At 67.5% G+C, this 111819-nt stretch carries 111 protein-coding genes, 1 tRNA gene and 1 riboswitch (2 of these 113 only partly in view); of the genes, 61 read left to right on the forward strand and 51 right to left on the reverse strand.

The window, feature by feature from the left end; genetic code table 11:
• The 3 genes from ACIBG5_RS12170 to ACIBG5_RS12180 all read right to left on the reverse strand — a co-directional run.
• Positions 1–189: the start of a ricin-type beta-trefoil lectin domain protein gene (locus ACIBG5_RS12170; protein WP_396391586.1), read on the reverse strand. It extends 2829 nt beyond the left edge of the window; the window shows 189 of its 3018 coding nt (coding positions 1–189); its start codon is at positions 187–189; its stop codon lies off the left edge, out of view.
• A gap of 133 nt (positions 190–322) precedes the next feature.
• Entirely contained in the window at positions 323–496 is a 174-nt protein-coding gene (locus ACIBG5_RS12175) for a hypothetical protein (protein ID WP_396391587.1), read from the reverse strand.
• Between the two features lie 38 nt (positions 497–534).
• The gene (locus tag ACIBG5_RS12180) at positions 535–1092 is read right to left on the reverse strand and encodes a hemerythrin domain-containing protein (RefSeq protein ID WP_396391588.1); all 558 of its coding nucleotides are present in this window, start codon (positions 1090–1092) and stop codon (positions 535–537) included.
• An 88-nt stretch (positions 1093–1180) separates the two neighbouring features.
• Between ACIBG5_RS12180 and ACIBG5_RS12185 the strand changes: the two genes are divergently transcribed.
• The 4 genes from ACIBG5_RS12185 (at position 1181) to ACIBG5_RS12200 (ending at position 4942) form a co-directional block, all read left to right on the forward strand.
• A complete protein-coding gene (locus tag ACIBG5_RS12185; RefSeq protein ID WP_396391589.1) occupies positions 1181–2197 on the forward strand; it encodes a DNA topoisomerase IB in 1017 nt (338 codons plus the stop codon).
• A 222-nt stretch (positions 2198–2419) separates the two neighbouring features.
• On the forward strand, positions 2420–3601 hold the full coding sequence (locus ACIBG5_RS12190) for a serine/threonine-protein kinase (RefSeq protein ID WP_396391590.1): 1182 nt from the start codon (positions 2420–2422) through the stop codon (positions 3599–3601).
• 87 nt (positions 3602–3688) lie between these two features.
• On the forward strand, positions 3689–4030 hold the full coding sequence (locus ACIBG5_RS12195; protein WP_396391591.1) for a DUF6458 family protein: 342 nt from the start codon (positions 3689–3691) through the stop codon (positions 4028–4030).
• 81 nt (positions 4031–4111) lie between these two features.
• Entirely contained in the window at positions 4112–4942 is an 831-nt protein-coding gene (locus tag ACIBG5_RS12200; RefSeq protein ID WP_396391592.1) for a sigma-70 family RNA polymerase sigma factor, read from the forward strand.
• 17 nt (positions 4943–4959) lie between these two features.
• Here the strand turns inward: ACIBG5_RS12200 and ACIBG5_RS12205 are convergent, their stop codons facing one another.
• Both ACIBG5_RS12205 and ACIBG5_RS12210 read right to left on the reverse strand, forming a co-directional pair.
• Positions 4960–5256, reverse strand: coding sequence for a hypothetical protein (locus tag ACIBG5_RS12205; protein WP_360452776.1), 297 nt, complete (start codon positions 5254–5256; stop codon positions 4960–4962).
• A 61-nt stretch (positions 5257–5317) separates the two neighbouring features.
• Entirely contained in the window at positions 5318–6625 is a 1308-nt protein-coding gene (locus ACIBG5_RS12210) for a protein kinase (protein ID WP_396391593.1), read from the reverse strand.
• A 191-nt stretch (positions 6626–6816) separates the two neighbouring features.
• Here ACIBG5_RS12210 and ACIBG5_RS12215 point away from each other — a divergent pair, with 191 nt between their 5' ends.
• From ACIBG5_RS12215 to ACIBG5_RS12275, 13 genes are all read left to right on the forward strand, one after another.
• The gene (locus ACIBG5_RS12215) at positions 6817–7593 is read left to right on the forward strand and encodes a DUF1932 domain-containing protein (RefSeq protein ID WP_396391594.1); all 777 of its coding nucleotides are present in this window, start codon (positions 6817–6819) and stop codon (positions 7591–7593) included.
• A gap of 4 nt (positions 7594–7597) precedes the next feature.
• Positions 7598–8683 (forward strand): mandelate racemase/muconate lactonizing enzyme family protein, encoded by a 1086-nt coding sequence (locus ACIBG5_RS12220; protein ID WP_396391595.1) that lies wholly within the window; start codon positions 7598–7600, stop codon positions 8681–8683.
• 123 nt (positions 8684–8806) lie between these two features.
• On the forward strand, positions 8807–9673 hold the full coding sequence (locus tag ACIBG5_RS12225) for a DUF6282 family protein (protein WP_396391596.1): 867 nt from the start codon (positions 8807–8809) through the stop codon (positions 9671–9673).
• A gap of 37 nt (positions 9674–9710) precedes the next feature.
• Positions 9711–10700 (forward strand): ABC transporter substrate-binding protein, encoded by a 990-nt coding sequence (locus ACIBG5_RS12230; protein WP_396391597.1) that lies wholly within the window; start codon positions 9711–9713, stop codon positions 10698–10700.
• Complete coding sequence (locus ACIBG5_RS12235) at positions 10697–11530, forward strand: ABC transporter ATP-binding protein (protein ID WP_396391599.1); 834 nt, start codon at positions 10697–10699, stop codon at positions 11528–11530. Before ACIBG5_RS12230 ends, ACIBG5_RS12235 begins: the two co-directional genes overlap by 4 nt.
• Positions 11527–12321 carry an ABC transporter permease gene (locus ACIBG5_RS12240; RefSeq protein WP_396391600.1) on the forward strand — a complete coding sequence of 265 codons (795 nt, stop codon included), beginning with the start codon at positions 11527–11529 and terminating at the stop codon, positions 12319–12321. The genes ACIBG5_RS12235 and ACIBG5_RS12240 overlap by 4 nt, the downstream gene beginning before the upstream one ends.
• A 58-nt stretch (positions 12322–12379) precedes the next feature.
• Complete coding sequence (locus ACIBG5_RS12245) at positions 12380–13321, forward strand: DUF6282 family protein (protein ID WP_396391601.1); 942 nt, start codon at positions 12380–12382, stop codon at positions 13319–13321.
• Positions 13318–14034 carry a PIG-L deacetylase family protein gene (locus ACIBG5_RS12250; protein ID WP_396391602.1) on the forward strand — a complete coding sequence of 239 codons (717 nt, stop codon included), beginning with the start codon at positions 13318–13320 and terminating at the stop codon, positions 14032–14034. The genes ACIBG5_RS12245 and ACIBG5_RS12250 overlap by 4 nt, the downstream gene beginning before the upstream one ends.
• Positions 14031–14669, forward strand: coding sequence for an RraA family protein (locus tag ACIBG5_RS12255; RefSeq protein ID WP_396391603.1), 639 nt, complete (start codon positions 14031–14033; stop codon positions 14667–14669). The genes ACIBG5_RS12250 and ACIBG5_RS12255 overlap by 4 nt, the downstream gene beginning before the upstream one ends.
• Before the next feature lie 2 nt (positions 14670–14671).
• Complete coding sequence (locus tag ACIBG5_RS12260; protein ID WP_396391604.1) at positions 14672–15466, forward strand: ABC transporter ATP-binding protein; 795 nt, start codon at positions 14672–14674, stop codon at positions 15464–15466.
• A gap of 5 nt (positions 15467–15471) precedes the next feature.
• Entirely contained in the window at positions 15472–16329 is an 858-nt protein-coding gene (locus ACIBG5_RS12265; RefSeq protein WP_396392038.1) for an ABC transporter permease, read from the forward strand.
• A gap of 46 nt (positions 16330–16375) precedes the next feature.
• Positions 16376–17428, forward strand: a complete 1053-nt coding sequence (locus tag ACIBG5_RS12270) for an ABC transporter substrate-binding protein (RefSeq protein ID WP_396391605.1) — start codon at positions 16376–16378, stop codon at positions 17426–17428.
• Positions 17425–18810 (forward strand): dihydroorotase family protein, encoded by a 1386-nt coding sequence (locus ACIBG5_RS12275; RefSeq protein ID WP_396391607.1) that lies wholly within the window; start codon positions 17425–17427, stop codon positions 18808–18810. The genes ACIBG5_RS12270 and ACIBG5_RS12275 overlap by 4 nt, the downstream gene beginning before the upstream one ends.
• Before the next feature lie 24 nt (positions 18811–18834).
• Here the strand turns inward: ACIBG5_RS12275 and ACIBG5_RS12280 are convergent, their stop codons facing one another.
• The 3 genes from ACIBG5_RS12280 to ACIBG5_RS12290 form a co-directional block, all read right to left on the reverse strand.
• Positions 18835–19521, reverse strand: a complete 687-nt coding sequence (locus tag ACIBG5_RS12280) for a GntR family transcriptional regulator (protein WP_396391608.1) — start codon at positions 19519–19521, stop codon at positions 18835–18837.
• Positions 19522–19638: 117 nt separating this feature from the next.
• Positions 19639–20487 (reverse strand): DUF1028 domain-containing protein, encoded by an 849-nt coding sequence (locus tag ACIBG5_RS12285; RefSeq protein ID WP_396391609.1) that lies wholly within the window; start codon positions 20485–20487, stop codon positions 19639–19641.
• Positions 20488–20535: 48 nt separating this feature from the next.
• Positions 20536–20883, reverse strand: a complete 348-nt coding sequence (locus ACIBG5_RS12290) for an alpha amylase C-terminal domain-containing protein (protein ID WP_396391610.1) — start codon at positions 20881–20883, stop codon at positions 20536–20538.
• Between ACIBG5_RS12290 and ACIBG5_RS12295 the strand changes: the two genes are divergently transcribed.
• Entirely contained in the window at positions 20830–22569 is a 1740-nt protein-coding gene (locus ACIBG5_RS12295; protein WP_396392045.1) for a hypothetical protein, read from the forward strand. The two genes, ACIBG5_RS12290 and ACIBG5_RS12295, sit on opposite strands and share 54 nt — an antisense overlap.
• Before the next feature lie 753 nt (positions 22570–23322).
• Entirely contained in the window at positions 23323–24021 is a 699-nt protein-coding gene (locus ACIBG5_RS12300) for a cytidylate kinase family protein (RefSeq protein ID WP_396391611.1), read from the forward strand.
• A gap of 64 nt (positions 24022–24085) precedes the next feature.
• Here the strand turns inward: ACIBG5_RS12300 and ACIBG5_RS12305 are convergent, their stop codons facing one another.
• Entirely contained in the window at positions 24086–25003 is a 918-nt protein-coding gene (locus tag ACIBG5_RS12305; RefSeq protein WP_396391612.1) for a DUF4394 domain-containing protein, read from the reverse strand.
• A gap of 232 nt (positions 25004–25235) precedes the next feature.
• Positions 25236–25916 carry a GntR family transcriptional regulator gene (locus ACIBG5_RS12310; RefSeq protein WP_396391613.1) on the reverse strand — a complete coding sequence of 227 codons (681 nt, stop codon included), beginning with the start codon at positions 25914–25916 and terminating at the stop codon, positions 25236–25238.
• A 210-nt stretch (positions 25917–26126) separates the two neighbouring features.
• Between ACIBG5_RS12310 and ACIBG5_RS12315 the strand changes: the two genes are divergently transcribed.
• The 7 genes from ACIBG5_RS12315 (at position 26127) to ACIBG5_RS12345 (ending at position 33564) form a co-directional block, all read left to right on the forward strand.
• Positions 26127–27845 (forward strand): glycoside hydrolase, encoded by a 1719-nt coding sequence (locus tag ACIBG5_RS12315; RefSeq protein ID WP_396391614.1) that lies wholly within the window; start codon positions 26127–26129, stop codon positions 27843–27845.
• Positions 27846–27863: 18 nt separating this feature from the next.
• A complete protein-coding gene (locus ACIBG5_RS12320; RefSeq protein WP_396391615.1) occupies positions 27864–28700 on the forward strand; it encodes an aldo/keto reductase in 837 nt (278 codons plus the stop codon).
• 22 nt (positions 28701–28722) lie between these two features.
• Positions 28723–29682, forward strand: coding sequence for a carbohydrate ABC transporter permease (locus tag ACIBG5_RS12325; protein WP_396391616.1), 960 nt, complete (start codon positions 28723–28725; stop codon positions 29680–29682).
• Entirely contained in the window at positions 29679–30551 is an 873-nt protein-coding gene (locus ACIBG5_RS12330) for a carbohydrate ABC transporter permease (protein WP_360454890.1), read from the forward strand. The genes ACIBG5_RS12325 and ACIBG5_RS12330 overlap by 4 nt, the downstream gene beginning before the upstream one ends.
• Positions 30552–30583: 32 nt before the next feature.
• Positions 30584–32029, forward strand: coding sequence for an ABC transporter substrate-binding protein (locus tag ACIBG5_RS12335; protein ID WP_396391617.1), 1446 nt, complete (start codon positions 30584–30586; stop codon positions 32027–32029).
• The gene (locus ACIBG5_RS12340) at positions 32026–32772 is read left to right on the forward strand and encodes an SDR family NAD(P)-dependent oxidoreductase (RefSeq protein ID WP_396391618.1); all 747 of its coding nucleotides are present in this window, start codon (positions 32026–32028) and stop codon (positions 32770–32772) included. The genes ACIBG5_RS12335 and ACIBG5_RS12340 overlap by 4 nt, the downstream gene beginning before the upstream one ends.
• A gap of 267 nt (positions 32773–33039) precedes the next feature.
• Positions 33040–33564 (forward strand): hypothetical protein, encoded by a 525-nt coding sequence (locus tag ACIBG5_RS12345; RefSeq protein WP_396391619.1) that lies wholly within the window; start codon positions 33040–33042, stop codon positions 33562–33564.
• A 32-nt stretch (positions 33565–33596) separates the two neighbouring features.
• On the opposite strand, the gene ACIBG5_RS12350 is transcribed toward ACIBG5_RS12345, so the two are convergent.
• The 3 genes from ACIBG5_RS12350 to ACIBG5_RS12360 form a co-directional block, all read right to left on the reverse strand.
• On the reverse strand, positions 33597–33911 hold the full coding sequence (locus ACIBG5_RS12350; protein WP_396391620.1) for a hypothetical protein: 315 nt from the start codon (positions 33909–33911) through the stop codon (positions 33597–33599).
• Between the two features lie 122 nt (positions 33912–34033).
• Complete coding sequence (locus ACIBG5_RS12355; protein ID WP_396391621.1) at positions 34034–34348, reverse strand: class I SAM-dependent methyltransferase; 315 nt, start codon at positions 34346–34348, stop codon at positions 34034–34036.
• 236 nt (positions 34349–34584) lie between these two features.
• On the reverse strand, positions 34585–34818 hold the full coding sequence (locus ACIBG5_RS12360) for a hypothetical protein (RefSeq protein ID WP_396391622.1): 234 nt from the start codon (positions 34816–34818) through the stop codon (positions 34585–34587).
• Between the two features lie 381 nt (positions 34819–35199).
• Here ACIBG5_RS12360 and ACIBG5_RS12365 point away from each other — a divergent pair, with 381 nt between their 5' ends.
• On the forward strand, positions 35200–36651 hold the full coding sequence (locus ACIBG5_RS12365; RefSeq protein ID WP_396391623.1) for a hypothetical protein: 1452 nt from the start codon (positions 35200–35202) through the stop codon (positions 36649–36651).
• Here ACIBG5_RS12365 and ACIBG5_RS12370 read toward each other — a convergent pair.
• The 6 genes from ACIBG5_RS12370 to ACIBG5_RS12395 all read right to left on the reverse strand — a co-directional run bounded on the left by ACIBG5_RS12370 (position 36631) and on the right by ACIBG5_RS12395 (position 46881).
• Positions 36631–37668, reverse strand: coding sequence for an NAD-dependent epimerase/dehydratase family protein (locus ACIBG5_RS12370; protein WP_396391624.1), 1038 nt, complete (start codon positions 37666–37668; stop codon positions 36631–36633). The two genes, ACIBG5_RS12365 and ACIBG5_RS12370, sit on opposite strands and share 21 nt — an antisense overlap.
• Positions 37669–38203: 535 nt before the next feature.
• Complete coding sequence (locus tag ACIBG5_RS12375; RefSeq protein WP_396391625.1) at positions 38204–40321, reverse strand: sigma factor-like helix-turn-helix DNA-binding protein; 2118 nt, start codon at positions 40319–40321, stop codon at positions 38204–38206.
• Positions 40322–40334: 13 nt separating this feature from the next.
• Complete coding sequence (locus ACIBG5_RS12380; RefSeq protein ID WP_396391626.1) at positions 40335–43298, reverse strand: Z1 domain-containing protein; 2964 nt, start codon at positions 43296–43298, stop codon at positions 40335–40337.
• The gene (locus ACIBG5_RS12385) at positions 43295–44305 is read right to left on the reverse strand and encodes a PD-(D/E)XK motif protein (RefSeq protein WP_396391627.1); all 1011 of its coding nucleotides are present in this window, start codon (positions 44303–44305) and stop codon (positions 43295–43297) included. Before ACIBG5_RS12385 ends, ACIBG5_RS12380 begins: the two co-directional genes overlap by 4 nt.
• Positions 44298–45797, reverse strand: a complete 1500-nt coding sequence (locus tag ACIBG5_RS12390; protein WP_396391628.1) for an ATP-binding protein — start codon at positions 45795–45797, stop codon at positions 44298–44300. Before ACIBG5_RS12390 ends, ACIBG5_RS12385 begins: the two co-directional genes overlap by 8 nt.
• Positions 45798–46808: 1011 nt before the next feature.
• Positions 46809–46881, reverse strand: a tRNA-Thr gene (locus tag ACIBG5_RS12395).
• A gap of 41 nt (positions 46882–46922) precedes the next feature.
• Here ACIBG5_RS12395 and ACIBG5_RS12400 point away from each other — a divergent pair.
• Positions 46923–48143 (forward strand): MFS transporter, encoded by a 1221-nt coding sequence (locus ACIBG5_RS12400; RefSeq protein WP_396391629.1) that lies wholly within the window; start codon positions 46923–46925, stop codon positions 48141–48143.
• On the opposite strand, the gene ACIBG5_RS12405 is transcribed toward ACIBG5_RS12400, so the two are convergent.
• The gene (locus ACIBG5_RS12405; protein ID WP_396391630.1) at positions 48064–49257 is read right to left on the reverse strand and encodes an MFS transporter; all 1194 of its coding nucleotides are present in this window, start codon (positions 49255–49257) and stop codon (positions 48064–48066) included. The two genes, ACIBG5_RS12400 and ACIBG5_RS12405, sit on opposite strands and share 80 nt — an antisense overlap.
• A 166-nt stretch (positions 49258–49423) precedes the next feature.
• Here ACIBG5_RS12405 and ACIBG5_RS12410 point away from each other — a divergent pair, with 166 nt between their 5' ends.
• Positions 49424–50821, forward strand: coding sequence for a pyridoxal phosphate-dependent decarboxylase family protein (locus ACIBG5_RS12410; RefSeq protein ID WP_396391631.1), 1398 nt, complete (start codon positions 49424–49426; stop codon positions 50819–50821).
• Here the strand turns inward: ACIBG5_RS12410 and ACIBG5_RS12415 are convergent.
• Positions 50809–51399 (reverse strand): TetR/AcrR family transcriptional regulator, encoded by a 591-nt coding sequence (locus ACIBG5_RS12415; protein ID WP_396391632.1) that lies wholly within the window; start codon positions 51397–51399, stop codon positions 50809–50811. The two genes, ACIBG5_RS12410 and ACIBG5_RS12415, sit on opposite strands and share 13 nt — an antisense overlap.
• A gap of 61 nt (positions 51400–51460) precedes the next feature.
• Here ACIBG5_RS12415 and ACIBG5_RS12420 point away from each other — a divergent pair, with 61 nt between their 5' ends.
• The 12 genes from ACIBG5_RS12420 to ACIBG5_RS12475 all read left to right on the forward strand — a co-directional run bounded on the left by ACIBG5_RS12420 (position 51461) and on the right by ACIBG5_RS12475 (position 63988).
• Positions 51461–52228 (forward strand): ANTAR domain-containing protein, encoded by a 768-nt coding sequence (locus ACIBG5_RS12420; protein WP_396391633.1) that lies wholly within the window; start codon positions 51461–51463, stop codon positions 52226–52228.
• Between the two features lie 78 nt (positions 52229–52306).
• Complete coding sequence (locus ACIBG5_RS12425) at positions 52307–52600, forward strand: DUF4287 domain-containing protein (RefSeq protein WP_393392544.1); 294 nt, start codon at positions 52307–52309, stop codon at positions 52598–52600.
• 18 nt (positions 52601–52618) lie between these two features.
• On the forward strand, positions 52619–53359 hold the full coding sequence (locus tag ACIBG5_RS12430; RefSeq protein ID WP_396391634.1) for a TrmH family RNA methyltransferase: 741 nt from the start codon (positions 52619–52621) through the stop codon (positions 53357–53359).
• 417 nt (positions 53360–53776) lie between these two features.
• Positions 53777–56329 (forward strand): ATP-binding protein, encoded by a 2553-nt coding sequence (locus tag ACIBG5_RS12435; protein ID WP_396391635.1) that lies wholly within the window; start codon positions 53777–53779, stop codon positions 56327–56329.
• A gap of 136 nt (positions 56330–56465) precedes the next feature.
• Positions 56466–57314, forward strand: coding sequence for a hypothetical protein (locus ACIBG5_RS12440; protein ID WP_396391636.1), 849 nt, complete (start codon positions 56466–56468; stop codon positions 57312–57314).
• 166 nt (positions 57315–57480) lie between these two features.
• Positions 57481–59115: a sugar ABC transporter substrate-binding protein gene (locus ACIBG5_RS12445; RefSeq protein ID WP_396391637.1), complete on the forward strand. Its 1635-nt coding sequence runs from the start codon at positions 57481–57483 to the stop codon at positions 59113–59115.
• 3 nt (positions 59116–59118) lie between these two features.
• Entirely contained in the window at positions 59119–60072 is a 954-nt protein-coding gene (locus ACIBG5_RS12450; RefSeq protein ID WP_131353006.1) for a sugar ABC transporter permease, read from the forward strand.
• Positions 60069–60944: a carbohydrate ABC transporter permease gene (locus ACIBG5_RS12455; RefSeq protein ID WP_131353005.1), complete on the forward strand. Its 876-nt coding sequence runs from the start codon at positions 60069–60071 to the stop codon at positions 60942–60944. The genes ACIBG5_RS12450 and ACIBG5_RS12455 overlap by 4 nt, the downstream gene beginning before the upstream one ends.
• A 21-nt stretch (positions 60945–60965) precedes the next feature.
• Complete coding sequence (locus tag ACIBG5_RS12460) at positions 60966–61976, forward strand: LacI family DNA-binding transcriptional regulator (RefSeq protein ID WP_396391638.1); 1011 nt, start codon at positions 60966–60968, stop codon at positions 61974–61976.
• Positions 61973–62722, forward strand: a complete 750-nt coding sequence (locus tag ACIBG5_RS12465; protein ID WP_396391639.1) for a phosphotransferase — start codon at positions 61973–61975, stop codon at positions 62720–62722. Before ACIBG5_RS12460 ends, ACIBG5_RS12465 begins: the two co-directional genes overlap by 4 nt.
• A 4-nt stretch (positions 62723–62726) precedes the next feature.
• Positions 62727–63254, forward strand: a complete 528-nt coding sequence (locus tag ACIBG5_RS12470; protein WP_396391640.1) for an MOSC domain-containing protein — start codon at positions 62727–62729, stop codon at positions 63252–63254.
• 239 nt (positions 63255–63493) lie between these two features.
• A complete protein-coding gene (locus ACIBG5_RS12475) occupies positions 63494–63988 on the forward strand; it encodes a class E sortase (RefSeq protein ID WP_396392039.1) in 495 nt (164 codons plus the stop codon).
• 75 nt (positions 63989–64063) lie between these two features.
• Here the strand turns inward: ACIBG5_RS12475 and ACIBG5_RS12480 are convergent, their stop codons facing one another.
• The 3 genes from ACIBG5_RS12480 to ACIBG5_RS12490 form a co-directional block, all read right to left on the reverse strand.
• Positions 64064–64486, reverse strand: a complete 423-nt coding sequence (locus tag ACIBG5_RS12480) for a hypothetical protein (RefSeq protein ID WP_396391641.1) — start codon at positions 64484–64486, stop codon at positions 64064–64066.
• Positions 64487–64528: 42 nt separating this feature from the next.
• The gene (locus tag ACIBG5_RS12485) at positions 64529–65266 is read right to left on the reverse strand and encodes an SAM-dependent methyltransferase (protein WP_396391642.1); all 738 of its coding nucleotides are present in this window, start codon (positions 65264–65266) and stop codon (positions 64529–64531) included.
• A 234-nt stretch (positions 65267–65500) separates the two neighbouring features.
• Positions 65501–66268: an SDR family NAD(P)-dependent oxidoreductase gene (locus ACIBG5_RS12490; protein ID WP_396391643.1), complete on the reverse strand. Its 768-nt coding sequence runs from the start codon at positions 66266–66268 to the stop codon at positions 65501–65503.
• A gap of 205 nt (positions 66269–66473) precedes the next feature.
• Here ACIBG5_RS12490 and ACIBG5_RS12495 point away from each other — a divergent pair, with 205 nt between their 5' ends.
• From ACIBG5_RS12495 to ACIBG5_RS12505, 3 genes are read left to right on the forward strand one after another with little or no spacing between them, the layout of a single operon-like run.
• A complete protein-coding gene (locus tag ACIBG5_RS12495) occupies positions 66474–67661 on the forward strand; it encodes a neutral zinc metallopeptidase (RefSeq protein ID WP_396391644.1) in 1188 nt (395 codons plus the stop codon).
• Between the two features lie 28 nt (positions 67662–67689).
• Positions 67690–69000 (forward strand): neutral zinc metallopeptidase, encoded by a 1311-nt coding sequence (locus tag ACIBG5_RS12500; protein WP_396391645.1) that lies wholly within the window; start codon positions 67690–67692, stop codon positions 68998–69000.
• A complete protein-coding gene (locus ACIBG5_RS12505) occupies positions 69000–69929 on the forward strand; it encodes a neutral zinc metallopeptidase (protein WP_396391646.1) in 930 nt (309 codons plus the stop codon). The genes ACIBG5_RS12500 and ACIBG5_RS12505 overlap by 1 nt, the downstream gene beginning before the upstream one ends.
• Before the next feature lie 101 nt (positions 69930–70030).
• On the opposite strand, the gene ACIBG5_RS12510 is transcribed toward ACIBG5_RS12505, so the two are convergent.
• Positions 70031–70486, reverse strand: coding sequence for a GNAT family N-acetyltransferase (locus ACIBG5_RS12510; protein WP_360455013.1), 456 nt, complete (start codon positions 70484–70486; stop codon positions 70031–70033).
• Between the two features lie 234 nt (positions 70487–70720).
• Between ACIBG5_RS12510 and ACIBG5_RS12515 the strand changes: the two genes are divergently transcribed.
• A complete protein-coding gene (locus ACIBG5_RS12515; protein WP_396391647.1) occupies positions 70721–71581 on the forward strand; it encodes a hypothetical protein in 861 nt (286 codons plus the stop codon).
• A gap of 57 nt (positions 71582–71638) precedes the next feature.
• On the opposite strand, the gene ACIBG5_RS12520 is transcribed toward ACIBG5_RS12515, so the two are convergent.
• The 15 genes from ACIBG5_RS12520 to ACIBG5_RS12590 form a co-directional block, all read right to left on the reverse strand.
• Positions 71639–72427: an IclR family transcriptional regulator gene (locus tag ACIBG5_RS12520; RefSeq protein WP_396391648.1), complete on the reverse strand. Its 789-nt coding sequence runs from the start codon at positions 72425–72427 to the stop codon at positions 71639–71641.
• Positions 72428–72503: 76 nt separating this feature from the next.
• Positions 72504–73409: a hypothetical protein gene (locus ACIBG5_RS12525; protein ID WP_396391649.1), complete on the reverse strand. Its 906-nt coding sequence runs from the start codon at positions 73407–73409 to the stop codon at positions 72504–72506.
• On the reverse strand, positions 73406–74656 hold the full coding sequence (locus ACIBG5_RS12530; RefSeq protein ID WP_396391650.1) for a CaiB/BaiF CoA transferase family protein: 1251 nt from the start codon (positions 74654–74656) through the stop codon (positions 73406–73408). The genes ACIBG5_RS12525 and ACIBG5_RS12530 overlap by 4 nt, the downstream gene beginning before the upstream one ends.
• 27 nt (positions 74657–74683) lie before the next feature.
• Positions 74684–76117 carry a GntP family permease gene (locus ACIBG5_RS12535; protein WP_396391651.1) on the reverse strand — a complete coding sequence of 478 codons (1434 nt, stop codon included), beginning with the start codon at positions 76115–76117 and terminating at the stop codon, positions 74684–74686.
• A 213-nt stretch (positions 76118–76330) separates the two neighbouring features.
• The gene (locus ACIBG5_RS12540) at positions 76331–76861 is read right to left on the reverse strand and encodes a hypothetical protein (RefSeq protein WP_360455030.1); all 531 of its coding nucleotides are present in this window, start codon (positions 76859–76861) and stop codon (positions 76331–76333) included.
• A 32-nt stretch (positions 76862–76893) separates the two neighbouring features.
• A complete protein-coding gene (locus ACIBG5_RS12545) occupies positions 76894–77049 on the reverse strand; it encodes a hypothetical protein (RefSeq protein WP_396391652.1) in 156 nt (51 codons plus the stop codon).
• The gene (locus ACIBG5_RS12550) at positions 77046–78245 is read right to left on the reverse strand and encodes an ROK family protein (RefSeq protein ID WP_396391653.1); all 1200 of its coding nucleotides are present in this window, start codon (positions 78243–78245) and stop codon (positions 77046–77048) included. The genes ACIBG5_RS12545 and ACIBG5_RS12550 overlap by 4 nt, the downstream gene beginning before the upstream one ends.
• A 458-nt stretch (positions 78246–78703) precedes the next feature.
• Positions 78704–79681: a DUF2891 family protein gene (locus ACIBG5_RS12555; protein WP_396391654.1), complete on the reverse strand. Its 978-nt coding sequence runs from the start codon at positions 79679–79681 to the stop codon at positions 78704–78706.
• A 10-nt stretch (positions 79682–79691) separates the two neighbouring features.
• Positions 79692–80663, reverse strand: a complete 972-nt coding sequence (locus ACIBG5_RS12560; RefSeq protein WP_396391655.1) for a DUF979 domain-containing protein — start codon at positions 80661–80663, stop codon at positions 79692–79694.
• Entirely contained in the window at positions 80660–81361 is a 702-nt protein-coding gene (locus ACIBG5_RS12565; RefSeq protein ID WP_131352983.1) for a DUF969 domain-containing protein, read from the reverse strand. The genes ACIBG5_RS12560 and ACIBG5_RS12565 overlap by 4 nt, the downstream gene beginning before the upstream one ends.
• Before the next feature lie 611 nt (positions 81362–81972).
• On the reverse strand, positions 81973–82650 hold the full coding sequence (locus ACIBG5_RS12570) for a uracil-DNA glycosylase (protein ID WP_396391656.1): 678 nt from the start codon (positions 82648–82650) through the stop codon (positions 81973–81975).
• A 146-nt stretch (positions 82651–82796) separates the two neighbouring features.
• Positions 82797–83360, reverse strand: a complete 564-nt coding sequence (locus ACIBG5_RS12575; RefSeq protein WP_396391658.1) for a DUF1990 family protein — start codon at positions 83358–83360, stop codon at positions 82797–82799.
• Complete coding sequence (locus ACIBG5_RS12580) at positions 83357–84136, reverse strand: YndJ family protein (protein ID WP_396391660.1); 780 nt, start codon at positions 84134–84136, stop codon at positions 83357–83359. Before ACIBG5_RS12580 ends, ACIBG5_RS12575 begins: the two co-directional genes overlap by 4 nt.
• A gap of 20 nt (positions 84137–84156) precedes the next feature.
• Entirely contained in the window at positions 84157–85173 is a 1017-nt protein-coding gene (locus tag ACIBG5_RS12585) for an LCP family protein (RefSeq protein WP_396391662.1), read from the reverse strand.
• Positions 85174–85227: 54 nt separating this feature from the next.
• A complete protein-coding gene (locus ACIBG5_RS12590; protein WP_396391663.1) occupies positions 85228–86061 on the reverse strand; it encodes a helix-turn-helix domain-containing protein in 834 nt (277 codons plus the stop codon).
• Between the two features lie 72 nt (positions 86062–86133).
• Between ACIBG5_RS12590 and ACIBG5_RS12595 the strand changes: the two genes are divergently transcribed.
• Entirely contained in the window at positions 86134–86919 is a 786-nt protein-coding gene (locus ACIBG5_RS12595; protein WP_396391664.1) for a phytanoyl-CoA dioxygenase family protein, read from the forward strand.
• A gap of 132 nt (positions 86920–87051) precedes the next feature.
• Positions 87052–87345: an HU family DNA-binding protein gene (locus ACIBG5_RS12600; protein ID WP_131352976.1), complete on the forward strand. Its 294-nt coding sequence runs from the start codon at positions 87052–87054 to the stop codon at positions 87343–87345.
• Between the two features lie 7 nt (positions 87346–87352).
• Here the strand turns inward: ACIBG5_RS12600 and ACIBG5_RS12605 are convergent, their stop codons facing one another.
• A complete protein-coding gene (locus tag ACIBG5_RS12605; protein WP_396391665.1) occupies positions 87353–88378 on the reverse strand; it encodes an SMP-30/gluconolactonase/LRE family protein in 1026 nt (341 codons plus the stop codon).
• 129 nt (positions 88379–88507) lie between these two features.
• Here ACIBG5_RS12605 and ACIBG5_RS12610 point away from each other — a divergent pair, with 129 nt between their 5' ends.
• Positions 88508–90442, forward strand: a complete 1935-nt coding sequence (locus ACIBG5_RS12610; RefSeq protein ID WP_396391666.1) for a M13 family metallopeptidase — start codon at positions 88508–88510, stop codon at positions 90440–90442.
• Between the two features lie 51 nt (positions 90443–90493).
• Here ACIBG5_RS12610 and ACIBG5_RS12615 read toward each other — a convergent pair whose 3' ends face one another.
• Positions 90494–91963, reverse strand: a complete 1470-nt coding sequence (locus tag ACIBG5_RS12615; protein ID WP_396391667.1) for an aminopeptidase P family protein — start codon at positions 91961–91963, stop codon at positions 90494–90496.
• A gap of 17 nt (positions 91964–91980) precedes the next feature.
• Entirely contained in the window at positions 91981–92403 is a 423-nt protein-coding gene (gene panD / locus ACIBG5_RS12620; protein WP_396391668.1) for an aspartate 1-decarboxylase, read from the reverse strand.
• A 100-nt stretch (positions 92404–92503) separates the two neighbouring features.
• On the opposite strand from panD, the gene ACIBG5_RS12625 reads away from it, so the two are divergent.
• Positions 92504–93502 (forward strand): hypothetical protein, encoded by a 999-nt coding sequence (locus ACIBG5_RS12625; RefSeq protein ID WP_396391669.1) that lies wholly within the window; start codon positions 92504–92506, stop codon positions 93500–93502.
• Here ACIBG5_RS12625 and ACIBG5_RS12630 read toward each other — a convergent pair.
• Genes ACIBG5_RS12630 through ACIBG5_RS12645 form a run of 4 tightly spaced genes read right to left on the reverse strand, consistent with a single transcriptional unit; the run spans position 93499 to position 98707 of the window.
• Positions 93499–94920: an FGGY family carbohydrate kinase gene (locus ACIBG5_RS12630; RefSeq protein WP_396391670.1), complete on the reverse strand. Its 1422-nt coding sequence runs from the start codon at positions 94918–94920 to the stop codon at positions 93499–93501. The two genes, ACIBG5_RS12625 and ACIBG5_RS12630, sit on opposite strands and share 4 nt — an antisense overlap.
• A complete protein-coding gene (locus tag ACIBG5_RS12635; protein WP_131353333.1) occupies positions 94907–96304 on the reverse strand; it encodes a trehalose-6-phosphate synthase in 1398 nt (465 codons plus the stop codon). Before ACIBG5_RS12635 ends, ACIBG5_RS12630 begins: the two co-directional genes overlap by 14 nt.
• Before the next feature lie 7 nt (positions 96305–96311).
• The gene (locus tag ACIBG5_RS12640) at positions 96312–97313 is read right to left on the reverse strand and encodes a Gfo/Idh/MocA family protein (protein WP_396391671.1); all 1002 of its coding nucleotides are present in this window, start codon (positions 97311–97313) and stop codon (positions 96312–96314) included.
• Complete coding sequence (locus tag ACIBG5_RS12645; protein ID WP_396391672.1) at positions 97304–98707, reverse strand: amidase; 1404 nt, start codon at positions 98705–98707, stop codon at positions 97304–97306. Before ACIBG5_RS12645 ends, ACIBG5_RS12640 begins: the two co-directional genes overlap by 10 nt.
• Before the next feature lie 149 nt (positions 98708–98856).
• Between ACIBG5_RS12645 and ACIBG5_RS12650 the strand changes: the two genes are divergently transcribed.
• Genes ACIBG5_RS12650 through otsB form a run of 3 tightly spaced genes read left to right on the forward strand, consistent with a single transcriptional unit; the run spans position 98857 to position 100609 of the window.
• Positions 98857–99165 (forward strand): DUF3263 domain-containing protein, encoded by a 309-nt coding sequence (locus ACIBG5_RS12650; RefSeq protein ID WP_131352967.1) that lies wholly within the window; start codon positions 98857–98859, stop codon positions 99163–99165.
• Positions 99166–99167: 2 nt separating this feature from the next.
• Positions 99168–99779, forward strand: a complete 612-nt coding sequence (locus tag ACIBG5_RS12655; RefSeq protein WP_396391673.1) for a LytR C-terminal domain-containing protein — start codon at positions 99168–99170, stop codon at positions 99777–99779.
• Positions 99776–100609, forward strand: coding sequence for a trehalose-phosphatase (gene otsB, locus ACIBG5_RS12660; protein WP_396391674.1), 834 nt, complete (start codon positions 99776–99778; stop codon positions 100607–100609). Before ACIBG5_RS12655 ends, otsB begins: the two co-directional genes overlap by 4 nt.
• Here otsB and ACIBG5_RS12665 read toward each other — a convergent pair.
• On the reverse strand, positions 100575–101042 hold the full coding sequence (locus ACIBG5_RS12665; protein ID WP_360451221.1) for a hypothetical protein: 468 nt from the start codon (positions 101040–101042) through the stop codon (positions 100575–100577). The genes otsB and ACIBG5_RS12665 overlap by 35 nt on opposite strands.
• A gap of 265 nt (positions 101043–101307) precedes the next feature.
• On the opposite strand from ACIBG5_RS12665, the gene ACIBG5_RS12670 reads away from it, so the two are divergent.
• The 6 genes from ACIBG5_RS12670 to ACIBG5_RS12695 all read left to right on the forward strand — a co-directional run bounded on the left by ACIBG5_RS12670 (position 101308) and on the right by ACIBG5_RS12695 (position 106741).
• Positions 101308–102255, forward strand: coding sequence for a DNA-3-methyladenine glycosylase family protein (locus tag ACIBG5_RS12670; RefSeq protein ID WP_396391675.1), 948 nt, complete (start codon positions 101308–101310; stop codon positions 102253–102255).
• 27 nt (positions 102256–102282) lie between these two features.
• Positions 102283–103509 (forward strand): cation:proton antiporter, encoded by a 1227-nt coding sequence (locus ACIBG5_RS12675; RefSeq protein ID WP_396391676.1) that lies wholly within the window; start codon positions 102283–102285, stop codon positions 103507–103509.
• 71 nt (positions 103510–103580) lie between these two features.
• A riboswitch (SAM riboswitch) is annotated at positions 103581–103721 on the forward strand.
• Between the two features lie 13 nt (positions 103722–103734).
• The gene (gene thrC, locus ACIBG5_RS12680) at positions 103735–104994 is read left to right on the forward strand and encodes a threonine synthase (protein ID WP_396391678.1); all 1260 of its coding nucleotides are present in this window, start codon (positions 103735–103737) and stop codon (positions 104992–104994) included.
• Positions 104991–105266, forward strand: a complete 276-nt coding sequence (locus ACIBG5_RS12685; protein WP_396391679.1) for a ubiquitin-like small modifier protein 1 — start codon at positions 104991–104993, stop codon at positions 105264–105266. The genes thrC and ACIBG5_RS12685 overlap by 4 nt, the downstream gene beginning before the upstream one ends.
• 55 nt (positions 105267–105321) lie before the next feature.
• Positions 105322–105702 carry a VOC family protein gene (locus ACIBG5_RS12690; RefSeq protein ID WP_396391680.1) on the forward strand — a complete coding sequence of 127 codons (381 nt, stop codon included), beginning with the start codon at positions 105322–105324 and terminating at the stop codon, positions 105700–105702.
• 13 nt (positions 105703–105715) lie between these two features.
• A complete protein-coding gene (locus ACIBG5_RS12695; RefSeq protein WP_396391681.1) occupies positions 105716–106741 on the forward strand; it encodes a zinc-dependent alcohol dehydrogenase family protein in 1026 nt (341 codons plus the stop codon).
• A 95-nt stretch (positions 106742–106836) separates the two neighbouring features.
• Here the strand turns inward: ACIBG5_RS12695 and ACIBG5_RS12700 are convergent, their stop codons facing one another.
• The 3 genes from ACIBG5_RS12700 to ACIBG5_RS12710 all read right to left on the reverse strand — a co-directional run bounded on the left by ACIBG5_RS12700 (position 106837) and on the right by ACIBG5_RS12710 (position 110213).
• Positions 106837–108060, reverse strand: coding sequence for a hypothetical protein (locus ACIBG5_RS12700; RefSeq protein ID WP_396391682.1), 1224 nt, complete (start codon positions 108058–108060; stop codon positions 106837–106839).
• Positions 108061–108126: 66 nt separating this feature from the next.
• On the reverse strand, positions 108127–109089 hold the full coding sequence (locus tag ACIBG5_RS12705; protein WP_396391683.1) for a dihydrodipicolinate synthase family protein: 963 nt from the start codon (positions 109087–109089) through the stop codon (positions 108127–108129).
• Positions 109090–109097: 8 nt separating this feature from the next.
• Positions 109098–110213, reverse strand: a complete 1116-nt coding sequence (locus ACIBG5_RS12710) for a mandelate racemase/muconate lactonizing enzyme family protein (protein ID WP_396391684.1) — start codon at positions 110211–110213, stop codon at positions 109098–109100.
• Positions 110214–110310: 97 nt separating this feature from the next.
• On the opposite strand from ACIBG5_RS12710, the gene ACIBG5_RS12715 reads away from it, so the two are divergent.
• The 3 genes from ACIBG5_RS12715 to ACIBG5_RS12725 form a co-directional block, all read left to right on the forward strand.
• Complete coding sequence (locus ACIBG5_RS12715) at positions 110311–111285, forward strand: LLM class flavin-dependent oxidoreductase (protein ID WP_396391685.1); 975 nt, start codon at positions 110311–110313, stop codon at positions 111283–111285.
• A gap of 83 nt (positions 111286–111368) precedes the next feature.
• Complete coding sequence (locus ACIBG5_RS12720; protein ID WP_396391686.1) at positions 111369–111779, forward strand: hypothetical protein; 411 nt, start codon at positions 111369–111371, stop codon at positions 111777–111779.
• Positions 111780–111795: 16 nt separating this feature from the next.
• Positions 111796–111819, forward strand: the 5' portion of a protein-coding gene (locus tag ACIBG5_RS12725) for a hypothetical protein (RefSeq protein WP_396391687.1). Its footprint extends 1095 nt past the window's final position; 24 of the gene's 1119 nt are visible here — the first part of the coding sequence; the start codon lies at positions 111796–111798; its stop codon lies off the right edge, out of view.

Raw genomic sequence — 111819 nt, forward strand, 5'->3', positions numbered from 1 at the left:
CGCGACGAACACCCGCCCGTCGGGCGAGAACGCGACGTTCGTCGGGTTGCTCAGCCCGGTGAACACCACCTGCTCACTGAATCCACCCGGCACCGCCGCGGCGCTCGCTGATTCGGTCGTTGCCAACGGCACCAACAACAGCACACAGGCCGCAGCCACCCACCGGCGCAGTCCGGCGTAACGCCCCATCAAGCCCCCCAGGCCCACGTGTCCTCACCAGCCCTCACAGCCCCCCGTGAGCACCCAAGTGACCGCAAGCATGAAGCCAAGAACCCAGCCGCGCAATACCCCGTGCAAACGCCTACTTGGCGTCATTAACCGATCACTCCCGGCCGGTGATCTTGTCCAGCGTCAGCATCACGTCATCCGGCTCGAGCACCTTGTTCCTCTGGCGGAACTCGTCCGGCCCGGTCGCGCTCACGCCCGTACTGTCGACCACGTGCCCGGCGACGATCAAGACGGTGACCAGTTCAAGCCCGCCGGTCTTCCGCTTCACGCTCCTGCCTTGCATCTCCTGAGGTACGGGTGCCTGGATCAGCGCTCTGCCTCGCGCTGGACCTTCTTCTGGAGCTTCTTCTTGGGGAGGTCTGAGGTGCCGGGGATGCCTGCGTTGCCGGCCTGCTGGAGGAGTTGGTCGCGGGTGATGTCGCCGGGCTGTTGGCCGAGGTGTTGCTTGCGACTGGCAACGAACGCCTCCCCGAGCTCGCGGCGGCGCTTGTCCGACAGCTTGGCTCGCATCCCGGGGAGAACCTTGCTCTCTTCCTCCTCGACGTGGTGTGATACCGCGTCGATCAGGTTCTGCAGCACCTTGTCGAAGGCGACTGAGGCCGGATCGGTCGCGGCCAGCTTGGCGAGCAGTTGGTCTGCTTCGATGTGCTCCTGCTGACTGTGCGACACCTCCTCCTTCTCGCCAGCCTCCGACGCTGCGACTGGATAGACCTCCGCCTCCTCGGCCCGGCTGTGCGCGGTCAGCAGGGTCGTCAGTACCGGCAGAAGGTTCGGCCGCTTCTCCGGCTCGTCCTTCAGTTCGTCGAACAGCCGCTCGACCTCGCGGTGGTCCTGCATGATCAGATCGACAACGTCCCCGGCCATCTGTATGTCCTCTCGCCTCGTTGGTGGCGAGGCCGGTACCCAGGCCCAGTCGGCATATGCCAGGCATGGAGTCGGGTACTGAGGGGGTATGCGACTTCGGCGGAGCCATCCTGACGAGCCGGGCCTCGCGCGCCGGCGGCGTGGGCGTGGGTTCAGCTATCTGGATGCCGAGGGCAAGGTTCTGAAGGACACGGACGTGGTCGAGCGGATCCGGACGCTGGCGATCCCGCCGGCCTGGACCGACGTGTGGATCTGTCCGTACCCGAACGGTCACATCCAGGCGATGGGCACGGATGGGGCCGGCAGGCGGCAGTACCTGTACCACGACGACTGGCGCTCGGCCCAGGACGAGGACAAGCATGACCGCGTACGCCGGTTGGCGCGCAAGCTGCCAGCTTTCCGTGAGGCGGTCGACGCCGACCTGTGCGAGCGCGGTCTCGATCGGCGCCGGGTGCTGGCCGTGGCGCTGCGAATGCTCGACTACGGCGTCTTCAGGACAGGCAACACGGAGTACGCCGAGGAGCACGGCAGCCGGGGTGCGGCGACGTTGCTGCGCGACGACGTCCGGGTCAGCAAGGGCAAGGTCGTGTTCGACTTCGTCGCGAAGGGTGGGCAGCGGCGGACGATCGAGTTGGACGACGATCGGCTGGTGACCGCAGTACGATCGCTGAAGCGTGGCCGGCACCAGAATCCACGTCTGCTGATGTATCGCGACGACGACGGCTATCACGAGATCGACGCGGGCATGATCAACGAGCGTTTTCAGGAACTGGTCGGTGAGGACTACACGGTCAAGGATCTCCGGACTTGGACCGCCACCGTGCACGCCGCGGTGGATCTCGCCGAGGCGGACCCGCCGACGACGAAGAAGGCCCTGAACGCGGCGGTCAAGGAGATGCTCGAGGAGGTGTCCGATCACCTCGGCAACACCCCGACTGTCGCCCGTACGTCGTACGTCGATCCGCGCGTCGTCGAGCAGTACGAGCACGGCCACACGATCACCGACGCCGTCGACCGCGCCGGAACCGACCTCGACGACGACAAGGCCCGCGCCACCCTTGAACGCTCCGTCAACCGCCTCCTGGACCAGGACACCCGAGCGTAAGACGGCGCTTCAGCCCGAACCCCGCCGGGCACCGATCGGCAGATGTGGTGCTCCGCGCCGAGCACCGAACCCCAGTGCCAGGACGAGACCCGGCTCTCGAGCTTGGCTGCACTCGGCCTGGCCGGTGCTGCTCGACGCGAAGCGGTATGGCTGCCCGGTACCCGCGGCGAAACGCGAATGTGCGGCGTACATACGTCGGTGTGGCACGGGTACCGATTGGCGGTGAAGCGAGCAGGGGAAGTGATTGCGGGCCGGTACCGGATCGTGGGGGCGATCGGTCGCGGTGGGATGGGAGAGGTCTACCGGGCGACGGATCGGGTGCTGGGGCGGGACGTGGCGGTCAAGCTGATGCTGCCGGTTCCGGGGACGCTCGCGGCGTCGGAGCGGTTCCTGCGGGAGGCGCGGGCTACGGCGCGAATCCGTCATCCACACGTCGTCACGGCGTACGACTTCGGTGACCAGGACGGCTGCTGCTACCTGGCGATGGAACTGGTCAGCGGTCGGACGGTCGGCGACGAGCTCAGGCGCGAGGGCCCGTTGGCACCGGATCGCGCCGTACACCTGGTCAGGCAGGCTGCGGCTGGGCTGGCAGAGGCTCACCGGCTGGGCATCGTCCACCGCGATATCAAGCCAGGCAATCTGTTGCTGGCCGACGACGGGACGGTGAAGATCGCCGACTTCGGCATCGTCCGGTTTCTCGAGGACTGCACCACGACACTGACCTCGACCGGGCAGATTGTCGGCACGAGTCACTTCCTCGCCCCGGAACGCGCATTGGGTCGTCCGGCGGAGCCGCCGTCCGATGTCTACGCGCTCGGCTGTGTGCTGTATCAGTTGGTCACCGGCCATCCGCCGTTCCTCGCCGACGAGCCGGCGTCGATCATGTTCCAGCACGTGCAGCGCGAACCGGTGCCGCCGAGCGAACTCCGGCCTGAACTGGCCGGCGATGTCGAAGCGCTGCTTCTCTGGATGCTCACCAAGGACCCGGCCCGACGACCGACCGCGGCGCAGCTCGCGGACGGCGTCCAGCCACCGGTCGAAGCGGACCCCGGAGTTCTGCCGGTACGCCGGACGGCCGCGAGGCCGGTGCGCGCCGGGGTTGTCGCAGGATTGGCGTTGGTGCTGTCGGCAACTCTCGGTATCGTCTTCGCCACAAGGGATGTGAAGCTCCCGACGACGAACCGGCTGTCCCCGAGCGACAGCCGTATCACCCCACCACCCGCCGTACCGACGACGTCTCCACCACCGAGCCCGGCCGCGATCCAGACCGTCACCCAGACGACGACTCACCGGCCGTTGCCGCAGTCAGGTCCGAGCAAGCCGAAGCCGCTGGCCCCCGGACCCGCTGATCGCCCGAAGGACGACAAGCCGGGTCAGGACAAGCCGAAGAAGCCGAAGCCCTGAGCACACCTCGTCGTTTTGTGCTGATCGACATGGGTACCGCGTTCTCTGTCGCAACTGTCCGAACGGGGAGCTCGCAAGGAGGATCCCATGGGGATCGGCGTATCGGTGTTCCTGCTCGCAGTCGGCGGAGTGCTCGCCTTCGCAGTGTCCGATCGGCTCAGCGGAGTTGATCTGACCGTAGTCGGGTATGTGCTGATGGCGCGCCGGAGCGATCGGCCTGGCGGTCGCTCTCGTGCTGGCGAACCAGCGCAGCAGAACGACCCACACGACCGTCCAGGAGCGCCGCGACCTCCGCGACTACTGATGCGCCTGGGCGTACGTCGTACTCCGATGGCACGGTCGTGGAGACCCAGCCCGCAGTTCTGGCCGCACTCCACCGACCGTGCCATGGGCGCATGGGGTACCCGCGTCCTGTTCATCCATGCATAAGATGGGGTACTGGATCTGCGTAGGTAATGACCGTGGTCCGGAGGTGGGCTACGCCGTGACTCACGTCGCGAGGTCAGGTTCATGGTTCCCACCCAATCCGCCATGGTCGGCCCGGTCCGTAAGGACTGTTCGACTCCCGAGGACAGAGCCCGCCGCGAGGCGGCAACCTGGGCGTTGTTCGAAGCCAGAGAGCGCAGTACAGACGAGGACGAGCGGCAGCGGCTGCTCGAAGAGATCGTCGAGCTGAACGTCGAGATCGCCCGCGGGATCGGACGGCGGTTCCGCGGCCGCGGCGCAGAGGACGAGGACCTCGAACAGGTCGCGTACCTCGGTCTGCTGAAGGCCGTGCACAACTTCCGGCTCGACCACGGTACGCCGTTCATCGGGTTCGCCATCCCGACGATCCGCGGCGAGGTCAAGCGGTACTTCCGCGACTGTTCCTGGACCGTCCGAATCCCACGCCGGATGCAGGAACTCCAGGGCATGATCGCGGCCGCGGTACCGGTGCTCGAGCAGGAACTCAACCGGGAACCCACGCTCGCGGAGATCGCGGACCGGATCGGCGTCGACGTCACCGAGGTGAACGGGGCCGAGGCCGCGCGAGGATGCTTCAACGTACTGTCGCTCGATCGGCCCGCCACGGAGTCGGAGTCCCCGTTGGGCGAGACCGTGGCCGACGACAGCGACCGTCGGTACTTCGATCAGCTCGAAGCCGTCGACATGCTCGGCCCGGTCGTCGACGACCTGGACCCGCGCGATCGGCGGATCCTGGAGTTGCGGTTCGTGGAGGGGTGGACGCAGTCGGACATCGGCGACGACATCGGTGTGAGCCAGATGCAGATCTCCCGGCTGCTGAACCGGATCCTCAGGGATCTCCGCGGGAAGCTCGACCCACTGCCGACCGCCGCCTGAGCGCGGCCAGTGCCCGGTCAGTGCCAGAAGTGCAGGGGCATCGGGCACTGCGGTTCGGTGGCGACATCGTCGAGGTCGTACGCCACCAGCGGGCAGCGCCGGCAGTACAGGAGCCCGTCGTCGGGATTGGTGAACAGCTCGTGACCGTGTGTATCGCCCGCGACCGGGCAGGAGGTGTTCTCGATCTCGAGCCGGTCCACGAAGTGGGCGCCGCAGCGGATGCAGACCGACCCCGCGCTGAGACGTGCCAAGGTCGTCACCCGCGACACAGCCACGACCCGATGGCCGTTGATCTCAACGACGGATTCGTTCACGGTCCTCTTCCCGAAAACGCGGACAGATCTTCGGTGCCCCCCGCAAGGATTTCTACGCCTCCTACTCTGCGCCAGGTGGTGGCGTGTCTGTCGGTTGCGCGCTCGGTGAGTTGGTCTCGGGTGGTGGTGTGCTCGAGGGGGATGTCGGCGTCGACTCAGTGGGTTCGCTGGTGGTCGTGGTCTGGGTGGGCTCGGTTGGTGACGGCGTGTCCGACGGAGTGGCCGAGGGAGTCTCGGACGGGGTGGGTGACGGTGAAGGGCTTTGCGTGGGCTGAGTCTTCGTGGTCTGGTTCTGCTGATTCTCCGTTGCGGACCGCGATGGGTCGGTCGTGGTTGGGGTCGACCTCGCCGTACTCGGGGTCGGTTGCGGCCCGACATCGGTGGTCGGGGGCGGCGTGTCATTGCCGTTGAGGATGAAGCCGGCCATGACCGCGGCTGCCGTCGCGAGGACCGCGATCAGTCCGATCAGCAGGGCGTTCCGCCGTCTCTGGTCGGGCGGCGGTTGCAGAGGCTCGAGTGGGCTGGTCGTTCCTGGCCCTGCGGGCGAGGCCGCGGCCGCACCAAGGGACGCCGTACGGAGATAGCCGGCCGCGACCTCCTCGGCGGACGGACGGTCGGCGGGATCCTTGGAGAGCATCCCGAGCAGGCCGATCTCGAAGGAGCCGCCGAGTTCGGGGCGAATCAGACTCGGCTGACCAGGTGAAGCGTCGACGTGCTGGTAGAGGATCGCCGTCGGATGGTCCGCCGTGAACGGCGGCCGGCCGGTGACCAACTGGTAGAGCACGCACCCCAGCGCGTAGACGTCCGCCGGCTTACCGGACCGCTCGCCGCGCGCCCGTTCCGGCGCGAGGTAATGGACGCTGCCGATGATCTGGCCGGTCCCCGTCAGCGTGGTCGCCCCTTCTTCGGGGACGTGAGCGATACCGAAGTCGGCGACCTTGACGGTCCCGTCGGTCGTCAGCAACAGGTTGCTCGGCTTCACATCACGATGTACGACGTCCTGTCGATGCGCCGCCGCCAGACCCGCGGCGCTCTGCTCGATGAGGTCGATCGCCCGGTCCTTCGGCAGCGGTCCCTGCGCGGCGAGCTCGTCCGCCACCGACCCGCCCTCGACCAGCTCCATCGCCAGGAAGAAACCGTCGCCGTGGTTGCCGAAGTCGTACACCGCGACCACGTGCGGATCGTTCAGCCTCGCAGCGGCTCGCGCCTCCCGGTGGAAGCGCTCGGCAGCGCGCGGGTCCTTGTCGGACGGCAGCAGCAACTTGACCGCGACCGGACGCCCCAACTGCTCGTCCGTGCCGCGGAACACCTCGCCCATCCCACCCCGGCCGATGGAGGGCCCCAACCTGTACCGCTCCGCTACCAACATCCCGACACCCGTACCCACCCCAACCGTCACCGAACCACTACGCACCGCCCAGCCTAGCTAGGTCCGGCCAACCGGCGGGCCACCCCCGGCGAGCTCCGTCAGTACGTGCCGTGGGCGGCGGGCGAGGTCTTGACGTGGACAAGATGAGTACCTAGATTGTCGCCAATCTTGCGCACAAGAATGGAGGCGATATGCGCGTCTCAGTGCTGGGGTACGGAGAGGCCGGACGACGTCTGGCCGCAGATCTGCTGGCTGCCGGCGTCGAGGTGGCCGCTTTCGACGTACGGCGGGTCACGCTCGCCGAAGGGATCACACTCGCTCCGACGGCCGCCGCCGCGGTCGAGGGAGCCGACCTGGTGCTCAGCCTGACCACCAGTGCCGGAGCGGTCGACGCGGTCCGCGCTGCTGCGCCGTATCTCGGCCCGGAGACGGTCTACGCGGACATGAACGCTTCCTCGCCGGAACGGAAGAAGGAGGTCGGCGCCGAGCTCTCCAAGGGCCTCTATGTGGACGTCGCGATCCTGGCGCCGGTGCAGCGCGCAGGGATACGTACGCCGGTGATGGCCTGCGGTCCCGGTGCGAACCGGTTCGTCGAGCTGCTACAACCCGTCGGCGCCTCGATCGACGTCGTCGACGGCGAACCGGGAGTGGCGACTGCACGCAAGCTACTGCGCAGCATCTTCATGAAGTCGCTGGCCACCAGCGTGCTCGAGGCGTTGACTGCCGGTCGTGCCGCGGGATGCGAGGACTGGGTTCGCGGCCAGATGGTCTCCGAACTGGGGAGCGGTGGCGAAGCGCTGGTCGACCGGCTGGTCACGGGCACCTACCAACACGCCCGCCGTCGGCGGCACGAAATGGAGGACGCGCGCGATTACGGCCGCCGGCTCGGTACGCCGCACGAGATGACGCTCGCCTCGATCGAGTGGCTGGCGTCCATCGAGCGCGGCGAACGCGGCCGGGAGAGCTGACGCCGTGCCGGCCGCGATCACCGACGTCGCCACCGAACTGCTCCTGGTCCCCTTGGAGCCACGGTTGCGGGCCTACGGTTCGGACGTGGTCAGCATCGTCCGGGTGCTCCTGCGGGACAGCGACGGAGCCACTGCCACGGGCTTCACCTACACCCTTGGCGCCGGTGCCGGAATCGTCTGCCGAATGGTCGACGAACTCATCGGCCCGGCGATCGTCGGCTCGCGGACCGATGACTGGGGCGAACACCGCCGACGGCTGGCCGCGGACACCCGCCGACTGGGCCGATCGATGTTCGCGCCGGCGTTGTCGGCTGTCGACATCGCCGTCTGGGACCTGCGCGGAATCCAATCCAGCCGGCCGCTGTACGCCGTACTCGGTGGCAAACCGCGTGCCGTTCCGATCTATGGCTCCGGTCGCGGCAGTAACTCGCTCGGGCTCGATGAACTTGTCGAGCAGAGTCTCGGCTATCTGCGCGACGGCTATCCCGCGGTCAAGATCCGTGCCGGTGCGCGTTCTCCGAGTGAGGACCTCGAGCGGCTGCGTGCCGTGCGTGACGCGGTCGGCGATGCCGTGCCGCTGATGGTGGACTGCAACGAGCAGCTCACTCTTGCCGACGCGTTGTGGCTCGGCCGTCGATTATCGGATCTCGGCTACCGCTGGATCGAGGAGCCTCTGATCGCGGAGGACGTCGAAGGTCACGCAGTGCTCGCCGCGCAGCTCGACGTTCCTGTCGCCGTCGGTGAGCATCTGGTCGGCCGGTACGAGTTCGCGCATCACCTGCGGACGACTCCGATCGGGATCTACCAGCCGGACGCCGCACTGACCGGTGGTGTGACCGAGGCGGTGCGGATCGCCGATCTCGCGGAGGCCGGCAATCGCTCGGTCAACTTCCATTCGCTCCCGGAACTGCACATCCATCTGGCCGTCCGGTCGCCGAACGCCTGCTATGTCGAGGATTTCGGCATTCTCAACGGAGTACTCGCCGAAGTGCTGGCACCGCAGGACGGTGTCGTGGTGCCACCCGATCGCAGCGGTCACGGAATCGTCTGGGACTCCGGCGCGGTCGCCCGGTTCAGACAGTCGCTCTGATCCGAACCCTTGACAGGCCCTACTGTGTAACTAATATTGTGCACAATCTGGGCGAAATAAATGGTGATGATCTAGTCACCGTTGCCACCGTCAACGAGTGGCCAAGCCTCTGGAGGTCCCACCGTGTTCACACTGGACGGCGTCATCGACCTGCATGTGCATGCCGGTCCGGACGTCCTGGGCCGCGTCGGCGACGACATCGACATCGCGACCGGGTGCCGCGACGCCGGCATGGCCGGGATGGCTGTCAAAGCTCACCTGGAAAGCACGTCCAGTCGCGCGTACCACACCAACAAGGCGGTGCCGGGCTTCCGGTACATCGGTGGCGTCTGCCTCAACTACCCGGTCGGAGGCATCAACCCGGCGGCGGTCGACGCCTGCCTGCGGCTCGGTGGCCGGGTGGTCTGGATGCCCAGTGGGCACTCCCGGTTCCACGCCGAGGTGACCGGTGCCCTGGGCAACTGGGGTTACTCCGACATGGACATCTACAACCCGGCCGATGCCGCCGGCATCAGTGTCCTCGACGCGGACGGCGAGCTGACCCCCGCGACCCGCGAAGTGGTCGCCCTGGTCCATGAGCACGACGCACTGCTGGCGACGTCACACCTGTCACCACAGGAGATTCTCGCCTTGGCGGCGTACTGCCGGCCGCTCGGCGTCAAGCTGATCGTCACCCACATCCGGTGGACCCCGGAGTACGACCTGGAGCTGGCCCGCCGTGCCTGCGAACTCGGTGCCGTCATCGAGATCACCTGCTCGACTGTCGGCGGGTACACCAACCGTTTCCCGATCGACGAGGTCGTCGCGACGATCGACGAACTCACCCCGCAGCAGTTGGTCATCGCCTCGGACGCCGGTGGCGTCCGGCATCCGCGACCGCACGAGGCCCTTCGCGTGCTGGCCAGCAACCTGTGGGAACGCGGTGTCAGCGAAGCCGCCCTCACGACCATGCTGAAAGAGAACCCCGCCCGCCTGATCGCGGGCGGATGACCTCCAGCGAGCTGCACTTCTCGAAAGGACAGTGCTCATGCCGCAAGCCAGTTTCCTGCCGCGTGCCGTGGCGCTCCTCGCCGCCGCCGTACTCACCCTGACCGCCTGCTCCGGCACCGGAGACAGCGCGAAGGCCGACCCCTCCGGCCTGCGCACCGTCAACCTGATCAACACCAAGTACGCCGCCGAACTGCTCCCGGTCACCGCCGGCCTGTCCCGCGGGATCTTCAAGGCCCACGGCATCGACCTCAAGGTGACCCAGGCGAAATCCAGCGATATCGCCACGTCCGCCCTGGTCTCCGGCCGGCAGGACCTTGCCCTGCTGCAGCAGGCCTACGTCGTCTCCGCTGCCGCGTCCAGCGCACCACTGGTGATGGTGGGCAACGTGCTCGACGAACTCGACTACCACATCATCACGAGCAAGGACGTGACCAGCCTGGATCAGCTGGCAGGCAAGAAGTTCGGCGGTCCGGGGCCCAACAACGGCAACACCGCGGTGATGCGGTACGTGATGGACAAGGCCGGCATCGGGCAGGACAAGCTGACCTACGTCACGGTCGGCGTTCAGGCCGGCATCCTCGCCTCGATCCAGGCCGGACAGGTGCAGGCCGGCCTGCTGGTCGCGCCGTTCGACATCCAGGCTCGCAAAGCCGGGCTGCACGATCTCGGCACGGTGGAGAAGTACCTGCCCGGCGCCTCGGCCGCAGTGATCGCGGGGGTCTCCAACAAGTTGAAAGACAAGCCCGATCTGGTCCGTGACTTCATGGCTGCACTGATCGAGAGCACACGTTGGGTGGCGACCAACCCCGACGCCGCGGTGAAGTTGCTGGCCGACACCGAGAAGATGTCGCCGGCCGACGCCAAGGAGTCGTATCAGGAAGTGGCGAAGATCTACGCCAAGGACGGCACCATGGACACCGCCGCCCTGCAGACCTGGATCGACGTCGCGGTCAAGTACGGCGTGATGAAGAAACCGGTCGCACCGGGTGACATCTACACCGACGAGTACCTGCGTAAGTCGTCATGACGTCCGCCCGGACCATCAGCAACGGTTCCGTTGCCACCAGCAATGACTCGCCGCTGGTCGAGGTCGACAACGTGTCGTTCGCCTACGGTGACACCTCGATCCTGCAGGACATCAGCTGCACCGTGCGCGAGGGCGAGTTCGTCAGCATCATCGGTGCTAGTGGGTGCGGCAAGAGCACCCTGCTGCAGATCCTCGACGGCGCGCTCAGGCCCGCCCACGGCCAGGTCCGGGTGGCCGGCCGGCCGGTGTCGATCCGTGGTTCCGAGCGGGCGATGGTCTTCCAGAGTTTCGCGCTGCTGCCGTGGAAGACCGTGCTCGACAACGTCCGGCTCGGCGTCGACTACCGGCGGCGCGACCTGAGTCGCCGGCAGCGTGACGAGCTGGCACGGGACTACCTGTCTCGGGTCGGGCTGACGAAGGCGGCGAAGCTCTACCCGTACCAGCTGTCCGGCGGTATGCAGCAACGCGTCGGCCTTGCGCGGGCGTTCGCCGTACGTCCGCATCTGCTCTTGATGGACGAGCCGTTCGGTGCGCTGGACGCGCAGAACGCCGAGCTGCTGCGGGACGACGTACGCACCCTGGTCGCTCAGGAGCGGCGCAGCGTTGTTCTGGTCACGCACAACCTGGACGAGGCGCTGCAGCTGTCCGATCGGATCCTGCTGCTCCGCGCTGCACCCGGCCGGGTCGAGGACGACATCTCGGTGCGGGAGCTCCGTGAAGACGCCGGCACCTGGCGGCTCGAGTACGACCGGCACCGCGAACGGCTGTGGGACTTCCTCAAGCACGAGGTCGCAGCCGCGCAGAACCGCGGTCTGGAGGACGCGTCATGACCGACAGATCCCGCCTGGACTGGATGACCAGGTACCAGCAGCGCCTGTTGCCGATAGCAACTGTGGTGGTGATCGTGGCGATCTGGGAGATCGTCGGCCGGGTCGCCCACTGGAATCCCTTGTTCTTCGCCTATCCGTCGCAGATCTGGTCGGGCGCGGTGGAGCTTGCCCACGGCCCGCTCTGGAGCGATCTGCGGGTCAGCGGTACCGAGTTCCTGCTAGGGATGGTGTTGTCGGTCCTGATCGCGGTTCCGGTCGGGCTGGCGCTCGGCACCAGCCGACGCCTGTACTGGGCTTTCGACCCGATCGTCGGCGCGTTGTACTCGACTCCTGTCCTGGTGCTGGCCCCGCTGCTGGTGATCTGGTTCGGGCTGGGCATCGCGTCCAAGGTGGCGATCGTGGTGATCCTGTCGACCTTCCCGGTGATGATCAACCTGACCGAAGGTGTCCGGACCACAGATCGGGTGCTGCTCCGGGCCGCCCGGTCCTTCGGCGCGAGCCGCTGGAACCTGTACCGCGACGTCGTACTGCCATCGGTGACGCCGTTCTTCATCACCGGCCTGCGACTGGCGGTCGGCCGCGCGATGATCGGCGTCATCGTCGGTGAGTACATCGCCTCGACCGAGGGCATCGGCTACCAGATCAACGCCGACGCCGAGCTGTTCGCGACCCCGCGCTACCTGGCCGGCGTGATGGTCATCGTGGTCTTCTCCGTCGCCGTGATGGAACTCCTCAAGATCCTCGAGAAGCGGATGGCGCCGTGGCGCCACCAGTTGCTCGCCCGGGAGTGACGACCCGGATCGCCGTACCCCATGCCAATTCCCGTTCACCCCTTCGTTGGAGATACAGATGACCCAGCACCCCCGTCCCACCGACGCCGATCGTGAGTTCGTGGCAGGAGCCTACGACCTGCATGTGCACGTGGCTCCGGACGTGGTTCCCCGGTCGGTCGACGACCTCACCCTGGCCCGGCGGTTCGCCGAGGTCGGTCTGGCCGGCTTCGTCCTCAAGTCGCACTACGTGCCGACGACCGAGCGGGCGGCCGTCGTCCGGGCAGCGGTTCCGGGCGTCGACGTACTCGGCGCCCTGGCCCTGAACGTCGCCTCCGGCGGGATGAACCCCACCGCGGTGGAGATCGCCGCCCGCGGGGGAGCCCGGCTGGTGTGGTTCCCGACCGTCGACAGCGTGAACCAGCGCGAGTCGAAGGCCGAGGCGCCGGCCGGTTCCACCCCGCCGATGTGGGCCGCACTGCAGGCGGAATTGCGGGCCCAGGGCATCGACCCGCCACCCGTCCGGGTCGTGGACGCCGCCGGTACGGTGTGTGACGAAGTGGTTGCCGTGCTCACCTTGATGGCCAAGCACGATCTCGTCCTGGCGACCGGGCACCTGGCCGCCGCGGAGATCCTGGCGGTCGTACGGGCTGCCGCCGAGGCCGGCGTACGGCGCATCGTCGTCACGCACCCGGAGTTCACCTCCCAGCGGCTCACCGTGGACCAGCAGCTCGAGCTGGTCGAGCTGGGCGCGTACCTCGAACGGTGCTTCACCACTCCATACACGGGCAAGGTGGAATGGGAGGTGATGGTCGAGAACATCCGCCGCACCGGTCCCGCTCGGTCCTTCCTGTCCAGCGATCTCGGCCAGCCGTCGAACCCGCCGGTGGAAGACGGCCTGCCGTTGATGGCTCGCGATCTGCTCGCGGCAGGGTTCACTGCGGACGAGGTGCGGACGATGGCAGTGGACAACACCCGGTTCCTGGCCGCGCAGCCGGTGACCGCGGAGGCGGGCCGATGAGCGCGCGGCGGATGCTGGTGGTCGGTGCCCACAGCGCCGATTTCGTCTGGCGCGCGGCGGGTGCTGTCGCGCGGCACGTCGGCGAAGGTGGCGAGGCCCGTGTCGTCGCGCTCTCGTACGGCGAACGCGGTGAGTCCGGTGAGTTGTGGAAGGAGCCGGGCCAGACCGAGGAGAACGTGAAGAAGATCCGGCACGGTGAGGCAGCCACGGCCGCGGCGGCGGTGGGCGCGGAGTTCGAGTGCTTCGACCTCGGCGACTACCCGCTGGTCGTGGACGACGCGGCGGTCGAGCGGCTGGTCGAGCTGCTGCGGGACTTCGCTCCGCAGATCGTGCTCACCCACCCGCCGGTCGATCCGTTCAACCCTGACCACCCGCTCGCCTTCGAGGCAGTACGCCGGGCCCGGTTGCTGAGCTCCGGCGCCGTCGTGGCCAGTGGCTTCCGGACCGCACCGCCGTCGGAGTTCCTGGTCTTCGAACCGCATCAACCCGACCTGTGCGGCTTCGTCCCCAGTGTCTTCGTGGACATCACTTCGGTGATGCCCGCCAAGGTGGAGGCGATGCAGGCGATGGCGGCCCAGAAGTACCTGCAGACGTACTACGCCGAACGGGCCGACCACCGTGGGAACCACGCCCGCAAGGTGACCGGCGACAGCTCGATCCGGCAGGCCGAGGCCTTCCAGCGGATCGTGCCGAACGTGGTGACGGCGCTGTGACCGGGCGGCCGGAGGACGCGGTCGCCGAGCTGCGCGAGCTCGGGGTGTCGACCGTCTACGAGGCTTCGGGCCGTCAGGGGCTGGTCGACGCGGAGTACCACCAGTTGGTGCCCGGTTCGCGAGCAGCGGGACCTGCGCGGATCGCTCTCTGCGGGCAGAACGACAACCGGGCCGTCCATGAGGTGATGGACCGGCTGCAGCCCGGTGAGGTCCTGGTGCTGACGATGCCCGAACCAGCCCCGGTGGCGCTGGTCGGCGAACTGTTGCTGACCCAGGCGGCCGCCCGCGGCGCGGTCGCCGTACTCGTCGACGGGGCTGCCCGCGATATCGAGGTACTGCGGGAGTTCGACGTACCGGTCTGGTGCCGGTGGATCCGAGCACGCGGGGCGACCAAGACGGAACGCGGCGAGATCGATGTGGCTGTCCAAATGGGTGGTACCAGGGTCGCGCCCGGAGACCTCGTGGTGCTGGACTCGGACGGCGTTGTGGTGGTCGGGCCGGCCGACGTACCCGCGGTGCTCGAGGCATCGAAGGCCCGCTTCGACAAGGAAGAAGCGATGCGGACCCGGCTGCAGGCCGGGGAGCTGAGCTACGACATTCACGGCCTGCGCCGTGAGGATACGAAGGCGAGCTGATCATGACTGCGGTACTGCGGGTCCTCGACCTGGACAAGTCCTTCCTGAAGGGGGACAAACGGGTGGTCGCGCTCCAGGGGCTCAACCTGGACGTGGAAGAAGGGACTTTCCTGACCGTGCTCGGCCGGAGCGGCTGCGGCAAGTCCACGCTGCTCAACATGCTGGCCGGGCTCACCCAGCCCACGTCCGGACGGATCGAGTACCGCGGTCGCCCGGTCACCGGGCCTCACCACGATCTGGCCTATCTCACCCAGCACGACACCCTGATGCCCTGGCGGGACCTGCAGCGCAACATCGAGATGCCGCTCGAGGTCCGCGGAGTCAGCAAGACCGAACGCACCAGGGTGGCGGGGGAGCTGATCCAGCGCGTGGGCCTGTCCGGGTTCGAGAAGCACTATCCGCGGGAGCTGTCCGGCGGAATGCGCCGCCGGGCCGGTCTGGCCCGGATGCTGAGTGCCGCGCCGGAGACCTTCCTGCTCGACGAACCGTTCGGGGCCCTCGACGCGCAACTGCGCGCCGAGCTCCAGTCCGATCTGCTGCGGTTGTGGCGGGGATCGGGCAAGACGGTCGTCTTCATCACCCACGACCTGGAGGAGGCGCTCCTGCTCGGCGACCGGGTGATCGTGCTCGGCCAGCTCGGTCGGGTGCTGCTCGACCAGCCGATCGGGCTTCCCCGCCCCAGGGATCTGGACCAGTTGCGGGTGGACCCGGACTTCGTCGCACTGCACCGGCGTACCGCCGAGGCCTTGAGAGCCGGCTCACCCGGCACCGACCTGAGGAAAGAAGGGGCGGCGTGACCGCCATGACCGATCGATCGACCGACCTGGTGACCGCCGACGATCGAGTCGCCGCCGGACCGCTGGAGATTCCCGCCGGCCGTAGCTGGATGGACAAACACGGACGGGCCTTGTGGATCGCTCTTGCCCGGATCGCCTTGCTGGTAGTGGTTCTGGTGGCTTGGCAGATCGCCGCGGGGCGGTGGGTGGACCCGTTGTTCATCAGCCGGCCGAGTGACATCTGGGCCCAGTTGCGTGACTGGTTCGCCGACGGGACGCTGGGCACGAACACCGCGCTCACCGTCGAGGAGATCGCGCTGGGCTTCGCGCTCGGCGCCTCCGCGGGACTGATCGGCGGCTTCGTGCTGGCCATCCTGCGGGTCCTCGGTGACGTCCTGGACCCATACATGATCGCGCTCTACAGCATTCCCAAGGTGGCGCTCGCGCCGCTGTTCATCATCTGGTTCGGCATCGACGTGAAGATGAAGGTCTTGTTGTCGGCGGCAACGGTCTTCTTCCTGGTCTACCTGAACACCGCCGCCGGCGTGCGCTCGGTCGACCGCGGTCTGATCGACGCCGTCCGGCTGATGGGCGGCACCCGCCGGCAGGTGATCATGAAGGTCCTCGTGCCCGGCGCGATGCCCGGTGTCATCACCGGTCTGCGGATCGGCGTTCCGTACGCGCTGATCGGCGCCGTGGTCGGTGAACTGGTTGCCTCGAACAAAGGCCTTGGCTATCTCATGCTCGACTCGGCCAGTCAGTTCAACACCGCCGGCGTTTTCGCCGCACTCGCTGTGATCACGGTCATCGCCGGGATCCTCAACTTCGGGGTCAATCTGCTGCAACGCCGTTCGACTCGCTGGCAGGCCGTGGCCGGTGAATGACACCGGTCCGGGCCAGCACGTCTCGTCAGAAAATGGGTGACCTCACATGAAGGCAAAGTCAGTCAGGGCAGGTCTGGCCGTATTGGTCCTGGCCCTCACCGCGGCCGGGTGCCAGAAGCCCGCGACCGACACCGGTGGATCGGGCGCGGCCTCGGGCGACATGTCGCTGCGCGTCGTCCAGAGCAGTACGTCAGTGGCGTTCTTCCCGCTGTACGTCGCGAGCGAGGAGGGGTACTACGCGAAGGAAGGCCTGACCGTCGACAAGCCGGTGGTCGTCGGTGGTGACTCCAAGGTCGCCGCCGCCCTCGCCGGTGGCGCGGCCGACATCGGTGGCGGTGTCGCCACGACGGCGTTCCTGCTGGCCGACGGGCGTCGCGATCCCAGGATCGTGGCCAACCTGGTGAGCAGCTACTACGTCGACGTGATCGTCGGCAACCAGTTCCACCAGCCTGCGGCCGGTGCGTCGCTGGAGGACAAGATCAAGGCGCTCAAGGGCGCCCGGGTCGGGATCCCGGCCCCGTCCGGCGGTGGGGTGGCACTGCTGCAGTTCCTCTTCAACAAGGTCGGTATGGACGTCAAGAAGGACGTGACGCTGGTGAACCTCGGTGCCTCGAACGCCGGTGCGCTCGGTGCGCTGAAGACCGACCGGGTGAACGTGCTGGTCTTCTTCCAGCCGGTCAGCCAGGAGGTCGAGGCGCGCAAGGCCGGATCGATCTACATCAGCCCGACGCGAGGCGACGTACCGGACATGAGCAACCAGCCGCACGGGCTGGCGCTGTCCACCGGGGCGATCCTGAAGAAGAAGCCGGAGGCGATGGCGGCCTTCGTCCGGGCGATCGGCCAGGCCGAGAAGCTGATCCACGACAACCCGGACAAGACCCGGCAGCTGTTCCAGAAGTACCAGGGCTCGCTCGACCCGAAGACGGTCGAGGCGATGTTGCCGGTACTGCGGGCCGAGATCCCCGAGTCTCCGGTGATCACCGAGGACGGGTACGCGAAGGCGGTGAAGTTCCACCAGGTCGCCGGCCTGGCCAAGAACCCGCCCGACTTCGCGACGATCACGGACCAGGACTTCATCACCAAGGCGCTGGCCAAGTGACGGGGCCCGAGATGGCGGACCTCGTCGTCCGCAGTACGAGGGTGCACACCGGCTTGCGGGAGCTGCCCGCGCAGATCGTGATCAAGGACGGCCTGGTGACCGGCCTGCGTGAGCTGGGCGAGACCGTCGTCGCGGCTCGCGAACTCGATCTGGGTGACCAACTGGTCATCCCCGGGCTGGTCGACACCCACTGCCACTTCCGGGATCCGGGGTTCACCCACAAGGAGGATCTCGCCAGCGGCACCCGGGCCGCGGCCTCCGGCGGGGTCACGACGGTCTTCGACATGCCGAACACGGAGCCGCCGACGACCACACCGGATCGGCTGCGCGCACACCTCGACGACCTCGACCGCAAGTCCGTCGTCGACTACGGACACAACGCCTCGGCGGTCGAACCAGACCTCATCCCCGAGTTGGCCGCCGCCGGTGCGGCCGCCTTCAAGCTGTGGATGTCGTACGACGTCGAGCGGACCTACCCGCACTCGCCGTCGACGGCGGTCACGGATCGCGCTGTGCTGTACCGGGCGTTCGAGGAGGTGGCGGGCACCGGGCTGCCGTTGTACGTCCACCCGACAGATCACGAGCTGTACAACCTGAACAGCTCGCGCGCCAAAGAGCAGTGGGGTGTGGATCCGGCGTCGTACGCGCGATCGTTCCGGCTGGGAGACAGCGTCGCCTTCAACGCGGCGGTCGCGACGCTGCTCGAGTTCCAGCGATCGGTCGGGACGCGACTGCACGTCCTGCACCTGTCGTCGGTCGAGGGCATCCGGATGGTTCGAGAGGCGAAGGCCGCCGGGCGGTCCGTCACCGGTGAGGCGAACCCTTTCGCCATGTTCGTGACCAACGACTGGGACCGGATCGAGCAGCGGGGACCGTTCGTCCTCGGTCAGTGGGTACCGCCGGCGGACGACGTGGCGATGTGGTCGGCGATTGTCGACGGCACCGTCGACGTGATCGGCAGCGACCACGCGCCGCACACCACGGAGGAGAAGCTGCCGGGCTGGAAGGACATGTTCGCGGCGCCGAGCGGCAGTCCGATGATCGCGGACTATCTGCGGCTGTTGCTGACGGCGGTGCACGACGGTCGGCTCACGCTGGATCGCGTGATCGAGCTGTGCTGCGTGAACCCTGCGCAACTGGTCGGACTGACCGGGCGGAAGGGCACTCTCGAGCCCGGTGCCGACGCGGACTTCGTCGTACTCGATCTGGATCACGTCGCGCCGATCGACGGGAGTACGAGCCTGTACAAGTGTGGCTGGAGTCCTGCGGACGGGATCGTCACGCGCGGCCGGGTGCACCGGACTTTCCTGCGCGGTACGGAGATCTATCGCGACGGTGAGGTTCTGGTCGACGAGGGGTTCGGGCGGCCGGTGATCGGCTGAATGGGCAACCGGTCCGCGACGTGATCAGATCCGGCCGAACAGGCCGCCGTCGCCGGGCCGGTTCCCCTTCGTGCGGACCAGGTTCTCGGTGACGTGGAGCAGGTGGTTCCGCATCGCGGTCTCGGCGGCGTCACCGTCGTGGGCCGCGATCGCGTCCACCAGCTTCGTGTGCTCGGCGAACGACTCCTTGCCGCGGCCCGGCACCAGGATGGTGCGGTACTGGAACCGCACCATCTGTGCACGGAGGTTGGCCACCAGGCGCTGGACGGTCTGGTGGCCGGAGGTTTCGATGATCTTGGCGTGCAGCCGGCTGTTGCCCTCGGAGTACCCGAGCAGATCCTGCTCCGCGAGCAGACCCTTCATCTCGGTGAGGATCGCGCGCAGCTCGGTGATGTCCTTCTTGGTCGCACGCTCGGCCGCCTGCCGAGCCGCGAGCGCCTCCAGCACGGACCGCACCTGCGTGATCTCGACGGCTTCTTCCTCGCTGACCGTACGCACCCGGGCGCCGCGGTTCAGCTCCTTCTCGACCAGGCCGGCATGAGCGAGCCTCGTCAGCGTCGTTCGCACGACCGCTCGGCTGACGCCGAGGGCCTCGACCAGATCGGCCTCCACGAGGCGCTGTCCGGGGGACACGTCGCCGCGCATGATGCCCTGGCGCAGGCGCTCGTAGGCTTCCTCGCTCGGATCGGACGATCGGGGCCGGCTCGGCATCGGTCAGCCTCCGGTCAAAGTGGTCGGGATACGTACCGGCGCCGCCCGGCCCACCCGATTGGTGGCCACCGAACGCCGCCGAAGTGTTCACGATTTTAGTGACAATGTTGTTGGCAGTCAATCCGTGGTAACTCTCCGCGTCCTCGTGTTTGCGGCTTGGCGGAGTTGGTGGAGCACGACTGGGTCGAGCTTGCCGGGGACGAGCCGTTCTTCGTAGTTCTCCACGCTGGCCCAGATTTCGAGGGCGTCAGTCATGGTGTAGCCGAGCGTTTCGAGGAGGGTGGCTACTTCAGTGGCCAGGGCGCCTTCGAGGGGCAGGAGGCTTGCTGGGTCGGGTTTGCCGAAGTAGAGCTCGTGGAGATCCAGGAGACGGGCCAGTTCGTCGACCGGGGTCAGGTGGTCGTCGACTCGGAGGTCGATGGCCATGTCGAGCGCACCGCCGTACGCCGCTCCCTCGCGCCACACGCGCAGTGCTGCGCTTTGGCGGCCGCGGCGGTCACCGCCGGCCTGGTCGCCGGCCGTCAGCGCGGCGAGCAACCGTCGCTCGAACGGGTCTCCGGTGGTTGTCCGCCACGTCTCGGCCATGGCCGCCACCACCTGTGGGCCCGCGAGGATGTTGCCCTGGACCGCGAAGCCGTCGCCGGCCATGCCACCCGCCCAATCCAGGCACGAGTCGCCGGTGAACGTTGCTCCCCGCCCCTGGCTGTCGACCACGCCGACCTGACGGTGTTCACGCTCGTCGTCGCCGCCGGTCAACTGTGCGATCACCTGCTCAGCAGCGTTGCCCTCGGCAAGTAGCTCGAGCCCGTCCGGCCCGAACGAAAGCTCAGCCATCGCCTGCGTAGCAACCGCCCCGGCCCCGGCCCGCCCCCAAGGCACCACCGCCCCCACCGCCAGAAACTTCGACGCAACCGCAATCCCCCAAGACCCGGACCCCGAATCAAACCCCACAACCGAAAACGTCATCCCACTCCTCCACTCGCCGGTAGTCAGTCGCCCAACCTATGGTGCCGGTCATGGGAGTTTGGCGGCGGAGTGGAGGGCTAGGCCGTCTTGGGGGGCGATGTCGGCTCTGAACCAGCCTGCTGAGTCGACTGTGTACGTCGGTCCTGTGCACTGGCCCGCGGAAGAGTCGCCGTGGAAGACGTCGCAGTACACGCCGGCCGGCAGAAGGCTGAGGCCCATCGAACCATCCCCTTCCGACAAAGTCCGGACGGGCAGCGTGTCGGACCGATCCGCGACGCGGTCCACCCCGAACGCCTCGGGAGGCCTGGGGGACTGGACTGCGACGGCGGAGGGATCGGGATCATGCGAGTGCCCAAGCTCATCAAGGCACGCCAACGACGACGCCACGGACGGCATCGCCGCGGTCGGCCGGCGGCTCAGGGCCGCTGGCAGTTGGCGGGTGCGGGCGCTGCGGTGATCACTCTCGCTGCATTGGCGGCGGCGTCACTGCCGAGCAGTCCAATGACCGGTTCGTACGACGACACCGCCGCCGGGCTTGTGGACTCACCAGCGGCCGATCCGTTCATCGAGGACGAGACGCTGGCCGAGTTCGTCGCTCCGGAGCAGTTGGCGGCGGTACCCGTAGGGCCCGGTCGGGTGGCGAAACCTGTGCAGATGGTGCTCTCGGGTGCACCGGTGATCAAGACGCTCGGCGAGAGCGGGATCCCCGAGGTTGCCGTACGGGCGTACAAGCAGGCGGAAGCGCGGTTGGCAGCCAGTGATCCGGGCTGCGGAGTGCCGTGGACGCTGCTCGCCGCGATCGGTCGGGTGGAGTCCAACCATGGTCGGTTCGGCGGCGCCCAGCTTCGCGACGACGGCTCGGCGACCCGGCGGATCCGCGGGATCCCGCTGGACGGCCGGCCCAACGTCGCGGTGATCCGCGACAGCGACAACGGCGCGCTCGACGGCGACACCGTGTACGACCGCGCGGTCGGGCCGATGCAGTTCATCCCGTCGACGTGGCGCTCCGTGAACGCGGACGGCAACGGCGACGGTGTCGGCGACCCGAACAACATGTTCGACGCCGCGCTGGGCGCTGCGCAGTACCTCTGCACAGGTACGTCGAACCTCCGCGACCCGGCCGGGGCCGCGCAGGCCGTACGTCGCTACAACAACGCCGACTCGTATGTCCGCGTCGTACTCGAGCTTGCCCGGATGTACCAGTCCGGCCGCGTGGTCGGGCTGCCCTCGACCGGCGAACTGCTCCCGAACGAGCCCGTCGACCCGCCGGCTCTGCGACCTTGGCCGGCGGGTCCGTCGCCAGTGCTCCGACCTTGGCCCGCTGGCCCGTCGCCGGACGTCACGGCGCCCGCTGAGCCGTCTCCACCACGGACGACGGCTCCACTGCCGAAGCCGGCCGCGCCGGTGAAACCCGTCGTACCCGAACCGCCCACCACCTCGGAGCCTCCCGTCGCCCAACCACCGCGACCGGCAACCCGCCCGACCCCGGCCGCCCCTCAGCCGACGCAGACTCGCCCCTCCGAACCCAAGCCGTCAACCAGACCGTCCGCGCCGGACACGACGCGACCGTCCGCACCGAAGCCGACCGACCCCCAACCCTCCGAGCCCAAGCCGACTCAGCCATCCGATCCCGGTCCCTCGGAACCGAAGCCATCCGCTCCGAAGCCATCCGCTCCGAAGCCGTCCGAGCTGACGCCGTCGGAGTCCGACTCGCCAACCCCATCCGCCGAACCCACCCCGACGCATGAGCCGACCACGGCCGCAGTCGGCTGGGCCCCGGCAATGCGCCAGGTAGTCGGCCGAACCCTGACCCGACCCACCTGCGCCCAACCCGCTACACCCCGAACCACCACGCCCCCACCGGCTCAGCCCTCGAAGACCTGCCCCGACGACTCCGCGGCTCCTGTCGACAAGAACCGCGCCGACAAGACCCGTGGCGACAACAACCGGAGCGACAAGGCCCCGGGCGACCAGGCCCGAGGCGACAACGACCGGGACGACAAGGAACGGGACCGTTGCACATCGCAGAACGTGTGCAAGGCCCCGGGATCCCCACGCACGCCGGCCAGGTCCGCACGCTGACCGACCACGCTCCGGAGTGCACCGTCGTACAAGAGCTGGGCACGCAACGCCAAAGACTCGACCGGGCCGGTTGACGAGACTGCTGACATCAGTTCCGACAACCGTCTCGGGAGAGTCATGAACACGGGAAACCTCCGCCGGCTGACCATCGGTGCCGCCGCGCTGCTCGCCGTACCGGCGTTGCTCACGGCAACGGCCCCGGAGAGGTCGACGGCAACGCTGTGTACGCGCTGTGGACGCAGGGTCCAACCGCAAGCCCGTAGTCGAGTGGGACGGCGGCGACCGTGGGTGCGACTCAGCGCGGTTCGCAGTCGGCGCCATCTACATGAAGCTCTGCGGGAACACGAACCACGGCACCGGCGCAGACACCTGCACCGACTGGATCCGCGTCTGACACGTCGGGAGCCGCGGCTGGTGCCGAGCCGGGGGAGGGGCCGTCGGATGGTCAGTGGCGCTTCCGGCGGTCCGCCTTCGACTGCGCACGACGACGCTTACGCTCGTTGCGAGCGCGGTCTTCCTCAGCGTGACTGGGAGCGCTGCTCTTCGTAGCCGCGCTACTCCCGCGAGCCTTGACCTGCGCATTCCGGATCAGAACCACGACCACGCAGAGGATCGCCAGCCCGGCGAACATGAATACGTACCACATGCTGATCCCTCCCGCTTCCAGCCGATTCTCGGCGGCCTGACCGGTCCGCGCCTCATCCCTCACGGGTGACAGCCGGACCGGCATAGGGTCAGCCCGACGCGGCATTCATGACGGAGGATCGGCGGCAGAACGTGGACAAAGGCACCCGAAGTGAGCTCCTCAGCCACCTGGCCGAGGCGGTCGGATCCGTCGCGAACGCGCACCCGACGCGCGTCGCCGTCGACGGACCGCCGGCCGCCGGCAAGACCACGCTGGCCGACGAGCTGGCCGTCGTACTGAGCGCGCAGGGCCGCGAGGTCATCCGCGCGACGATCGAAGACTTCTTGACCCCGCGGTCACAACGCTATCGGCGCGGCGAGGACTCCGCCGAAGGCTGCTATCACGACAGCTTCAACTTCGACGCGCTGCACGGCGTACTGCTCGATCCGCTGGGCCCAGGCGGAGACCGACGGTTCCAGCAAGCGGTCTACAACAGGGTCACCGATACCCCAGTGTCCGAGCCGATCATGACTGCGCCCGCCGACGCCGTACTGCTCTTCGACGGCGTCTTCCTCATGCGCCCGGAACTGATCGACCGGTGGGACCTGCGCATCTTCGTGTCCGCCCCGTTCGAGAACACAATGGATCGCGCCCGGACCCGAGACCAGACCTCGTCCAGATCCGCCGCCGAGGTCGAGCGCCGCTATCGCAGCCGCTACATGCCGTCCCAGCAGTTCTACTTCGACACGGTCCGCCCGACCGACCACGCCGACATCGTCGTCCACAACGACGACCCCCACCGCCCAGCTTGGGAAGCGGGACGATGAAGGGTGCCTTCAGCAAAGGTGCGGCCAGGCTCCGGTAGAGCACCGGAGCCTGGCCGCGGGGGGACTATCGACCGAGCGGAACGGCCAGGTCGACGACCTGGAAGTCACGCGGGAACGACCCGAGCCGGGTCGCCTTGCCGGTGGTCAGCTCGACGTCGTACAGCCGCATGCGGTCGCCGGTGCTCAGTACTGCGAGCCCGCGGTTGCCGCCCTTCTGCGTGGAGATGTCGAACCCGGCCCACGGGCCGGCATCGACCGTGAGCTTGCCGGTCGGCGCGAGCAGTCCGGCGTTCGCGGGCGACTGGATCACGACCTGGTCCAGCATGGTGTCGATGTCGAACAGCGTCGTCGCGGTGTTCGGATCGAGGTCGTTGTTCGTGTACGCCGCGGCCGTCACCCCGGTCGCGGTGGTCGCCGGAGCAGGCGGCACACCCGGGTACGCCAGCGTCCCGTCGGTGGCCGTGATACCAGCCGCGGGCGCACCAGCAGGGTCGTCGATGTTGTGACGCAGATTCTGGCCAGTGTCACTGATCACCCGCAGCCGGTTCGCCGCCGGGTTGAAGTCGACCCCGAAGTTCTGCCCGTCCAACGCCACGCTGAGCTGCGACACCTTCGTCGTACGGCCGAAGGACGCCCCGGTGTTGATCGTGTAGATCCCACCGCGGTCCCCGACGCCGTACAACTTCCCGTCCTGAACCCGGAAGTCGATCCCCACCAGCCGCCGATCGTCCTTCAACCCCAGCACCCGCGCCGCATCGCGAATCCTGTCGGCCGAAGTACTACGGAACTTCACCAACCGCCCCTTGTCCGTCAGCCCGACCACATCAGAACTCTGGGAGAGACCCTTCGCTGCCACAGTCGTGGCCACGCTGTCGCCGGCCGTCGCCTGCGTCGCACCGCTGAGCACCAGGGCCGTAGCAGGCAACGCGATCGCAGCCAGCGTCGCGGCGACGATACGAGCACGTCGTCGTGGTTGATACATGCCGATTCACCTCTCGGTAGCGGCGCCGTCCACCTCTCGCGTCCGGTCGCCAGCAACACCACCGGTCGGGCCCAACTCCCGCGGCATCGCACCACCACTTCGGCACCAACAGCTAACCGGATGTGCCCAACCACCCCGCCATCCGATAACCGCCAACCCCAACAACCGCCGCCGCCGTGGTTGGCGTGACGCAAGGGCCTTCGAGGTGTGCTGAACCGGGGTGATTTGGGGGTCAGCGGTCCGGGAGGTTGAGGCGCTTCAGGCGTTCGTAGGCGCCGAGGATGTGTTTGTCGATTCCGTCCTGGGCGGCTTGCGGATCGCCCAGGGCCAAGGCGTCTCGTAGTTCCTTGTGCTCGCTGTACCCGACGTCGAGGAAGTCGGGGAAGCTCGCGTTGCGGGCGCGGAGGAAGACCGTCACCTGACCGCGGATGGACTCCCACACGCGCAGCACCCGGGTGTGGTCGCAGTAGGCGTAGATGATGTCGTGGAACTGGAGGTCCAGCCGTACGGCGTCCTCCGGGTCGATCTTGGTGTCGACGCTCTTCATCTGCTCCAGGACCGCATCCATCTCGGCGAATCCCTGACCCTGCATCCGCGTACACGCCCGGCTGACGGCCAGTCGCTCGATGGCGCCGCGGAGGGTGTGCACTTCCTCGACATCGGTCCTCGTCAAGGTGCTGACGAACGCGCCGCGGTGCCGCCGGAGCTCGACGTGGCCCTCTTCCTCGAGTCGGGCCAGCGCCTGCCGGATCGGCCCGCGGCTCACCTTGAGTGCCTCGGCCAGCTCGGTCTCCTTGAGGTGCTGTCCCGGCTGGAACCTGGCGCCGGTGATCATCTCCCGGAGTACGTCGGTCACCAGATCACCAAGAGCGCGCTGCGAAGGCAGCGAGGGCACGACGTCGTCGGACATCATGCCGACCACCTCCTCGAAGCAGTTACCGCCAGTATCCGAAGTAGGACGACTCTAACCCCTGTCCGGTCTCTCTGTAGATTGTAAACAGTAAGTCATTGACAGTAAATCAATCGCAAGAGCAGACTCGGAACCTCCACTCAGGCAAAGGCCGGCGCGAAGCCGGCCGACCGTGAGGCAGCCCGATCCCCCAGGGCAGAGAGGGTCACGACGATGACCACCGACACAGCGGTTCACACCGGACGCAAGTCACTCGGCCCGTTTCCGCCGGCCGCTCCCCGGAATCCCGATGCGCCGCACGTCACCACGGCGACGATCGACGTCGACGCCGCGGAGATCGAGGGTCCGCTGACGCGCATCTGGGAGAGCTTCGGGTACGACGAGTTCAACTGGACGTACACGCCGACCGGCAAGCGGCTGCTGCAGACCTTCGCCGACTTCTCCGGCGGCGGCTACTTCGTCCGGCCGCACTACATGTACTGCTCCGGCAGCGGCTTCGGGATCCCGCACTGGAGCAACGGCAACGTCTACCACGAAGACGCCGACGGCAATCCGTACTACGACTTCACGCTGCTGGACCAGGCGTACGACGCGATCGTCGGCGCCGGACATCACCTGCTGGTGGAACTCGGCTTCACCCCGCGCGATCTGCTGCCACCCGAGGCCGCTGAGCTGACCGTCGTACCGAGCCCTACGGCGTACACCAACTACGAGGCAGGCGCCTGGGGATATCCGCCCAAGGACTACGCCAAGTGGGCGGGCCTGATCAGCGCCACGGTTAGGCACTGCGTCGATCGGTACGGCGAGGCGGAGGTGAAGACCTGGCTCTGGGAGCTGTGGAACGAGCCGGACATCAGCTACTGGCGCGGCACTCTCGATCAGTACAACGAGCTGTACACCGCGACCGTCCAAGCGATCCGGGCCGTGCTGCCCGAGGCCAAGGTCGGCGGACCGGCTGTCACCAGCGGCGGACTCGAGTTTCTGCGGGGCTTCCTGGACTACACGTCGCGCCGTGCCGAGCCGCTGGACTTCATCGCCTATCACACCAAGGGCTGCCGCTTCCCGACCCGCGACTACCGGCCGTTCGCCGAACCCGCGGCCGAGCTGCTCAGCCCGTCGTCGACGAAGATGTTGTACGACCTGCGCGAGTTCAACCGGCTGATCGGTTCGTACGACGCGTACGCCGACCTGCCGGTGATCGTCGACGAGTGCGACGCAGCGGTGCCGGCGCACTTCGGACGCTACGACAACCGCAACTACAGCTTCCAGAACACCGAGTACTACCCGGTCTTCCAGGCGAAGCTGATGAAGAAGATCCTGGACCTGAACGCCACCGAGCCGGCCCAGGTCGCCTACGCGACCTCCTGGAGCTTCTACTTCGAGGCCGAACGCTACTTCGAAGGCACCCGGTCCTTCCTGACCGCGGGTGGCGTCGAGAAGCCGTTCCTCAACGCCTATCGGATGCTGTCATTGCTCGGTCCGGATCGGCTCCGCGCGACCTCGGACGCGGCCTGGCAGGTCGGCGAACTCGAGCACACCGACGGCAGCAGCATGCCCGAGGAAGTCGACGCCCTCGCCTCGCGTGCGGAGGACGGGAGCGTCGCCGTGCTGGTCTGGCGGCACATCGATGACCAATACCAGACCAGCGAGGACCTGACGCCGGTGAGCGTGACGGTACGCAACCTGCCGGCCGGGTCCTACCGGTTGCGGCATTTGCGCATCGACGCCGACCACAGCAATTCCTTCACCGTCTGGCAGCAGCTCGGCTCACCTCAGGACCCGACCGCCGAACAGCTGGCCACGATCACCGGCCGGCAGGGTCTCGAGGAGTTCGACGGCGAACGCCGCCTCACGGTGGACGGCGACGTGTCCCTGGAGGTCACACTTCCGTTGCCCTCGGCATCGTTGCTGATCCTCGAACCGAGCAGCTGACGGACGAGAGGGCAGACGATGGACCAGAACGTGATCACGCTGAACAACGGCGTACGGATCCCTCAGCGCGGCTTCGGCGTCTTCCAGGTCCCGCCGAGCGAGACCCAACGCGCGGTCGAGCAGGCGATCGAGACCGGATACCGGCACATCGACACGGCGGCGGCGTACAACAACGAGGCCGGTGTGGGGGCGGCCGTGCGGGCGAGCGGGCTTTCCCGCGAGGAGCTGTTCGTCACCACCAAGCTCCGCAACGGCGAGCACGGCTACGAGTCGGCACTGACGGCGTACGACGAAACTCTGCAGCGCCTCGGACTGGACTACGCCGACCTGTATCTCCTGCACTGGCCCAATCCGGCTGCCGATCTCTATGTCGACAGTTGGCGTGCTCTGGAGCGGATCCACACCGAGGGGCGGGTGCGGGCCATTGGTACGTCCAACTTCCTTTCCGAGCACCTGGACCGCTTGGCCAAGGAGGGCGAGATCGTTCCGGCGGTCAATCAGATCGAGCTGCACCCCACGTATCAGCAGCGCGAACTGACCGAGCTGTGCCGCGAGCGGTCGATCGCGGTCGAGGCGTACTCTCCGCTCGGCCAGGGCGGCGACCTCGATCATCCTGTACTGGCGTCGATCGCGAGCGATCACGAGGTGACTCCGGCCCACGTCGTACTGCGTTGGCATCTGCACCTCGGGCACATCGTCATCCCGAAGTCCGTCAATCCCGAGCGGATCCGCGCCAACTTCGAACTCGGCGGCTTCGAGCTGACCGACGCCGAGGTCGCGTCCGTCACCGCGCTGGAGAACGGCAACCGGCTCGGCAACGATCCGCGCACGTTCGCGATCAGCCAGATCAGGTAGCCCGACGATGACGAGCAGATCAATGCAACTCAGCAGGCGGCAGGACCGCCGATCGAGGTCCGGCACGGCAGCCGTCGACCGACCACGTCACGGCTGGCAGAAGACCACCTGGATCTGGATCTTCCTGCTGCCGACCGTGGTCCTGTACGGCATCTACACGATCTATCCGATCATCGCGAGCTACTGGTACTCGCTGGTCGAGTGGAACGGGTTCGACTCCGGCCAGAAGTTCGTCGGACTGAGCAACTACCGCGAGGTCTTCGCCGATCCGCTGTTCTGGAACTCGTTCAAGGTCACGCTGCTCTTCATGCTGCTGGTGGTGCCGGCGCGGGTCCTGCTCACGTTGCTGATGGCAATGATCCTCAACTCTCCGAAGCTGCCACTGATCGGCGTACTGCGATCGGCGTTCTTCATCCCGGTGGTGACCACGACCGCGATCATCGGCGTGGTGATGCGCTTCGTCCTGGACCCGGCCAGTGGTCCGGTCAGTTCCGTACTGGCCAAGCTCGGCTTCGGTGGCGTCGACTTCCTGGGTGACCAGCACCTGGCGCTGCCGGCGGCGGCCGTGTTGTACATCTGGAAGTTCTTCGGCGTGACGATGATCTACTGGCTCGCCGCGCTGCAGACCATCCCGTACGAGTTGTACGAGGCGGCCCGGATCGACGGCGCCGGCACCTGGCAGCTCTTCCGGCACATCACGCTGCCGATGCTCAAGCCGTTCCTGATCATCATCACCGTGCTGACGATCGAGGAGACCTTCCACAACTTCGACCTGATGTACACACTGACGTCGGGTGGGCCGTACTTCCACACCGAGATCATCGAGATCTACATCTACCGGTGGGCGTTCGCCGCCCCGATCCCGCAACTGGGGCACGCGTCCGCGGCCGCCGTGGTCTTCGGGCTGCTGGTCGCGATCGTCGGCGGCCTCCAGCTGTGGGCCCTCTACACCGGCCGTCGGCTGAGAGGTGACCAGCGATGACCGCTGAACTGACTGTCCAACGCTCGGACCGGCAACGACGCATTCTGTATCGACTGCCATGGTGGATCGCCGCGATCGTCCTGGTCGGCATCGCCCTGGTCTGGATCTTCCCGTTCCTGTGGATGCTGTCGGCATCGCTGAAGGACAGCATGGAGATGTTCTCCGGCGGCTTGAAGCTGTGGCCGGACAAGTTCGTCTGGGACAACTACGCGCGAGCCTGGAACGACGCGCACTTCGGCCGGTACCTGATCAACACCGTCCTGGTGACGGTGATTACCGTCGTGATCGTCACTGTCCGGTGCGCCCTGGCCGGCTACGTCCTGGCCCGCTACCGGTTCCGCGGATCCAAGCTCTTCCTGGGGATCCTGGTCGCGACGCTCTTCGTACCCACCGGCTACACGATCATCCCGGTGGTCAAGATCTCGATGCAGTTGCACCTGATCGACTCACTCAGCGGAATGATCCTGGCGCTCAGCGGTGGGGCGTACGTGTCCGCGATCTTGCTGTACTACGGCTATTTCCGGCAGATCCCCCGGGAGCTGGAGGAGGCCGCGCTCGTCGACGGCGCCGGCTTCGTCCGGACGTTCTTCTCGGTGATGCTGCCGCTGGCGATGCCGGTCACGGCGACGGTCGCAGTACTCACCTTCATCGCCACCTGGAACGCCTTCTTCCTGCCCTTGGTGTTCACCTTCAGCCGGCCCGATCTCCGGACGGTGAGCGTCGGCATGCAGGCGTTCGTCGGGGAGACCGCGACCGACTGGTCTGGTATGGCCGCGGCCGGCGTGATCTCGATCGTCCCGGTCGTGGTGCTCTTCATCTTCCTGCAGCGCTACTTCGTCGAGGGAATCTCCGGCGCAGTCAAGTCTTAGCTCTTAGCAACGCCCGAAGGAGTGGAACGATCATGACCGGAATGACACGTCGCAGTCTGCTCGGCGCATCGGTACTTGCCGTCGCCGGCGCCGCGGTGGGATGCAGCAGCTCGACCGACGAGGCCGGCGGCACGAGTGGCGGCGGTGCCACCGGAACGCTGGACTGGTGGGATCACTTCAGTTCGTTCAAGAAGCTCAATGACGACTGGGCGAAGAACCAGTCGTCGGCGCTGAAGACCAACGTCGCCCACACGTATTACGACGCATCCAAAGCGCCGCAGGCGTTCCAGTTGGCGCATCAGGCCAACAAGATGCCGGACATCTACTCCAACGTGGTCGGGCTGCCGTTGTCAGCACTGGTCAGTGGCAAGTGGGTGCACGAGGTGACCCTGCCGGCGGACGTCAAGTCGAAGCTGCCCAAGGACGCGTTCACCGAAGGCATCACCCAGTTGGACGGCAAGCTCTACGGGTTCCCGATGTTCAGCCACCGGCAGAGTTCGACGCTGGTGTGGGTGAACAAGGATCACTGGGGCAAGGCCGGGCTCGATCCGAACAACGTGCCCAAGGACTACGCGGCGTTCAAGGACGCCCTGGGGAAGCTGAAGGGGGCCGGGCTCCAGCCGCTGACGCTGGCGATCGGTGCCGACGGCGGGCGCATCCGTGACCAGATCGACGACATGGCGCAGACGGCGGGATTCCCCGGCTACCAGGGTCTGCAGTTCACCACCGGTGAGTACGCCTACCACCACGACGCCTACGTCACGGTGATCGAGTTCCTCAAGGAACTGAACGACGCCAAGCTGATCATGCCGGGCTCGAACAACTTCGGTGTCGTCGACGCCCGTACCCGCTTCGCCTCCGGCGCGGTCGGGACCTTCATCGACGGCATCTGGTGCGCCGGTGGATCGAAGGCACTGGCGCCGCCGATCGTCGACAAACTCGCCTCCGGATGGGTGCTGGCGCCGACGGCCGACGTGAAGCCCTTCTGCTACCGCGGCCGGCCCTCTTCGGGGTACTTCGTTTCCGCGGACAGCAAGAACCCCGATGCGGCCGGGAAGCTGCTCGCGTCCTTCATGACCGAGGACTACCAGAACGGGATGATCGAGGCGATGGATCAGCCGCCGCTGGATCTTGAGCTCGTGGCGTCGTCGAAGGCGATCGACGCGTACAAGAAGGGCGTCGAGTTCTGCAAGACGAACGTGTTCCTGATGCCGCAGGCGATCGTGAAGAACCCCGCCCAGGCCAAGGTGGACGCGCTTCGCAAGCCGGTCACCCCGCACGTCGGCAACATCGTCCAGGGCTACCTGGGCGGATCGATCAGCGACCTCAAGGCCGAGCTGAAGAAGCTGAGCGACGCCACGACCGCAGACCGGGCCCAGGCGCTCCAGAAGGCGAAGGCAGCCGGAGCCAAGGTCTCGGAGGACGACTACGCCTTCACCGACTGGAAGCCCGGACAGGACTACGAGGGAGCCAAATGAGCCGTACCGCAGTTGTGACCGGTGCCGCCTCTCCGCGCGGCATCGGCCGTGCCACAGCGGTGTTGCTCGCCGAACAGGGGTGGAACATCGGCATCCTCGACATCGAACCCGGCCACGCCCTGGCTCAGGAGATCACCGAGAAACACGACGTCAAGGCCCTCGCGGTGACCGCCGACGTCTCCGACGAAGCCCAGGTCCGTGCGGCGATCGACGAACTTGAAGCCTATTTGCCGCCGCTCGCAGCCCTGGCCAACATCGCCGGCGTCAGCTCCCCGGTCCCGTACCTCGAACTGACCTCCGACGAGTGGCACCGCGTCATCAACATCAACCTGAACGGCGTCCACTACGTCACCCGCCGGGTCGCCGAATCCATGGTCCGCCACAACTACGGCCGAATAGTCAGCGTCTCCTCCACCTCAGCCCAACGAGGCGGCGGCACCTACAGCAAAACCCCGTACTCCGTAGCCAAAGCCGGCGTAATAGGCCTAACCCGAGCCCTAGCCCGAGAACTAGGCCCGTATGGAATCACCGTCAACGCAGTAGCCCCCGGCCCCATAGACACCGACATCATGGGTGGCCCTCTAACCCCCGACCGCCGAGCCTCCCTAGTCAACGACCTAGTAGTCACCCGCCTAGGCCAACCCCAAGACGTAGCCACCGCAATAGCTTTCCTAATGTCCGAAGCCTCCGCCTACATAACCGGCCACACCCTAAACACCGACGGCGGCCTCTACATGCACTGACGTGTCGCGGTCTGCTCCGGTGGCTGAGCCAGAGATGAGAGCATGCACGTGCTGGCTGGCTTGTTTGAAACGCTGCTTGAATCCGGCCAGTGCTGCCGGGGCGGTGGCGCGACTGGTCTGCCGGGCTGTGCAGTTGCATCTTGAGTTGCTCGATCTGCGACACGGCTGTTCCTCCCGTGGTTGGACCGGCAGTTGACGCCGGCTGGATTGACAAGGTGCGTGGTGGCGCGGGAATGATGTGCCCGAGACGGGAGGACGGTCGGTCAGATGATTCGTCGTAAGAACGCTTTGCTAGATACGGCGCTCGCGTGTGTGGAGCGCTGCATTCCGGTGCGTGCGGCAACTATCGCGGGTGCGCCCGTTGGTGACTGGATCACCGACATCGACGTAGCCCGTGCGGCTTGGGACGCTGATGAGCCGCCGAACGTGGCGATCACGTCCTGTCCGGCGGTTGCAATCTGGCGTCTGCCGCGCATCGCGGGGGCGTATGGCAAGCGCCTCTATGAGCAGGAGCGGCCCGGCGTCTGGCCGCCAACCATGAAGCTGCCAGACGGCGGCTGGATCACCTGCACCCTCCAGCCGGCAGGCGATCTCGGGCCGCTGGCGTCCGGCGTCGAGTACGTCGTACCCGGCACGCTGGTGGTGATTCCGCCGTCGATCACGACGGATGGCGGGCTGCGCTGGGATGGGTCGAAGTTCCCGCTTCACCAGCTGCCGACCGCGGACGCAGTGCTGTCGAAGGTTCTGCGTGCGGAGCAGGAGTACGTCGAGCTGCACGGCCGGATCACCTGACGCTTCACCGACCGCGCAGCAGTGCAGGGCGCTCAGCTCTTCTGGCCAACGGCTAGGAACAGTGAGCTGGCTGCCACCAGTTCCGGCATCCGATCGGCCAGTCGCGAACACTCCAGCGCCGTGTCCAAGGGGTCATGCGCGGCCAGCTTGTCGGAGTAGGGCTGCGATTTGAAGTGGGCATCGATCAGGACCGTCAGCCAGCCGCCAGGCCCGGTGAGGCCGACGATGTTTACCGGGCGTATACCGGCGCTCGCCAGTTCGCTGCGCAGTTCGGTTTCGCGGTGGTAGTAGCAATGAGCCATCCGCTCGTTGTCGGTGCTGTGGCCAGTCTCGAGGATGTCGCGCACGATGCCATGGCGCGCCATCAGCGTGTTGGCAAGGGTTGAGCCGATGAGGTTGGCTGCTCGGTTGATCGCGACTGCGGCCAGGACGCCGCCCGGGCGGAGAACTCGCAGGGCCTCGCGCAGCGCTAGCGGCGGTCGCTGGGCTCGGGCAGGTGGTACAGCGGTCCGGCCATCAGGGCCGCGTCGAAGGATTCGTTGGGCCACGGCAGGCGGCGCGCGTCCCCGAGCTGAGCAGGAATGCCTGCGCCTGCAGCTTGGTCGATGTGGTGCTGCACTGGGTCGAGCAGTGTGACGTCGTACCCCTGGTCGCGCAGCCATGTGGCGTGGATGCCCGGGCCGCCGCCGATGTCGGCGATGCGAGCAGGTGCCGGTGGGAACCACTGCCGGAGGAAGTCGTGGAGCCTGGCCTGTTCCAGGCGACCCTTGACAGTTGAACTCAAACGGACAGCTTCGTCCCAGCGGCTTGCGTAGTGGGTCTCGATCGCGGGATCGACTCTTGGGTCATCGATCGGGATTACTGGCGTTTCCACTGCACTCCCATTGTCGAGGTGGAACAGCGGGCGGGCGTCCGCTCTGCAAGGCTGTGCGCCCGCCCGCTGGTCTGTGGTGGAGCCTTCGCCCTCGGGACCGAGGGCTCCGGGCCGATGTGCGAGGCCGCCGCCCAGAGCGACGACTACTACTTCGCGCCCGAGGTTGGATGCGAGTCTCGCCGGTTCGGGGATGGCGATACGGCCACGGCGGGCTCGGCGTACTCAGTCGGGATGCAGCGCAGCCGGCGGCCAGGCAATCCCGTGATGCGCAACTGGATCACGTTGGCGTACTCCTGAGCCAGCTCGGCTGGCGCGACGTGCTCCTCGATCAGGTGGTCGCCGAGCCACAGTTGCACACGCCAGACTGACGCGGTGGTCACTGCTCATCCGGGAGCGGCTCATTGCTGACCCGCAGACTCGGAAAGCGGCGTCGCATCGCCTCGGCATACCGATCGGCCTGCGATGCGCTGCCGCGGAAGTCTGCGATCGTGACTTCACCAAACCAGACCCGAACTCGACGCCTGTCGGCTTCGGCTTCAGTTGTCGTCATTCGCCGCGAACTTCACGTGCGATATCGCGCAGCATGAATGCGTACAGCACTGCCGCGATGATCGTTAGGATCAACACTCCAGGCCTCATGTAGCCTCACCCGATCCTTGCACTTGGCACTCTTCGTGCAGGGAAGCTTCCCGCCGATCGGACTGACTGAGCCATGAACTACATCGGCCGCTTGCCTGTCATCTGACTGCCATCCAAGGCCGGTGCGGCGCGTCACCATCCAAGGTGCGGACGACGCCTCAATGGCAGATCTGCCATTCGCCTGCCATCCGACGGACGTTGTGCTGCCGTCGACGCGCAGAGCCGCCCGTCAGGCCACCTTGCTGACGTACCGTGAAGGCGTGGCTACGGCGCAGTACAGAACGCTGCTCGAACAGCTTGTCCACGAAGGCCCGTGGACCGTCGATGAAACCTGCTCGGCGTTTGAAGTCAAGGCGCAGGAGATGCGGGAGTCTGCGACGCTTTCACCACGTCAGTTGGCGCGGTGGATGCGCGGCGATGTTGCTCAAGCTAGGCCAGTTGCGCGGCGTGTTGCCGAAGCGTTCTGGGGACACCGGTTCGAGGTCTTGCTCGGCGGACCGCAGGTACTGCGCGAGTCTGAGCGTCACAACGGACCGGCTGCGCCGAGCCAGTCCGTTGACGTCGAGTCCTTGGAGGCAGCGGCAGACATGGCCGCCCACGAGAGCTTTGAACACGCAGCCCGAATCGCCGGCTCCGTCGATTCCACAGACATTTCGTTGCTTCAGGAATCAGTCCTTGAACTGGCCCGCGACTACCAGAACCGGCCACCACTGCGACTTTTGACTGACGCGCGACACATCCGCAACGTCGCCTACCTGCTGCTCGACAAGACCAGGCGTCCAGAGCAGACCGCTCAACTTTACCAGGTCGCTGGGCAAGCCTGCGGCCTACTTTCGGTGGTGTCGTTCGACCTGGCGCGTTGGGATGCTGCCGAAGAACAGGCGCGCTCGGCACGGACCTATGCGGAGCTGATCGGTGACGCCAACCTGGAAGCCTGGGCACGCGGATCGCAGGCTCTCATCGCCAACTGGCGCGGGCAAAGTCGACGGGCGATCGACCTCATCGCCGCCAGCATCGGCATCGCACCAACTGGTGCATCGAGGGCCAGATTGCGAGCGATTGAAGCACGAGCGTGGGCGGAGCTGGGGCGTCCAGACAAGGTGACGGAAGCGCTGCGACTGGCCGATCTGGAAATGGAACAAGTTCGCGACGATGGGTTGTACGGCGCGGCAGGTGGCGAATTCGGATGGGGGCCGAGCCGGCACGCAGCCTGCGCCGGAACCGCTCTTCTCAAGGTCGGACGCGGCGAGACGGCCGTGACGCGGATCAGCGACGCCATTGGCTTGGTGGCGGAGGACCCATTCGGCGGGCTGGCGCCGGCACGTGTACAAATCGACCTCGCGACCGCCGAACTGCTGGTCGGTCGGATCGACGCGAGCGTCTCTGCGCTCGAAACGGTGTGGACGATTCCGGCTCCGAATCGGCGCCATGGTCTGACCGGCCGTATGGATCAGCTGGCCCGACAACTGACCGGCCGCGACTGGCGCGAGACGCCGCAAGCGGTCGAGCTGCGCGATCAGATCGAGGTCTTCAACGCCGAGGCGATCTCGCGTTTAGCGCTGCCGGGTGCGTGACGTCTGTTCGCTGCCCCACAGGGCGAGCAAATCGGCTTCCCGCTCTCGTGTCATTCCGAGCTGAGCTTGGCGAGGATGCTCGATCAGTCCGTCGCGGTCCAGCGCCAGCTTGAAGTCTCGCAGCGTCTCGGCCAGAGGACGACATACGAGGCCGGCTGTGGCTGCACGTCGGCCGTCGACCTTCCAGGTCCCTTCGGAGACGCGCCAAAGCGGGATCTCTGTCCACTGTCGGACGCCTTGCTCGATCAACCACTGAGGATCTACCCAGGTCGGTCGAGCACGGCATCCTGTCAGTTCCAGTGACATGTCGATGAGCTCGCCATACGTCGAGTGATCTTCCGGCGCGACGACGTTGTACGCGCCATCCATCTGGTGCTGGATCGCATCGAGTAGAAACGTTGAAACGTCGCGGACGTCGACGGGCTGGATCGGTTGTTCCGGCGGTGCCGGAAGCAGCCAGCGGCCCCCGTTGGCTGCTCGCTGCATCAGCTTGAGCCCGCGGCCGACGTACTCGCCGGGACCGAGGATGACGCCCGGGCGAATGATGAGGCTACGGGCAGCGCCAGCCACAGCGGCCACCTCACAGCCAGCCTTCAGCGTTCCGTACCGTTCGCCGATAGTCATGTCGGCGAGCTCGGGAGAATCCTCGGTGTAAGTGGCTGCGGACGGCCACAGCGGCGATGCCTCGTCAACTGTGATCGTCGGCCAATCTTGATACGCACTGACGGTTGAGACGAGCACGTATTGAGCGACGCTGTCGGCGAGTGCCCTCGCCGTACGTGCGACATCGATCGGCTCATACGCGCTCGTGTCGATCACAGCGTCCCAGGTGCCATCGCTGCTCAACCGACGGAGATCTGGTTCCTTCGTCCGGTCACCAATCACGTGCTCCACACCAGCCGGTGGCTGCCCGCTCCGGCCTCTCGTGAATGCTGTGACGTCCCATCCTCGGGCCATAGCGTCCACGGCGAGCGTCCTGCCCAGAAACCAACCACCACCGAGGATGAGGATCCGCATAGACCGATGTTGCCATGCCTGTAGCTCAGAAGTTGTTCCGACGCGTGCCGCACAGGATGTGCTCGCGTCGCGGCTGCGCTCGTTCCCAGACGTTGAGATTGCCTTTGCTTGTTGTGATTAGAGCCGGGCGGGCGCTCGATCTGGAGGTCTGGATGGGGAGGCAGTAGCTGCCGGTGGGACGTGGGGAAGATCTCGTCCCGGACTGTGCGTCCGGGTGCAAAGGGTGCGGACAAGTTCGAGGCACGCGGCTCAGCGGGTCTGCGGAGATCAGGGTGTCGGTGGCTGTTGAGTTGTTCTGGCTGAGACTAAGGAGCTTGGGAGCAGGAGGTATTGGCGCCGGCGCATCAGTTCCATCGGTATCAATACAGCAAGAACACCTCGTACTGCTGGTTGCCGAGAGTTGGCTTGTGGAGTTGACGACGCCGCCGTGAACGACGTGATCCAGGAGATCCGGAACGAGGTCAGATGGCTAGTGCCATGACCTGCAAGAGCATCCTGTCGGAGTGGCTTTCGTTGCTGACTGAATGCATCGGCCCTAATCGGTGTCAACTCCTGTCAGCAGGAGGTCAAATATCTGTTGTTCACGCTTTGTCTTGTAGCCGGTCAACAAGGTGGACAGATCTGAGCCAGCTGCGTACTTGATGGCGGCGGCGAGCGCATCGGTTGCTTCTTGACCCTCGAGGGACATGTCGGCGCCAACCAGGCGAAGCGCCTGCGCAAGCGGTTTGTCTGGCACATCCGGCAGCCTCTCGACGTCGAAGGTTCCGTCCCAGCGAAAGATCAGGAAGACCTCGTCACCGATGCCGAGGTCATCGGCCACGAGGAAGCGCTTTATGCTGCCGTACGCAGGTTGATGGTTCTTCCACGAGAATTTCTGCGGACCAAACCGGGTGGGCAACTCGGCGTTCTCGCCCTGCGATAGGCCGACAACCGTGGCGATGGCGGTCGACGCGCCCCAGCCGCTTCCTCGCAGATGATCACGGGTGAGAGTCGTTCGGTGCAACCAGTCGTCGCCCCGCCGGTAGTACCCCTGGACCTTCGCTGGATTCTTTCCACCGACGATTCTGACCGACTGAGCACGCACGACTCCATTTCGCAGTTCGTACGGCGCGCTTCCGGCGTACACGTTTACCGACGACGCCGATACTCCGAATCCTTCGACGAGTGAGTCGACCACAGTGGCCAGTGGAAGCTCACCACCAGCTTGCTCGAGCAGCTTGCCGATCTCCGCACGGATATTGCTATAACCCTCCATGCCCCATGACGTCAGTGCCCAGTGCTCGACGCCGACCTTGTGGAATCGAGGTTCAGCGTTGAGCTGGTTCCGGAGGCTGCCCAGCGATCCGCGGTTCACCCGATCGAAGAGGGTCTCGAGCGTTAGTGGCCCACCTTCAGTAGAGAGCAGCGCTGCCGCCAGGTCACCGACCGAGCTCGTGCGCAGTAGAACAAATTCGCCGCGGACGTCATAGCCAAGGTGCGCCAGCCAATCCGTCAGCCACGGCAATGCTCCTGGCTCCTCGGTGCCGACCAAGCCGACATCCGCGAGCCTGACCACACCGAACTCGTCAGCTAGCTCGTCGAGATAGATCGCCATCTCACGTTTCGCGGCCTCGAGACTCGGTTCCGCGCACCAACCGTCGGCAATCTCGTATGAGTCATCGAGGATGTCGATCACACGCCAAGCCGGCTGGCCGACACTCTCGACCAAGTGATCAAGCGCAGGCGCTTCCGCAAGGACCTCTCTCAGCGGCCTGACACCGCGGACCTGGCTTCGAACGAGAGCAGCGATCTGGCACACCGGAGTGCCGTCAGTAACCAGCTCGTACAGCTTGGCCCGGGCTTTGGACTCGAGTTGGCGCACTCGTTCTCGGGTCACCCCGAACTCTTGACCGAGGACCTCTAGCGTCGCCGAGTCCCAGGCGAACAGGCGCCGAGCAAGAATCATGCGAAAACGCTCGTCCATTCCGAGGATCGCCTGCTCGAGCACATCGGCCACACTCGGAGTCGACGAGGGCAGCACCTCTGCGGACGACAGCGCAACGACTCGATCTCGAGCTGCGACGACCTCCTTCGGCACTCCCAGTGGAAGGGGAGCGAGCACTCCGCGAACGGTCTGACCCGTCAGCTGATTCCAGTCAGCTAGAGCCTCGATGTCCCTGATTAGACCGCCGAGCCACGGCTTGGGTGGCACAAGATCGACGTCAGACGATGCGTGGTTCGCCAGCGAAGCTTGAGGCAGCGAGGTCGAACGGTCCGCCAGTATCCGAAGGACTGCCGTCACAGCTCCGATGCCTACATGGCGGTAGGCCAGGAGATCATCAAGAGATAGGTCGACCAGATCACCAGTCGTCAGCCGCTTCTCCCGATAGAGGGCGTTGTAGGCACGAACTGGCAAGCGGAGATCCTCAATCCGGACGTCCAACGGCACACCAGGAAGGATCTCCCCGATCGACCACCGACTGAGGCGGTCGACCGCGAGCGACACAACCTTGTCGAGGATTTGTTGACGGCAGACAGCATCCGTCGCGTCGATTGCTTCCTCCTGCCACGGTTCCTGGCAGTCGACGTCGCTGGACGTCACGCCGGCGAGCCACGGAAACGCTTCCGACCAGACCCTTGGACGGAGATCAACGAACGCGAAGTCAGATGTCATGACGTGCTCACCTTTACGCCGCGTCAGGATCGTCAACGACAGTGTCGTCTGGTTTGTCTGGCACAACGACCGTCCATTGGATCAGGTCGCGCTTGCTTCGGACAGTGTTGTCGGGGACTCGTAGTGAGATCAATCCAACGACGTCAGAGCGACCAACCGCAGCGGACTCGTCGTCTTCGATCTGATCGGCAACCAAAGAAATCACAAGCACGCCCCGAGTCCTGCTCTTCCCCAAGACCGGGAATTCTTCGCCTTTGGGCACGGCGCTGGCAGCGAGGATGTTGCGCTTGTTCTCGCCAGTGAAGTCGATGCGTGGAGCCTGCCGACGCGCACGTTTCCAGATCGGGGCCTCCACCGGCAGCTCCTCGAGCCGGAGGGTGCGGCCAAGCTCCCGCCGTTGAGGCCAGACGATTGCCCAGTCCTCGATTCGCCCGCTCTCCGTCGCGGTCTCGAGGAACGATCGAAGTGGATCGATTACGCTCAGGTAGTCAGGATGCCACTGCAGCTTGTCGAAGTACTCCAAGAACTCCGCAGCGCCAACTGAGCCTATCTTGACCTTCTGCTCCTTCTTGAGTTTCCCGTCCAGGTAGGACAACTCCACATCATGGGTGGCGTTCTTCAAGAGCGGCAGTATGACTCTGTTCAGGTTCGCTTTGTGCTTGCTCTTCTCGTCTCTCGCCGGAACCGACGAAAGTTGATGAAAGGCACCAACCGACGCACGCGACTTCACGACAGCGTTGAACATCTTGTTGCGCGCAGTCGGTTTGAGCCATGGCAAGTGCTGGCTCACGAGGGGTGGGATCTGCCGCGGCTCGACGATCGGTTTGCCGTCCTCGTCAAAGCCTTCGTACTTCGCCAGCTCGTCGCGGAAGGCTTCCTCGTCTAGTAACAAGGCCTCGAAAGCCTTGTAAAGATCCACTCTTGGGTCGCGCCGGATGTACAGACGGACCAGGTCGCGGTACCCGTCCCGGAAGCCGAACCAACGGCCAGCTTGCATAAGGGTGTCGGCTTGTCCCGCCCTACGACGGAAGAAGGACACCGTAAGGCCTTCGACAGTGAAGCCTCGGCTGAGCTTCGCGCCGCCGACGAGAATCCGCCACACCTTTCCGGCGTCGAAGTCGAGCGCCTCCTGCTGCTCTTGGACAGCCTTGTCCGAATTGACGACGAGCACAGGGTCGGAGCCCCCGCTTGTCATCTCATAGACGGCTTGGCCGACGTGGAGCTTGACATCGTCGAAACACGCTGGCATGGGATCGCCGGTGTCGCGTGCGACGATCACGGGCTGGAAGTCATCGTCAAAGAGTTTCCGGAGCCGCGCGAGCCCTTCACGAGAGGTGAACTTGCCGGTGTTCCACAGCGAGCGCACCAGCACGGCCGAATCGCGATGCGTCTTGTTACTCAGCTCTTCGTGCACCAGCATCGTGTGATGCCGATACGGCTTGTTGGTCACGGACTCGCGATATTTCTTGATCGCGCCGCTCAAGACCCAGGCATCGAGTGCCTCACCCAGCTCCTCCTTGTGCAAGGCTGGATCGTGATACGGCTCACCAACCAGCGAGCGCACATATGCAAGCTCGTTGGACGTGGCCGCTGTCTTCGTCTCGGTACCCCAGTCGCGGTCGACGTCATGAAACTCCTGGACGCCCATGTATCCGTCTGGCCTCGGCAGCGAGAGGACAAAATCCGACGGGAAAAGGTTGCTGTCATCGTCCGGGTCGATGAACACGTTGGCGAAGGGTGTCGCGGTGTAGCCGACGTATTGCGCACGTGGGACGATCGCCATCATTTTGGTGATGCGTTCGTTGATCTTCGTGCGCTCTGTCGACTTCTTCGGATCCTTGGTGTTGACCGATGCGAGGTCTGACTCGTCGTCGATGATCAGCGCCGGCAGCTCCTTGAGCACGGCCTGCAGCGGTCGCAGATCCTTGATCAGCTTGTCGAGCGGAGCCGTGTTCTTCTTCACGATGACGACGTAGGCGTCGGTGTGAAAGAGGTTCTCTGGCGCGTTGAGTGGCTTCGTCTTGTCGTGACGTTCGTAGCGGAGCTGTGACATGCCCTGCGGAAGGCTCTTGTAGTCGTTGTGATGCGTCGTGACGCGACGGATCCGTGCAACTCCGGGCTGATCGAGTGCTTGCTCGGTGTGTTCGACGAATCTCTTCGCGAGCCAGTCCTCGTCCTGCTGATAATCGAGCCCCTTCGCCACGTCCAGATCTGAGGGGTCTTGGCCAGCTAGGACGTTCTCGACGCCCATGAGTTCCATGTCGATGCGACGTTGCGTCTGGGCACGAAGGATCTCGATCGTGCCCGTCATCACGACGATCAGACGGTAGCCAGCGTCTACGGCTTTCGCGATGACGCCGGTGAAGTTGGCCGTCTTACCACTCTGAACGTAGCCGACGACGAGCCCTTTCGTCTGCTTGATCTCCGCGCGAGTTGGGTCGGTCAGGCGCTCGATCACCGAGTTCGTACTCTGGTCGAGTGTTGTGATGGATGACGCGGGCCACTTCTTGATCTCGGCCAGGTACTGCTCATAATGATCCCAGTAGAGACTGCTGCGCTGGTGCCGAGCTTCCTCGTACCAGGGCTCGAACTCCCGGCTGATGACGATTGTGTCTTCTTGATGGATTGGGATGACGTCGCGGATCGCCTCCTCTGTCTCCGACGACAGTCCCAGAGCGTCAGCCACCGCGAGCCGCCGCGCGAGGGTCCCGGAACTTGTTTCGGCGCCCTCGTGGTCGAGCAGTACGATGTCGTCACTTGCATCCCATTTGGCGAACGCTAGCCGGAGCGCGATCATCGCATTGTTGTTGATTGGCGCCATGCGAATGAACTCCACCAGCGCGTCTTCGGACACGTCACCGCCGAAGATTGCGAGCGCCGGCAGCAGCGGTCTAGGCGCCTGCTCGGCGAATCCTTGCAGAAGGTTGCGGAGCGGCATAGCCCACGCTGGTGACGCTCCGACTTGAAGCTCGGTCATGGATGCTCCGCATCGATGGTGACGAGAGCTGCCAAGGGTTCAGGCAGATCGGTTGGCTTGAAATGAGTCAGATCGACGGCGTAGGAGAGATTGCTAACTGCCGGGAAGTTCGGGATCGCCGCAGCGAGACGATCCGCCGTCAAGGCTGGGAAGCGCTCGTCGACGTCGTACGCCCGCGGGTCGTTCCGCTGTGTCCAGAACGTCTTGTACAGCTTGACATCCGTGTCATCCCAGCCCAGCGCTTCCAGGCTGGCATCAACCATCGGTCTATAGCCGCCGGCCTTCACGCGGACCCGCGAGATCAGCTGTCCGAGGGTCAGTCCGCCTTCGTGATTGCTTCGCGTCAGCTGGATGGAGATCAGCTTCAGCGGAATGCCTCGCAACGGTTCGAGCTGAGTGATCCCGTGCATCATGTGCTTGCGCTGCTCGCTCGCCGTCGTCTTGATCTCCAGGTGCACCTCGCTGAGAACGAAGTCGTGCTCCTCGGAGCGCGGACCCTGCCAGGACTCGACGGCATGACCTGGGCCCATCCGTTCGATGAGGAACTCGAGGATCAGCAGCTCGCCGAAGAGTCCCAATTCTTTTTCATTGCTGAGGCCTGTCCTGCCGGCGAAGAGGTTCCGGTGCTTCGTGATTGAGGTTGCGACTGCTGAGGCGATGGGCTCTCCGTGTAGTTGTAGCTGATCGGCCACGCTGGTGAGGAGACCGTACGCGCCGTGAAGGTTGTCCTCAACCGTCACACTGAGCTCAGCGAGTTCTCCATCATCGGAATCGACCAGCCTAAAGGTGATGTTGCGCCACTTCGCAACGTCGGGCTCTGGAGGCGTGAAGGCGGTGATCAACGTGACCGTCCCGTTGGGTGGGTCGATGTCGAGTTTGCACGTGGGCACACCGACGATCGGAAGAACGACAGGGTTTCCCGACATCCACACGACGTCGACGTTCGCTACCGACAGGTGGCGCGCGCCTTCAGATGTCGCGGTAAGGTTCGATGCCCCGCTACTCACCGCGCATTTCCTCTTCGGCCTCGACTGCGGCACCGAGGACCGCGCGCCACAGCGCGATGTTGTCCTTGTCCTTCGGGCCTAGATGTGCGCCTTCGAAGACGTTGTGTGTCAGCAGGAAGAGCAGCGCCTTGACTAACGGGGCGTCGTTCAGGCTTCCGCGCTCGGGAGCGAATAGGTAGCGATAGCGGGCATTGAGCCACAGTGTGCTGTTGCCGAAATCGATGTCGATGAATTCGCCCTCGGGAAGCTTCTTCCACTGGAGGTTGAGGGAATCGGATCGAAGCAACGGGAGCTCTGCGCCGATCGACTTGCGTAGCTTCGGGGCGAAGCCCTTCTCCGGTGCAATGACTGGCTGCCGCCGACTGATACGTCTGTTTCCTTCGACGTAGCAGGCCTCCGCGTCTTTCAGATACGCGTCGAAGGTGGTGCCGTCATCCGCTGCGGCGTGAGCCAATGCGTCCCGGAAGACTGGCTCGAACCGAAGGCCGGCCTTCTCCGGGTTCATCGTCAGGAAAGACCCGATCGCGGCCTCGTCGTCGAGCACCACCCGGGCAAGCTGCCGCTGCAGCGAGAAGTTGGCGATCGCCGACCATCCGCCCACTTGCAAAAGCCGATCATTTCTGTAGATGTAAAAACCCTGGAAGCGATCGCCAGGCTTGCCGTTGATCCGGAACCCAGGAATGTCGACCTTCGGTGGCCAGATGTGACAGTGCATCGCTATTCGCTGGCCGCCAGACTCCGCGACGATCGTCCTCGGGTAGTCCGGGTGACCAGATCTCGCGTAGGCAAAGGGGTCGATCGCCTTGACGGGCGTTCCGATGGCTTCGTCGGCGTACTCCAACTCGTCGACCAGGATCTCGATGTCGAGGGTGTTCTTTGCGATGAGGCGATGGAACGTGACACCCAGGTGAGACCGAAGGCTGCGCTCCGCGTTGGCCATCCACGTGCGGGCCTCCTCGGTGTTGGCGCCACGGTAAGTGCCGCGCAGCTCAGTCCAGACGACCGACGTTCCCTGGCCCGTGCCAGTCACGCGCCTGCGGTGGGCTTCAGCATCCGCTGCGGCGTGTCCAGACAGCACTTCGCAGGAGAAGTCCTTGGAGAAGTCGGTCCTACGGATCCGCCGACCTACTGGCGTCGCGCCGTACCTGGATGACCAGACGGTGAGGACGTCGGCATGACCGAAAGACGCGGCCTTCATGCCAATGCCGAAGTGACCGAGGTCGTTGACCGCGTACTCGCGCTGATGGCCGAGAGTCATCGCCAGATCGGCCGCGGTCGAGTCCATCCCGTTGCCGTTGTCGATCACCTCGACCTGCACCAGTCGATCGCGCCCTGTCAGGAGATGGATGGCAACCCTGGTCGCTCCAGCGTCGAGGCAGTTGTCGACGAGGTCAGCGACGGCAGTTTCAAGGATGTGATTGGCGCCGAGACTCTTGACCAGACCAGCGTCGGGCTCAAGTCTGATGGTCTCGACGACATCAGAGGCGGTCATCGTTCGCTCGTTACGCGTCGGCGCCGCGAATCTTCTCCGCCGACGAACGCGCAACTTGTCGTCCGGCTACCAATTTCTTGCATCAACTTCCCCCAAACTGGCGCTCCCCAGCGCTCCCCTGACAAACCACGCCCAGCTCGCATGGACCCATGAGCCGTCGAGCAGTTCGATTGGACGGGTATGCGTCGCGATTGCGACGCATCGTCTATCCCTCCCCTATGGACCATCGGAGCAGGCGGTTCGATCGTTACAGTCCGTTGCCAACGTGCCAGCACGCAGCCCTTCGACGATCGTCGAAATGGCCGTTGAGCTGACGGCGCTCGCGGGCTTGGCCGGTGGCCGGCGAGTCGCTCTAGATCGGGTGGGCACTGCCCGCTTCTGTCGCAACGGTGCTCTCGCGGAAGCGCGTCGAGCTAGCGGGGCTACCCACGGATGTGGATACCGATGACCCGCGCACCAGCAGCACGCGTTGACTTCGCGCGTTCGGACCTGATCCCCCGATTATCCCAAGCGACCTGCGGACCTGTGCTTGGATCAGGCCCGGGACCAGTTGGAGGCGGCTGCCATGAGTATCCAGGCGTTGAACAGACACGACTGGTTAACCCATGGCGGTCGAGAACCCGGGGAGGGAGCCGGTTCACCCTTCACGCTCAACGCGCATCGACGGCGAGCTGGTCCCGCGCAGACTGCGATCGTCTCGAAACTTGGCTGGGAAATGGATCAGTCTGACCGAGCCCGTCGGGTGAGGCTGGAGGCGGGCCACCGGTCGTTGCCGACTCGGGGGAGCCGCCGCAGAAGAAATGCTGACCAGCTCGGGCACTCCGGGATCTCGTGAACGGTCGACGGGTACGCCGGCCGAGTTCGTAATCCGAAGGCGGCGGGCCTGTTGGTCGAGGCGCTGAGAGGCATCCATCAGCAGGATCGAGAACAGCCGCAAAGCCCTACGGTGTAGCCAAAGCGGTCAGTTGGACCCATCAAAGGATGCCCTCACGGCACCTTCGCAGGTCTGAGAGCCGGTGAGGGGACTCGAACCCCTAACCACCGCTTTACAAGAGCGGTGCGCTGCCAGTTGCGCCACACCGGCGGGTGTTTGCTGGACCATCTTAGGGGATGGGAGGTGGGGGGATGGGGGTGCTGCGGGAGGCACGCGGGTTTCGGGTGTTGTGGGTGGCTCGGGCGGTGTCGTTTCTGGGGGACTCGCTGGGGCTGGTGGCGTTGTTGTTGTACGTCGAGGCTTCTACGGGGGCTGCGCTGGCGGTGGCCTTGTTGTTGCTGGCGGGGGATCTGACGCCGGGGTTGTTCGGGGCGTTCGCGGGGGTGGTGGGGGATCGGTTCGATCTGCGGCGGGTGATGGTGACGTGCGACGTACTGCAGGGTGCGCTGGTGGTCGTGATGGCCGTCACATTGCCGCCGTTGCCGGTGTTGCTGGTGATGGTTGCGGTACGGAGTGTCGTGGCGCAGGTGTTCCAGGCGAGTTCGCGGAGTGCGGTGCCGGCGTTGGTGCGGGATGAAGATCTGGAGTCGGCGAACTCGACGCTAGGGGCGGGGACGAACGGACTGGAGGCAGTCGGGCCGTTGATTGCGGCCGCGTTGTTCCTGGTGACGGATGTGCGGGGGATCTTGCTGATTGATGCGGCGACGTTCATGGTGTCGGCGGTGCTGCTGAGCCGGTTGCCGAAGATGCCGCCTGAGGGTTCGGGGGAGGTGAAGACGGGCGTCTTCAGGGATGCTCGGGACGGGCTGACGTACATCTGGCGGACGAAGGCGGTTCGCGTCATCGGGATCGCGTTCTTCGCCACGGTGGCGTTCAACGGGGTGGACGACGTCGCGATGGTGTTCCTCGCCAAGGACGAGCTGGGCGCGGGGGACTCGGCGGCCTCTGCGTTGTACGCCGGGGTCGGGATCGGGCTGGTGGTCGGGTTCGCGGTGCTGGCGCGGTACGCGCGCCGGTTCCGGATGACGACGCTGATCTTGCTCGGGTTCGCGGTAAGCAGTCTGGGGAACCTGGTCACGGGGCTTGCCTGGGCGGTGTGGGCCGCGTTGGCAATGCAGGTGATCCGGGGGTTTGGTATCGCGGGCGTCGACGTGGGGATGAACACTCATCTGCAACGCATCGTGCCGCCGCACCTGCGGAGCCGGGTCTTCGGCAACCTGTACGGCGCTATCGGTCTGGCTGCCGGGGTGTCGTACGTCCTAGGTGGACTGCTGCTCGAGCACACCGACGCCCGGGTCACCTTCGTTGCCGCAGGCACCGGTGGACTGCTCGCTACGGCTGCGGCTGCTCTCGCAGTTCGTCGATCGGCCGACGAAGGGCCCGAGCACCCGGTACGGCGATCAGCGGGATGACGGCCATCACCAGGAAAGCCGCCGTTGGGTAGTCGACCAGCAGACCCACCACGGTCGCGACCAGGAGGCCGCCGAGGTTGCCCGACATCCAGATCAGCCCGGCCGCGGTCCCCTCGGCCTCTCCCGTACGACGTTCCACCAGCTCGAGCACGATGGGAAGCGCAGGCAGGAGGAGCAACCCGATCAGCCCGATCGCGACGAACCCGGTGAGGACGCCAGGAGCCAGCGCCAGTACGACGCAGGCGATGGAAGTCACCGTCAGACTCAGGACCAGCAATGCCGACTCGGCCCGGCGTCGCACGACCACAACAGGGATGATCGCGCTGCCGAGTACGCCGGCGACGACGGTCACCAACAGGATCGTGCTCGCCGTACCGCCGGAGACGCCGGCCGGTTCGAGCAGTGCCTGCGCAAAGGTGGTCATGGCGACGAAAACACCGAACGGGAAGAGGGCGAGGACGCAGAGGCGCCGGATCAACGGGTCGCCCCAGGCGATCTTGAGAGCGCTCCGGTCACGTGATGGGGCAGCCGCCGCGACGGAGTGCGGGCCTTCGTTGCGGAGCGCAACAATCAGCACCACAGCGGCAGCCACACAGAAGATCGCGGTCACAGCCAGCATGGTCCCCAACGAGTCGCCGGTGGTGAAGATGGCGTCCAGCGAGAACGCGATCACCATGCCGGCGAAGATGCTGGCGGTGCCGACGGCGATGCCGGTCGGGCGGTCGTCCTCCTCGAGGTACCGCCCCGTGATCCCGGTGACAGCGTTCAGCACGAGCGGTTGGGCGACCGAGGCAACGATCTGCCCGGCCAGCAGCCAGCCGAAGTCGTCCCCGATCAGCCGCACCAGCGCACCCACCGCGGTCAAGACCGCGCCGGCAAGCAACCCGGCCCGGAACCACCGGTCCAGGATCAGACCGCACGGGATCGCGAGTACGACGTACAGCAGCGGGAACACCTGGGCGAGCCACCCGATCGCGCTCTCCGAGACGCCGTAGTGCGCGGCCGCGACGGTGGTCACGCCGGCGAAGTTGAGCCAGACGAGCTGGGTGGCCGCGCCGACCAGGGAATAACCGACGATCGCCGCCCAGCGACTCCCGGTCACCACTCGCGCCATCTGATCCCTCCGATCTCGTACCCCCAGGCCATCACAATCGCGGCAGGTACGTCGCCGCACGCGGGAGCGGGCTCCGGGCGAGTCATTGTGATGGCCTGGCGGTTCAGCATCCGAACTGTAGTGCCGTCACACGCTGGATCACACGATCCCGGCGTACAACGGAGACATGGTGGATTGGGATGGCCCGCTGACCGAGGCGTACGAGCGGGCGACGACGTACCTGGCCGGGCTCCCCGAGCGGAGGGTCGGCCCGCGCGCAACTGCGCCCGAACTGCGGCAAGCACTCGGGGGAGCGCTGCCGCAAGGCCCGACGGATCCGCAGGAGGTGATCGCGCACCTGGCCAAAGGCGTGGAGGAGGGGCTGCTGCCGAGCGGGAGCGGCCGGTTCTTCGGCTTCGTGTTCGGCGGCGCGACCCCGGCCTCGCTCGCCGCCGACTGGCTCACCACGACCTGGGACCAGAACGCCGGCCTGTACGCCGCCTCACCCGCGGCGGCCGTGGTCGAGGAGGTCACGGCGGAGTGGCTGGTCGAGCTGTTCGGCCTGCCGAGAGGTACGTCGGTCGGCTTCGTCACCGGCGCTCAGATGGCCAACTTCACCGCTCTGGCCGCTGCCCGGCACGAGGTACTGCGGCGGGCCGGCTGGGACGTCGAGCGAGACGGCCTGATCGGCGCACCAGCGATCCGGGTGCTGGCCGGGGCCGAGCGGCACGACACGATCGATCGCGCCCTGCGGTTCCTCGGCCTGGGCACGAACTGCATCGTCCCGATCGCCGTCGACGACCAGGGCCGGCTCAAGCCTGAAGCTCTCGCCGAGGCGCTGAGCGACGCCGGCCCGCAGATCGTCTGCGCCCAGGCCGGCAACGTGAACACGGGCGCGTTCGACCCCGTCAAAACGATCTGCGACCTCGCGCACGACAAAGGCGCCTGGGTGCATGTCGACGGTGCCTTCGGCATCTGGGCAGCCGTCAGCGACAAACTGCAACCGTTGGTCGACGGCATCGACTGCGCCGATTCCTGGGCGACCGACGCGCACAAAACCTTGAACGTCCCGTACGACTCCGGCCTCGTCTTCTGCGCCCACCCCGAGCCGCATCGGGCCGCCATGTCCATCCGGGCGGCGTACCTGATCCAGGACGAGAACGGCGAACGCGACTCGCTCGACTTCAATCCGGAGTTCTCCCGCCGGGCGCGCGGGTTCGCCGTGTACGCCGCGATCCGCGCCCTCGGGCGGTCGGGGATCGCCGAGATCGTCGACCGGTGTCACGCGATGGCCGTCCGCTTCGCCGAGACCTTGGCAGCAAATCAAACCGAGACCTTGGCAGCAAACCAACTCGCAATACTCAACGAGGTCGTCCTCAACCAGGTCCTGGTCCGCTTCGGGGACGACGACGAGCTGACCCGGCGAGTCGTCCGCGCGGTGCAGGACGAGGGCACCTGCTGGATGTCGGGCACCACCTGGCAGGGCAAGGCGGCGATGCGCATCTCGGTCTCCAACTGGACGACTGACGAGTCAGACATCGACCGATCAGCGGCCGCAGTTCTGCAATGCCTTCAACGAGCGTAGGACTCGAGGCGGCCGAGGGCGGCGTCGAGCGAGTCGCGCAGCGGCTCGACCCGGCGGAGGGTCTGAGCCAGCAGTACGCCGCCCTGCATCGCCGCAAGCATGGTGTTGGCCAGCGCATCCGGGTCAGCGTCGGCGCGAAGCAGCGCCCGGTCACGCATGCCAGTGAGGTCGCGCCGGAAGCGGTCGAGCCAGCGGCCGTACCCGTCTGCCAGGTGGGAACGCGTCTGCGGGCTCGACTCCACGAGTTGCCCGGCGAGCGAGCCGAAATCGCAGCCGCCCTGGAACTTCCGCCCGGTGTGCCGCGCGACGATCTGGTCGGCCCAGCGATGCCAGGCGGCGAACGAGTCGAGCGCCGGTTCGTGGTCCGCGACGGCCTCCGCCTGCCAGGCGATCACGTCGTCGATCAGCGTCCGCTTGTCGTGGAAGTAGTGCGTCAGCTGCGATCCGCTCACGCCGGCGGCCCGGCGTACGTCGTCCAGCTGGGTCCGCGTGACGCCCTTGCGCCGGACCAGTTCGGCCGTGGCGGCGAGGATCCGGGCGCGGGTCGCCCGGCCCTTCGCGGTCAGTCGATCGTCCACCTCATCGAGACTAGCCGCTTCTGGGGTTCTGAACCCAGAAACGGAGGCGCATGATGGTCCTATGGGTGAGGGGATTCTCGAGCTGGCGCAGGAACTGGCCGAAGTGAGCCGGCTGGTCGAGGACGATGACGTCCCGACCACGCTGGGCCGGTTCGTGCACCGGGTCGTGCTGACGGTGCCGGACTGCGAGGAGGCCGTGATCACGGTGCTCGCCGACGATTCGGCCGAGATCGTGGCGCGGTACCACAAGACCGCTGATCCGGTGGCAGAGCCGACCCGGTCCACACTGGCCGAGCAACTGACCAAGGGCGGCGGTCCGCTGTTCGACGCGCTCACCTATGGGGAGCCGCGCCGGATCGGCGACCTGGCCGCCGATCACCGGTGGCCCGAGTTCAGTGCCGCGGCGATCAACGCCGGCTATCGCAGCTGCCTGTTCCTTCCGCTGCCTGCCGGGGGTGACGCAGCGGCCGCGTTCAGCCTGTTCTCGGCCAAGCCGGATGCGTTCGGCAGTACGTCGTACGACATCGTGCTGATGTTCGCCATGCATGCCGGGGTTGCGTTCGACAACGTGCAGCTGTTCAACGACAGCCGAACGCTGATCGAGCAGTTGCGGACGGCGCTCGGCACCCGGACCGTCATCGGTCAGGCCCAGGGGGTGCTGATGCACCGGTACGGTGTCACCGCCTCAGTGGCGTTCGACGTACTCAAGCGCTGCTCCCAGGACACCAACGTCAAGCTGCGGCAGCTGTCCCTCGAGCTGGTCGAGGCGCACAACCAGGGCAGACTCAACGCGGCGCTGCGCAAGTACGGCCTGAACTCCGACGAGTGATCCTGTCGAATTCCGGCTCGGTCGCTCGACGCAGTGATGTACGGCGCAGGAGGCGCCGATCACGAGGAGGCTGCAGCGATGTCGTTCCAGGCGTACTTGGACAAGATCGAGGAGAAGACCGGCCTGACCCCGCGGGCGCTGGTCGACCAGGCGAAGGAGCGCGGGTACGACGCTCCGGGCGTGAAGGCCGGCGTGATCTGTGACTGGCTGAAGGCCGACTACGACCTCGGCCGCGGGCACGCGATGGCGCTGGTGCACGTGATCAAGAACGGCCCGGGGATCAGCGACAAGCACGTCGGCAGCACCGGCACCCACCGGGACCCGTCGGACACCCTGTGGCTGGATGGGAAGGCGACCAACCCGGCCGGCTGAACGGCGTACCGTAAGCGGGTGGATTCGAAGAGGTCACCGCGGGACAAGTGGATCACGATCTACGGGCGCAAGCCCGTGCTCGAGGCGCTGCACGATCCCGCTCTGTCGGTGGCGAAGGTGGTGGTGGCGGACAACGCCACCGGCGGTTCGCTGCAGGAGATCCTGCGCGCCGCGGACAAGTACGGGACGCCGGTCGAGCGCGCGACGGCCAGCCGGGTGAAGTGGCTGGCTGGGAACGGCAAGCACGACCAGGGTGTGGTCGCCGATGTCGACGCGCCGCGGATGACGCCGCTGGAGGAGTTCGTCCGGGCGCGCGGCCGCCGCCCGACGAACGTCTTCCTGCTGGACGGCGTCACGAACCCGGGCAACGTCGGGATGATCCTGCGGACCGCGACCGGAGCCGGCTTCGACGGCGTGATCCTGCCGCGCGCCGGGACGCCGCACGTCGGGCCGCTGGTGATCAAGGCGTCGGCCGGGATCGCGTTCCAGGCCCCGATCGTGAACACCTCGACCGCGAAGGCGGCCGTCGACCTGCTGCGCACGGCCGGCTACCACGTGTACGGCTTGTCGGCCCGGTCGCACGACTCCCTGTTCAAGGCCGAGCTCGCGCCGCGCGCCGTCTACGTCCTCGGCGGCGAGACCAACGGCATCACGGTGTCGACCGACTCCGACCTCCAGATCCCGCTGCACGCCGGTGTCGAATCCCTCAATGTCGCGGTCGCCGCGGCTGTCGTGGCCTTCGAGGTCACGAATCGCTGATCGGCCGTGCAACCCGTTGCCGGCGCCGATGCGTTGATATCGGGACAGTGCACCCGGCCACGTCGGCGTCGCGACGGTCAAGGACGGCTTCTACGCCTACCGCCGAGTCGACCAGTCCCCGTGGCCCGGCCCGATCCCGGGCGCCGTGGTCAGGTTCCGGTACCCGGGCCAGGGCGGGTACGTCGCCGCGCACAGCTGAGACAGACGAAGAGCCCGACCGCGGGGGGATGCGACGGGCTCTTCTGAATTGTGCGGCCAAGCACAATGCAATGCCGGAGGGGGGATTTCCGGCGGTGCCCTTCTACGGTCTCGCGGCGGTCGGTACGGCGGCAACAACGGTGGCGAAGGGTCCATCCACAAAACGAAGTCCACCGATGGTTCTCGACGTGGCGCGATCCGGTGGTCGAGACTGGCGGTGTGGGTGGGGGATTGCCGGCGGGGACGGTCTCGATGGTGTTCACGGACATCGAGGGCTCGACCATGCTGCTGCGCCGGTTGGGGGAGCAGTATCTGGAGGCATTGAAGGGGCATCGCGGGATTCTTCGCGGAGTGTGGGGCGAGTACGGCGGGATCGAGCTCGGGACTGAGGGGGACAGCTTCTTCGTGGTCTTCCCGTCGGCCGACAGCGCGGTCGGGGCGGCGGTCGAGGGTCAGCGGCGGCTGGCGGGGAACCGGTGGCCGGGCGGGGAGCGGTTACGGGTGCGGATGGGGATCCACACCGGTACGCCGGGCGTGTACGAGGACGACTACTGGGGCATGGACGTCCACCTGGCGGCGCGGATCGCGGGGTCCGCGCACGGCGGTCAGGTGGTGATCTCCGCGGCGACCGGCGACGTGGCGCGACTGCCCCAGGGTGCGTCGTTGCGTGATCTCGGCATGCACCATCTGAAGGACATTCCCGAGCCTGAGCACCTGTTCCAGGTAACGGTCGCGGGTCTCGAGCAGGACTTTCCTCCGCCCCGCACCGTCGGGACGGCGAGCAGTCTCCCGGTGCCCGCGAATCCCTTGCTGGGAAGGGAACCCGACCTCGCGCGCCTGACCGGGTTGATCCGTCAACCGGAGATCCGGCTGGTCACCCTCACCGGGCCCGGCGGTGCGGGCAAGACGCGACTCGCGATGTCCGTGGCCGCCGAGCTGACGAACCAGTTCCCCGGCGGCGTGTATTTCGTGCCGCTCGCGGCGGTGACGTCGGAGCAGGTGATGTGGACGTCGATCGCCGAGGTTCTCGACGTACCCCCGCGCGAGCGCAGTCCCGCGCGGCTGACGTCGTACCTGGCGAATCGTGCGCTGTTGCTGGTCCTCGACAACCTGGAGCAGGTGGACGGTGCCGGCACGGTCGTTGCCCAGATCATCGAACGGGCGCCGCAGGTCGAAGTCGTCGCGACGTCGCGGCGGCCGCTCGGGCTGATGGCCGAGCACCAGCATCCGGTGATGCCCCTGAACACGGTCGCCGAGGACTCGCCCGCCGTACAGCTGTTCGTGCAACGCGCGCAGGCGGTTCAGCCTCGATTCACTCTCAGCCCGGCCAACGTCGCCGACGTGGTGGCCATCTGCCGTCACCTGGACGGACTGCCGCTGGCTATCGAGTTGTGTGCTCCGCGCGTCCGTGTGCTCAGCGTCAGCGAGCTGCTCGGTCGCATCGACCAGAGGCTCGACATCGCCTCCACGAGCAGCGTCACACCGGACCGGCAGCGGACGTTGCGCGACACGATCGCCTGGTCCTACGAGCTCCTCAGTCCTGAGCATCGCCGCATCTTCCGCCGCCTCGCCGTCTTCTCCGGCGGCGCCGACTTGGCCGCGATCACCGCCGTCGCCTGCGACGCCGAGGATCCGCTCGACGCGGTTGCGGAACTGAACGACGCCAACCTGATCACCATCTCCGAGGGTCCGGAGGGGCGCAGCCGGATCGGGCTGCTGCAGACGATCCGGCAGTACGCCGGCGACGAACTGGAGGCCACCGACGAGGCCGATGCGGTGCGTGCGGCCCACGCGTCGTACTACGCCGGCGTCGCCGAGAATCTCCAAGCCCTGCGGGAATCCCGGCACAACACGGCCCTCGAACTGGCCGAGTCCGAGCTCGGCAACTTCCGCACCGCGCTGACCTGGTCGACCTCGGCCGACATCCCGACGAGCCGACGTCTCTGCGCGGCCCTCGGCTGGGCCTGGCTGATGGCGGGCTACATCGCCGAGAGCCGGCGGTGGCACGAGCAGGTCGTCGCGCAGTCCTCCCATCGGTCGGCGGACCTCGCCGCCTGCCTGCGTGGACTCGGCAATCTCCTTCTCCTCCAGGGCGAAACGGATCGGGCCTACGAGATCGCGCTGCGAAGTCTCGAGATGTCCAGAGCTCTGGACGACCGCCCCGGCATCGCCTATGCCATGGCTCTCCTTGGTACGACGCAACGTCAGCAAGGCGAACTCCACGCGGCCGAGCGCACTCTCGTGGAAGCGCTCGACTTGCATCGCCACCTTGATGACAAGAGCCGGCTGGCCCGGGTCCTCGGCCACCTGGGTGGCATCGAGGAGGAACTGGACCGGCTCGAGCGCGCCGAGGCGCTGCTGCGCGAGTCGCTCGCGCTGTACGAGGCGCTCGGTGACGTGTACGAAGCCGCCGTACAGGGGCAGAACCTGGCCTTCCTCCTCGTGGTCTCCGGCCGGGTCGTCGAGGCGGGCGAACTGGTCCGTGAGCTGGCCAAGACCATCCTCGCCATGGGCAGCCCGAGTCTGATGCTGGCGTTCGCCAACACCGCGATGAACATCCTCATTCGGGAGGGTGATCTGGTCGGAGCCGCACACCTCTTCGGCGCCGAGGAGGCGATGGGTGAGCGGCTGGAGATCGCGAACCCTTACCTGGAAGAGGAACTCGAGGAGGCGGTTGCCCTCATCAACGGCGTGATGTCGCGGGCGAAGTGGGAGGACCACCGCCGGACCGGCCGGTCGATGCGCGTCGAGGAGCTGCTGGCCCGACTCTGAGTCCGGCACTGGTAGCGCTGAGTGGTTGTGCGGGGCCCCGAAAGGACTCCATACTCTTCTCACCGCCGTCGGCGGTTCTGTGGGGGCAGAAGCATGTCTGGGGTTCATTGAAGTGGGGGGCTTTACTGTGCGTGCTTTGAGGACGTTTCGTGCTGCGCTGGTAACGGCGCTGGTGGGTGCGGGCCTGGTGGCCGGCACCCAGGTGGCGGCGGCCGCGCCACCGTCGAGTGTGATCGAGGTCAGTACGACGTCGGTCGCTCCTGGGCAGACCTTCACGGTCACCCAGACGCTGTCGAACGACCGCGACTTCAGCATTCTGGGATCGAAGGCGGGGATGTACGCGAAGGAGCCGGCATCGCTGCCCGGCCTGGTCGACCTGGTGGGGTGCGCGGGGGCCGTCGCCTGTGACCAGTTGGGCAGCAGCTACCGGTCCGGGCTGGGCGACATCCCGCCCGGTGAGTCCAGGTCGGTGACGTGGACGTTCAAGGTCAAGGACGACGCTCCGGCCGGGACGATGACGCTGCAGCACCAGTTCATCGGGGAGAACTACGCGTTCGAGATCTTCGACGGACCGGCGCTCACGATCGAGCAAGGGACCATGGACGCCGACGTAGCGGTCAGCATGACCGCGTCGGTACGGACGCTGCTCATCTCGCGGATCACCTACACGGTCACGATCAAGAACAACGGTCCCTCGGCGGCCACCGGCGTACGGGTGGTCGGTGCCTACCCGACCCGGCTCGTGTACGCCGGCGGAAACTGCACCCGGGTGGGGACGACCAAGACGGTGAACTGCGACGTCGCTTCGCTGGCGAGTGGCGCCGGCGTGACGCGGACGTTCGCCGCCGACGCCGGCCTCCTCACGATCGGCCCGCTGCTTGCCACGGCACAGCGCACGGGCAGCTCGCCGACCGACCCGGTCGCGAGCAACGACAAGGCCAGCCGCACCTGCCACGCGCTCACCAGCCTGCTGGTGCGCTGCTGATCACCCGGTAGGTCACACATCCGGCCGGCGGCCGCGGGTTCTCGAGTTCCGCGGTCGCCGGTCTTTTCGTGGTTCACGCCTTGCATCGATGGGTGGAGGGGGCTTACGGTCCCGGTTAACGTTTAAGTGTGCGTTAGTGAGCACTTGTCGAGAACTTGGAGCAGCTATGGTCAGTCGTCGGCGATTCCTTCAGTTGGGCGGTGCCGTGGTCGGGGCGGCTGTCGCCGGTCCCACGCTCGCGGCCTGTGGTGACGGTGGTACGGCGAACGGTGGTGCGAAGGCGTCGGGCGACCTGGCGCTGCCGACGTACAAGCCGTTCGAGGGCGTGCGACCGGATCTGGCCGGGGCGGAGTCGGGGCTCGAGCCCGGGTTCCTGCGCTTCCCGCCGGACGCGACCGCGAGTGTGAAGGCGCCGCCGCTGAAGAACGCGGTGACTGCGCTGACCGAGACGTTCGCGACGCCTCCGCCGCCGATGGGCAGCAACCCGATGTGGCAGTCGCTGAACCAGGCACTCGGCGCCGAGTTGCGGCTGACCATCGGCACCGACCCGGGCTACCCGGAGAAGTTCGCCACGCTGCTGGCCAGCGACTCGCTGCCGGACCTGATGTGGCTGCCGCCGAACCAGGGCATCCCGAACATCGGCCCGATGCTGGAGGCCAAGTTCCAGGACCTGACGAAGTACCTCTCAGGTGACGCCGTCCTCGAGTATCCGAACCTCGCCGCGCTGAAGCCGGCGTCGTGGCGGACCGCGGTGGTGAACGGCAAGATCTGGGGCGCGCCGATCCCGTCCACGCCGTTCGGCCAGGTGATGATGGGCAATCCGCGCACCTGGCAGAAGGTCGGCGGCCTGCAGTGCAGCACGGCGGACGAGTTCTTTGCCAAGTGCAAGGAGCTCACCAACGGCACCAACTACGCGCTCGAGCCAGCGATCATCAACATGCTGCACATGTTCGGCGAGTGGTTCGGCGCCCCGAACGGCTGGCGGGTGAACCAGGATCGCTCGCTGACCTACCTGTACGAGACCGACAACTACAAGGCCGCGGTCGAGTACGCCGCCAAGCTGTGGGCCGCGAAGGTCTTCTACCCCGACCTGAACCTGGCCGACGCCACCCCGAAGACCGTGAACGGCCAGATCGCCGCGCAGGTCACGGTGGGCCCGCGGGCGACCGCCGACTTCCGCGCGATGGATCCGACGCTGTTCGTCGACACGATGATCCCGTTCGGCCACGACGGCAAGGCGAAGCCGGTGTACGACATGGGCTACGGCACCGTCGGGTTCACGCCGTTCAAGAAGACCGACGAGGGCCGGATCCGTGAGTTGCTCGCGCTGATGGACTACCTGTCCGCGCCGTTCGGCACCAAGGAGTACCTGCAGAAGAACTTCGGCGTCGAGGGTCAGCAGTACCAGCTGGACGGTCAGAAGAATCCCGTGCTGACGAAGGCCGGAACGCAGCAGGGGCCGGGTCTGGTCAGTGCGCTGCAGATCATGACCGCGCCGGAGAGCGTCATCTTCAACCCGGCGTTCCCCGAGGACACCAAGAAGATCTACGCGACCGAGCAGAAGCTGCTCGAGCACGCGATGCGCAACCCGACCGCCGGCACGTACTCCGACACCAGCAGCAAGGTCGGCCCGAAGCTCACCGCGGCGTTCCGGGACACGATCGTCGATATCGTCACCGGCCGGCAGAAGCTGGACGCGTACGACGAGGCCCTCAAGCGCTGGAAGAACGGCGGCGGCGACAAGATGCGCGACGAGTTCGCCGCCGTCCTCCCGTCGAGCGTGCCGGTCACCGGGTCCTGAGTGATGCTGAAGCGAGCCTCCTCGACGACGCGGGTCAAGAGCGGTCTGCCGTTCGCGGTGAAATGGCGCCGGGACTGGCAGATGGTGCTGCTGATGATCCCGGGGGTCGTGTTCCTGCTGGTGTTCTTCTACCTGCCGGTGCTCGGCAACGTGGTCGCGTTCCAGGACTTCCAGCCGTACCTCGGCATCATGCACAGCGAGTGGAACGGGCTGCAGAACTTCGTCAATCTCTACGACAACCCGGACTTCTGGGACGCGCTGCGTAACACCTTGGTGCTGGCCGCGGTGCAGTTGCTGTTGTTCTTCCCGGTGCCGATCGGGCTGGCGCTGATCGTGGACTCGCTGGTCAGCAACCGGGTCCGGCGCTGGTTCCAGACCATCGCCTACCTGCCGCACTTCCTGTCCTGGGTGCTGGTCGTGACGTTGTTCCAGCAGTCGCTGGGTGGGGCGGGGTTCCTGAACAACCTGCTCCGGCAGGCCGGGCTGGATCCGATCCCGTTCATGACCAACCCGGACACCTTCCCGCTGCTGGTGGTCGCACAGCTGATCTGGAAGGACGCAGGCTGGGCGATGATCATCTTCCTGGCCGCGCTGACCACCGTGGACGTCTCGCTGTACGAGGCGGCCGCGGCCGACGGGGCCGGCCGCTGGCGCCGGCTCTGGCACATCACACTGCCCTCGCTGCGGACCGTCATTGTGCTGCTGCTGATCCTGCGGATCGGCGACATCCTGAGCGTCGGCTTCGAGCAGTTCATCCTGCAACGCGATTCCGTCGGCCCGGGTGCGGCCGAAGTACTCGACACCTTCACGTACTACGCGGGTGTCGTCGGCGGCGACTGGAGCAGTGGAGCCGCGGCCGGTCTGGCCAAGGGTGTGGTCGGCGCGCTGCTTCTGTGGGGCGCGAACTCGCTCGCTCATCGGCTCGGTGAGCCGGGGATCTTCCAGAGGCGCTCATGAGACCTGTGTGGAAAGAGAATCCGTCGCCGGGCTACCAGGCGATCAAGGCCCTCGTCCTGGGTGGATTCGCGCTGGTGATCGTGATTCCGATCCTGGTGGTGATCTCCACGTCGCTGGCCAGCGATCAGGACATCATCGACGCCGGCGGGTACGTCCTGTGGCCGTCACATCCGACGATCAAGGCGTACCAGACCTTGTTCAGCGGCGGGCTGATGGGACGAGCGATCCTGGTCAGCGTTTTCGTCACGGTCGTCGGTACGGCGATCGCCGTCGCGGTCACGATCGCCTTGGCCTACGCGACATCCCGGCCGGTGCTGTTCGGACGGCCGGTGCTGCTGATGGTGTTGTTCACGTTGCTGTTCGCGCCCGGGATCATCCCGATGTTCCTGGTGGTGAAGCAACTCGGGCTGCTGGACAGCCTGTGGTCGCTGATCCTGCCCGGTGCGCTCGGCGCGTTCAACTTCGTTGTCCTGCGTACCTTCTTCATGAATGTGCCGGGCGAACTGCTGGAGAGCGCGCGGATCGACGGCGCGAGCGACTTCACCATCCTGCGCCGGATCGTGATGCCGCTGTCGAAGGCGGTGATCGCGGTGGTCGGGCTGTTCTACGCGGTCGGCTTCTGGAACGCCTTCTTCAACGCGCTGCTGTACCTCAACGACACCTCGAAATGGCCGGTTCAGGTGATCCTGCGGACGTACGTACTGCAGGGCAAGTCGCTGTCGGCGGACCAACTCGGGGTGGAACCGCTGCCGCAGCCGCAGTCGCTGCAGATGGCCGTGGTGGTGGTCGCACTGGTGCCGATCGTGCTGCTGTACCCGTTCCTGCAGCGACACTTCACCAAGGGCGTCATCACCGGAGCCGTCAAAGGCTGACGGTCTGCGAGAATCGACCGCATGGCGATGGGGCGCACGCAGGACCGGCCGACGCTGCGGATGGTCGCGAAAGAAGCGGGTGTCTCGGTCGCGACCGTGTCCTACGTGTTGTCCGGGCGGCATCGCAGCCACACCATCAAGGACTCGACCGCCGACCGGGTCCGGGAGGCCGCGACCCGCCTCGGTTACCGGCGCAACGACGCGGCCCGCGCGATCCGCACCGGCAAGTCGGACCTGGTCCTGCTCTCGCTGAGCGTGCTCGCCGACCCGTGGTCGCAGGCGGTCGCGGCCACGGTCAGTACGGCGGTCGGCCCGTACGGGAAGACCGCGCTGATCGTCGCCGACGGCGACTGGCGGACCGTGCTCTCGAACCGGACGCCGGACGTGATCTTCATCGACAGCGTCAGCGCGGACCCCGAGCAGATCGCCGAACTGGAGGCGTTCGCGGCGCAGGGTGTGCAGATCGTGGCGTTCAGCGAGACGCTCGAGCCGCGCGGTTTCGACGTGATCCGGTCCGGCGCCGAGCCGCGCTGCCATTTGGCCGTCGAGCACCTGCTGGAACACCACGACCGGGTCGGTGCGCTCACCTCGCGGACCTCGGGCTTCGCCCGCTTCGACGCGTACCTGAACTCGCTGCGGTCGGCCGGCAAACCGATCCGCGAGGACGACATCGCGATCTTCGAACGGCACCCGGAGGGCGCCTACCGCGCCGCGATGGCCCTGCTGAGCAAGCCGGACCGCCCGACGGCGATCTACTGCACGACGGACTTCGCCGCGATCGCCGTCGTCCGCGCGGCGCATCGGCTCCGGATCGACGTACCTCGGGATCTGGCCGTGGTCGGTGTCGGCAACACGCCGGAGGGTGAGCATCTGGATCCGTCGTTGTCGACCGTCGGGCCGGTGGGGTTCAACGGGGCGCTGGCCCGGATCATCGTCGGGCGGCTGACCGACCGTGAAGGCGCACCTGGCGAGGTGTTCGACTTTCCGTGGCAGCTCATCGTCCGCGACTCGTCGAAGGTGGTTCCTGGTTGAAGGGCTGGGAACGGGTGACGATCGGGGAGTCCGGCGCTGACGTGTTCCGCCGGGGCGACGTGTTCGCCAAGCGCTGCGGGGCGGACGGGGTGCGGGCTCTGCGAGATGAGCGGGACCGGGTCGAGTGGCTCGCGGGAACGGCGATTCCCGGCGCGACGGTCGTGGACTGGGTCGAGTCGGCGGACAGTGCGTGCCTGATGACGACAGCGGTGCCGGGCGTCCCGGGGGACTCGCTGGCTGTTGAGGACCGGGTGCGCGCGATGGCCAGTCTCGGGCGGGTGTTGCGGGAGCTGCATTCGCTGACCGGCTGCCCGTTCGAGCGTCCGCTCGCGTCGGTGGTGGCGCTCGCGGAGGACGTCGTACGGCGGGGTGCGGTGAATCCGGCGTTCCTCACCGACGAGTGGCGGAAGCTCGAGCCGGCAGAGCTGCTCGAGCGGGTTGTTGCCGAGAGCCCCTATATCGAATCGGTCCAGGAGCTGGTCGTCTGCCATGGCGACCTCTGCCTGCCGAACGTGCTCTTCGACCCGTCGACGCTGGAGGTCACCGGGCTGATCGACCTCGGCCGCCTCGGGATCACCGACCGGTACCTCGATCTGGCGCTCGCCACCATCCAGATCCACGACGAGTGGTCGACCGACCCCGCCCCGTTCCTCACCTCATACGGCCTCCCCCACCCCGACCAGCGCCGCCTGGACTTCCACCGGCTGCTCGATCCGCTGACCTGGGCTGACGGGCCGTACTGTTGATCGGGTGGGCATTCCGGTCGAGATCGTCGCGCTCGTGGTCTCGCGGATGCATGCGTTCGAGGGCCGGCCGCAGGACGGTCCGCAGCCGGATCCCGAGTCGGTGGGCCGGTCCGAGGTCGAGGTGCGTGCGGGGCTCGGCATCGTGGGGGACCGGTACTTCGGCCAAAAGGTGCACCGGAACGCGGCGGTGACCTTTGTGGACGCAGCGTCCCTGGACGAGCTGGCCCGCGCGCTCGATCTCGCGACACCGCCGGACCCGCATCTCATGCGTCGCAACATTGTCTTGCGCGGGTTCCCGATCGACACGCTGGCCTCGCACCCTGGCAGTCCGGGTCGTCGGTTCAGCCTCGACTCGGGGTCCGGCGCGGTGGATTTCCAGGCTTATCGGCCCGCCAATCCGTGCGCGTGGATGGACGTCGTACTGGCGCCTGGCGCCATGAAAGCTCTCCGGGGGCACGGCGGCGTCCGCACCACCCCGCTGAGCGACGGCACTCTCCGTCTCGGGTCGGCCACGCTCACGCTGCTGGACTGAACTTTCGGGCGGTTTTCGGTGGAGTCGCTTACCGTCGGAGGGTGAGGCTGGCGGTAGGGCTGGTTCTGGTGGTGGGGCTGGTTGGGTGCAGTGATGTGGCGCCCACCGCCGACTCGTCGCCCGCCCCCACGCGATCCACCGCACGGACCTCCGCGCCGCCCACCACCGCGCCCAGCAGCCCCGCCGAAACGCCGACACGGAAGCCGACCCCCAAACCCACGGTGTCCGGGCCGGTGAGTATGGCGATTCCGGCGGTCGGGGTACGCGGGTTGCGGGTGGTGGCCTACCCGGGGACGGCGGACGATCGAGCCGGGACGCGCATCCAGGACCGGGGCGTCGCGGCCAGTCCGCGCGGCCCGGCGGGTGGAGTGGGACCGGGACAGATCGGGAACTTCATCATCACCGGGCATCGGACCAGCCACGGGCGGCCGTTGGGGCAGGTGCCGGAGATGGTGAACGGGGACCACATCCTGATCACCGTGGGCGGGACCGTGTACGACTACGTGGTGAACCGGACGATGACGATCTCGTTCCGGAAGCCGGCCGAGAAGGCTCAGCAGAACGCCGCCGTACCGGGACGCCCGGGCGTGACGCCGACGCAGGCGATGATCACGATCTCCACCTGCGCCACCCCGGAGGACCACGCCGCCGGCAACTTCTGGTCCGACGACCTCGGCAACCCCGAGCACCGGATCAACAAGATCGGCACCCTCGTCGCCACCCACGAGGCGTGATCAACCGGCCGAGCAGGTCTTGGATCAGCGTGGTCGGCTAACCCGCGCGGAAACCGGCCGGTGCACCACGGGGTGTCAGCTGCGGCCGAACTTCCACCACTTCGGCTTGTTCATCTTGATCTCGTCGGCCGTCATCGGCGGCGGGACCGGCGGCCGGGACTCCTCGGTGAGGAAGTTGCCCGACTCGGTGTCGTACGGCGTGACGCCGAGACGGTGGCTGATCTCCATCACGAGCGGGATCGAGCGCGGACCGTCGTTCAGGTAGAACGTGATGTCGCGGACCTCGACACCCTTGCCGATCGTCATCTCGACGTCGTACTCCGGACTTCGCAGCGCCAGCCAGGACGGTTTGCTCGCGTCCACGTCGGGCACCAGCTCACGGACAATGGCCACCACGTCGGCCGACGTACCGACCGATGGTGGCTCATAGCCGTCGGGAATGTCGTCGAGGCGACGTACGCCTCCTGGCCCTCGCATCGCGTAGACAGCCCAACTCATGCCCCCAGCATCCCCTACGTCTGGCCGACGAGCGAGCCGGGTTCAGGATTTGCGGGCGGCGAGGATCGCGAAGGTCAGGTACTCGCCCTGGTCGGACTCGACCATGTCGAGGGTGCCCTCCCGCTCACCCCGGTACGCCGAGACCGCGCGGGACCAGGTGAGCCAGTCGTCCCAGCCGGACTCCTGCAGCCGTGCGGCGGTGACCTCGACGAGGTCGGTGATCTCCCACTGGAACCGCCACCAGTCCGCGGTGTGCCAGGCGAGCGCCTCCCCGCCGACGACCTTCTTGATGTGGTCGGGGATGAAGCCGAGGTCGCGGATCTCCGCGCGCAGCGCGGGGGTGGCGACGCCGAGCTGGCCGCCCGGCTTGAGGAAGCTGGTGAGGTAGGCGAGGTAGGTGTCCGCGGTGCCGAAGTACTCGTACGCGTCGACGCACACGATCGCGTCGAAGAACTCCCGCGCGAACGGCAGGGTATGCGCCTCGGCCTTCAGGGTCACCACGCCGTCGACGCCCTGCGACGCGATGTTCGCGGCCGCGTCGCTCGGGTCGATCCACAGGTCCGCGGCCCACACCTCAACGCCGTACTCCTTCGCCAGGAACACCGAGGTCGTGCCCTTCCCGGACCCGAGGTCCAGCACCCGCATCCCCGGCCGCAGGTCGAGGTCCCGCGCGAGATCTTCCAGCAACCACAAGGGATGCGGGCCCATGTCCCCACCCAGCACCCAGTCAGCGTCGTACTTGTTCGACCGCGGATACCCATCCCTGCGCAGTTCCACCATTCCCCCACCCAAACAACCCCACCCCCGCACCGCAAACGGGTTTCCGCGTCGCTTGCCTGGGTGCAGATCGACAGGACGTATACGCCCACTGCCCGCCGCTCCCCGCCTGAGCCCACCGCGTCTCCCGACTCGATCGCCGGACACCTCCTGTCGTACTGCACCAATCACACTTCGGCACGAGCCCGGAAGAACCTCGATCGGGATGCCGTCTCCCCCTTCGAGAGTCGCATCGCGTCAGAAGACGGAATATCCGCCATCGATCAAGAGGACGCTGCCGGTCATGAAGGAGGACGCGGGGCTGGCGAGGTAGACGACGGACGGAGCGATCTCCTCGGGGGTGGCGTAGCGCTGGAGCGGGGCGTCCAGGATCCAGTTCTGGCGGAACTCGGGCTGGTCGACGGGGGACATGTCGGTCTTCACGTAACCGGGGGCCAGCGCGTTGACGCGGATGCCATGGGGTGCCCACTCGGCGGCCAGGCTGCGGGTCAGGTGGTGTACGGCGGCCTTCGACGCGTTGTACGACGCCTGCCACTGCGGACGGTTCACGATCCCGGCGGACATGCTGCCGACGTTGACGATCACGCCACCGCCGGCCTCGATCATGCCGGGGGCGACCGCCGTACTGCAGTTCCACAGCGCGGTCAGGTTGAGGTCGATGACCTGCTGCCACTCCTCCGGCGGTATGTCGAGGGCCGGGCGGTGGATCGCGATTCCGGCGTTGTTGACCAGGATGTCGATCCCGCCGAGTTCCGCGGTCACGTCGGCGACCAGGCGCCGTACGTCGTCCGGAGCTGTGATGTCGGCCTGGATGGCGAGACCGCGCCGGCCGCGGGCCTCGATCTCGCCGGCGACCGCGGTGTTCCGCTCGGCGTCCCGGGCGGCGATCGCGACGTCGGCGCCGGCCTCGGCCAAGGCGAGCGCGAAGGCCCGCCCGAGACCGCGGTTCCCGCCGGTGATCAAGGCCCGCTTGCCCGTTAGGGCAAAGGTGTCCAGGACGTTCATGCGCTGCTCCTCTGTTCATGGTTACCCGGAGTAAGTCTCCCGGCAGGACCGGGTCGCGAAACGGTGTCAAAAGCTGCAGGCCGGTTCCCGCGACGTTCGTCCAGCGCTTAATATCGCTCGTCGGTCTGGGACAGGGGGTGTCCCGGCCGTTTCTGACGAGTGGGTGGGACCGGCGGAGTCCGGTACTGGGGAGAAGCGGGGAAGCATGGCGGACAAGCCAGCGCCTAGGCCTGGCCATTTTCTGCCCGGCGGCGAGGGGCACAACAGCCCGGCCGACGGGGAACCGCAGCGTGGGTCTACCCCGCTGGCCGCGCCGACGCCGCGGCTGAGCGGGGACGCTCCGGACGCGGCGCCGGTTCTGCGCGGGTCACGGATCGAGTCGAAGCGTACGACCCTGACCGGCAGCCGGCTCGGCCCACCGCCGCCCGACGACCCGGCGGCCGCGGCGTACCAGGCGGTCTTCCACCCCGAGCCGATCCCGTTCGTCCCGAAGAAGCGATCCAAGATCACGGTCGCGGCCATCGTGGTCGTCGGCCTCCTGATCACCGGTGGCGGCATCGCGCTCGCCACGCAACTGCTCTCGTCGTACGACGACCTGGTCGCCAACCCGATGGGCACGCCGTCGGTCCGGCCGAGCAACGGCGCGGCCGTGCCGGCCGGCAAGCCGAAGCCGGATGCCGAGGTGGTCAGGCAGAACCCGTTCTACACGGCCGGGAAGCTGCCGGCGGTGAAGTGCCAGGAGCCGGCGTACCGGCCGACCTCGAAGGAGAACGTCTACTCCTACTACCAGGCCCTGATCGCCTGCATGGACAAGGCGTGGAAGCCGATCGTGACCAAGGCCGGGTTCGAGTTCCGGTCGCCGCGGCTGATCGTGTTCGACGAGGGCGACGAGACGGCGTGCGGCTTCCAGAAGGACGTCTCGTCGTACTGCCAGGACGACCAGGGCGGCAGCGTGACGATGCCGTGGCAGGACCTGATGGACGAGTACCCGAAGAACAAGGCGTTGGCCCGGGTCCAGATGGCCGAGTCGATGGGCTTCGTGTACGGCGCCCACCTGCAGAACCTGGTCGGCATCTTCGAAGCGTCCGGCAACCTGCGGGACACCGCGGCGAACAAGGCAGGCCAGCTGGAACAGGACCGGCGGGCGGCGCTGCAGGCGAGCTGTTTCTCGGCGGTCTTCTTCGGCGCGGCCAAGGCCAGCTTCCCGCTGCGCGGCGAGCTGCTGCGGCAATGGACCCTGCTGATCCAGCACGGCGGTGACGAGCACGCCGAGGACAAGGTCCGGAACAACGGCTCCGGCAAGAGCCTGGCGCTCTGGATGAACCAGGGGTTCGCGAGCACCAACCCGGGCACCTGCAACACTTTCGTGGCATCATCCGCGAAGGTCAGTTGACGGTACGGACGAACGAGGGGGATGAGCGATGCCTGAGGAGCACCCTGACGGTGCCGGCGCGCCCGAGCCGGGGCACTTCATGCCCGGCGGCGCCGGTGACGTCCTGCCAGACGGCAGCCGCGCGGGCCTGCGTCCCCTCACTCTGAGCCGCCAGCTGCCGGGCAGTCTCGGCAAGGCTCGCGAGCTCCACGGCACCGTCAACCCGGCTGCGCGCCGGACGGCACAGCCGCTCCCGACGGATCCTGACGCGGCCGGCGATTACGGCGCACCTCCGCCGGCGCCGCTCGCCGGCGCTCCGCTCACCCCGCTGACCGGCACCCGTCGCCCCGGCGGATCGCGTCCGGTCGGCTGGCACTCACCGGCGTCCCGTACCGGCGCCCAGTTCTCCGCCGACGCGCCGCTGGTCAAACCCCCGCGGCACTATTCCAAGGCGATCATCGTCACCCTCTCCGTCCTCGTCGTCATCATGCTCACGGGCGCGACGATCGGCGGCTTCAAACTCATCGACTCCTACGACAACCCCGTCGCCAACCCGCTGGCCCGCCCCTCGGTCAAGAACACCGAGCCGCCGCTCCCGGTCCCCGCGGACCCCACCGTCACCGTTACCGCCCCGGTCGTCCCGGACCTCGTCCGCCTCCAGAAGAACGAGATCTACAAGGCCGGCAAGGTCGCCTCGGTCGCCTGCAAAGAGCCCGCGATCAAGCCGAACTCCCAATCCGCGATCCTCAAGTACTACAGGGCCCTCCTGCCGTGCTTGAACCAGGCGTGGGCCCCGGTGATCAAGAAGGCCGGGTACGAGTTCCGCGCGCCCAAGGTCGTGCTGCAGAGCGGCACGATCGTGGCGTCGTCGTGCTCCGGCGAGGAGAACGTCGCCTACTACTGCCCGTACGACGAGAGCATCAACATCAGCTGGAAGAACGATCTGAAGAACTACCGCAGCGACGCGCTCGGCGCCCGCGTGTGGATGCTGGACACGATGGCGCACGAGTACGGGCACCACGTTCAGAACATGACGGAGATGCTGACCGCGGCGTCGTCACGCGAGGGCTGGGCGAAGACCAAGGCCGAGGAACTCGAGTGGAGCCGCCGTACCGAACTCCAGGCGGGTTGCCTGGGCGCGGCGTTCCTCGGCGCGAACAAGAAGCCGCTCGGGCTGAAGGGCACCAAGCTGGAGGTCTGGGAGTACGAGACCCAGCACAGCGGCGACGAGTACAACCCGAAGAAGATCCGCGACCACGGCTCCCGCAAGAACCACTGGGTCTGGGGCCAGCCGGCCTTCAAGTCCGCCAGCCCTGCCTCCTGCAACACCTTCTCCGCGCCCGCTAGCAAGGTGAGCTAGTGCGTGGGGTTGTGAGGACCGTCGGGCTGGCGGTTCTCGTGGTGGTGGTGGCTCTGGTTGCCGGAACCGCTGCGCGATCGACGGTGACGACTGTCGCGGCCCCGGCGACGGCAGCCACCGCGACCGCGCCACCAGGTGCCGGCGCATCGCCGCGGCCGACGCCGCCGGTGACGCAGAAGACGACACCGTCGAGCACGCTCTCGATCGACATGATGTCGATGACCCTCAAGAACAAGCTCTACACGGCGGGCAAGGTTCCGGCGGTGTCCTGCAAGGTGCCCGGATCGGCGCCGAAGTCCAAGACCGCGCTTCTGGCGTATGCCCGCGTCATGGTCGACTGCATGTACCGGGCCTGGGCACCGGTCGTAGCCCGCGCGGACGTCTACTTCGATCGTCCGGTCGTCGTCGCGTACAAGGTCGGGGCGAAGTCGGCGAGTGCGGCCTGCGACGACGGTCCGACAGACACCGATGCGTACTACGAGCCGTCTGCGCGGACGATCTGCTTCGAGTGGGGCGAGTTCGTCGGCTCCGGTGACGCAACCTGGGACCTGGTGGACTTCCAGACCATGCTGGCGCACGAGTTCGGTCATCATCTGCAGACGTCCGTCGGGATCCTCACGACGTACTGGACAGGCCATGCGCAAGCGTCCAAGGCGGTTCGGCTCGAGGACGAGCGCAGGCTGGAACTGCAGGCGAGTTGCTTCGGCGCGGCCTTCCTCGGCGCGAACCGAAGGCCTTTCCGTCTGACCGGCTGGCGGTTGGAGATGTGGGAGGACCAGGTCACTCACACCGGCGACGAGTACGCCCCGGACAAGGTCCGCGACCACGGCTCCCGCAAGAACCACGGCTACTGGAGCCTGCGCGCCTTCGACTCCACGAACCCCTCCTCCTGCAACACCTTCGTCGCACCCGCCAAGCGAGTCAGCTGATGTCCAGTACGGCGAAAGCCGCGGTACTCGCGAACGTGGCGGTCCTCCAGCTTCGGCGGTGACCGGGAAGCGATCCCCCACAGCTGCCCCGTGGGCGAAGATCAAGTGAGCTTGAGTTTGAAACCTTCATGGGTGTTGAGGAAGCCGAGGCGGTCGTAGAAGCGGTGGGCGGCGGTCCGGGACTTGTCGGAGGTCAGTTGGACCAGGGTGCAGCCTCGGGTCCGGGATTCTTCGATGGCCCATTGGATGAGCGTCGTACCGAGGCCGGAGCCGCGGGCGGGGGCGGCGACGCGGACGGCTTCGATCAGGCCGCGGGAGGAACCTCGGCGGGACAGGCCGGGGATGATCGTGAGCTGCAGCGTGCCGACCAGCTCGTCGTTGCGTTCAGCAACCATCAGCAGCTGGTTCGGGTCGGTGTCGATGCGCTCGAACGCGTCCAGGTACGGCGTCAGGTCGTCGACCGACTCGCGGGTCGCGCCGAGCTGGTCGTCGGCGATCATCGCGACGATCCCGGCAACGTCGGCGCTGGTGGCGCGGCGGATCACCACATCGTTCATACCGGCAGCATCTCAAATCGCTGAATCGGTTCAGCAGCCGGGGTAACGACCGTAGTTCCGAAACGGTGCTTGCCTTATGCAAGGACCTTTCGCCGTCACACGCCGGTGTCATCCGTTTGCCCTGCGCAACGAAGGGTACGAGTGATACTGGACACCACTGCATCCGCCCGTGCCGGGGTCGTGTGCGGTGTGCGCGGCAGCGGATGCGGGCCCAGTTCCGGAAAGGTTGGTCCGATGTCCGCGTTAGCGATCGACTTCACACAGCCGTTCGAAGATGCCTTCAGCAAGCTTCTCTCGTTCGTCCCGAACCTGCTCGGCGGTCTCGTCATCCTGGTGATCGGCTATTTCGTCGCCAAGGTGCTCGGGAAGCTCGTCGGCAAGCTGCTCGGGCGGGTCGGGTTCGACCAGTGGATGGAGCGGGCCGGTGTGTCCGGTGTGCTGCAGCGGTCCGGCACGGGGCTGACCGCTTCGGCGATGCTGGGCAAGGTCGTGTTCTGGTTCGTGTTCCTGATCAGCTTCACGATGTTCGCCTCCGCGCTCGGCGTACCGGAGATCTCGAACTTCATGAGCGACATGCTCGGCTACATCCCACGGATCTTCGCCGCGATCGTGATCATCTGCCTGGCGGCGCTGTTCGCGAACTTCCTCGCCGCGATCATCCGGGGTGCCACCGGCAACGAGATGCTCGCCAAGGTGGGCAAGTACGCGATCCTCGTGTACGCCGCGTTCGCCGCGCTGACCCAGCTCGGGATCGCGGTCCAGCTGACCGGCAACACGCTGCTGATCGTGCTCGCGGGTGCGGCGCTCGCCCTCGGCCTCGCTTTCGGCCTCGGGGGTCGCGAGATGGCCGGCCGCGCGCTCAGCAACCTGTTCGACCGAGACATGATCAAGAAGTCGGCGACCGGCTCGAACGGTACGACGGCCTACCCGGCTGATGCTGGTTACGAGCCCCAGCCCGGCTACCAACCCCAGCACGGCTACCAACCCCAGCCGGGTGAACAGCACCCAGCCACTCACGGTGCCCCGCAGAACGGCGGCTGGTCCAACGGCTCCACCCCGTCCAACGGCAACTGGCAAGGCGGCGGCCAACCCTGATCAACACCCGCGTGCCTCCGCGCTCCGCGCGGAGGCACGCGGGGTTGCGTGTGTGTTTTAGATGGTGGTGGGGAAGCGGCCGCCTAGGAGGCGGGTGGCGTGTTCGGCGGATTCGACCAGGAGGTCGAGCCAGTCGAGGCAGCGGTCCAGGGGCATGCGGATGGTGGGGCCGCTGATGGTGAGGCAGCCGGCCAGTTCGCCGTTCGCCTTGAAGACGGGGGTGGAGAGGCCGGAGGCGCCTTGTTCGCGCTCGCCGATGGTGATCGCGTAGCCGTCGGCACGGGTCTCCTTGATCACCGCGGCGAGCTCGTCCGCGCTGGTGATCGTGCTGTCGGTGATCGATCCGAGCGGTTGCGCCAGCACCGACTTCGCCAGTTCGTCGTCCCAGGCCAGCAGGACACGGCTGGCCGACCCCGCGTGCAACGGCATGATCTTGCCGACGTGCATCTCCCGGCGCAGCGCATGGTTCGTCTCCGCCAGCGCCACGCAGACCCGGTGCCCCTGCTCGGCCCGGAAGAACGCGGCCGTCTCGCCGGTGGCGTCGCGCAGTTGCCGGAGCAGCGGCACGATCAGGTCCAGTACGTCGACCCCCTTCACCGCCGGCGCCGCCCAGTACGCCATCTTCACGCCGACCCGCAGCTGGTCGCCCTGCCGGTCGAGGAACCCGAGCGCGACCATGTTGGTGACGAGCCGCTGCACGGTGGAGGTCGGGAACCCGGTGGCGTCGCGGATCTCGCTGAGGGTCAACGACGGCCGGTCGAGCGAGAACGCATCGAGGATCTCGCCGATCTTGCCCAGCACCAAAAGGGGCTGACCGTTCCCACCCACCGGATCCGCAGTCGCCATGGAGTCAGGGTATGCGACCTGTCGTCGCAGCGATCTGTCGCCGATCATCCCTCGATGCCTCGCTCAGTACTCCGGATCACGACGCCCAGGGAAAGGACGTCGTACTGGCCTGTGCGCCCTGGCCGGCGCGGGAACGGTTCGGCTCGCCGAGCTCGGCCAGCAGCCCGCCCGCCAGCCGAACCAGCTCGCCGAACTTCGCGGGGGTCAGCCAGTCCGGCCGCAGCGCGAACACCAGGTCCTCGGTCGCCGTGTTGCCCGCCGCGCCGGGCGCGAACGGGCAGCCACCCAGCCCCCCGAGCGATCCGTCCACGACGGTCGCGCCGGCATCGATCGCGGCCAGGCTGTTCGCCACGCCGAGTCCCCAGGTGTCGTGGCCGTGATACACGATCGGCCGGTCGTCGACGGCGGCCGTCCGGCCGACGAGGTGGTGGACCTGTTCCGGGATCGCCTGGCCGAGCGTGTCGCAGAGTACGACGTCGCTGGTTCCGTCGGTGCGCGGATCGAGGACGATGTCCAGCACCCGGCCGGGCGGGACCTCACCCTCGAACGGGCAGGTGAAGGCGGTCGCGATACACAGCTGGACCTCGCCCGAGACATCGGCCGCCAGCGCCAATGCCTCCGGCAATGCAGCCAGGCTGTCAGCGGTCGAGCGACCGAGGTTCGCCTGGTTGTGCTTGTCCGACGCCGACAGGCAGTACTGGAAGTTCCGCGCGCCTGCCTCGGCCGCCCGCGCCACGTGACGCGGCGTCGCGACCCAGATCCAGCACTTCTCCAGCTCCGCGGGCGTCAACTCGCGGATCACGTCGAGCGTGCCGTCCATCGCCGGCACCAGATCCGGCCGTGCCATCGACCCGATCTCGAGGGCCGGAACCCCCAACGCCAGCAGGGATCTGACGATCTCGACCTTCCGGGCCACGGGCAACGGTTTGCCGGTGAGCTGCAGACCGTCCCGCAGTGTCACATCGCGCAGTACGACGGTCATGACGCCTCCTCCAGGTCCTGGGTGCCGCGCCGGATGTCGGCCGCGGTCAGGCCGAGCAGCCCGCCGAGCACCTGTTCGGTGTGCTCGCCCAGGTCGGGCCCGAGGCTGCGGATCGGCAGCGATTGCTTGCCGATCACCGGGACCACACCCGGGAACCCGACATCCTTCAGTACCTCCGCCCCGTTGGAGACGTCGAACCGCTGGATCATCGCCCGCGCGGCGTACTGCTCGTCCTGGCTGATCTCCCGCGCGGTGTAGATCGGTCCGCACGGAACCCCGGCCTGCTCGAGCTCCTCGATCGCGCTCGCCGCCGACCGTCCGCCCGTCCACGCACCGATGGCCTCGTCCAACTCGTCCCGCCGGGCCCATCGCCCGGCGTTCGACCGCAGGTCGGGGTCATTGGCGAGATCGGCACGACCGATCAGTTCCATCAATCGCTGGAAGATCCGGTCGCCGTTGCCGGCCACGATGATGCTGTCGCCGTCCTGGCACAGGTACGCGTTCGACGGTGCGATGCCTTCCATCCGGCCGCCGATCCGCTCCCGCAGTACGTCGTACGCCTCGTAGTCGGGGATCAGCGACTCCATCATCGACAGCATCGACTCGTTCAGCGCCACGTCGATCACCCGCTCGGTCAGCGGCGCCGGCGGCAGTCCCGCCGTACGCCGGACGTCGCGCTGGAAGAGCGCCATCACCGAGCCGAAGCCGGCGTACAGGCCGGCGATGGAGTCGCCGATGGAGATGCCGACCCGGGCCGGCGGCCGGTCCGGGTGACCGACCAGTTCCCGGAAACCGCCGTGCGCCTCGGCGACCGCCGCGAAGCCCGGCCGGTCCGACATCGGCCCGGTCTGCCCGAAGGCGGAGATCCGGGTCAGCACCAGCTCGGGGTTCGCCGCGCTCAGCACCTCGGGGCCAAGGCCCCAGGCCTCGAGCGTGCCCGGCCGGAAGTTCTCCAGTACGACGTCGCAGTGCCGGACCAGATCGAGCACCGTCCGGCGGCCGAACTCGCTGCGCAGATCCAGCTCGATCGACTGCTTGTTGCGGTTGATCGTGCGGAAGAGCAGCGACGTGGTCCCGGCGTACAACCGCCAGTTGCGCAGTTCGTCACCGGTGCCGGGCCGTTCGACCTTGATCACCTCGGCGCCGAAGTCCGCCAGCAGGCGTCCGGCCGTCGGGGCGGCGATGTAGTTGCCCAGCTCCAGGACCCGGACTCCGGCCAGTGGCGCCGGCGACTCGCTCGTGGTCATAGCAGTGCTTCTCCAAGGGTTGGTGGGTCAGAACAGCAGGCTGATCGGCATCAGCAGGAGGATGGCGACCACCGAGGCGACCGACACCCCGATCGTGCAGCTCTTCAACGTGCCGCGGGTGGTCTGGCCCATCAGTGCCTGCAGCAGCCAGAAGGTGTTGCTGGTGACATGCACCGCGAACAGCGAACCTGCGCCGGCGGCCAGTGCGATCAGCACCGGGCCGAGGCCGAGTGCCGGGGCGATCGGGGCGAGGATGCCGGCCGCGGTGATCGCGGAGATGGTGACCGAGCCGACCGCGACGTGCAGCGCGGCCGCCATCACCCAGACCACCAGGAGCGGGGCGACGGTGTTCGCACTGAAGTAGCCACGCAGGATGTCGCCGAGGCCGCCGGCCGCGACCACTGCCGCGAGCGAACCGCCGACTGCGGTCAGGGTCAGAATCTGGCCGCTCTCCTTGAACCCGCGGGCGATCGCCTTCTCGACCCGCGGCTGTCCCATCGCGTACCGGCCGATCAGGCAGGTGCCGACCAGGCCGACCAGCAACGCGACGACCGGGTCTGAGATCAGCGCGACGACCTTGTTCTCCCAGTCGGCGGCCTCGGCGATCGCGCCGAAACCGATCAGCACCAAGGCCGACAGCAGCGGGACGAACAGCACGAACAGCGGCGGCTGGCCGGTCTCGTCCACGTCGGCGACATCACCAGTGCCGCCCGCCGAGCCGGTACGACGGACGTCCGTCGAACCGCTGCCCCCGCCGACGGTGACGGTCTCCTTCACGTCCTCGTCGATCGCGACGGCCTCGCCGGCGACGGCCCGCTGCTCGTCCACGGCCTGGTTCCAGAAGCCGCGGCGGAACAGGAACGTCATGATCGTGATCGCTATCAGCACGGTCGGGATGATCAGCACCAGACCCCAGACCAGCATCTTCCCGAGCGGGACGTGCAACAGGGCGGACAGCGCCAGCGCGCCGACGCCGGGGACCATCAGGACGATGCCGCACTCCAGGCCGATCGCCAGCGCGGTCGCCATCCGGGCGTTGCCCAGCGGGCCGATCCGCTTCGCCGCGGAGCGGGCCAGCGGAGCCGAGATCACCAGCAGAACGTCGAGGTAGATCGACTGCAGCAGCGTCGCGATGGTGAGCGCCATCGAGTACGGCAGCCGTTTCGGGCCGAACAGTTGGAGCAGGTGCTTGACCAGACGCTCGATCGCGCCGAGCTCCTGCAGGATCGAGCCCATCAGGACACCGAAGGCGATCAGCAGGCCGACCTCGGCCATGATGTCGCCGAAGCCCTTGGTGATGGTCTCGACCGTCTTGTCCAGCCCGAGCTTGCTGACCAGGCCGAGATAGAGCGACCCGACCACGAGCGAGATCACCGGGTTGACCCGGAACCGGACGATGAGGACCACGATGGCGAGGATCGCCACCGCGGTGTTGATCAGTACTCCGACGTCAGAAGTCATGGGGGCAGAAGTCCTTCGAACGGGGATCGCGGGGACAGTGCGGGCATCTTCTGGCTCACAATGTGAACATAGACCCACGAAGTAGGCAAGAGGTTGAACCTGGCACGTTCCCCGGAATCTCCGCACAACGACAACGGCGGCCGCTCCCAGAGGGTGCGGCCGCCGTGGCGACGGGTGATCAAGATCTCAAGCTGTAGCTGCTGCTCCGAGTACTCAGTCGGTCGCGGCGTCGGGGCCCGCGCGGCGGACGTCCTCCACCTTGGTCATGGCGTCGCGCAGGTCGGCGAGCCAGGATTCGCTGTGCTGGGCGACGAGTTTGACGCACCAGCCGAGGGCGTCGCTGCGGGAGCGGGCCACGCCGGCGTCGACGAGAGTGTCGAGGACCTGGCGCTCGGGCTGGCGGAGCCGGGTCATCACCGGCGCGGACAGGGACGTGAAGACCGTCCGGGTCTCGCCGCACCGCACACCCCAGGCGACCTTGCGGCGGGTCGCGTGCTCCAGCTCGCGGGCGATCTCGATCCGGCGCTCCCGGGTGTCCTCCCGGTACTGCTTGATCCGGCCCTCTTCGGCGGCCGACCGCTCGGCCGCGCTCACGTCGTCACTCTGCTCGGGCGCCGCGATCCGCCCGACGATCAGGATCTCGTCCCGGTCGATACTCAGTTCCGGCTCACCCTCGAACCACTCGGCCGGCAGCCGTCCGGTCAGCCAGCCCCTCACCCGTTCACTCTCTGTCTGTGTACTCATGTAATCATGATTACACCTCAATCAAGAGACGTTCAAGCGGCCGGAGGTCCGCCGACCAGCTCGAGCCGGTCGGCGTCCGGGTCGACCAGGACCAGCTCGGTGACCGGCAGCGAGTCAGTCAGCCGGGCGAAACCGTCGACGAGTTCGGGCGTGTAGGTGGATCCGCCGCCTACGACTGTGAGTTTCATCCGGGCTCCTGCGGGATGGGTGGACCTGCGGTGTCGAACACTTCGTCGCGGGTGACGCTCAGGGCGGATTGCAGAGCGCCGGAGAGTACGGGGTCGATGTGGATCGCGGTGAGCAGCAAGCGCGGCCGGGGTACGGCGAGATCCGCGAGCTCGTCCTGCACGAGGCCGCGCAAGCGTTCGCCGCCGGCCGTGATCACACCGCCTGCCAGGACGATCAGCTCGGGGTCGACGACCGCGACGATCGCTGCCAGACCGACTGCGAGCCGGTGGGCGAACTCGGCCAGAACTGCGTCGCCGGCGCCCTCGCTCTGCAGCGCGGCTGCGATCGCTGCCTCAGCCGTCCGCGCATTCAGGCCGTGCGAGCGGGCCAGCTCCAGTACAGGTTCGCCACCGGCGAGCTCCTGGAAGCCACCTGCGTTGTTGCGACCGACGTTGCGGACCAGCGGCGTACCGGGCAGCGGCAGGAAGGCGACCTCGCCGGCGCCGCCGGTCGCGCCGCGGTGCAGCCGGCCGCTGATCACGACCGCCGCACCGATGCCCTCCTCGCCCCAGAGCAGCACGAAGTTGCCGGTGTCCCGGGCGTGCCCGATCTGCTGCTCGGCGATGGCGGCCAGGTTGACGTCGTTCTCGACCTCCAGCGGTACGGCGATCGCGGCGGCCAGCTCGTCGAGCAGGTGCGGCGCATGCCAGCCGGGCAGGTGGGTCGCGTACCGGAGCCGGCCGGTGGTCGGGTCGAACCCACCGGGCGTACCGATCGCGACGCGGCGCAGTCGCTCGCGTGTCAGCCCGGCTTCGCCGACGGCGCCGTCGATCGCCTTGAGCACACGTTCGACGGTCCCTTTGGCGCTGCGGCCCGGGGTGGGCAGCTCGTAGCTTCCGACCACCTTGCCGGTCAGGTCGGCGACCGCGGAGCGGATCCGGGTCGGCGTGACGTCGAGGCCGGCGACGTACGCGATGCCGCCGTTGATCTCGTACAGCTGGGCGTTCGGTCCCGGGCGGCCGGCGCTGGTGCCACTGGCGCGGACCAGGCCGGCGGCTTCCAGCCGGGCGAGCAGCTGCGACGCGGTCGGCTTCGACAGGCCGGTGAGGTTGCCGAGGGTGGTGCGGGACAGCGGGCCCTGGGACAGCAGCAGGTCCAGGGCGGCGCGGTCGTTCATCGCCCGCAGCAGGCGGGGAGTTCCGGGTGTCGTTGCCATGAGCTAACCCTGCCTCCCTCCGCCGCTCCCGTGTGGTCGGCTCGCTGATCTCCAAGACTGTTAGGAAAGTTTCCTATTAACGCGTGACCGTACGGCGGACCGGCACAGGTGTCAATCACTCCCGGTCGGTCAGAGTTACCTAACTATGTCGACTGGGGAGCTGTTGAGGCTCAACGCGCTGGGCTTCGGTCCGGTGAGCTGTTGTCGATCGCGGCCTCCGATGCGGAGAAGGCTGCGCTGATCATGCGAGGCGTGTCGGTCGCGTGCGCCGCGTGTACGGCGCTGATCGTGTCCTCGGTGTCGCTGCTGCTGATCGACGCACCGGTTGACGCAAGCCGAGCATGCGGACCGGATCGTCGTACTGGACCACGGACGGGTGGTCGAGTCCGGTACGCATGAGTCGCTGCTGGCTGACGGTGGGTCGTACGCCCAGCTGTGGCGCAGCTGGGCTGGAGTGCCTACGCCTGACTCGCCAGCAGGGCGAACGACACGAGCCAGTGCGTCGACATGAAGTCGCCATCGGTCACGGTCGGCAGGACTGCCTCGAGCTGACGGTCTGCTCCTTGGCGTAGCACCTCAGCGACGTCAGGCAGTGCGGGTGCGATGGTGCGGAGCTGCCAGGCGCGGGACAACGCCAACCCGGACAGGTGTGCGAGCTGTCCGTCGCCGGAGTCGTCGGTGATCGGCACCTCCAGCAGGTGCTGATGTGCGTCGCCGCCGAGGCCGGGCAGGAAGGCAGTCAGCCAGGTGGTGAACTCGTCGGCCGGCAGCACGCGACGCATCAACTCCGCCTCGGTCAGCGCCGGCGACAGGAAGTCGGTGCCGGACGGCTCGAAGCGCGTGTCGTACGCCGTGTCCGCGCCGAACCACTCGAGCGCGCGGGCGCGGATCGCGTCGACCACATCGGCGCGGCCGAGGTCGTCGTACGCCTCGAGGAGCAAGGCGAGTGCGAACGCGCTGTTCAGGTGGACGCCGTGCCGGACCGGATAGGCCTGGCGTGGCAGCCAACCGAGCACGAGGTCGGCGATCGTGTCGCCGAGCGGGGTCAGGGCGTCCGCCCAGTTCTTTGCCTGGGGCAACTTGTTGGCGGCCGCGACCAGCATCGCCGCCCAGGCCCAGCCGTACGGGCGTTCGTACGACGGGTGATCCCGCAGGTACGCCGCCTCGGTCGCGATCGCCTCCGGAGTCAGTCGGTGGTCGAGCACCTCGATCGGGCGGTGGCCGGCCTGGTCCGGTGCCAGCGTGAGCAACCGGACCAGGGACCACTGCATGTGTGCACTGGAGTGCCAGTCGTACGAGCCGTGGAACGCCGGATGCAACCGGTCCGGTGTCACGTCCACGTCGTCCGGACTCGCCGACGCGTGGGCGGAACCGTACGGGTACGGGGTTTCGAGCACCTCACAGGCGATGGCGGCCCAGGCGGCGGCGTACTTCATGGGGCTCCTTCTAGAAGGCGAAGACGTACATCAGGACGATGTTGCAGGCCAGCAAGGGAACCGCGGTCGGGACCTGGGCCTTGATCGGGCCGTACTGGTCCTTCATCTCGAGCAGTGCCGCCGGGACCAGGTTGAAGTTGGCGGCCATCGGCGTACACAGGGTGCCGCAGAAGCCGGCCAGCATGCCGATCGCGAACACGACCGCGGGCGTACCGTCGAACTGCTGCACCAGCAGCGGCCAGCCGACCGCGGCCGTCATCACCGGGAACGCGGCGAACGCGTTGCCCATGATGATCGTGAAGACCGCCATCCCGATGCAGTACAGGGCCACCGCCGCGATCAGCGAGCCCTTCGGGATCAGGTGGTCGGTCACTCGGCCGACCGCCGTGCCGACGCCGGAGGCGTTGAAGAGCAGGCCGAGCGTGGCCAGCATCTGCGGCAGGATCGCGGTCCAGCCGATGTGCTCGAGCGGCCGTCGTCCCTCGTGCAGCGGGACCGCGGGGGACTTGGGCTTCAGCAGCACCATTCCGACCGCGAGGGCGAGCAGCGAGGCGACGCCGAGGCCGATGATGGTGGCGGAGCCGGACTGCAGCAGGAGCCTGCCGTCACCCACATGCACCTTGGCGAGCCAGGCGCCGAAGATCGCCGCGACCACCGGGATCACCAGCGCCGGCAGGAAGAGCTTGTTGCCGAACCGGTCGGCGAAGCGCATCCGCTCCTCCGGGCTGGTGGTGCGCTCCTTGCCCCGGCCGGGGAAGCCGGCTCCGGCCAGCAGTGCCAGTCCGATCACCGCGATGCCGAGCAGCCAGGACGGCGCCTGCTTGTTCACCACGAAGGTGCCGTAGCCGAACGAGAGACCGAGGATGCCCCAGAACGCCGCGGAGCCGATCCGCTTCGGGTTGCTGCGGTCGTTGATCACCTGCGCCGCGATCAGGACGAAGAAGATGCCGCAGAGCCAGTAGAACCACTCGACCTTGATCACTGCGCCACCTCCTTCGCGTTCGCGCGGTCCTCGGCGGCGAGCTTGTCCAGCTGGCGATCCAGCAGGAACAGCCGCACGCCGTGGATGAGCAGTGCGCAGATACCGGTCGGGATCGCCCAGAGCGCGATGTCGATCGCCTCCAGGTGCAGCCCGTACGTCGTGTCGACGAAGCCGGTGATCAGCAGGATCGAGCCGATCGCGACGAAGATGTCCTCACCGAAGAACAGCCCGACCGTGTCGGCGCTGGCGGCGAAGCCCTTGATCTTCTCCTGCACCCGCTCCGAGAGCGAGCCGTAGCGGCGCTCCGCGGCGCCGGCGGCCATCGGATGGATCAGCGGCCGGACCGCCTGGGCGGGACCACCGATGCTGGTCAGGCCGAGGGCCGCCGTACCCTGCCGGATCAGCAGGTAGACGGCCAGCAGCCGGCCGGTGGTCATGACTTTCAGCTTGCCGATCAGCTTGCGGGCCTGGTGTTGCAGGCCGTAGCGCTCGATCAGCCCGATCACGGGCAGCGTGACGATGAAGACGGTGACGGACCGGCTGCCGGCGAACCCGTCGCCGAAGGCGTTCAGGATCTTGACCGGTGACAGGCCGCCGATCAGGCCGGCCACGATGCCGGCCGCGGTCACGACCAGCATCGAGTTCAGCCGGAGGGCGAACCCGACGACGACCACCGCGATGGCGAGCAGAACCCACATGGTTCCTCCCGGGGACGGAACGGTGTTGCATCGATTGACGCGAGTCCGGCCACCTTAAGAGATTGTTGAACGATCCTGCAATGCATCATTCAAACAAGTTTCGACGGAGGAGAGCGATTACCCGCCGACGATCAGATCCCGCAGGCGTGCGACCGGCACGACGCCGTCCGCCTTCGCGGCGAGCTCGGCGTCGAGGCGCCGGCTGGTGGGTCAGCCCACGAGACCGTGGGTGGGCTATCCGTGTGCGGTTGGCCGACCCATTGCCTGGTGGGTCAGCCCACGAGACGGGGACTGGTGCTGGCTCGGGCGGCTGGTCGGGGCGCCGGCTGGTGGGTCAGCCCACGAGGCCGTGGGTGGGCTATCCGTGTGCGGTTGGCCGACCCATTGCCTGGTGGGTCAGCCCACGAGACGGGGACTGGTGCTGGCTCGGGCGGCTGGTCGGGGCGCCGGCTGGTGGGTCAGCCCACGAGGCCGTGGGTGGGCTATCCGTGTGCGGCTGGCCGACCCATTGCCTGGTGGGTCAGCCCACGAGACGGGAGTGGTCGTGCGGGCAGGCCAGGTTGCCGGGATGCTGTCGGTGCAGGCGTGGATTTACGGGAAATTGACCGATCTTAGGGGAGGCGCCAGTCGATTGGGGTGGTGCCCTGCTCGACCAGGAGGGTGTTGACGCGGCTGAACGGGCGGGAGCCGAAGAAGCCGCGATCGGCCGACATCGGGCTCGGGTGCGCGCTCTCGACGTACGGCGTGCTGCCGAGCATCGGCTTCAGGGTCTGGGCGTCGCGGCCCCACAGGATCGCGACGAGCGGACCGCCGCGGTTCACCAGCGCGTGGATGGCCTGCTCGGTGACGGTCTCCCACCCCTTGCCGCGGTGCGCGCCGGACTTGCCCGGTTGCACGGTGAGCACTCTGTTGAGCATCAGCACGCCCTGCTCGGCCCAGGGCGTCAGGTCGCCGTTCGACGGAGCCGGTACGCCGACGTCCGCCATCAGCTCGCGGTAGATGTTGGCCAGGCTGCGCGGGATCGGCCGGACATCCGGCGCGACCGAGAAGCTGAGCCCGACCGGGTGCCCGGGCGTCGGATACGGATCCTGGCCGACGATCAGCACTTTGACCTGCTGCAGCGGACTCTTGAACGCGCGCAGCACGTTCTCCCCGGCCGGCAGGTACGGCCGCCCGGCCGCGATCTCCGCCCGGAGGAACTCGCCCATCCGTGCGACCGTCTCTTCCACCGGCGCCAGCGCTTCCGCCCAGTCCGGCGCCACCAAATCCGTCAACGTCTTCGGGCTCACCCGCCACAGTTTCGCAGCACCCCACCCACCCGCGCACCTCGGGTTGTCGACACCTGTTCGCGTGTTGGTCAGCCCCCGGCCTTGCGCCCCACGGTACAAAGGACCCGGCCCCGCAAAGGTATGAGCTTGCGGGGCCTTTGCTTTGGTCAGCGGGTGGCGAGGCGGCGGAGGGTTTGGGTGTAGCGGCGGGCGGCGAGGTGTTGGGCCTTGCGGGTGGCAGGCCCGCCTAGGCGGCTGTACCAGGTGGCGGGGCGGCTGTAGGCGCGGACGGTGAAGTGGATGCCGTCAGGGTCGCGGGTGACGACGAAGGACTCCTCGCCGGACGCCGGGTGGCCTTCGAGCGTGCCGTAGGCGAAGCCGGTGCGGTCCGGTTCGTCGACGGTCCAGACAACGCGGCACGGGACGGGGAATCCGAGCAGGCCGACCGGGGACAGCGTGCGGAGGCGGCCGACGAGCATGCCGGCGCCGAGCCTGCCGAGGCTGTTCGTGCCGATGGCCGGCGGGGTGTCGGTCGCCGTCATCGGCAGTCCCGCCGCACGGTGCATGCGCCAGCCCAGCAGCGCCTCACCAGCACGCCGGAAGACCTCGTCTCCCTCGCCGATCCGCTCCCGGTAGTCGAGCCGGTGGTATCCCTGCGGCGTCTCGTCATACCGCGTCGAACCGACCGCGTCGTAGTTGAACCGCAACCCGGCCAGATCCTCCAGCCTCATCGAACCCCTTCCCTCAGCCGTCGCCACGCCAGTACCCCGCACAACGCAAACCCGACCGCGTTCGCCAGGCCGTGTGTCGCAACCATCCACTCCAACGGTAGGTACGGCGTACCAACCACATGCCCCGCGGCCCAAGTCAACGCCAACACCATCGTCACCACGAGGACCGACGCGGAGACGATCAGAAGGGCGGCGGTGGCTCGCCCGGCCTGCCGTGACCGAAGCCAGAGGTTCCACCCGACCAACCACATCCCAGCGGTCAGTACGGCGGCACCCGCGAGTTCCACCGCGTCGCCGAGGAAGAAGCCGAGCAGGACGATCCCGGTGCCGAGCGGGACGCTGACCGCGGCGGCGGTGGTTGTCGTGCCCGGACGATCAGAGACCAGGTAGGCGATCAGCGCGGCCGCGAATCCAGCGAAGTGGAAATGGGCGACGGTCAGGGTGAGGACGGTCAGGCTGAAGCCGAACAGTTCGTACGACGAGCGTTCGGCGACCAACGCGAGAGCGGCGATGGACGGCGTCGCCAACGCCGTGTAGAGCGCGACCTCGCGAGGGCGGATCGCCTTGTGCTGCAGGAGATGGCGGGCAGCCAGCGTGATGAGCACGAGCGTGCCGGCGAGATAGATCGACGCGAGGGTGATCGAGACGGGGCCGCGCGGGAGCCAGAGGGCGAGTGCTCCAGGGATGGCGAACGCGAACCACCAGCGGGTGCTGGTGGTTCGCGTTGGGAGAAGGGTGAGACCGAGCGGTACGACGACGAGCATGCCCAGGCTCACGACAGCATGGACGAGGACGGTCAAGCGCTCTTGAGGCCGCTCGTGTCGTCCTGCTTGAGGGCGTTGAAGAGCGCCAGCGCCTTCTTCTGGTCCCACCTCACCGCGACGCTGCCGTCCGACAGGCGGTAGTTGTCGTCGCCGATCGGGACGGTCAGGCTGACACCGCCGCTGCCCGAGACCGCGCGCATTCCGCGGGCGAAGCGGATGAAGTCGAACAGGCTCATGTCGTTGTCGACGGTCAACGCGTCCACACCCTTGGTGGCGACGTTGAAGTACCGCACCGGGTTGAGGAACGTCGACGGCGAACTGGCCTTCTTCGCGACCGCACCGACCATCGCGCGCTGCCGCTCCACCCGGCCGAAGTCGTTGTTGCCGTCGGCCTTCCGGGACCGGACGTACCCGAGGGCGTTCACACCGTCGAGCTCCTGGCAGCCGGCCGGTAGATCGATGTGCGCGTCCTTGTCTTTCATTGCCTTGGGCAAGCACATCTGGATGCCGCCGACACTGTCGATGACGGAGGCGAAGCCGCCGAAGCCGACCTCGACGTAGTGGTCGATCCGCAGGCCGGTCGCGTTCTCGAGGGTCTCGATCAGCAGTGCCGGGCCCTTGTTGAAGGCAGCGTTGATCTTGTGCTTGCCCTTCATCCCGGGGATGGTCACGGCACTGTCGCGCGGGACGCTGATCAGCGCCGTCGGTCCGGAGTCGGGCACGTGCATGATCATGATCGTGTCGGTCCGGGCACCGCTGTCGGAGCCGGTGTGCAGTCGGGCCCGCTCGGCACGGCTGAGGTCTTCGCGGGCGTCGGAGCCGACCATCAGGTACGTCGTTCCAGGGGTTTCGGCCGGCCGATCGCCGGTCGGCATCGCGTCGATCTTGTCGATCCGGCTCCAGGCGTAGAGCGGTACCGCGACGAGCATGAGGATGAACAGCAGGACGATCAGTCCGACGGTCCGGAGGAACCAGTTGCGCCGCTTCTTCGGTCGTGCCTGCGGCGGCCGGCTCACGTAGCGTGGGTCGATGGGCTGCGGTTGACTCATACCCACGACCGTAGCGGTGCCGGGTGCTGGTGCACGTCACCCCACTGAACGGTTTTACATGGCGGAAAGTCGATCCCGCCTCCTCCGGAAGGAGGAAATCCGGCCCGAAACCGAACCGGAACGCCGGAAGCCGCCGGGCGAAAGCCCTACCCGGGCGGTGAACAAGCGCGTGAAGTACGCCGGATCGTCGTACCCGACCTGCCGGGCGACCACGGCGACGGACAGGTCCTCCTCGGCGAGCAAAACCTTTGCAGTGTTGAGTCTTGTGGTCAGGACCAGTTCCTGCGGTGTGGAGCCAGTGGTACGACGGACCGCCTCGCGCAGCTCCTTCACCGTGAGCCCGAGCTCAGTGGCGTAGTCCTGAATGCTCATCGGCGTACACGCCAACTCGCTCAACCGCCCGGCCACATCATCAGCACGCGGCGGTGCGGCCGCCGCGAGAAGCTCATACAGCGCAGCCACCGTCTGTACGGCGTCATGCGTCCTACTGACTCGCAGCAGTCGGGTGAACGCGCGGTCGACCGGTCGCGCGTCGGCATACCGTCGTACGGGCTCGGACAGGTCGAGATGCCCCAGTGTGGTGAGTGCGGTGGTGGCTGGACCGCTGAACAGCGCCCACGCCTGACGCCAGCTGGTCGTCGGCCTATAGCCGTGCAGAACGCCGGGATAGAGCCAGAGCATCGCGGGTGCCTTCACCTCGTGCAGCCGGCGGTCGGGGCCGTGCAGAAACTGCCCGCGGCCCTCCTTGATCCAGACCAGAGCGTGGCAGCCGAGGGCTCGCTCCGGAGGTACGCCAGGCGGATGGTCCTGCTCGCCGGCTCCGAGACAGAAGAGTCCAAGCTCACGCTCAGGAGCGCCAGGGGTCAGGTAGATCGACCAGTTCGGCATGACACAAGAGTCCAAGAACCGGGTCCCGGCTGTCCATTCCGGAGCGGCCGCAGGCCCGGATGCAATGGAGGTGTGCTGACTTCGAACGGGTATGTGCTGGATGAGCGGCGGCTCGGTGAGCTGAGCGTCGTGCCGGAGCGGGAGCGTCGGGACCGCTCGCGGTTGCGGGAGAGGTTGCAGCGGGACGGGTATCTGTTCCTGACCGGGCTGCTGGATCCCGAGGAAGTGCTGGCGTTCCGGCACTACTACTTCGGGCTTATCGGGTCGGTGACCGAGCGTGCGACGTACCGGAAGGTGCTGTTCGGTCAGATCGTGCCGGGGGCGGAGTACGCCGCCTTCTGCACGCAGCCGGCCTTGAAGGGGTGGTTCGAGTGGTTCCTGGGTGGTGACCCCTTCCTGCACAAGCGGAAGATCATCCGGCAGACCGCACCGGGCGAGAACGGCATTGGTACGGCGACGCAGGCCCACTACGACCTGGTCTACCTGCGTGGGGGCAGCGACCAGGTGCTGTCGGCGTGGATCCCACTGGGCGACTGCCCGGTGAGCCTCGGCGGCCTGACCTATCTCGAACGCAGCCACCACAGAGTCCTCGCAGACGAGGCCTCAGGACGACTCAAGCGACCCGCCGCCTCCATGACCGCCGACCTGCCGGGCCTGGCCGAGGAGTACGACGCCAACTGGCTGGTCACCGACTATGCGGCCGGAGACGTGGTGATCCACACCGCCCACACCATCCACGCGGCGCTCGACAACGTGTCCACGGACATGCGGCTCTCCACTGACATTCGCTACCAACGGGCCGACGACGCCGTCGACGCGCGCTGGCAGAACCACTGGCATGACCAGGACGGACTTTGAGCAACTCAAGACGCTGACCCCGCCGGCGAAGTTCCCGCTCCGGCGCAGTCGACCGGATTCCGGGCGCTTCTCGCTAACGACAATCATTTCGGTTACGGTTCCGGTCGAAGGTTAGCGAATCGGAGGAGAGCCGTGAACCGCAACGAGCTGGTCGCCGGGGTGGCGCAGAAGGCGGGCATCCCGCGGAACCAGGCCGAGAAGGTCCTCGACGCGCTGGGCGACGTCGTCACCGAGGCCGTGCACAAGGGCGACAAGGTGTCGCTGACCGGTCTGCTGAGCATCGAGCGGGTCCTGCGCGCACCGCGCACCGGCCGCAACCCGCAGACCGGCGAACCGCTGGCGATCCCGGCCGGCTACTCCGTGCGCCTCTCGTGCGGCAGCCGTCTCAAGGCTGCCGCACGAGGCGACCTCCGGACCGTTTCCTGACCCCCGATCACCCCTTCAGGAAGCGGATAGGGTCGCACTGGCCGTCGTCGGCCGAGTGCTTGACCGGCGAGATCTGGACCGCGGTGGCCCAGTACTCCGTGGTCGGCGTCGGCGGTGTGGTGAACCGGGCGTTCGGCAGGTAGAGCCGGTTCCCGAACGCCGCCGCCGTGGTCGGTACGTCGAAGTCGTCGCTGGTGATGCGCCGCTCCACCATCCCCTTGGTGCCGGCGGAGTTCAGGCTGACGACCGCGATCGTGTTCAGCCGGTTCTGGACGACGTACAGGGTCTTGCCGATCAGCAGCAGGCCGTCGCCGTTCGTCATCACCTCGGTGCCGAGATCGACGCGCGTCGTCACGCCGGTGCGCGGGTCGACCCGGAAGAGGAAACCGGTCGACGACTGCACGATGATCAGGCCGCGGCCGTCCGGAGTCAGCGAGATGCCGTTCGCGTTGGTGACGCCAGGGGTGTGCTGGTAGGCGCCGCTGAGCGGGACGGTCCTCACCGCGGACTGCCCGGCGAGCCGGCCGTGGCGGCCGAACGGAACCTTGTAGAGCACCGGCTGCTGCGAGTCGGTGAACCAGGCGGCGTCCTTGCCCAGGATCACGTCGTTCACGAACGTCGTGGTCGAGGTGGTGAACGTGTAGCTCTTGAGGATGCGGCCGGTGCGGAGGTCGACCACACGGCCGTTCCCGGCGCCGGCGCCGGCTACCCACAGCCGTTGGGAGCGGTCCACCTTCATCCCCAGGGAGGCGGTGCCCGGTCCCTGGCTGAACACCGTCCCGGTCCCGGTCCTCAGGTCCGCCCGGTAGATGTCACCGTCCACCCGAGAGCCGAAGAACGCGTTACCGCCGGCGATCGCGATGCCTTCCGGCTGGAACCCGTCCGGCAGGTCGATGTGGGCCGGGAACTTGGTCGTGGTTTGGGTCGTGGTTTGGTTCATGGCCGGGGCGGCGTCGGCCGGCGAACTCACCAGGACCAGTAGCAGAGCGGGCACGCTCAGCACTGTGGTGAGCCGGCGGACAAGGTTAGACATGGGCGGGCCCTCCTGATCCGATGTCCTTTACAGGGACAACGACGCATCCCTGTGGATGGTTCAAATCCTGGTCCGTGCGAGCGGGTACTGTCACTGGCAGCAACTCGACTTCGGGAACAAGGGGCAGGGATGACAGCAGGGATCGACAGTTCCGGCACGGTGCGCCCGCAGGACGATCTGTACCGGCACGCGAACGGGCCGTGGCTGGCCGAGCACGAGATTCCGGCGGACAAGGCCATCTACGGCGCCTTCCACGCGCTGTGGGACACCGCCGAGCAGGACGTCCGCGCGATCGTCGAGAAGACCGTCGCGGCCGGGCATCCGGACGGCAGCGAGGCGCGCAAGATCGGCGACCTGTACGGCAGCTTCATGGACGAGGACACCATCGAGCGTCTCGGCGCCGAGCCGATCGCCGAGCAGCTGGCCCTGGTCCGCGCGATCGAGGACGTCCCCGGCCTGGTGTCGGCGCTCGGGCAGCTCGAGCTGCAGGGCGTGCCGGGCCTGTTCCACTACTGGGTCGACGCGGACGCGAAGAAGTCCGACGAGTACGTCGTGTACCTGATGCAGGGCGGCCTCAGCCTTCCGGACGAGTCGTACTACCGCGAGGACAACTTCGCCGGCGAGCGGACGGCGTACGTCGCGCATGTCGCGCGGATGCTGGAGCTGGCCGGACTGCCCGATCCGGCCGGGTCCGCCGAGCGGATCATGGAGCTCGAGACGCGGATCGCCGGCCACCACTGGGACCGGGTGAAGAACCGCGACGTCACGCTGACCTACAACAAGGTCGACCGGTCCAGCCTGGAGACACTGACCCCGGAGTTCGACTGGTCGGTGTGGCTGGCGGGAGCCGGCGTACCGGAGGGTGCCTTCGAGCAGGTCGTCGTCCGTGAGCCGGACTTCTTCACCGGGGCCGCCGCGGCCGTGCAGGACGCCGGGCTGGACCGCTGGAAGGAGTGGCTCAGCTGGCGGATCGTGCACAGCGCGGCGCCGCTGCTGAGCAGGGCCTTCGTCGACGAGAACTTCGCCTTCTACGGCAAGACTCTGACCGGTGCCCCCGAGCTGCGCGAGCGGTGGAAGCGCGGCGTCGGTGTGGTCGAGCAGGCGCTGGGCGAGGCGCTCGGTCAGCTGTACGTCGCCGAGCACTTCCCGCCGGCCGCGAAGGCCCGGATGGTCGAACTGGTGCAGAACCTGGTCGAGGCGTACCGGCAGCGGATCGAAACGCTTGACTGGATGGGCGCGGACACCCGGCAGCGCGCGCTCGACAAGCTCGGCACCTTCATGCCGAAGATCGGCTACCCGGACAAGTGGAAGGACTACAGCGCGCTCGAGATCGATCCGGCCGACCTGTTCGGCAACGTCCGCCGCTCGGTCGCGGTCGAGACAGCGCGGGACCTGGCCAAGCTGGGTCAGCCGATGGACCGGACCGAGTGGAAGATGACGCCGCAGACGGTCAACGCGTACTACAACCCGCGGATGAACGAGATCGTCTTCCCGGCCGGCATCCTGCAGCCGCCGTTCTTCGACCTGGACGCCGACGACGCGGTCAACTACGGCGCGATCGGCGCGGTGATCGGGCACGAGATCGGCCACGGCTTCGACGACCAGGGCTCCAAGTACGACGGCGACGGCAACCTGAACGACTGGTGGACCGACGCGGACCGGACCGCGTTCGAGCAGCGCACCGACAAGCTCGTCGCGCAGTACGACGTCCTCGAGCCGGCCGAGACGCCCGGTCAGCACGTGAACGGCAAGCTCACCCTGGGCGAGAACATCGGCGACCTGGGCGGCCTGTCGATCGCGTACGTCGCCTATCAGCTGTCGCTGGACGGCGCCGAGCCGCCGGAGGCCGACGGGCAGCGGTTCTTCATCTCCTGGGCACACGCCTGGTCGACCAAGACCCGGCCGGAGGAGGCCGCGCGGCGGCTCGCGATCGACCCGCACTCGCCGCCCGAGTTCCGCTGCAACGCGGTCGTGAAGAACATCGACCAGTTCCACCAGACCTTCAACAGCACCGAAGGCGACGGCATGTGGCTCGCCCCCGAGGAACGCGTCCGGATCTGGTAGCAGACAAGCGAAAGGGGCCGCACGATCCTGGTGCGGCCCCTTTCGGCTGTTCTACGAAGCCATCCAGTTGTGGATGCCCTCGACGTCGCGCGGCATCGCGTCAGAGAGGTTCTCGGCGCCGTCGTCGGTGACGAGGATGTCGTCCTCGATCCGGATGCCGATACCGCGCAGATCCTCCGGCACGGTCAGGTCGTCGGCCTGGAAGTACAGACCCGGCTCGACCGTCAGCACGTAGCCGGTCTTCAGCTCGCCCTTGCGGTACTTCTCCGACCGCGCCGCCGAGCAGTCGTGCACGTCCAGCCCGAGCATGTGGCTGACGCCGTGCAGCGTGTAGCGCTGGTAGAGCATGCTCTCCGGGTCGAGCGCCTCCTCGGCCGAGACCGGCAGCAGGTCCATCGCGTCGAGCCCGTGGACGATGACCTCCATCGCCGCCTCGTGCGCGGCGCGGAACCGCGCACCGGGCTTGACCGCCGCGATGCCGGCGTTCTGTGCGTCCAGCACCAGCTGGTAGAGCTCGCGCTGGCGCGGGGTGAACTCGCCGCTCACCGGCAGCGTGCGGGTGATGTCCGCGGTGTACAGCTGCCGGTTCTCGACGCCCATGTCGAGCAGCATCATCGTGCCGTTGTCGACCGTGCCGTCGTTCTCGATCCAGTGCAGCGTGGTCGCGTGCGGGCCGGACGCGGCGATCGAGCTGTAGCCGAGATCGTTGCCCTCGGCCCGGGCCCGGCGGAAGAACGTACCCTCGATCCAGCGTTCGCCGTACTCGCGGACCTTGTCCATCTCGGCCAGTACGTCGGAGAAGCCGCGGTGCGTGATCGCGACCGCGTCCCGGAGCTGCTCGAGCTCGAACGGATCCTTGACCAGCCGCAGCTCCGACAGCGTCGCCGCCAGCTCGTTGTCCTTGAGGTCGTCCGTCCGTGCGCCGCTCAGCAGCGACGCGATCGACTCGTCCTCGTCCCGCCGGACCCGCGTGGGTACGTCGCCCTTGAGCGCGTCCGCGAGCTGGTCGACGTGCCGGGTCTCGATCCCGAACTCCTTGGCGGTCTCGGTCAGCGACGGACGCCGGCCGGCCCACAGCTCGCCGTACATCCGGTCGCGCCAGAACTCCTCGCCCTCGCTGCGGTCCGCGCGGGGCCGGAAGTACAGCACCGAGTCGTGGCCGCTGGTGCCGTTCGGCTCCAGCACCAGTACGGCGTCGGAGGTCTGGTCGCCGGCCAGCCAGACGTAGTCGGTGTGCGGGCGGAAGACGAAGTCGGTGTCGTTCGAACGGACCTTGTAGGTGCCGGCCGGGATGACCAGTCGCTCACCCGGGAACGCCTGCGACAGCGCGTCCCGCCGCTTGGATGCCCACACACCGACGTCGCTGAGCGTCACGTCGTGTCGCTCCGAGTCGGCCCAGCCCGAGTTCATGAACGCGCGCAGCTTCGGGTTCGGCTCGTTGTCGTGCGACGCGGTCTTCGGTGCGGATTCGCCGGTCGTGGCGGCGGTGGTGTCAGCGGTGGTCTCGCCGGGTTCGGTCATCCTGGACCAGTCCTGTCTCAGCGCGGGGTGTGCAGTTGGTCGCCCCGCAGCGTGCCGGTGTCAGGCAGCGCTTCGGCGGGGTCCGAGCCGATGCGGGTGATCGCATTGTGCTCGTTCACGAAGACTACGCTCGGTTCGAAGACCTTGGCCTCGGTGGTGTCGAACATCCCGTAGGCGATCAGGATGACCAGATCGCCCGGATGGATCAGGTGCGCCGCGGCCCCGTTGATCCCCACCACCCCGGACCCGCGCGGTCCCTCGATCAGGTACGTCGACAGCCGCTGACCGTTGGTGATGTCGACGATGTCCACCTTCTCGCCGGGCAGCAGATCGGCCGCATCCATCAGGTCCGCGTCCAGCGTGCACGACCCGACATAGTGCAGATCCGCCTGCGTCACCGTCGCCCGGTGGACCTTCGCCCTCATCATCTCGCGCAGCATGCGCGTCATGATCCAGGCAGGCCCGGATCCTGTCAGTGGCGGCGGTCACCCAACTACTGAGGTGTGCAGGGCGTCAGACTGTCCCAGAGGAGGGCGGCTCATGCGTGTGGTGATGCTGTGTGGTGGCGAGAGCTCGGAGCGAGACGTCTCGCTGTCTGGTGGCTGGGCGTTGGCGGGTGCGCTGACCGAGCGCGGCCACAAGGTGTCGGTGATCGATCCGGCGGCAGCCGAGCCGGTGCTCGCGGAGACGATGGAGGGGAACGGAACGTCGTACCCGATCCCGAAGACACCGCCTGCGATGGACGAGCAGCCGCTCTGGCGGGAGCGGATGTACGCCGCTCTCACCGGCGGCGACGTGCTGCGCCGGATGCGCGCGGCGGACCGGCTCTTCATGGGGCTGATCGGCGGCTGGAGCGAGGACGGTCACGTCCAGGCACTGCTGGAGATGGCCGGCATCTCGTTCACCGGTGCGGGCAGTGCGACCTGCGCGCTCAGCTGGCAGAAGGACCGCTGCCAGGCGCTGCTCGGCGCGTATGACGTCCCGGTCGCCGAACGAGTCGTACTCCGGCCCGGCGCCGGGCTGCCGGACCGGGTGAAGGAGTTCCTGGATGCCGGTCCGGTGGTCGTGAAGCCGATCGCGGACGGCTCGAGTGTCGATGTCCGCCAGGTCCGGACCCTCGAGGAGCTCGCCGCGATCACGCCCCGGACCGACCTTCTGGTCGAGCCGTTCCTGCCCGGTCGTGAGTTCACCGTCGGCGTTGTCGGCGACCAGGTCCTGCCGGTGGTCGAGATCGAGCTGTCCACGGCGATCTTCGACTACGAGACGAAGTACCAGCCGGGTGCCGCGCGGGAGATTTGCCCGGCTGAGGTGACGCCGGACTTCGCCGCGCGGCTGCAGGAGTTGGCCCGCACGGCTCACGATGCGCTCGGCGCCCCGGCGTATTCACGGGCGGACTTCCGCTGCGACGCGTTGGGCAATCCGTACTGCCTCGAGGTGAACGCTCTGCCTGGCTTGGCTCCGGTCAGCCTCGTCCCGCGAGCGGCCGCCGCCCACGGCTGGAGCTATGCCGACCTGGCCGAGAAGATCCTCACGACCTAGAGCGCAGAGGCTTGCACGGCCAGCTCGCGGAGCGCTTCGTAGCGCGGACGGAGTGCGGCGACGCGGTCCATGTCGGCCGGCACCGGGTCGAGGTGCTCGCCGCCAGGTTGTGGCGACAGGCCTAGGGCCACAGCCGCGGCACCGCGCGCGCCGACCTCGGCTTCGGCGCAGACCGTGGTGGGCCGGGCGAAGGTCGCGGTGAGGCAGCGACGCCACCAGGCAGAGGCGTCGATGCCGCCACCACCGAGGACGACGGACAGCTCGCGTCCGAACAGCGAGTCCAGCATCCGCAGCCCGCGGTCGACCTCCAGCGAGGCGCCCTGCATCGAGGCGGCCAACAGGTCCGCGGCGGTGTCGTCGAAGGACAGGCCGAAGTACACCCCGGATCCGCTCGGCACCGTGGCCGGCGGCCTGGTCCCGGCCTGGAACGGGATCGCGATCACTCGCGTCGCGCCGATCTCCACACCGGTCGGCTCGTCCGAGGTCAGCCGCAGTACGCCGGTCAGCCACGCATGCAGATTCCCCGCGGCCGAGAACGCCATCCCGGTCACCGCCCGCTCGTCGTCGACGCGGTACCGCCACAGCTCCCACGGCAGCTCCGGCGCGCCGTCGATCGGATGCACGACCCGCACCGCGGCCGATGTCCCCACGGTCACAGCGGCGGTCGTCTCGTCGTACCCACCGGTTCCGACGTTCGACGCGGCGCCGTCGCCGGTCGGCGGATGGACGGGTACGCCGACGAGCCCGGGCCACCGGCGTTCGTACTCGGGGGACAGGCGAGCGGTCCAGCCGGTCGGCACGATCGACGGCAACCGGTCGGCCTTGATCCCGGCGATCTCCAGCGCCTCGTCGTCGTACTCGCCGGTGGAGAGGTCGAGGGTCCCGGTGCCGGAGGCGATCGACACCGACGTGACCCGCTCGCCGGTCAGCCGCTCGATCAGCAGGTCGGGCAGACCGGCGAAGCCGGCCGGGGATCCTTCGGACAGCAGCCAAGGGATCCGCCGCGTCCAGTAGAGGCGATGCAGCCAGGATCCGGTCCGCGCGTGGAAGGCGTGCTCGTCGAACGACGAGCCGAGGTCCAGATCGACCGACCGCGTGTCCGCCCAGGTGACGACCGGAGTCAGTGCGTCGCCCCTGTTGTCCAGGGCAACGATCGAGTGCCACTGCGACGAGACCACGATCGCGCCGATGTCGTCCAGGTGCCCATTCTGCTGGAGCTCGTCCAGGCAGCTCAGCAGGCCCTCGACGTACTGGTGCAGGTCCAGGGTCGCCGAGCCGCCGGTGCCGTAGGTGGGGGAGATCTTGTGGCGGGCCAGCGCGCCCGGGACCGGCGCGGCGTCGCCGGCCGTCAGCACCAGGGCCCGCGCCGACGACGTCCCGAAGTCGAGCGCGAGCACCCGGCCGTCAGTCGTCGTCATGCAGGGCCTTCAGGAAGGACTGGGCCCAGACGTTCACGTCGTGCGCGGCCAGGTGCTTGCGCATCGCCTTCATCCGGCGGCCAAGCTGGCGGTCGTCGGTGTTCATCGCGTCGACGATGGTGTCCTTCATGCCGTTGATGTCGTGCGGGTTCACCAGGAACGCCTGCCGGAACTCGTCCGCGGCGCCGGCGAACTCGCTCAGTACCAGCGCGCCGGTGTCGTCGTACCGGCAGGCGACGTACTCCTTGGCGACCAAGTTCATGCCGTCACGCAGCGGCGTCACCACGGCCACGTCGGCGGCCCGGAACAGCGCGGCCATCTCGGTCCGCGAGTACGACGTGTGCTGGTAGTTGATCGCCGGAGTACCGATCCGGCCGTGCTCGCCGTTGATCCGGCCGACCAGCAGCTCGATCTCGTCGCGCAGGACGCGGTACTGCTCCACGCGCTCCCGGGACGGCGTCGCCACCTGGACGAACACCGCGTCGTCGACGGAGATGCGCTTCTCGTCCAGCAGTTCACCGAACGCGCGCAGGCGCTGCCGGATGCCCTTGGTGTAGTCGAGCCGGTCCACCCCGAGCAGGATGTGCGCCGGGTCGCCGACCTCCTTGCGGATCTCGCGGGCGCGCTGCTCGGTCTCCGGCTGGCGGGCCAGCTGTTCCAGCTCGCCGACGTCGATGGAGATCGGGAACGCCTTGGCCCGGACGATCCGGTCGTCCGGCAGGTGGATGCGGTCGCCGCGGGTCCGCAGACCCATCCGGTTGCGGGCCAGGCGGGCGAAGTTCGACGCGGCGCCAGGTCGCTGGAAACCGACCAGGTCCGCACCCATCAGCCCGTCCAGGATCTGCCGCCGCCACGGCATCTGCGCGAACAGCTCGGTCGGCGGGAACGGGATGTGCAGGAAGAAGCCGATCCGGACGTCCGGACGCAACCGGCGCAGCATCGCCGGCACCAGCTGCAGCTGGTAGTCGTGCACCCAGACGTCGGCGTTGTCCTCGGCGGCGTCCGCCGCGGCCTCGGCGAACCGCCGGTTCACCGCGACGTACGACTCCCACCACTCACGATGGAACTCCGGCGCCACGATCACGTCGTGGTACAGCGGCCAGAGCGTCGCGTTCGAGAAGCCCTCGTAGTACAGCTGAACGTCCTCGGCCGACAGCATCACCGGGACCAGGTGCATGCCGTCGTTCTCGAACGGGTCGACCTTCTCGTCGGCGCTACCGGTCCAGCCGATCCACGCACCGTGGGCGCGCTGCATGACCGGGGCCAGGGCGGTGACGAGACCGCCTGGGCTGCGCCGCCACGCCGTACTGCCGTCGGGCATCTCGATCCGGTCGACCGGCAGCCGGTTGGCCACCACTACGAAGGAACTTCGTCCGTTCGGCATATTCAGTTCATCCACTCAGGTCGTCGTCGTCACCGGGGTAACGGACCCCGATCTGTCTCCGTGTCTCGTCGAGGAGTTCGAGGATCCCGACCGTGGCGGCATGCGGCAGCGACGGGACCTCAACCAGTCCATCGCGCAGCGCCTGCATCACTGCGGCGGCTTCGTGGTGGTACCCAAGCCCATGCGTCGGTACGTCGATCCGCTCCGCGCCGGACGCCGTACTGCGCACGTAGTACTCCGGGTGGTGGAAGCGGTGTGGGAGTTGCAGACTGCCCTCGGGGCCACTCACCGAGGCTGTCCAGGGGTTCTGTGAACGTAGGCCGCAGGTGATCGCGGCCACCGCGCCGGAGTCGTACCGCCAGGCCATGGCGACGTTCAGATCGATGCCGTCGTCGTTGAGCGAGCCGACCGCCTTGATTTCGGCGGGTCTCCCGAGGGTCATGTAGGTGAACGTCATCGGGTAGATGCCGCCGTCCATCAGCGAACCGCCGCCCAGCGCCGGATCGAGCAGGCGTGCGGGCAGCGACGGCTTGTAGAACGCGAAGTCCGCGACGACCTGCTGCGGTTCGCCGATCACGCCGCTGTGCAGATCGGCGAACATCGCCTGGATCACGGGGTTGGTCCGCATCCACATCGCCTCGGCGAACAACGTGTTGTGCTCGGTGGCGACGGCGATCAGGTCCCGGGCCTGCTTGGCGGTGAGGGTGACCGGCTTCTCACACAGGACCGCGATACCCGCCTGCAGTGCGGCGCGGGCGATCGCGTAGTGCTGTGGGTGCGGTGTACCGATGTAGATCACGTCGACGGTGCCGGATTCAATCAGTCGGCGATAGTCGTCGTACGCGTGCTCGATGCCGAACTCGGCGGCGAACCGGTCCGCGCTGTGCTGCGACCGGGACGAGACAGCGGTGACCACGGCGTCGTCGGCGAGTAGCTTCAGGTCCCTCGTGAACGACGTCGAGATGTTGCCAGTAGCAACAATGCCCCACCTGACGCGATCTACACCCACTGTGTGAACTCCGGGGTCGGAAACGGTCCGTCTGCCTTGATTCTCGCCGTTTCGAACGCATGAGCCAAGCGAATGAGCGTGGCGTCACTCCGGCCGGTGCCGCTGAAGGTGATCCCGACCGGTAGTCCGGAGACCGTTCCGGACGGCACCGAGAGCAGCGGATAGCCCGCCAGCGCGGCATGCGAGGACGAACTTCCGAGCACGTGGTCGCCGTTCACCAGGTCGATCGTCCAGGCCGGCGAGTACGACGGCGAGACCAGGGCGTCCAGCTGGTTGTCCTGGAGCAGGTTGTCGATGCCGTCCCGGCCGGCCCGCAGCGCTGTCAGCCGGGAAGCGACGTAGATCGGGGAGCCCAGGCCCTCGGTCTCCGCGGCCCGCTCGAACAGTTCCTGACCGAACCACTGGAGCTCGACGTCCGCATGCGCCTTGTTGAACGCGATCAGGTCGTCCAGCGTGCGTGGACCCCCGGGAACGCGGGTGGACAGGTAGGCGGCCAGATCGACCTTCAACTCGTGGGCCAGCACCTGCAACTGGTCCTCCTCGCCACCGGGCGTCGGCAGCGACAAGTGGTCCACCAGCGTGGCGCCACAGCGACTGAGGATCTCCAGAGCCCGCTCGCTGACCTCGTCGAGGCCGATCGAGTACCCCCACAGCGGTCCTCGCGGTACGCCGATCCGCAGGTCACTGAGATCGTCACCACGGCAGTGCTCTGTGTAGTCGGTGTCACCACCGGTCAGCACGGTCAGCAGGGCAGCGGCCTGGAACACGGTCCTGGTCATCGGACCGGCCGTGTCCTGCGAGTGCGAGATCGGCACGATGCCCTGCTGCGAGACGAGGCCGACCGTGGGCTTCAGACCGACGATGCCGTTCAGCGCGGCGGGGCAGACGATCGACCCGTTGGTCTCGGTGCCGATGGCGTAGTCCACCAGCCCGGCGGCCACGGCTGCGCCGGATCCACTCGAGGAGCCGCCGGCCGAGCGGTTCAGCGCGTACGGGTTGCGGGTCAGGCCGCCGTACGCGCTCCAGCCGGATGAGGATGACGAGCCGCGGAAGTTGGCCCACTCGCTCAGGTTGGTCTTGCCGAGGACGACACAACCCGCCGCACGCAGCCGGCGGACCAGTGGGGCGTCCTCCGGTGGCGGCGGCTGATCGGCCAGCGCCAGCGAGCCCGCGGTCGTCGGCAGGTCGGCGGTGTCGATGTTGTCCTTGACCAGAATCGGTACGCCGTGCAGTGGGCCGCGGACACGCCCATCGTCACGCTCTGTATCGAATTGGGCGGCATGGGTGAGAGCGGCAGTGTTCGGCGTGCAGATGGCGTTGACCAGCGGGTCCACCTCACGGCTCCTGGCCTGCAGCTCTTCTACCAGCGCCACGCTGGAGAGAGTTGAGCTCACACCGTCGATCCTGCCAGAGTTGGCCACGTCTGGCTGTCCGCTCAACGACACGCTTCGTGTCGGTCACCGGTGAATGACATCGCTGTTGTTCAGCACGTACAGTGGAGCGCGGACGGACGATCACCGACCGCACAGGAGTCATCAAACAGATGGACAGCGCCAACGCCAGCTCTCCCGGTCCTGCCGAGGCTGCGCCGCCGGCTGTCGCCGGGCTCTCCGAGCGTGACGGCGCCATCCTCGCCTTCGAGCGGCACTGGTGGAAGTACGCCGGTGCGAAGGAGCAGGCGATCCGGGACCAGTTCCAGATGTCGGCCACCCGGTACTACCAGGTCCTGAACGCACTGATCGACCGGCCCGAGGCTCTCGCCCACGATCCACTGCTGGTGAAACGGCTGCGCCGCCTGCGTGCCGCCCGGCAGCGAGCCCGCTCCGCACGCCGGCTGGGCATCGAGGTCTGAGAATGTCCCGCCCGACGGACGAACGGGGCCAGGTCCTCTCGTCCCTCGTCGCCGTGCTCGCCGTCGTTGCGATCGTCGCCGGCCTGCTGGTGCTGTTCGGCACGCGCGGCGGCGACAGCACCGCGGACCAGCCGTCCAGCGCGACCAGCCCGAAGCCGAGCACCAAGCCGACGACCGGGCCGTCGACGATCGTCGCGAGCGTGCCGAAGCCCGGTGAATCCGAAACGCCTGTACCTCCCACGACCGAGCCCACCGGTGCGCCGACTCAGGAGCCGACCCCTGAGCCGACGCAGCCGCCGTCGAGCGAGTCGACCACCGCGCCGCCGGCCATCCCGCCGGACGAGCGGCCCGCGGTCGAGGTCTACAACAACACCGGGCGCAAGGGCCTGGCCGACTCGGTCGCGGGCCGGGCGCGGCAGGCCGGCTGGACCGTCGCCGGTGCCGACAACTGGCACGGCAAGATCGCCGAGAGCACCGTGTACTACCCGCCGGGCATGCTCGACGCCGCCAACCAGCTCGCCCGCGACCTGGGCGTCAGCCGGACCAAGGGCGCGCTGGACAACATGAAGAAGGACCGCCTCACCGTGATCCTCACCTCGGACTACACCGGATGAGTACGCCGGTCATCCAGACGGACGCCGGTCGGGAGGGCTGGGAGGCGATCGTCGCCGACCCGGCCGGAGCCGTCATCTCGTCGGACTTCGACGGGGTGCTGTCGCCGCTGGTCGAGGACCCGGCGCGAGCCCGTCCGGTCGACGGCGCCCTGGACGCACTGGCCCGGCTGGCCCGGTCGGTCAAGCAGGTCGCAATCGTCACCGGTCGTCCGGCCCTGGTCGCCACCGAGCTCGCGGGTGTCACCGGCCACGCTGGTTTGGGGAGTCTCGTCGTACTCGGGCACTACGGTCTGGAGCGGTGGGATGCCTCCACCGGGCGGGTGACCAGTGAGCCGGTGCCTGAGGGTGTTGCTGTGGCCCGCTCGCGGCTGCCAGGACTGCTGCAGGAGGCCGGTCTGCCGGACGCCTTCGTCGAGGACAAAGAGAGCTCGCTGGCTGTCCACACCCGCCGGCTGCCGGATCCGGTCGGCGCGCTGGAGCGCCTGCGTGCGCCGTTGACCGAGCTGGCCGCCGCCACTGAGCTGCGGCTGGAGCCGGGCAACCTGGTGCTCGAGCTGCGGCCGCCCGGTATCGACAAGGGCGTCGCGCTGCGCGGTCTGATCGAGTCCACCGGTGCTGAGTCGGTTCTGTACGCCGGGGACGACCTTGGCGACCTGGCGGCGTTCCGGGCGATCGACGAGCACCGCAAGGCCGGACTGCGCGCGGTGCTGCTGGCCACGCGGTCGTCCGGCGCGACCGAGCTGATCGAGGCCGCGGACATCGTGGTCGACGATCCGACCGGCGTGGTGACGGTCCTCACGGCCCTTTCGGACGCGATCGCAGCCCGCTGAACGCCTGGGTCAGGGTCTGACCGATCGGCTGGATCGGCCGCTCGACGTACCCGCCGTCCTTGAGGCTCGCCATCCGCTCGAACGGGTTGCGTGACGCCGGATCGCCGGTGAGCAGGAACGAGACGATCACACCGACGACGTACAGCGGCAGCATCGGCAACCCGAGCAGCCAGAAGTACTGCCACGAGTGCCGCTCCTCGTGCCGCACGAGAGCCTCGTCGTCGAAGTACGAGCGCTCGTGCTTGCTCAGCACCACGTTCCCGATCGTGAACGCCCCCGCCACCGGGAACTTGATCCGGTACCCGTTCGCGAAGTACAACCCCCGCGGCCCCCGACTGACCCGAGCCCGCCCGATCGCCCCCACCAGCAACCCGGCAACCGTCGTCAGATTCACGAAGTTCCCCACGACCTTCACCCACTGCCACCCACCCATGCGGCCAGTATCGAGCCGATGTCCTGATGTCTCAATTCTCAGGACATCGGGACCCCGGACTCGGCAGCGTTATGGCCAGGACAACGGTGTTGGTCATCGACCGCCGGTGTACCGCTCGACAGGTAGTGCACCTGCGATACGCCGTACACAGGACGCGCCCTGCGCTCAGGTGCACTACGGGCGGCCTGACACTTCCTGTCGATCTGTACGACGCCTCCCTCTACCGCGATGCAGGGATGTCCGTGGGGTGAGTCAGACTTGGCGGGTGAGTTCGGTGGTGCGGGTTTGGCGGGCTGGGCGGATGGTTGATCCGCATTCGGTGATCGGAGGGTTGCGGAAGGGGCCTGGCGACCCTGCGTACTACTTCGAGAGCGGTCGTCGTACGGTCTGGCGGGCCACGCGGACGCCGGATGGGCCGGTGCTTCTGCGACTGACCCCGTACGCCGGGGAAGTCGAGGCGGAGGCGTGGGGGCCGGGGGCGGCCTGGGTGCTCGACGGGGTGCCGGAGTTGCTGGGCGAGGCGGACAGCTGGGACGGGTTCGAGCCGTTGCCGGAGCATGGGGCGCTGGTGGATGCGGCTCGGCGGTTCCCGCACGTTCGGGTGCCGCGGACGCGGGCGGTGTTCGAGGCGATGGCGGCTGCGGGGATCGAGCAGGTCGTCACCGGCAAGGAGGCGTTCCGGGCCTGGCGGCTCCTGCTGCGTGAGTACGGTGAGCCGGCGCCGGGCCCGAGCACACGGGATGGGCGCGTGATGATCGTCCCGCCGTCGCCGGAGGAGTGGCGGCAGATCCCGTCGTGGCAGTGGCTGCGGGCCGGGGTCGAGGGCCGGCGCTCGCGGGTGGTGGTGACGGCGGCCACCCGGGCCAAGGCGTTGGAGCGGACGCTGGAGCTGACGGACTCGGCGGAGATCGAGCGGCGACTGCGGTCGCTGCCGGGCGTCGGGGTGTGGACCGCGGCCGAGGTACGGCAGCGGGCTCACGGTGACGCCGACGCGTTCTCGTTCGCGGACTACCACGTGTCCCGCGACGTGTCGTACGCGTTGATCGGCGAGGAACTCGACGACGACGGGTGCGCCGAGCTGATCGAGCCGTACCGCGGCCACCGGTTCCGGGTGCAGCGGCTCCTCGAGCTGGCCGGCATCCGCCACCCCCGCTACGGCCCGCGCAAGTCCCTGCCCACGCACACCCCTGGCGCGACTCATCGCTTGAGGTAGCTGTCACCGGGGCACTGGAGCGCCACCATGACGATCAACGGGGACGGGCTCTACCTGGTGGCGGGGCTGGCTCTGCTGCTCGGCGCAGTGCTCCCGCGTCTCCTCCGCCGGTACGCCGTCTCCGCGCCGATCGCGTTCCTCGGCGCCGGCCTCCTGCTCGGGCTGGCGGTCGGCGACCGGGAGCTCAGCCCGATTGCCGAACCCGAGGTCACCAAGCACCTGGCCGAACTGACGGTGATCGTCGCCCTGATGGGCGTCGGTCTGGCCATCGACCGCCCGATCAGCCTGGTGCAGTGGAGAGTTACCTGGCGACTGCTGTTCGTCGCGATGCCCGCAGGGGTCGCTGCACTGACCGGAGTCGGCTGGCTGCTCGGCCTCGCGCCGGCGACGGCGCTGCTCATCGCCGCCGTACTGGCGCCCACCGACCCGGTGCTGGCGTCCGACGTCCAGGTCGGCGGGCCGACCACCGGGGAGGACGCCGAGCTCGACGAGGACGACGAAGTACGGTTCGCGCTGACCTCCGAGGCCGGCCTGAACGACGGTCTGGCCGCTCCGCTCGTCTACCTCGCCGTGTTCATCGCCACCAAGAGCTTCTCGCCGGTCGAGTGGCTGGCTTGGGACGTGGTCGGCAAGTCGATCATCGGAGTCGCCGTCGGCTTCGGGGCGGGCTGGTTGCTGGGAAGGATGACCTTCTCGGCGCCGGCGCGGAGCTTCCGCCTGGCGGACTCTCGCGAGCCGGTGCTGGCGCTGGCGATGACCCTTGGCGTCTACGGGCTCACCGAGGTCCTGCATGGGTACGGCTTCATCGCAGTGTTCGTCGCGGCGCTCACGCTCCGGGCGGCCGAGCGTCGTCACGACTTCCACGAGGAGCTGCACGACTTCATCGGTGAGCTCGAACACATCCTGACCTGGGGAGTGCTGCTGCTCCTCGGTGTCGCGATCACCGGCGGTCTGCTCAGGCCACTCACGCCGGCCGGCGCAGCGATCGGCGTACTGCTCGTGCTGGTGGTGCGCCCAGTGGTTGCCTGGCTGTCGCTCGCGCGCACGGAGCTGGACCGGTCGGAGCGCTGGGCGACTGCGGCCTTCGGGGTCCGTGGGGTGTCGTCGATCTACTACCTGGCCGCGGTCGGCGCGCACTTCCGCTCCGATCTGCCGTGGTTGTGGGCGACGCTCGGTTTCACCGTGGTTCTGAGCGTCGTACTGCATGGCATCGCGGCCACGCCGGTCATGCGCTTTCTGGAACAGCGGAGTTAGGCCTGAGATCGGTCGTCTCGGATAGTGGGAAGTGAAGACACAATATGGACCCGATTGGGTAATCTCGGGGGAGCTCATCCAGAGGGACTGAGGGAAACGGCCCGTTGACGTCCCGGCAACCCTCCCCGTTGAGGTCCCAGTCCGGGGCCCTCGCGGCGGAACGGTGCCAAATCCGTCCCGCGCCGAGATCCGGCTCCCGGGGAAGATGAGAGGGGAACCTCACTCATGAGCCTGACCGCCACCCACACGATCCGTGAAGGTGCCTTCGGCAACGGTACGCACCTGAGCTGTCGCGCCTGCGGGGCGAAGTCGCCGCTCGGTCCGTTCTACGCCTGTATGGAGTGCTTCGGTCCACTCGAGGTCGGGTACGACTATCCGGCCATCACCCGCGAGCAGATCGAGGCCGGACCCAAGAACATCTGGCGCTACCAACCGCTGCTGCCCGTCCCGGTCGACGTGGCCAGCTTCCCGAACACCGAGCCGGGCTACACCCGGCTGATCGACGCCGGCAACCTCGCCCGCGAACTCGGCCTGCGCAAACTGTGGGTCAAGGACGACTCGGGCAACCCGACGCACTCCTTCAAGGACCGCGTGGTCGCGTCCGCCCTGAGCGCCACCCGCGAGCTCGGCCTGAAGGTCTTCGCCTGCCCCTCCACCGGCAACCTGGCCAACGCCGTCGCCGCGGCCGCCGCCAGGGCCGGCATCCGCTCGGTCGTGTTCATCCCGCACGACCTCGAGCGCCCGAAGGTGATCACCACCGCCGTGTACGGCGGCACCCTGGTCGCCGTCGAGGGCAACTACGACGACGTGAACAAGCTGGCCTCGGAGATCGCCGGCGAGGAGGAGGGCTGGGCGTTCGTCAACGTCAACGTCCGCCCGTACTACTCCGAGGGTTCCAAGACGCTGGCCTTCGAGATCGCCGAGCAGCTCGGCTGGCGGCTGCCGCAGCAGATCGTCATCCCGGTCGCCTCCGGTTCGCAGCTGACCAAGATTGACAAGGGCTTCACCGAGCTCGGCAAGCTCGGCCTCGTCGACGCCACCGACTACAAGGTGTACGGCGCGCAGGCGACCGGCTGCTCGCCCGTCGCGCAGGCGTTCCGCGACGGCCACGACGTGGTCAAGCCGGTGAAGCCGTCGACGATCGCGAAGTCGCTGGCGATCGGCAACCCGGCCGACGGACCGTACGTGCTGGACGTCGCCCGCCGTACCGGCGGCGCGATCGCGGACGTCAGCGACGAGGAAGTGGTCGAGGGCATCCAGTTGCTGGCCCGGACCGAGGGCATCTTCACCGAGACCGCGGGTGGGGTGACGGTCGCGACGCTGAAGAAGCTGATCGAGACCGGTCAGCTCGACCCCGAGGCCGAGACGGTGATCATCAACTCCGGCGACGGGCTGAAGACGCTCGACGCCGTGGCCGACCGGGTCGGCCCCAAGGTGACCATCCCCGCGTCGTACGACGCCTTCGTGAAGGCAGGCCTGCAGTGAGCGTGAGCGTACGGGTCCCGACCATCCTGCGGCCCTACACCCAGGGCGTGTCCGAGGTGTCCGCCGAGGGCGCGACGCTGGTCGAGGTGCTCGACTCGCTGGACAGCTCCTACCCCGGGATCAAGGGCCGGGTGCTGGACGAGTCGGGTGAGCTGCGCCGGTTCGTGAACGTGTACGTCGACGATGACGACGTACGGTTCGCCGACGGCCTGCAGACCTCGATCAAGGACGGCGGCCAGGTCTCCATCATCCCCGCGGTCGCCGGCGGCTGATCTTCCCGGTGGTTCCGGGCGCCGTTCGTCCGGAACCACCGGTACCGTCGCCTGCATGGCGACGAAATGGACCATCGGTGGGGATGCCGCCGACCCACAGAAGCTGGCGCGATTCTGGGCGGCGGCCCTCGGCTACGTGATCGAGCCCGGCTTCGACGAGCCGGACCTGGCGGGGATCATCGATCCCGACGACGTCGGGCCGGCGATCTGTTTCGGCCGCGTCCCCGAGCCCAAGACCTCGAAGAACCGGCTGCACATCGACATCCGCGTGGCCGGGCCTGGCGAGCGCGACGCCGCCTCCGCGGAGCGCATGCGCACGAAGGCCGCCTCGTTGGTCGAGCTCGGCGCGACCCAGGTGCGGGAGGACTTCTACGGCCCCGAACTCGGCCACATTGTGATGCTCGATCCCGAGGGCAACGAGTTCTGCGTGGGCTGACTACGATGCCGCCATGCGCGCTGTCGTTGTCGAGGAGTACGGCGTACTGCCCGTCGTACAAGAGGTTCCGCCGCCCGAGCCGGCGGATGGTTCGGTCGTTCTGAAGGTCGAGGCGACCGGGTTGTGCCGGAGCGACTGGCACGGGTGGATGGGGCACGACTCGGACATCGTGTTGCCGCATGTGCCGGGGCATGAGCTCGCCGGGACGATCGCCGCGGTCGGGTCCGGCGTACAGGGGTGGCAGGTCGGGGCGCGGGTGACGACGCCGTTCATCTGTGCGTGTGGTGCGTGTGAGCAGTGCCGCGAGGGGAATCAGCAGGTCTGTCCGAATCAGCTGCAGCCCGGGTTCAACTACTGGGGTTCGTTCGCGGAGTACGTCGCGGTGCCCTACGCCGAGGTGAATCTCGTCAGGCTCCCCGACGACTTGGACTTCGCGACCGCTGCCGGCCTCGGGTGCCGCTTCGCCACGTCGTTCCGCGCAATCCACCAGGTGGGCAAGGTGGTCGCCGGGGAGAACGTGGTGATCTTCGGCTGCGGCGGCGTCGGTCTGTCGGCCGTGATGATCGCGGCGGCTCTCGGTGCGCGGGTGATCGCCGTCGACACCAATCCAGATGCCTTGAAGCTCGCCCGCGAGTACGGCGCATCCGACACCCTGCAAGCGGGGTCGACCACCGTGCAGGAGATCCGGGACCTCGGTGGCGCACACGTGACCATGGACGCCCTCGGCTCCAACGACATCGTCCAGCAGGCGCTGCACGCACTGAAACCGCGTGGCCGCCACCTCCAAGTCGGCCTCCTTCCGTCGGGAGTGCAGCTGGACGTAGGCCGCCTCATCGGCCAGGAACTCCAATGGCTCGGCAGCCACGGCATGCCCGCGCACGCCTACCCCGAAATGCTCGGCTTAGTTGCCGCCGGCAACCTCAAGCCCGCCGACCTGATCACCCGCACCATCACCCTCGACGAAACTCCGGCCGCCCTGGCCGCCCTGTCGACCGGCACCCCCGCCGGCGTCACCGTCATCCACCCCGGCACCCGCTGATGGGCTGACCCATCAGCGGGTGGGTTGGCCCACCGCGTGCGATGGGTGAACCCACCGTCTGATTGGCCAGCCAGGCAGACGGGGGAGCGTGGCGGCTACAGGCGGATGAGGTAGACGGTGGGTGGGCGGCCGGTTCGGCCGTGTTGCTGGCTGCCTATGGGGTCGGCGAGGCCGGCTCGTTCGAGGCGTTTGAGGACTCGGCGGGCGGTGCGGAGCTGGACGGCCAGGTGGTCGGCGACGTCTTGGGTAGTGAGGCCGTCGGGGAGGGCGGTGGTGAGCTCGCGCATTCGGGCCAGGGTTTGGGTATTGAGGCCGACCCGTCGCGCCAGCAGCGGGAGGCTTTCGGTGCCGCGTGCGGCGGCCGGGTGATCTCCGGACGGCTCGATCACGATCTCCACGTCGTCGGACATCGACACCACCCCGGCGACCGTGCCGATCGAGCCCGCCCGGCTGACCGCGCGACGGGCGAGTGCCTCGGCCTCGGCCGCAGTACGTCCGACGCCGAAGCCGACGTACGCCGTGCTGTGCCTTGCGGCGAGGTGGTCGAGGAGGGGCATCCGGGAGAACTGTTCGGTCGCCTGCTCGAGCAGGCCGCGGGTGGTGACGACGAGGTGCCGGCCGTCGGGGAGTGCGGCCAGGCTGCCGCCGAGCGTGATCAGGTCGGCGGCCAGGGCGTCATCCGGCTCGGGGAGGTCGATGATGCCGAGCGCGACCTGCGCGTCGCCGACGTGCTGGCCGGTCGTGGTCAGAACCAGAGCCTGCAACGTCGACCGGATCGAGTACCGCGACGGTGCGAGCCGGACCGAGGGCATCTCGTTCTCGAGCAGGTGGAACGCGGAGCCGAGGCAGCTGATCGCGACCTTGGTGTCGTGCTTGTCCCGCGCGGCCCGGTGGAACTCGACGATGTCGTCCGACGTCAGGCCGGGCCGGTACGGCAGCACCTGGATCTGGTCGGTCGGGAGCTTGGCCTCGATCAGTGTCTCCATCACCTCGCTGCGGCGCAGGGTGTCGATGGAGAACTGGGTGACGTTGTGACCGAGCCGAAGCAGTTCGACCAGGGCACGCAGCAGCGTGGCGCCGTCGTACGAGACATACATCGCGGGCCGGTCGATCACGCCGGCCCCGATGGCGATCGTGTACGGCACGACGCCGGTGAACAGCAGCGCGTCGACCTTCTCGTGTGCCTGCTCGACCAGTTCGACCGCTTCGGTCTCGTGCCGGTAGGGCAGTGGGAGCAGATTCGCGCCGCTCGGCGGACCGACGGCGATGACGCGCTGCACCAGGTCCTCGGGGCCGACGACGCCGACGGTGAGGGCCATCAGGACACCGCGCCAGGGGCTGAGCTCATCTGCACGGCACTCCTTCGAAGACTTCTGGTCTGGCCCTTAAATCGCAGGATAGTGGCTGAGTTCCTCGATGCAGCGGATCACCAGGTCGCGCTCACTCGCCGGCAGTTCCGGCCCGTAGGGGTCATGGGCCGCGTCCTCCGGAATCAGGCCCTCCCACACGGCCGCCCAGAGCATCCGCTGCACGTAGCCCTCGATAGGTGCGTAGAAGGTCGCCGCAGCGAAGCGGTCCAGCCGTTCGGAGGCCGTCAGAAAGCCGCTGTGGTCGCCTGACGTCCAAGTCCGCAGTACGGCGGCCGACAGCTCGACCTGAGCCGCGGCGATCCCGACCAGGGCCGTGTCAGCGCCCCACATGAACGACGGGCCGTACATCCGGTCCTCGCCAGTGATCAGGAGCTTGCCAGTGCCGCGCCCGGCCCAGATGGCGTCCTGGCAGCCGATGGCGCGGTCCAGAGTGGCCGTCTTGACCCCGAGCATGGAGTCCAGGCTCAGCAGGTCGCGGATCAGTTCAGGCGAGTACGGGTACCCGCCCGCCTCCCCGTGCAGGTAGAAGCCGACCAGCGGCAGCCCACTCTCGGCCGCCACGCGCTCGTGCAGTGCCACTGCCTGCGCATGCCCGTCCGGCAGGTCCCCGAGAGCAGCCAGCGGGTAGACCATCACCGCATCGGCTCCGCCCGCCGCCGCCTGCTGTGCCATCGCCACAGTCGCGTCGGAAGCCTCCTGCAGGCTCTGAGCCGATTCAGACCTGGGTACGCCGACCCCCGCGACGATCGGGAGGTCCGTGGCCTGTCGCCAGGTCTCCAGCACCTTGGACCGGTCGGCTGCCGTCAGATAGAGCCCTCGCCCGGTGTGAGCCCAGACGGCCAGCCCGCCGATGGGCTGAGCAGCGAGAGCACCGGCGTACGAGGCCAGTACGTCGTACGCGACGACACCCTCGGTGGACATCGGAGTGACGACTGCGGGAAGCAGCGTGCCGCGGAGCCGTGAGACGAGTGCGTGCATGGGACCTCTCAGACGTCGTGGCCGAGGCCTGGTCGCTTGGGTACGTCGATCCAGCCGTCACAGTCGGCGAAGACGGTCGGAGCGAGTGGATCCTCGTGCACCATCAGCGGACCGACCAGATCGGCCGCGACAGTGGCACCCGGTACGGCGGCGGCCAGGTGAACCGCCGCCAGTGTGGCCACGCCCAGCTCCGGCATGGAGCCTACCTTCACCGCCAGCCCGGCAGCCTCGGCCACGTTGGCGATCTGCAGGGCGCGGTGCAGTCCGCCGACCTTGAGGATCTTGATGTTCAGTACGTCGGCCGCACCACGCCGCGCGATCTCGAGAGCGTCGTGCAGCGAGTGCATGCTCTCGTCGACCATCAGCCGAACGTCGAGGCGCTCCCGCAGCCGGACCAGGCCGTCCAGGTCCCAGCGCGGCAGCGGCTGCTCCAGCAGTGTCATACCGGCGTCCGCCATCTTCGCCAGGTACGGCAGCGCGGTCGCGTCGTACCCCTCGTTGGCGTCGAGACACAGCTCAGCGTCGGCGGGGATGACAGAGCGGACCGCGCGGATCAGTTCCAGGTCGTCGGCCGGTACGTGGCCGCCCTTGACCTTCAGGTGGCTGAAGCCCTTGGCGGAGTACTCGGCGGCCTCGGCCGCCATCTCGTCCAGCGTGCCCAGCCCGACCACCCAGGTCGTCTGCACACGGTCCCGGACGCTGCCGCCGAGTAGCGTGTGCACCGGCCAGCCACTGATCCGGCCGGCCAGGTCGAAGAGCGCGATGTCGAGGCCGGACTTGGCCACCTGCTGACCGCGCAGGACTGTGTCCATCACCACATGCGCCCCGGCCCGGTCGAGCGGGTCGTGGCCGATCAGAGCCGGGGCGAGATGTTCCTCGATCGCGGCGGTGACCCCGGCCAGCGTCTCCCCGGTGTACGCCGTCATCGGGGAGGTCTCACCGATGCCGACGGCACCGTCGGAGGTGTGCACCTCGACGACCAGGCTGACCAGTTCCGTGCTGGTCCCGCTGCTGATCCGGAACGGCCGTCGGTACCGCGCGCTCACCACTCGGGTCTTGATCGCGCTGATCGGCCCCGAGCCGGTCCCGGCGGGCACCCCGACCGGATGCGATGCAACACTCAATTCCGGCTCCTAAGGGTCGCAATCTGACGCGAAAGCATTTACGGTCAAGACCGTAAATACCGCGAGCGCTCTCTGTCAACGGAAGGTGGCACCCCCGATGCGGCTGGGTCTCTATCTGAACCTCTACGGCACCCCCGGCGAGCGGCCCTTGCTGGCGGACGCGGTGGAGCAGGCGCGGCTGGCCGAGCAGGCCGGGTTCGAGTGGATCGTGCTCGGGGAACGGCACCTGCACCGGCCCGGGTACCACGAGATCCTCAGCTCGCTGACCTGGCTGGCGGCGAAGACCGAGCGGATCGGGATCGCCACCGCGGGGATCGTTGCCCCGCTCTACCACCCCGTCGTCCTGGCCGAGACACTCGCGCACCTCGACGTACTGTCCGGCGGCCGCGTCACCGCGGGCTTCGTGCTCGGCTACCGGCCGGAGGAGTTCGCCCTGTACGGCGTGACCCAGCCGGAGCGGGTCGCGCGGTTCGAGGAGTGCCTGGAGATCGTCACCCGGCTCTGGACCGAGGACGAGGTCTCGTACGACGGCAAGTTCACCAGCATCCAGGAGGCATACCTCTCGCCACGTCCGGTGCAGAGCCCGCGGCCGCGGCTGTGGAACGGCGGCCGGGTGTCCGCCGTCCTCGAGCGGACCGCGCGGATGTGCGACGGCTGGACCACGTCGTTCAACGAACTGGACTCCGACCTGCCGGACAAGATCGCCGAGTACCTGTCGTACCCGCGCGGCGAGGGCACGCTCGATGCCGAGGTGATCCTCTGCCGGGAGGGTTTCTGCGCCCCGACCTCGCAGGACGCCCGGCAGGCGCTGGAGGAGCCGCTGCGCGACCTGTACGACGCCTACACCGGTTGGAAGCGCACCTCGACGGACGTGAGCCGCTACACGCAGGGCTGGGACGACATCGCCGCACGCAGCGTGATCGGATCCCCGGCCGAGTGCGCCGAGCGACTGGCGCACTACGAGGAGATGGGTGCCGACGGCATCATCCTGCGGATCCAGCCGCCCGGCATGCCGCAGGCCGACGTACTCCGCTCGATCGAAGCGTTCGGGGACATCACCCAAGTCGGATGATCCTTTGACCGCCTGTGCGCGCTTAGTCTCGATGAGCACTCGGCACCCATTCGGGGTGGCCGACCACTGAGGGGTGGGCGCAGATGACCCAGGAAGAGACCAACGACCGGCGACAGCAGTCCGTGTTCGCCATGACCGGTGTCATGTTCGCTGCGACCATGATGGTCCTGCTCGGCGCGTTCCAGGTGATCGTCGGGCTCGCCGCGATCATCGACGACCGGTACTTCGTGACCGCCCAGGGGTACGCCTTCCACCTCGACACGACGGCCTGGGGCTGGATCCACCTGCTCCTCGGCCTGCTCATGGTGGTGGCGGGCTTCGGGCTGTTCTACCGGGCCACCTGGGCCGGGGTGACAGCGCTGGTCCTCGCGATCCTGAGCGCGATCGACAACTTCTTCTTCATTCCCTACGCGCCGGTGTGGTCGTTGCTGCTGATCGCCCTCGACGTCTGGGTGATCTGGGCCCTGACCCGGCCGAGAATGATCAACACCTGACCGGGTCCCTGCGGACATGAGCGTCGACGTTGTCTTCTGG

The sequence above is a fragment of the Kribbella sp. NPDC050241 genome (assembly GCF_044459685.1).
Lineage (GTDB): Bacteria > Actinomycetota > Actinomycetes > Propionibacteriales > Kribbellaceae > Kribbella.

Bases quoted from the DNA above. Each gene is read 5' to 3' on its own strand.
- ACIBG5_RS12180 (WP_396391588.1), bottom strand. From the start codon at position 1,092: ATGGCCGGGGACGTTGTCGATCTGATCATGCAGGACCACCGCGAGGTC.
- ACIBG5_RS12185 (WP_396391589.1), top strand. From the start codon at position 1,181: ATGCGACTTCGGCGGAGCCATCCTGACGAGCCGGGCCTCGCGCGCCGG.
- ACIBG5_RS12195 (WP_396391591.1), top strand. From the start codon at position 3,689: ATGGGGATCGGCGTATCGGTGTTCCTGCTCGCAGTCGGCGGAGTGCTC.
- ACIBG5_RS12200 (WP_396391592.1), top strand. From the start codon at position 4,112: ATGGTTCCCACCCAATCCGCCATGGTCGGCCCGGTCCGTAAGGACTGT.
- ACIBG5_RS12210 (WP_396391593.1), bottom strand. From the start codon at position 6,625: ATGTTGGTAGCGGAGCGGTACAGGTTGGGGCCCTCCATCGGCCGGGGT.
- ACIBG5_RS12215 (WP_396391594.1), top strand. From the start codon at position 6,817: ATGCGCGTCTCAGTGCTGGGGTACGGAGAGGCCGGACGACGTCTGGCC.
- ACIBG5_RS12230 (WP_396391597.1), top strand. From the start codon at position 9,711: ATGCCGCAAGCCAGTTTCCTGCCGCGTGCCGTGGCGCTCCTCGCCGCC.
- ACIBG5_RS12235 (WP_396391599.1), top strand. From the start codon at position 10,697: ATGACGTCCGCCCGGACCATCAGCAACGGTTCCGTTGCCACCAGCAAT.
- ACIBG5_RS12240 (WP_396391600.1), top strand. From the start codon at position 11,527: ATGACCGACAGATCCCGCCTGGACTGGATGACCAGGTACCAGCAGCGC.
- ACIBG5_RS12245 (WP_396391601.1), top strand. From the start codon at position 12,380: ATGACCCAGCACCCCCGTCCCACCGACGCCGATCGTGAGTTCGTGGCA.
- ACIBG5_RS12250 (WP_396391602.1), top strand. From the start codon at position 13,318: ATGAGCGCGCGGCGGATGCTGGTGGTCGGTGCCCACAGCGCCGATTTC.
- ACIBG5_RS12260 (WP_396391604.1), top strand. From the start codon at position 14,672: ATGACTGCGGTACTGCGGGTCCTCGACCTGGACAAGTCCTTCCTGAAG.
- ACIBG5_RS12265 (WP_396392038.1), top strand. From the start codon at position 15,472: ATGACCGATCGATCGACCGACCTGGTGACCGCCGACGATCGAGTCGCC.
- ACIBG5_RS12270 (WP_396391605.1), top strand. From the start codon at position 16,376: ATGAAGGCAAAGTCAGTCAGGGCAGGTCTGGCCGTATTGGTCCTGGCC.
- ACIBG5_RS12280 (WP_396391608.1), bottom strand. From the start codon at position 19,521: ATGCCGAGCCGGCCCCGATCGTCCGATCCGAGCGAGGAAGCCTACGAG.
- ACIBG5_RS12285 (WP_396391609.1), bottom strand. From the start codon at position 20,487: ATGACGTTTTCGGTTGTGGGGTTTGATTCGGGGTCCGGGTCTTGGGGG.
- ACIBG5_RS12295 (WP_396392045.1), top strand. From the start codon at position 20,830: ATGCGAGTGCCCAAGCTCATCAAGGCACGCCAACGACGACGCCACGGA.
- ACIBG5_RS12290 (WP_396391610.1), bottom strand. From the start codon at position 20,883: ATGCCGTCCGTGGCGTCGTCGTTGGCGTGCCTTGATGAGCTTGGGCAC.
- ACIBG5_RS12300 (WP_396391611.1), top strand. From the start codon at position 23,323: ATGACGGAGGATCGGCGGCAGAACGTGGACAAAGGCACCCGAAGTGAG.
- ACIBG5_RS12305 (WP_396391612.1), bottom strand. From the start codon at position 25,003: ATGTATCAACCACGACGACGTGCTCGTATCGTCGCCGCGACGCTGGCT.
- ACIBG5_RS12310 (WP_396391613.1), bottom strand. From the start codon at position 25,916: ATGATGTCCGACGACGTCGTGCCCTCGCTGCCTTCGCAGCGCGCTCTT.
- ACIBG5_RS12315 (WP_396391614.1), top strand. From the start codon at position 26,127: ATGACCACCGACACAGCGGTTCACACCGGACGCAAGTCACTCGGCCCG.
- ACIBG5_RS12320 (WP_396391615.1), top strand. From the start codon at position 27,864: ATGGACCAGAACGTGATCACGCTGAACAACGGCGTACGGATCCCTCAG.
- ACIBG5_RS12325 (WP_396391616.1), top strand. From the start codon at position 28,723: ATGCAACTCAGCAGGCGGCAGGACCGCCGATCGAGGTCCGGCACGGCA.
- ACIBG5_RS12330 (WP_360454890.1), top strand. From the start codon at position 29,679: ATGACCGCTGAACTGACTGTCCAACGCTCGGACCGGCAACGACGCATT.
- ACIBG5_RS12335 (WP_396391617.1), top strand. From the start codon at position 30,584: ATGACCGGAATGACACGTCGCAGTCTGCTCGGCGCATCGGTACTTGCC.
- ACIBG5_RS12340 (WP_396391618.1), top strand. From the start codon at position 32,026: ATGAGCCGTACCGCAGTTGTGACCGGTGCCGCCTCTCCGCGCGGCATC.
- ACIBG5_RS12345 (WP_396391619.1), top strand. From the start codon at position 33,040: ATGATTCGTCGTAAGAACGCTTTGCTAGATACGGCGCTCGCGTGTGTG.
- ACIBG5_RS12370 (WP_396391624.1), bottom strand. From the start codon at position 37,668: ATGCGGATCCTCATCCTCGGTGGTGGTTGGTTTCTGGGCAGGACGCTC.
- ACIBG5_RS12375 (WP_396391625.1), bottom strand. From the start codon at position 40,321: ATGACATCTGACTTCGCGTTCGTTGATCTCCGTCCAAGGGTCTGGTCG.
- ACIBG5_RS12380 (WP_396391626.1), bottom strand. From the start codon at position 43,298: ATGACCGAGCTTCAAGTCGGAGCGTCACCAGCGTGGGCTATGCCGCTC.
- ACIBG5_RS12390 (WP_396391628.1), bottom strand. From the start codon at position 45,797: ATGACCGCCTCTGATGTCGTCGAGACCATCAGACTTGAGCCCGACGCT.
- ACIBG5_RS12400 (WP_396391629.1), top strand. From the start codon at position 46,923: ATGGGGGTGCTGCGGGAGGCACGCGGGTTTCGGGTGTTGTGGGTGGCT.
- ACIBG5_RS12405 (WP_396391630.1), bottom strand. From the start codon at position 49,257: ATGGCGCGAGTGGTGACCGGGAGTCGCTGGGCGGCGATCGTCGGTTAT.
- ACIBG5_RS12410 (WP_396391631.1), top strand. From the start codon at position 49,424: ATGGTGGATTGGGATGGCCCGCTGACCGAGGCGTACGAGCGGGCGACG.
- ACIBG5_RS12420 (WP_396391633.1), top strand. From the start codon at position 51,461: ATGGGTGAGGGGATTCTCGAGCTGGCGCAGGAACTGGCCGAAGTGAGC.
- ACIBG5_RS12425 (WP_393392544.1), top strand. From the start codon at position 52,307: ATGTCGTTCCAGGCGTACTTGGACAAGATCGAGGAGAAGACCGGCCTG.
- ACIBG5_RS12445 (WP_396391637.1), top strand. From the start codon at position 57,481: ATGGTCAGTCGTCGGCGATTCCTTCAGTTGGGCGGTGCCGTGGTCGGG.
- ACIBG5_RS12450 (WP_131353006.1), top strand. From the start codon at position 59,119: ATGCTGAAGCGAGCCTCCTCGACGACGCGGGTCAAGAGCGGTCTGCCG.
- ACIBG5_RS12455 (WP_131353005.1), top strand. From the start codon at position 60,069: ATGAGACCTGTGTGGAAAGAGAATCCGTCGCCGGGCTACCAGGCGATC.
- ACIBG5_RS12460 (WP_396391638.1), top strand. From the start codon at position 60,966: ATGGCGATGGGGCGCACGCAGGACCGGCCGACGCTGCGGATGGTCGCG.
- ACIBG5_RS12475 (WP_396392039.1), top strand. From the start codon at position 63,494: ATGGCGATTCCGGCGGTCGGGGTACGCGGGTTGCGGGTGGTGGCCTAC.
- ACIBG5_RS12480 (WP_396391641.1), bottom strand. From the start codon at position 64,486: ATGAGTTGGGCTGTCTACGCGATGCGAGGGCCAGGAGGCGTACGTCGC.
- ACIBG5_RS12485 (WP_396391642.1), bottom strand. From the start codon at position 65,266: ATGGTGGAACTGCGCAGGGATGGGTATCCGCGGTCGAACAAGTACGAC.
- ACIBG5_RS12490 (WP_396391643.1), bottom strand. From the start codon at position 66,268: ATGAACGTCCTGGACACCTTTGCCCTAACGGGCAAGCGGGCCTTGATC.
- ACIBG5_RS12495 (WP_396391644.1), top strand. From the start codon at position 66,474: ATGGCGGACAAGCCAGCGCCTAGGCCTGGCCATTTTCTGCCCGGCGGC.
- ACIBG5_RS12500 (WP_396391645.1), top strand. From the start codon at position 67,690: ATGCCTGAGGAGCACCCTGACGGTGCCGGCGCGCCCGAGCCGGGGCAC.
- ACIBG5_RS12510 (WP_360455013.1), bottom strand. From the start codon at position 70,486: ATGAACGATGTGGTGATCCGCCGCGCCACCAGCGCCGACGTTGCCGGG.
- ACIBG5_RS12515 (WP_396391647.1), top strand. From the start codon at position 70,721: ATGTCCGCGTTAGCGATCGACTTCACACAGCCGTTCGAAGATGCCTTC.
- ACIBG5_RS12520 (WP_396391648.1), bottom strand. From the start codon at position 72,427: ATGGCGACTGCGGATCCGGTGGGTGGGAACGGTCAGCCCCTTTTGGTG.
- ACIBG5_RS12525 (WP_396391649.1), bottom strand. From the start codon at position 73,409: ATGACCGTCGTACTGCGCGATGTGACACTGCGGGACGGTCTGCAGCTC.
- ACIBG5_RS12530 (WP_396391650.1), bottom strand. From the start codon at position 74,656: ATGACCACGAGCGAGTCGCCGGCGCCACTGGCCGGAGTCCGGGTCCTG.
- ACIBG5_RS12535 (WP_396391651.1), bottom strand. From the start codon at position 76,117: ATGACTTCTGACGTCGGAGTACTGATCAACACCGCGGTGGCGATCCTC.
- ACIBG5_RS12540 (WP_360455030.1), bottom strand. From the start codon at position 76,861: ATGAGTACACAGACAGAGAGTGAACGGGTGAGGGGCTGGCTGACCGGA.
- ACIBG5_RS12545 (WP_396391652.1), bottom strand. From the start codon at position 77,049: ATGAAACTCACAGTCGTAGGCGGCGGATCCACCTACACGCCCGAACTC.
- ACIBG5_RS12550 (WP_396391653.1), bottom strand. From the start codon at position 78,245: ATGGCAACGACACCCGGAACTCCCCGCCTGCTGCGGGCGATGAACGAC.
- ACIBG5_RS12555 (WP_396391654.1), bottom strand. From the start codon at position 79,681: ATGAAGTACGCCGCCGCCTGGGCCGCCATCGCCTGTGAGGTGCTCGAA.
- ACIBG5_RS12565 (WP_131352983.1), bottom strand. From the start codon at position 81,361: ATGTGGGTTCTGCTCGCCATCGCGGTGGTCGTCGTCGGGTTCGCCCTC.
- ACIBG5_RS12575 (WP_396391658.1), bottom strand. From the start codon at position 83,360: ATGAGGCTGGAGGATCTGGCCGGGTTGCGGTTCAACTACGACGCGGTC.
- ACIBG5_RS12585 (WP_396391662.1), bottom strand. From the start codon at position 85,173: ATGAGTCAACCGCAGCCCATCGACCCACGCTACGTGAGCCGGCCGCCG.
- ACIBG5_RS12590 (WP_396391663.1), bottom strand. From the start codon at position 86,061: ATGCCGAACTGGTCGATCTACCTGACCCCTGGCGCTCCTGAGCGTGAG.
- ACIBG5_RS12605 (WP_396391665.1), bottom strand. From the start codon at position 88,378: ATGTCTAACCTTGTCCGCCGGCTCACCACAGTGCTGAGCGTGCCCGCT.
- ACIBG5_RS12610 (WP_396391666.1), top strand. From the start codon at position 88,508: ATGACAGCAGGGATCGACAGTTCCGGCACGGTGCGCCCGCAGGACGAT.
- ACIBG5_RS12615 (WP_396391667.1), bottom strand. From the start codon at position 91,963: ATGACCGAACCCGGCGAGACCACCGCTGACACCACCGCCGCCACGACC.
- panD (WP_396391668.1), bottom strand. From the start codon at position 92,403: ATGCTGCGCGAGATGATGAGGGCGAAGGTCCACCGGGCGACGGTGACG.
- ACIBG5_RS12625 (WP_396391669.1), top strand. From the start codon at position 92,504: ATGCGTGTGGTGATGCTGTGTGGTGGCGAGAGCTCGGAGCGAGACGTC.
- ACIBG5_RS12630 (WP_396391670.1), bottom strand. From the start codon at position 94,920: ATGACGACGACTGACGGCCGGGTGCTCGCGCTCGACTTCGGGACGTCG.
- ACIBG5_RS12635 (WP_131353333.1), bottom strand. From the start codon at position 96,304: ATGCCGAACGGACGAAGTTCCTTCGTAGTGGTGGCCAACCGGCTGCCG.
- ACIBG5_RS12650 (WP_131352967.1), top strand. From the start codon at position 98,857: ATGGACAGCGCCAACGCCAGCTCTCCCGGTCCTGCCGAGGCTGCGCCG.
- ACIBG5_RS12655 (WP_396391673.1), top strand. From the start codon at position 99,168: ATGTCCCGCCCGACGGACGAACGGGGCCAGGTCCTCTCGTCCCTCGTC.
- otsB (WP_396391674.1), top strand. From the start codon at position 99,776: ATGAGTACGCCGGTCATCCAGACGGACGCCGGTCGGGAGGGCTGGGAG.
- ACIBG5_RS12665 (WP_360451221.1), bottom strand. From the start codon at position 101,042: ATGGGTGGGTGGCAGTGGGTGAAGGTCGTGGGGAACTTCGTGAATCTG.
- ACIBG5_RS12675 (WP_396391676.1), top strand. From the start codon at position 102,283: ATGACGATCAACGGGGACGGGCTCTACCTGGTGGCGGGGCTGGCTCTG.
- thrC (WP_396391678.1), top strand. From the start codon at position 103,735: ATGAGCCTGACCGCCACCCACACGATCCGTGAAGGTGCCTTCGGCAAC.
- ACIBG5_RS12690 (WP_396391680.1), top strand. From the start codon at position 105,322: ATGGCGACGAAATGGACCATCGGTGGGGATGCCGCCGACCCACAGAAG.
- ACIBG5_RS12695 (WP_396391681.1), top strand. From the start codon at position 105,716: ATGCGCGCTGTCGTTGTCGAGGAGTACGGCGTACTGCCCGTCGTACAA.
- ACIBG5_RS12700 (WP_396391682.1), bottom strand. From the start codon at position 108,060: ATGGCCCTCACCGTCGGCGTCGTCGGCCCCGAGGACCTGGTGCAGCGC.
- ACIBG5_RS12705 (WP_396391683.1), bottom strand. From the start codon at position 109,089: ATGCACGCACTCGTCTCACGGCTCCGCGGCACGCTGCTTCCCGCAGTC.
- ACIBG5_RS12715 (WP_396391685.1), top strand. From the start codon at position 110,311: ATGCGGCTGGGTCTCTATCTGAACCTCTACGGCACCCCCGGCGAGCGG.
- ACIBG5_RS12720 (WP_396391686.1), top strand. From the start codon at position 111,369: ATGACCCAGGAAGAGACCAACGACCGGCGACAGCAGTCCGTGTTCGCC.